The organism is Maccoyibacter intestinihominis, assembly GCF_040096355.1.
Lineage (GTDB): Bacteria > Bacillota > Clostridia > Lachnospirales > Lachnospiraceae > Maccoyibacter > Maccoyibacter intestinihominis.
Genome location: NZ_JBBMEX010000009.1, coordinates 1 through 115,343, shown reverse-complemented (window position 1 = coordinate 115,343; position 115,343 = coordinate 1). Strand labels below are relative to the sequence as shown.

104 protein-coding genes, 1 other RNA gene, 2 pseudogenes, 1 CRISPR repeat array and 2 other annotated features (1 of these 110 running past the window's edge) are annotated in these 115,343 nt (G+C 40.8%); of the genes and pseudogenes, 89 read left to right on the top strand and 18 right to left on the bottom strand.

Annotated elements, in window-relative coordinates:
- The 7 genes from rpsF to WMO43_RS09820 all read left to right on the top strand — a co-directional run.
- Positions 1-211: the 3' portion of a 30S ribosomal protein S6 gene (gene rpsF, locus WMO43_RS09850; RefSeq protein WP_177962839.1), read on the top strand. The gene continues 80 nt to the left of window position 1, outside the view; only the last 211 of its 291 coding nucleotides appear in the window; the start codon falls outside the window, past its left edge; it ends in the stop codon at positions 209-211.
- Between the two features lie 19 nt (positions 212-230).
- Entirely contained in the window at positions 231-671 is a 441-nt protein-coding gene (locus WMO43_RS09845; RefSeq protein ID WP_177962840.1) for a single-stranded DNA-binding protein, read from the top strand.
- A gap of 20 nt (positions 672-691) precedes the next feature.
- On the top strand, positions 692-955 hold the full coding sequence (rpsR, locus tag WMO43_RS09840; protein ID WP_177962841.1) for a 30S ribosomal protein S18: 264 nt from the start codon (positions 692-694) through the stop codon (positions 953-955).
- 179 nt (positions 956-1,134) lie between these two features.
- Entirely contained in the window at positions 1,135-3,183 is a 2,049-nt protein-coding gene (locus WMO43_RS09835; protein WP_353531044.1) for a DHH family phosphoesterase, read from the top strand.
- A complete protein-coding gene (gene rplI, locus WMO43_RS09830; RefSeq protein WP_353531043.1) occupies positions 3,183-3,629 on the top strand; it encodes a 50S ribosomal protein L9 in 447 nt (148 codons plus the stop codon). Before WMO43_RS09835 ends, rplI begins: the two co-directional genes overlap by 1 nt.
- A 15-nt stretch (positions 3,630-3,644) precedes the next feature.
- Positions 3,645-4,979: a replicative DNA helicase gene (gene dnaB / locus WMO43_RS09825; RefSeq protein ID WP_353531042.1), complete on the top strand. Its 1,335-nt coding sequence runs from the start codon at positions 3,645-3,647 to the stop codon at positions 4,977-4,979.
- A gap of 202 nt (positions 4,980-5,181) precedes the next feature.
- Positions 5,182-5,826 carry a MerR family transcriptional regulator gene (locus WMO43_RS09820; protein ID WP_178025500.1) on the top strand — a complete coding sequence of 215 codons (645 nt, stop codon included), beginning with the start codon at positions 5,182-5,184 and terminating at the stop codon, positions 5,824-5,826.
- 77 nt (positions 5,827-5,903) lie between these two features.
- Here WMO43_RS09820 and acs read toward each other — a convergent pair whose 3' ends face one another.
- Together acs and tyrS are read right to left on the bottom strand one after the other, a co-directional pair.
- Entirely contained in the window at positions 5,904-7,901 is a 1,998-nt protein-coding gene (gene acs / locus WMO43_RS09815) for an acetate--CoA ligase (protein ID WP_353531041.1), read from the bottom strand.
- Positions 7,902-8,036: 135 nt separating this feature from the next.
- Positions 8,037-9,263, bottom strand: a complete 1,227-nt coding sequence (gene tyrS, locus WMO43_RS09810; protein ID WP_353531040.1) for a tyrosine--tRNA ligase — start codon at positions 9,261-9,263, stop codon at positions 8,037-8,039.
- Positions 9,264-9,475: 212 nt separating this feature from the next.
- Positions 9,476-9,736 (bottom strand) — a binding site (T-box leader).
- A gap of 337 nt (positions 9,737-10,073) precedes the next feature.
- On the opposite strand from tyrS, the gene WMO43_RS09805 reads away from it, so the two are divergent.
- Entirely contained in the window at positions 10,074-10,664 is a 591-nt protein-coding gene (locus WMO43_RS09805) for a manganese efflux pump MntP (protein ID WP_353531083.1), read from the top strand.
- A gap of 181 nt (positions 10,665-10,845) precedes the next feature.
- The gene (locus WMO43_RS09800; RefSeq protein ID WP_353531039.1) at positions 10,846-11,277 is read left to right on the top strand and encodes a zinc ribbon domain-containing protein; all 432 of its coding nucleotides are present in this window, start codon (positions 10,846-10,848) and stop codon (positions 11,275-11,277) included.
- A gap of 10 nt (positions 11,278-11,287) precedes the next feature.
- Here the strand turns inward: WMO43_RS09800 and WMO43_RS09795 are convergent, their stop codons facing one another.
- On the bottom strand, positions 11,288-11,446 hold the full coding sequence (locus WMO43_RS09795) for a hypothetical protein (RefSeq protein WP_353531038.1): 159 nt from the start codon (positions 11,444-11,446) through the stop codon (positions 11,288-11,290).
- A 339-nt stretch (positions 11,447-11,785) separates the two neighbouring features.
- Here WMO43_RS09795 and WMO43_RS09790 point away from each other — a divergent pair, with 339 nt between their 5' ends.
- The 4 genes from WMO43_RS09790 to WMO43_RS09775 are packed head-to-tail and all read left to right on the top strand — an operon-like array spanning position 11,786 to position 13,983.
- Positions 11,786-12,466, top strand: a complete 681-nt coding sequence (locus tag WMO43_RS09790) for a hypothetical protein (protein ID WP_353531037.1) — start codon at positions 11,786-11,788, stop codon at positions 12,464-12,466.
- Positions 12,467-12,474: 8 nt separating this feature from the next.
- Positions 12,475-13,071 carry an ATP-binding cassette domain-containing protein gene (locus tag WMO43_RS09785; protein WP_353531036.1) on the top strand — a complete coding sequence of 199 codons (597 nt, stop codon included), beginning with the start codon at positions 12,475-12,477 and terminating at the stop codon, positions 13,069-13,071.
- 18 nt (positions 13,072-13,089) lie between these two features.
- Entirely contained in the window at positions 13,090-13,524 is a 435-nt protein-coding gene (locus WMO43_RS09780; protein ID WP_353531035.1) for a LytTR family DNA-binding domain-containing protein, read from the top strand.
- 3 nt (positions 13,525-13,527) lie between these two features.
- Positions 13,528-13,983, top strand: a complete 456-nt coding sequence (locus WMO43_RS09775) for a DUF3021 domain-containing protein (protein WP_177962150.1) — start codon at positions 13,528-13,530, stop codon at positions 13,981-13,983.
- A 51-nt stretch (positions 13,984-14,034) separates the two neighbouring features.
- On the opposite strand, the gene WMO43_RS09770 is transcribed toward WMO43_RS09775, so the two are convergent.
- Positions 14,035-14,373, bottom strand: a complete 339-nt coding sequence (locus tag WMO43_RS09770; protein WP_353531034.1) for a helix-turn-helix domain-containing protein — start codon at positions 14,371-14,373, stop codon at positions 14,035-14,037.
- Between the two features lie 168 nt (positions 14,374-14,541).
- On the opposite strand from WMO43_RS09770, the gene WMO43_RS09765 reads away from it, so the two are divergent.
- From WMO43_RS09765 to WMO43_RS09575, 39 genes are all read left to right on the top strand, one after another.
- Positions 14,542-14,748, top strand: coding sequence for a helix-turn-helix domain-containing protein (locus WMO43_RS09765; RefSeq protein WP_177962145.1), 207 nt, complete (start codon positions 14,542-14,544; stop codon positions 14,746-14,748).
- On the top strand, positions 14,745-16,463 hold the full coding sequence (locus tag WMO43_RS09760; protein ID WP_353531033.1) for a phosphoadenosine phosphosulfate reductase domain-containing protein: 1,719 nt from the start codon (positions 14,745-14,747) through the stop codon (positions 16,461-16,463). The genes WMO43_RS09765 and WMO43_RS09760 overlap by 4 nt, the downstream gene beginning before the upstream one ends.
- Before the next feature lie 14 nt (positions 16,464-16,477).
- Positions 16,478-17,338, top strand: coding sequence for a DUF4007 family protein (locus tag WMO43_RS09755; RefSeq protein WP_353531032.1), 861 nt, complete (start codon positions 16,478-16,480; stop codon positions 17,336-17,338).
- Positions 17,339-17,359: 21 nt separating this feature from the next.
- Positions 17,360-20,890 carry a DUF6079 family protein gene (locus WMO43_RS09750; protein ID WP_353531031.1) on the top strand — a complete coding sequence of 1,177 codons (3,531 nt, stop codon included), beginning with the start codon at positions 17,360-17,362 and terminating at the stop codon, positions 20,888-20,890.
- 10 nt (positions 20,891-20,900) lie between these two features.
- Complete coding sequence (locus tag WMO43_RS09745) at positions 20,901-22,091, top strand: aminotransferase class V-fold PLP-dependent enzyme (RefSeq protein ID WP_353531030.1); 1,191 nt, start codon at positions 20,901-20,903, stop codon at positions 22,089-22,091.
- Positions 22,092-22,096: 5 nt separating this feature from the next.
- Positions 22,097-24,460 (top strand): DUF262 domain-containing protein, encoded by a 2,364-nt coding sequence (locus tag WMO43_RS09740; protein ID WP_353531029.1) that lies wholly within the window; start codon positions 22,097-22,099, stop codon positions 24,458-24,460.
- A gap of 1 nt (position 24,461) precedes the next feature.
- On the top strand, positions 24,462-24,617 hold the full coding sequence (locus WMO43_RS09735; RefSeq protein WP_353531028.1) for a hypothetical protein: 156 nt from the start codon (positions 24,462-24,464) through the stop codon (positions 24,615-24,617).
- A gap of 12 nt (positions 24,618-24,629) precedes the next feature.
- Positions 24,630-26,654, top strand: coding sequence for an AAA family ATPase (locus WMO43_RS09730; protein ID WP_353531027.1), 2,025 nt, complete (start codon positions 24,630-24,632; stop codon positions 26,652-26,654).
- Positions 26,654-27,163 (top strand): hypothetical protein, encoded by a 510-nt coding sequence (locus tag WMO43_RS09725; RefSeq protein ID WP_353531026.1) that lies wholly within the window; start codon positions 26,654-26,656, stop codon positions 27,161-27,163. Before WMO43_RS09730 ends, WMO43_RS09725 begins: the two co-directional genes overlap by 1 nt.
- Before the next feature lie 250 nt (positions 27,164-27,413).
- A complete protein-coding gene (gene cas9, locus WMO43_RS09720) occupies positions 27,414-30,899 on the top strand; it encodes a type II CRISPR RNA-guided endonuclease Cas9 (RefSeq protein WP_353531025.1) in 3,486 nt (1,161 codons plus the stop codon).
- Entirely contained in the window at positions 30,900-31,805 is a 906-nt protein-coding gene (gene cas1 / locus WMO43_RS09715) for a type II CRISPR-associated endonuclease Cas1 (protein WP_353531024.1), read from the top strand.
- Between the two features lie 4 nt (positions 31,806-31,809).
- Positions 31,810-32,118: a CRISPR-associated endonuclease Cas2 gene (gene cas2, locus WMO43_RS09710; RefSeq protein ID WP_353531023.1), complete on the top strand. Its 309-nt coding sequence runs from the start codon at positions 31,810-31,812 to the stop codon at positions 32,116-32,118.
- Between the two features lie 97 nt (positions 32,119-32,215).
- A CRISPR array of direct repeats spans positions 32,216-33,371; the repeat unit is 36 nt; unit sequence ATTATACCATACCAAGAAATAATAGGGAACTACAGC.
- A gap of 309 nt (positions 33,372-33,680) precedes the next feature.
- Positions 33,681-34,469, top strand: a complete 789-nt coding sequence (locus WMO43_RS09705; RefSeq protein ID WP_353531022.1) for a glycerophosphodiester phosphodiesterase — start codon at positions 33,681-33,683, stop codon at positions 34,467-34,469.
- Between the two features lie 200 nt (positions 34,470-34,669).
- Complete coding sequence (locus WMO43_RS09700) at positions 34,670-36,391, top strand: HAMP domain-containing methyl-accepting chemotaxis protein (RefSeq protein WP_353531021.1); 1,722 nt, start codon at positions 34,670-34,672, stop codon at positions 36,389-36,391.
- Between the two features lie 143 nt (positions 36,392-36,534).
- On the top strand, positions 36,535-36,816 hold the full coding sequence (gene flgM, locus WMO43_RS09695) for a flagellar biosynthesis anti-sigma factor FlgM (protein ID WP_353531020.1): 282 nt from the start codon (positions 36,535-36,537) through the stop codon (positions 36,814-36,816).
- Positions 36,817-36,829: 13 nt separating this feature from the next.
- A complete protein-coding gene (locus tag WMO43_RS09690) occupies positions 36,830-37,342 on the top strand; it encodes a flagellar protein FlgN (RefSeq protein ID WP_353531019.1) in 513 nt (170 codons plus the stop codon).
- 20 nt (positions 37,343-37,362) lie between these two features.
- Positions 37,363-39,084 (top strand): flagellar hook-associated protein FlgK, encoded by a 1,722-nt coding sequence (gene flgK / locus WMO43_RS09685; RefSeq protein WP_353531018.1) that lies wholly within the window; start codon positions 37,363-37,365, stop codon positions 39,082-39,084.
- A 13-nt stretch (positions 39,085-39,097) separates the two neighbouring features.
- On the top strand, positions 39,098-40,912 hold the full coding sequence (gene flgK, locus WMO43_RS09680; protein ID WP_353531017.1) for a flagellar hook-associated protein FlgK: 1,815 nt from the start codon (positions 39,098-39,100) through the stop codon (positions 40,910-40,912).
- Positions 40,913-40,925: 13 nt separating this feature from the next.
- The gene (locus WMO43_RS09675) at positions 40,926-42,470 is read left to right on the top strand and encodes a flagellin N-terminal helical domain-containing protein (protein WP_353531016.1); all 1,545 of its coding nucleotides are present in this window, start codon (positions 40,926-40,928) and stop codon (positions 42,468-42,470) included.
- 13 nt (positions 42,471-42,483) lie between these two features.
- A complete protein-coding gene (fliW, locus tag WMO43_RS09670; protein ID WP_353531015.1) occupies positions 42,484-42,936 on the top strand; it encodes a flagellar assembly protein FliW in 453 nt (150 codons plus the stop codon).
- Positions 42,937-42,938: 2 nt separating this feature from the next.
- The gene (gene csrA, locus WMO43_RS09665) at positions 42,939-43,154 is read left to right on the top strand and encodes a carbon storage regulator CsrA (RefSeq protein WP_177962134.1); all 216 of its coding nucleotides are present in this window, start codon (positions 42,939-42,941) and stop codon (positions 43,152-43,154) included.
- A gap of 78 nt (positions 43,155-43,232) precedes the next feature.
- Positions 43,233-43,655 carry a flagellar protein FlaG gene (locus WMO43_RS09660; RefSeq protein ID WP_353531014.1) on the top strand — a complete coding sequence of 141 codons (423 nt, stop codon included), beginning with the start codon at positions 43,233-43,235 and terminating at the stop codon, positions 43,653-43,655.
- Positions 43,656-43,667: 12 nt separating this feature from the next.
- A complete protein-coding gene (gene fliD, locus WMO43_RS09655; RefSeq protein WP_353531013.1) occupies positions 43,668-45,476 on the top strand; it encodes a flagellar filament capping protein FliD in 1,809 nt (602 codons plus the stop codon).
- 20 nt (positions 45,477-45,496) lie between these two features.
- The gene (gene fliS, locus WMO43_RS09650; protein WP_177962131.1) at positions 45,497-45,883 is read left to right on the top strand and encodes a flagellar export chaperone FliS; all 387 of its coding nucleotides are present in this window, start codon (positions 45,497-45,499) and stop codon (positions 45,881-45,883) included.
- An 11-nt stretch (positions 45,884-45,894) separates the two neighbouring features.
- Positions 45,895-46,374 carry a flagellar export chaperone FlgN gene (flgN, locus tag WMO43_RS09645; protein ID WP_177962130.1) on the top strand — a complete coding sequence of 160 codons (480 nt, stop codon included), beginning with the start codon at positions 45,895-45,897 and terminating at the stop codon, positions 46,372-46,374.
- Positions 46,375-46,398: 24 nt separating this feature from the next.
- A complete protein-coding gene (locus WMO43_RS09640) occupies positions 46,399-46,818 on the top strand; it encodes a hypothetical protein (RefSeq protein ID WP_353531012.1) in 420 nt (139 codons plus the stop codon).
- A 294-nt stretch (positions 46,819-47,112) separates the two neighbouring features.
- Positions 47,113-48,300, top strand: a complete 1,188-nt coding sequence (locus WMO43_RS09635) for a flagellin N-terminal helical domain-containing protein (protein ID WP_353531082.1) — start codon at positions 47,113-47,115, stop codon at positions 48,298-48,300.
- 94 nt (positions 48,301-48,394) lie between these two features.
- Entirely contained in the window at positions 48,395-48,727 is a 333-nt protein-coding gene (locus WMO43_RS09630) for a hypothetical protein (RefSeq protein ID WP_353531011.1), read from the top strand.
- Entirely contained in the window at positions 48,720-50,582 is a 1,863-nt protein-coding gene (locus tag WMO43_RS09625; protein ID WP_353531010.1) for a motility associated factor glycosyltransferase family protein, read from the top strand. Before WMO43_RS09630 ends, WMO43_RS09625 begins: the two co-directional genes overlap by 8 nt.
- 19 nt (positions 50,583-50,601) lie before the next feature.
- A complete protein-coding gene (locus tag WMO43_RS09620; RefSeq protein ID WP_353531009.1) occupies positions 50,602-51,645 on the top strand; it encodes an N-acetylneuraminate synthase family protein in 1,044 nt (347 codons plus the stop codon).
- Positions 51,642-52,772, top strand: a complete 1,131-nt coding sequence (neuC, locus tag WMO43_RS09615) for a UDP-N-acetylglucosamine 2-epimerase (protein WP_353531008.1) — start codon at positions 51,642-51,644, stop codon at positions 52,770-52,772. Before WMO43_RS09620 ends, neuC begins: the two co-directional genes overlap by 4 nt.
- A gap of 1 nt (position 52,773) precedes the next feature.
- Positions 52,774-53,469 carry an acylneuraminate cytidylyltransferase family protein gene (locus WMO43_RS09610; RefSeq protein ID WP_177963653.1) on the top strand — a complete coding sequence of 232 codons (696 nt, stop codon included), beginning with the start codon at positions 52,774-52,776 and terminating at the stop codon, positions 53,467-53,469.
- Positions 53,470-53,606: 137 nt separating this feature from the next.
- Positions 53,607-54,764, top strand: coding sequence for a polysaccharide pyruvyl transferase family protein (locus WMO43_RS09605; protein ID WP_177963652.1), 1,158 nt, complete (start codon positions 53,607-53,609; stop codon positions 54,762-54,764).
- Positions 54,765-54,885: 121 nt separating this feature from the next.
- A complete protein-coding gene (locus WMO43_RS09600) occupies positions 54,886-55,590 on the top strand; it encodes a LytR/AlgR family response regulator transcription factor (RefSeq protein WP_178052028.1) in 705 nt (234 codons plus the stop codon).
- Positions 55,587-56,855 (top strand): sensor histidine kinase, encoded by a 1,269-nt coding sequence (locus WMO43_RS09595; protein WP_353531007.1) that lies wholly within the window; start codon positions 55,587-55,589, stop codon positions 56,853-56,855. Before WMO43_RS09600 ends, WMO43_RS09595 begins: the two co-directional genes overlap by 4 nt.
- 132 nt (positions 56,856-56,987) lie before the next feature.
- Positions 56,988-57,533, top strand: coding sequence for a LemA family protein (locus tag WMO43_RS09590; protein ID WP_178050404.1), 546 nt, complete (start codon positions 56,988-56,990; stop codon positions 57,531-57,533).
- 10 nt (positions 57,534-57,543) lie between these two features.
- Positions 57,544-59,193 (top strand): DUF2207 family protein, encoded by a 1,650-nt coding sequence (locus tag WMO43_RS09585; RefSeq protein WP_353531006.1) that lies wholly within the window; start codon positions 57,544-57,546, stop codon positions 59,191-59,193.
- 110 nt (positions 59,194-59,303) lie between these two features.
- Entirely contained in the window at positions 59,304-59,795 is a 492-nt protein-coding gene (locus tag WMO43_RS09580) for a hypothetical protein (protein WP_177963647.1), read from the top strand.
- Positions 59,796-59,892: 97 nt separating this feature from the next.
- A complete protein-coding gene (locus WMO43_RS09575; protein WP_353531005.1) occupies positions 59,893-60,225 on the top strand; it encodes a hypothetical protein in 333 nt (110 codons plus the stop codon).
- Between the two features lie 119 nt (positions 60,226-60,344).
- Here WMO43_RS09575 and fliD (WMO43_RS09570) read toward each other — a convergent pair whose 3' ends face one another.
- The gene (gene fliD / locus WMO43_RS09570; protein WP_353531004.1) at positions 60,345-61,643 is read right to left on the bottom strand and encodes a flagellar filament capping protein FliD; all 1,299 of its coding nucleotides are present in this window, start codon (positions 61,641-61,643) and stop codon (positions 60,345-60,347) included.
- Between the two features lie 299 nt (positions 61,644-61,942).
- On the opposite strand from fliD (WMO43_RS09570), the gene rpmG reads away from it, so the two are divergent.
- From rpmG to tuf, 16 genes are all read left to right on the top strand, one after another.
- Positions 61,943-62,092: a 50S ribosomal protein L33 gene (gene rpmG / locus WMO43_RS09565; protein WP_177963644.1), complete on the top strand. Its 150-nt coding sequence runs from the start codon at positions 61,943-61,945 to the stop codon at positions 62,090-62,092.
- Positions 62,093-62,120: 28 nt separating this feature from the next.
- On the top strand, positions 62,121-62,330 hold the full coding sequence (gene secE, locus WMO43_RS09560; RefSeq protein WP_177963643.1) for a preprotein translocase subunit SecE: 210 nt from the start codon (positions 62,121-62,123) through the stop codon (positions 62,328-62,330).
- 19 nt (positions 62,331-62,349) lie between these two features.
- Positions 62,350-62,868, top strand: coding sequence for a transcription termination/antitermination protein NusG (gene nusG / locus WMO43_RS09555; RefSeq protein ID WP_177963642.1), 519 nt, complete (start codon positions 62,350-62,352; stop codon positions 62,866-62,868).
- An 18-nt stretch (positions 62,869-62,886) separates the two neighbouring features.
- The gene (gene rplK, locus WMO43_RS09550; protein WP_177963641.1) at positions 62,887-63,312 is read left to right on the top strand and encodes a 50S ribosomal protein L11; all 426 of its coding nucleotides are present in this window, start codon (positions 62,887-62,889) and stop codon (positions 63,310-63,312) included.
- A gap of 97 nt (positions 63,313-63,409) precedes the next feature.
- Entirely contained in the window at positions 63,410-64,105 is a 696-nt protein-coding gene (gene rplA / locus WMO43_RS09545; RefSeq protein ID WP_177963640.1) for a 50S ribosomal protein L1, read from the top strand.
- Between the two features lie 32 nt (positions 64,106-64,137).
- Positions 64,138-64,276 (top strand) — a sequence feature (ribosomal protein L10 leader region).
- Positions 64,277-64,320: 44 nt separating this feature from the next.
- Positions 64,321-64,887, top strand: coding sequence for a 50S ribosomal protein L10 (gene rplJ / locus WMO43_RS09540; RefSeq protein WP_177963639.1), 567 nt, complete (start codon positions 64,321-64,323; stop codon positions 64,885-64,887).
- Between the two features lie 54 nt (positions 64,888-64,941).
- Complete coding sequence (rplL, locus tag WMO43_RS09535) at positions 64,942-65,319, top strand: 50S ribosomal protein L7/L12 (RefSeq protein ID WP_177963638.1); 378 nt, start codon at positions 64,942-64,944, stop codon at positions 65,317-65,319.
- A gap of 726 nt (positions 65,320-66,045) precedes the next feature.
- Positions 66,046-69,903: a DNA-directed RNA polymerase subunit beta gene (rpoB, locus tag WMO43_RS09530; RefSeq protein ID WP_353531003.1), complete on the top strand. Its 3,858-nt coding sequence runs from the start codon at positions 66,046-66,048 to the stop codon at positions 69,901-69,903.
- A gap of 19 nt (positions 69,904-69,922) precedes the next feature.
- Entirely contained in the window at positions 69,923-73,765 is a 3,843-nt protein-coding gene (rpoC, locus tag WMO43_RS09525; RefSeq protein WP_353531002.1) for a DNA-directed RNA polymerase subunit beta', read from the top strand.
- A 251-nt stretch (positions 73,766-74,016) separates the two neighbouring features.
- On the top strand, positions 74,017-80,538 hold the full coding sequence (locus WMO43_RS09520; RefSeq protein WP_353531001.1) for a fibronectin type III domain-containing protein: 6,522 nt from the start codon (positions 74,017-74,019) through the stop codon (positions 80,536-80,538).
- A 6-nt stretch (positions 80,539-80,544) separates the two neighbouring features.
- Entirely contained in the window at positions 80,545-81,636 is a 1,092-nt protein-coding gene (locus tag WMO43_RS09515) for a class B sortase (protein WP_353531000.1), read from the top strand.
- A gap of 30 nt (positions 81,637-81,666) precedes the next feature.
- Positions 81,667-82,998: a leucine-rich repeat domain-containing protein gene (locus WMO43_RS09510; RefSeq protein ID WP_177963633.1), complete on the top strand. Its 1,332-nt coding sequence runs from the start codon at positions 81,667-81,669 to the stop codon at positions 82,996-82,998.
- Between the two features lie 248 nt (positions 82,999-83,246).
- Positions 83,247-83,669, top strand: a complete 423-nt coding sequence (gene rpsL, locus WMO43_RS09505) for a 30S ribosomal protein S12 (RefSeq protein WP_177963632.1) — start codon at positions 83,247-83,249, stop codon at positions 83,667-83,669.
- A gap of 177 nt (positions 83,670-83,846) precedes the next feature.
- Positions 83,847-84,317 carry a 30S ribosomal protein S7 gene (gene rpsG / locus WMO43_RS09500; protein WP_353530999.1) on the top strand — a complete coding sequence of 157 codons (471 nt, stop codon included), beginning with the start codon at positions 83,847-83,849 and terminating at the stop codon, positions 84,315-84,317.
- 76 nt (positions 84,318-84,393) lie between these two features.
- The gene (gene fusA / locus WMO43_RS09495; RefSeq protein WP_177963630.1) at positions 84,394-86,511 is read left to right on the top strand and encodes an elongation factor G; all 2,118 of its coding nucleotides are present in this window, start codon (positions 84,394-84,396) and stop codon (positions 86,509-86,511) included.
- 99 nt (positions 86,512-86,610) lie between these two features.
- Positions 86,611-87,798: an elongation factor Tu gene (gene tuf / locus WMO43_RS09490; RefSeq protein WP_353530998.1), complete on the top strand. Its 1,188-nt coding sequence runs from the start codon at positions 86,611-86,613 to the stop codon at positions 87,796-87,798.
- 68 nt (positions 87,799-87,866) lie between these two features.
- Here the strand turns inward: tuf and WMO43_RS09485 are convergent.
- A pseudogene (locus WMO43_RS09485) lies at positions 87,867-88,382 on the bottom strand (tyrosine-type recombinase/integrase); the annotation flags it as partial.
- 70 nt (positions 88,383-88,452) lie between these two features.
- Here WMO43_RS09485 and WMO43_RS09480 point away from each other — a divergent pair.
- From WMO43_RS09480 to WMO43_RS09455, 6 genes are all read left to right on the top strand, one after another.
- On the top strand, positions 88,453-88,863 hold the full coding sequence (locus tag WMO43_RS09480) for a hypothetical protein (protein WP_353530997.1): 411 nt from the start codon (positions 88,453-88,455) through the stop codon (positions 88,861-88,863).
- 205 nt (positions 88,864-89,068) lie between these two features.
- The gene (locus WMO43_RS09475; RefSeq protein ID WP_353530996.1) at positions 89,069-89,341 is read left to right on the top strand and encodes a hypothetical protein; all 273 of its coding nucleotides are present in this window, start codon (positions 89,069-89,071) and stop codon (positions 89,339-89,341) included.
- Positions 89,342-89,384: 43 nt separating this feature from the next.
- Positions 89,385-89,576: a hypothetical protein gene (locus WMO43_RS09470; RefSeq protein ID WP_353530995.1), complete on the top strand. Its 192-nt coding sequence runs from the start codon at positions 89,385-89,387 to the stop codon at positions 89,574-89,576.
- 172 nt (positions 89,577-89,748) lie between these two features.
- A complete protein-coding gene (locus tag WMO43_RS09465; RefSeq protein ID WP_353530994.1) occupies positions 89,749-90,849 on the top strand; it encodes an AAA family ATPase in 1,101 nt (366 codons plus the stop codon).
- A 3-nt stretch (positions 90,850-90,852) separates the two neighbouring features.
- Positions 90,853-93,204, top strand: a complete 2,352-nt coding sequence (locus WMO43_RS09460; RefSeq protein WP_353530993.1) for a S8 family peptidase — start codon at positions 90,853-90,855, stop codon at positions 93,202-93,204.
- Positions 93,205-93,278: 74 nt separating this feature from the next.
- Positions 93,279-93,800, top strand: coding sequence for a hypothetical protein (locus WMO43_RS09455; protein WP_353530992.1), 522 nt, complete (start codon positions 93,279-93,281; stop codon positions 93,798-93,800).
- Positions 93,801-93,925: 125 nt separating this feature from the next.
- On the opposite strand, the gene WMO43_RS09450 is transcribed toward WMO43_RS09455, so the two are convergent.
- On the bottom strand, positions 93,926-94,144 hold the full coding sequence (locus WMO43_RS09450; RefSeq protein ID WP_353531081.1) for a DUF6061 family protein: 219 nt from the start codon (positions 94,142-94,144) through the stop codon (positions 93,926-93,928).
- 420 nt (positions 94,145-94,564) lie between these two features.
- On the opposite strand from WMO43_RS09450, the gene WMO43_RS09445 reads away from it, so the two are divergent.
- The 8 genes from WMO43_RS09445 (at position 94,565) to WMO43_RS09410 (ending at position 102,300) form a co-directional block, all read left to right on the top strand.
- Positions 94,565-94,936 (top strand): DUF6483 family protein, encoded by a 372-nt coding sequence (locus tag WMO43_RS09445; protein WP_353530991.1) that lies wholly within the window; start codon positions 94,565-94,567, stop codon positions 94,934-94,936.
- Positions 94,937-95,035: 99 nt separating this feature from the next.
- Positions 95,036-96,076 carry a hypothetical protein gene (locus WMO43_RS09440; RefSeq protein ID WP_353530990.1) on the top strand — a complete coding sequence of 347 codons (1,041 nt, stop codon included), beginning with the start codon at positions 95,036-95,038 and terminating at the stop codon, positions 96,074-96,076.
- A 60-nt stretch (positions 96,077-96,136) separates the two neighbouring features.
- Positions 96,137-97,882: an O-antigen ligase family protein gene (locus WMO43_RS09435; RefSeq protein ID WP_353530989.1), complete on the top strand. Its 1,746-nt coding sequence runs from the start codon at positions 96,137-96,139 to the stop codon at positions 97,880-97,882.
- Positions 97,883-97,911: 29 nt separating this feature from the next.
- Positions 97,912-99,618: an ABC-ATPase domain-containing protein gene (locus WMO43_RS09430; RefSeq protein ID WP_177962538.1), complete on the top strand. Its 1,707-nt coding sequence runs from the start codon at positions 97,912-97,914 to the stop codon at positions 99,616-99,618.
- Positions 99,619-99,669: 51 nt separating this feature from the next.
- The gene (locus WMO43_RS09425) at positions 99,670-99,837 is read left to right on the top strand and encodes a hypothetical protein (RefSeq protein WP_177962537.1); all 168 of its coding nucleotides are present in this window, start codon (positions 99,670-99,672) and stop codon (positions 99,835-99,837) included.
- 33 nt (positions 99,838-99,870) lie between these two features.
- Positions 99,871-100,359, top strand: a complete 489-nt coding sequence (locus WMO43_RS09420; RefSeq protein WP_177962536.1) for a prolyl-tRNA synthetase associated domain-containing protein — start codon at positions 99,871-99,873, stop codon at positions 100,357-100,359.
- Positions 100,360-100,378: 19 nt separating this feature from the next.
- Entirely contained in the window at positions 100,379-100,891 is a 513-nt protein-coding gene (locus WMO43_RS09415) for an N-acetyltransferase (protein WP_353530988.1), read from the top strand.
- Positions 100,891-102,300: an MATE family efflux transporter gene (locus tag WMO43_RS09410; protein WP_177962534.1), complete on the top strand. Its 1,410-nt coding sequence runs from the start codon at positions 100,891-100,893 to the stop codon at positions 102,298-102,300. Before WMO43_RS09415 ends, WMO43_RS09410 begins: the two co-directional genes overlap by 1 nt.
- 296 nt (positions 102,301-102,596) lie before the next feature.
- Here the strand turns inward: WMO43_RS09410 and WMO43_RS09405 are convergent, their stop codons facing one another.
- From WMO43_RS09405 to WMO43_RS09395, 3 genes are all read right to left on the bottom strand, one after another.
- Positions 102,597-102,869 (bottom strand): AbrB/MazE/SpoVT family DNA-binding domain-containing protein, encoded by a 273-nt coding sequence (locus WMO43_RS09405; protein ID WP_177962533.1) that lies wholly within the window; start codon positions 102,867-102,869, stop codon positions 102,597-102,599.
- A gap of 247 nt (positions 102,870-103,116) precedes the next feature.
- Positions 103,117-103,659: an NADH peroxidase gene (locus WMO43_RS09400; RefSeq protein ID WP_177962532.1), complete on the bottom strand. Its 543-nt coding sequence runs from the start codon at positions 103,657-103,659 to the stop codon at positions 103,117-103,119.
- Positions 103,660-103,776: 117 nt separating this feature from the next.
- Positions 103,777-104,175, bottom strand: a complete 399-nt coding sequence (locus WMO43_RS09395; RefSeq protein ID WP_177962531.1) for a Fur family transcriptional regulator — start codon at positions 104,173-104,175, stop codon at positions 103,777-103,779.
- 145 nt (positions 104,176-104,320) lie between these two features.
- On the opposite strand from WMO43_RS09395, the gene WMO43_RS09390 reads away from it, so the two are divergent.
- Positions 104,321-105,091, top strand: coding sequence for a hypothetical protein (locus tag WMO43_RS09390; RefSeq protein ID WP_353530987.1), 771 nt, complete (start codon positions 104,321-104,323; stop codon positions 105,089-105,091).
- Here the strand turns inward: WMO43_RS09390 and WMO43_RS09385 are convergent.
- Both WMO43_RS09385 and WMO43_RS09380 read right to left on the bottom strand, forming a co-directional pair.
- Positions 105,056-105,610, bottom strand: coding sequence for a GNAT family N-acetyltransferase (locus WMO43_RS09385; RefSeq protein ID WP_353530986.1), 555 nt, complete (start codon positions 105,608-105,610; stop codon positions 105,056-105,058). The two genes, WMO43_RS09390 and WMO43_RS09385, sit on opposite strands and share 36 nt — an antisense overlap.
- On the bottom strand, positions 105,607-106,308 hold the full coding sequence (locus tag WMO43_RS09380) for an anaerobic ribonucleoside-triphosphate reductase activating protein (protein WP_353530985.1): 702 nt from the start codon (positions 106,306-106,308) through the stop codon (positions 105,607-105,609). Before WMO43_RS09380 ends, WMO43_RS09385 begins: the two co-directional genes overlap by 4 nt.
- A 106-nt stretch (positions 106,309-106,414) precedes the next feature.
- On the opposite strand from WMO43_RS09380, the gene ffs reads away from it, so the two are divergent.
- The 5 genes from ffs (at position 106,415) to WMO43_RS09355 (ending at position 109,948) form a co-directional block, all read left to right on the top strand.
- Positions 106,415-106,676: signal recognition particle sRNA large type (gene ffs / locus WMO43_RS09375), an RNA gene on the top strand.
- A gap of 58 nt (positions 106,677-106,734) precedes the next feature.
- Positions 106,735-107,181, top strand: a complete 447-nt coding sequence (locus WMO43_RS09370) for a hypothetical protein (RefSeq protein ID WP_353530984.1) — start codon at positions 106,735-106,737, stop codon at positions 107,179-107,181.
- A complete protein-coding gene (gene tadA, locus WMO43_RS09365) occupies positions 107,168-107,650 on the top strand; it encodes a tRNA adenosine(34) deaminase TadA (protein WP_353530983.1) in 483 nt (160 codons plus the stop codon). Before WMO43_RS09370 ends, tadA begins: the two co-directional genes overlap by 14 nt.
- A gap of 137 nt (positions 107,651-107,787) precedes the next feature.
- Complete coding sequence (locus WMO43_RS09360) at positions 107,788-109,461, top strand: bifunctional diguanylate cyclase/phosphodiesterase (protein WP_353530982.1); 1,674 nt, start codon at positions 107,788-107,790, stop codon at positions 109,459-109,461.
- A gap of 19 nt (positions 109,462-109,480) precedes the next feature.
- Entirely contained in the window at positions 109,481-109,948 is a 468-nt protein-coding gene (locus tag WMO43_RS09355) for a YbaK/EbsC family protein (protein ID WP_353530981.1), read from the top strand.
- 108 nt (positions 109,949-110,056) lie between these two features.
- Here the strand turns inward: WMO43_RS09355 and WMO43_RS09350 are convergent, their stop codons facing one another.
- Entirely contained in the window at positions 110,057-110,284 is a 228-nt protein-coding gene (locus WMO43_RS09350) for a hypothetical protein (protein ID WP_353530980.1), read from the bottom strand.
- Here WMO43_RS09350 and WMO43_RS09345 point away from each other — a divergent pair.
- A complete protein-coding gene (locus WMO43_RS09345) occupies positions 110,239-110,403 on the top strand; it encodes a winged helix-turn-helix transcriptional regulator (protein ID WP_353531080.1) in 165 nt (54 codons plus the stop codon). The genes WMO43_RS09350 and WMO43_RS09345 overlap by 46 nt on opposite strands.
- Before the next feature lie 413 nt (positions 110,404-110,816).
- Here WMO43_RS09345 and WMO43_RS09340 read toward each other — a convergent pair.
- The 5 genes and pseudogenes from WMO43_RS09340 to WMO43_RS09320 form a co-directional block, all read right to left on the bottom strand.
- Positions 110,817-110,912, bottom strand: a pseudogene (locus tag WMO43_RS09340) (GyrI-like domain-containing protein); the annotation flags it as partial.
- Between the two features lie 77 nt (positions 110,913-110,989).
- Entirely contained in the window at positions 110,990-111,715 is a 726-nt protein-coding gene (locus WMO43_RS09335; protein ID WP_353530979.1) for a helix-turn-helix transcriptional regulator, read from the bottom strand.
- A gap of 244 nt (positions 111,716-111,959) precedes the next feature.
- Entirely contained in the window at positions 111,960-112,298 is a 339-nt protein-coding gene (locus WMO43_RS09330) for a hypothetical protein (RefSeq protein ID WP_353530978.1), read from the bottom strand.
- Between the two features lie 201 nt (positions 112,299-112,499).
- Positions 112,500-113,381 (bottom strand): helix-turn-helix domain-containing protein, encoded by an 882-nt coding sequence (locus WMO43_RS09325; protein ID WP_353530977.1) that lies wholly within the window; start codon positions 113,379-113,381, stop codon positions 112,500-112,502.
- 714 nt (positions 113,382-114,095) lie between these two features.
- A partial coding sequence (locus WMO43_RS09320; protein WP_353530976.1) for a tyrosine-type recombinase/integrase occupies positions 114,096-115,343 on the bottom strand: 1,248 nt, incomplete at its 5' end.

Here is a 115,343-nt window from a genome sequence, read left to right as displayed (position 1 = left end):
AGACTATATTACACGTCTTGGCGGCACGATCACAAACGTTGATGAGTGGGGTAAGAAAAGATTAGCTTACGAAATTCAGAAGATGAGAGAAGGATTTTACTATTTCATCCAGTTTGATGCAAACGCAGATGTTCCTGCTCAGTTAGAGGAAAACGTTCGTATCATGGACAACGTTCTTCGTTTCTTATGCGTTAGAGCAGACGAGGCATAAATAGAAAAGAGGAAATCGCATGAATAAGGTAATACTTATGGGCCGACTGACCAGAGATCCGGAGATCCGTTATTCTCAGGGAGAACAGTCAACAGCCGTAGCAAGATATACAATTGCAGTAGATCGAAGATTCAGACGTGACGGAGACCAGCAGACAGCAGATTTTATCAACTGTGTTGCATTTGGACGTCAGGGAGAATTTGCAGAAAAATATTTCCGTAAAGGGATTAAGATAGCAATAACCGGACGTATTCAGACCGGAAGCTACACAAACAAAGACGGACAGAGAGTATATACAACCGATGTCGTAGTCGAAGAACAGGAATTTGCAGAGAGCAAGTCTGCAAGCGAGAGCAATGCAGGATTTGCACCGGCTGAGAGACCTGCACCAAGCAGTGCGGCAGGAGACGGCTTTATGAATATTCCGGATGGAATTGACGAAGAATTACCATTTAACTAGAATTATAGGAGGTAAATATCATGGCTTACAATAAAGCAGAGAGAAGCGGCGACGCTCCGGCAAGAAGAAGAGCACCGCATAGAAGAAAAAAAGTCTGTGTTTTCTGTGGAAAAGACAATGTAATTGATTACAAAGATGTAAATAAATTAAAAAGATATATCTCTGAAAGAGGTAAAATCTTACCAAGAAGAATCACAGGAAACTGTGCAAAACATCAGAGAGCTCTTACAGTAGCAATCAAGAGAGCCCGTCACGTTGCATTAATGCCATATGTAACAGACTAATTGTAAAAATAAAAACAACATTTAGTATTCTAAAAACCCTCGCACCCAATCCGTTGTGGTGCGGGGGTTTTGCTTGTCCCAAGATGCAAAAAATGCTTTAAATATAGGGGTTTTAATGCTATACTTATATAGATTGTACCCACCTATAAGGAGTGGTATGACATCACAAAGGAGACATTATGAAACGTAATATTAAATTAAAAGGCCGTCTGCGGAACTATATGTACTGGCCGATGATATTGACGATATTATTAGCTGTATTCAACGTACCGGTGTATATGATCAATACAAAATCCGGCTGCGTGGTTACAGTATTTACCGTGATATATTTCATCGTTGTGTGCCTGTCCTATAATTATAACAAGCCGGTGCTTGTCAATGAGCTGATCAGTTTTGCGACACAGTACGGCAGCGCGCAGAAAAAGCTGTTAGAGGAATTTGAGATTCCCTACGCGCTTTTAGACCATGACGGCAAGATCCTGTGGCTCAATCAGAACTTCAGCGAGGTAACAGGAAAAGACAAGACCTATCACAAGACCATCAACGGAATCTTTCCGGCACTGACAAAAGAACTGATCCAGAAAGAGGATGACGTGCAGGATGTCTATGTGACCATGGATGAGAAGAATTTCCGCATCCATTTAAAAAAGATTTATTTTGACAGCATGGCACCGGAGAGTGCGATCGTCTCATTAGAGCAGAGCGAGGATTTTTTGACAGCACTCTATATTTTTGATGAGACAAAGCTGCAGCAGTATATCCGGGAAAATGAGGAGCAGAAGTTAGTAGCATCCTTAGTCTATATTGACAACTATGACGAGGTTTTAGACAGTATAGAGGATGTCAAACGTTCACTATTGATCGCATTGATAGACCGGAAGATCAACAAATATTTTTCACCTGCAGATGCATTGGTGCGAAAGATAGAAAAAGATAAATACTTTGTGGTATTCCAGCACAAATATTTAGAGGAATTAGAAAAAGATAAGTTCAGCCTGATCGAAGATGTTAAGACGGTCAAAGTAGGAAACGAAATGGCGGTAACGCTCAGTATCGGAATCGGATACAACGCGGGAACCTATAACCAGAATGCGGAGTATGCAAGAGCGGCGATCGACCTTGCACTCGGACGAGGCGGCGATCAGGTGGTCATCAAAGAGCGTGACCAGATCACCTACTATGGTGGAAAATCCCAGAAGGTAGAGAAGAACACCAGAGTAAAAGCCAGAGTAAAGGCAGAAGCGCTCCGGGAGCTGATCGAGGGCAGGGAACGTGTCCTGATCATGGGACACCGTATAGCCGATGTCGATTCCTTTGGAGCTGCAGTCGGAATCTATTGTGCAGCAAGAGTTCTTGGAAAGCCGGCACATATTGTCATAGATGAGGTTACCTCCTCCTTACGCCCGATCAAGGAGTGTTTTACCAAAGAGAATGGTTATCCGGAAGACTTATGTATTACCAGTGAAACGGCATTACATAAGGTAGACAGCCGGACGCTGGTCATGGTTGTGGACACAAACCGTCCAAATTACACGGAATGTCCGGAGCTGCTGACGAAGACAAAGTCGATCGTAGTGTTTGACCATCACAGACAGACCAGTGATGTGGTAGAAAATCCAATTTTATCCTATATCGAGCCATATGCATCCTCTACCTGTGAGATGATCGCAGAGGTATTGCAGTATTTTACGGAAAATATCAAGTTAGAGCCCAGTGAGGCAGACTGCATCTATGCAGGAATCCTCATTGATACCAATAACTTCATGACAAAGACAGGTGTGCGTACTTTTGAGGCAGCAGCATATTTAAGACGTTGTGGTGCGGAAGTAACCCGCGTACGCAAAATGCTCAGAAACGATATGGATGCCTACAAAGCAAGGGCAGAAGCAGTCCGTCATGCGGAAGTTTACAGAGGACAGTTTGCAATTTCCGTATGTCCGGCAGATAAGATAGAGAGCCCGACCATTGTCGGAGCGCAGGCAGCAAATGAGCTGTTAAACATTATCGGGATCAAAGCATCCTTTGTATTGACACCTTATCAGGGCAAGATCTATGTAAGTTCCCGTTCCATAGATGAGATCAACGTGCAGTTGATCATGGAGCGGCTTGGCGGCGGCGGACATCTGAATGTTGCCGGAGCACAGCTTACCGATTGCACTGTGGAGGAGGCAAAACAGAAGATACAGAATACATTAGACGAAATGTTAGAGGAAGGAGACATTGAATAATGAAGATTATTTTATTACAGGATGTAAAAACATTAGGAAAAAAAGGAGATGTCGTAGAAGTCAGTGCGGGTTATGCACGGAACATGATTCTTCCGAAAAAATTAGGAGTAGAGGCAACCGCAAAGAATCTGAATGATCTCAAATTACAGAATCAGCATGCAGATAAAGTGGCACAGGAGAACTTAGAAAAAGCACAGGAGCTTGCAAAAGACCTTGAAGGCAAAGTAGTAGAAGTAAAGATTAAGACCGGAGAGGGTGGAAAAATCTTTGGTTCCGTATCCACCAAAGAGATTGCGGCCGCAGCAAAAGAACAGATTGGTTTTACACTGGATAAGAAAAAAATGCAGTTAGAAGAGCCGATTCGTTCCCTGGGTTACCATGATGTACCGATCAGACTTCATACGAAGGTAACAGGAACACTGCGTGTAAAAGTAACGGAAGAGTAAAAGAGGAGAATTCTGATGGAAGAATCCGTAATCAAGCGGGTAATGCCAAACAGCCTAGAGGCAGAACAGTCTGTCATCGGTTCCATGATCATGGACAGAGAAGCAGTCATGGCGGCATCCGAGATTTTAACAACAGAAGATTTTTACCACAAGCAGTATGGAATACTCTTTGAAGCGATGTTAGAGCTGTTTAATGACGGACAGCCGGTAGATTTAGTTACTCTGCAGAACCGTTTAAAGGAGAAAAATGTACCGCCGGAAGTCAGCAGTTTAGAGTATGTGGGAAACATCGTGGCATCAGTACCAACTTCTGCAAATATCAAATATTATGCAAATATCGTAAAAGAAAAGGCACTCTTACGGGAACTGATCCGCACGACCGAAGGTATCGAAAATGCAGCATATGCACAAAAAGACCCGGTGGAGGACATCCTTGCTGATACGGAAAAGAGCATTTTTACACTCTTACAGAACCAGGGTGGCGGAGACTATGTTCCGATCAAAGATGTTGTATTAAATGCCTTAGAAAAGATTCAGTTAGCGGCAAAAACAAAGGGAAATGTGACCGGAATCCCGACTGGCTTTATCGATTTAGATTATAAGATGTCGGGACTACAGCCGTCAGACCTGATCTTAGTCGCAGCAAGACCTTCCATGGGAAAAACGGCATTTGTCCTAAATATTGCACAGTATGTTGCTTTTCACGAAGATGAGTGTACCGCGATCTTTAGTCTTGAGATGTCAAAAGAGCAGTTAGTAAACCGTCTCTTTGCCTTAGAATCGCATGTGGATGCACAGCTGCTCCGTTCCGGAAATTTAGCGGACTCCGACTGGGAGAAACTGATCGAAGGAGCGGGGACGATAGGAAAATCCAAGTTGATCATAGATGATACGCCCGGAATTTCCATATCGGAGCTTCGCAGCAAGTGCAGAAAGTATAAATTAGAACATGATCTGAAACTGATCATCATCGACTACTTACAGTTGATGTCCGGTTCCGGCAGAGGTTCCGATTCCAGACAGCAGGAAATATCCGATATTTCACGTTCCTTAAAATCACTTGCAAGAGAGCTGAATGTTCCGGTGATCGCACTGTCACAGCTCAGCCGTGCCGTAGAACAGAGACCGGAGCACCGTCCGATGCTTTCAGATCTGCGTGAGTCAGGAGCAATCGAGCAGGATGCCGATGTGGTAATGTTCATCTATCGTGATGACTATTATAACAAGGACAGCGACATGAAGGGAATTGCAGAGATCAATATCGCAAAGCAGAGAAACGGCCCGATCGGAACCGTAAATCTCGTATGGCTGCCGCAATACACCAAATTTGCAAACATGGAAAAACAGTAGAAAAAGACGAATCATGCAGATGCAGACGGAAAACCGCCTGTATCTGTTTTTTTGTGTCATATTTTCACGATGAAAAATTCTTGTAAACGTTCTAGGCTCTGATATAATAGAATAAGATATTGGATATGCACTGTACATTCCATCGGACAAGCCGGGACACATACTGATATCTTAGGAAAATTGCATAGGAGGTATAGAGAGTTTGGAAAAAGTACGTTACACAATTTCGGATGCTGCACAGATGATGGATGTAGAATCACATGCGTTACGTTACTGGGAAGAAGAACTGGATTTAAGCGTCCCAAGAAATGAACAGGGACACCGGTATTATACCAAAGAGAACATTGAGCAATTTCAAAAGATAAAAGACTTAAAGGAAAAAGGTTACCAGCTAAAAGCCATTAAGATGCTCTTACACGAAGAGCAGCCGCTTTTAGAGACAGAACCTCAACCGAAGGAAAAAGCGAAGGCGAAGGAAAAACCACAGGTTCCGGCGGCAACAGCACAGCCTCAGATGGCACAGGTCACACAGATCACAAAGCAACGTGTACAGAGTAGTAAGACCGGGGCAGACGAAAAGATGGAACAGTTTCAGAATCTGATGACAGGAATTGTAAAAAGAGCAATTGAGGAGAACAATCAGGCACTGGGACTTGCAGTGGGAGAGCAGGTAGGAGAACGCGTCCTAAAAGAAATGAATTACTTAGCAAGAGAGCAGGAAGAGCAGGCGGAGGAGCGGTATCGCAGACTGGATGAAGCCATTCGTCAGCATCATAAGTCTAAGAAACTTTTTCATAAAAAATCAAAGGATAAGGCAGTCCTGCCAAAGACAACACAACTGACATAACAGACGTTCCTTAGAACGGAGAAGAAGCTGCACACGAGCAATCGTATGCAGCTTCAAGTATGTATGGTATCAAATTATTACTTATCTCCGATTCTGTTCTGGGCAATCTCATCTACAACACCCGGTTCAGCGAGGATGTTAATCATGGAATCACTGATTTCATCAATTTCATTTGATGCGATCTTACGAAGAATACGGCGTACAACTTTGCCGGAGCGGTTCTTAGGCATTTCTCTTACAAACTGAATCTTGCCCGGAACTGCGATAGGTCCGATATCGGAACGGACAACTGCTTTTAATTCCTTGCGGATATCTTCTTCGCTTTCTTTAGAATTTTTATCTAAAATAACAAATGCATATAAATCTTCACCTTTTACCTTATGTGGATAACCAACAACAGCGGCTTCCACAATTGCCGGATGAGAAAGTAAGGCATCTTCAATCTCTACGGTACCAAGACGGTGACCGGAGATGTTTACAACGTCATCAATACGTCCGGTGATCCAGAAATATCCATCTACATCTTTGTATGCACCGTCACCGGTAAAGAAGTATCCCGGCTGCTGTGTATAATATCCATTCTGATGGCGTTCCGGCTCACCGTAAAGTGTACGCATGATTCCCGGCCATGCGGATGCTAAGCAAAGCTCACCTTTTTCATTGACATCTGCTTCAACAGCAGGTTCATCTCCTGAGGTTCTGCTGCGGAGAACTACCGGTTTTACACCGAAGAATGGAAGTGCTGCACTTCCCGGCTTAGAACCAAAAGCTCCCGGAATGGTAGAAATTAAAACACCGCCTGCCTCTGTCTGCCACCAGGTATCAACGATAGGACAACGGTCGTGTCCAACGTAGTGGCTGTACCAATGCCATGCCTCCGGGTTGATCGGTTCACCTACGGAACCTAAAAGACGCAGAGTGGAGAGATCATGTTTTTCAATCCACTGAATATCCTGATTCATCAAAGCACGGATTACAGTAGGTGCTGTATAGAAAATAGTAACTTTAAATTTATCAATAATATGCCAGAAACGGTCAGGTTCCGGATAAGTTGGAACAGATTCATACATCACAGTGGTTGCTCCATTTAAAAGCGGACCGTATACAATGTAGGAATGTCCGGTGATCCAGCCGATATCTGCGGTACAGAAGAAAATATCATCTTCCTTATAGTCAAAGATATACTTGAAGGTTGTATAAGTATAAACCATGTAGCCTGCGGTGGTATGCAGAGTTCCTTTCGGACTTCCGGTGGAACCGGAGGTATACATAATGAAGAGAGGATCTTCGGCATCCATTTTTTCTGCCGGACAGTAATCAGAAATTTCATCCAGCATCAGTTCTTTAGAAAGAGCAGTGTCTCTATAGGTAATATAAGGAACTTCAAAGTCTACCATGCGGTCTACAACGAATACATCGTCAATGGTAAGACCTGCATTTGCACATAACATACAAGCCTTATCTGCATTTGCCTTTGCATTAATCTTTTGTCCTGAGCGCCAGTAGCCGTTGGTAGTAACCATCTTCTTAGCACCGCATGCTAACATACGGTCTGCTAATGCTTCAGCGGAGAAACCACCGAATACAACAGTATGAACGGCTCCGATTCTTGCACATGCCAGCATAACGACCGGAAGCTGCCAGATCATCGGAAGATATAATACGATGCGGTCACCTTTCTTTACACCGTTCTTTTTCAGAGCGTTTGCAAAACGGCACACATGCTTTAAAAGATCATTGTAAGTAAATCTCTTGCAGTCTGCTTCCGGTTCACCCTGAAACAGAAGTGCAACCTTATCGCCTCTTCCTTTTTCAATCTGTGCATCCAGACAGTTATAACAAATGTTTGTTTTTCCACCTACGAACCATTCGTTATCTCCGATCTCCGGTTCGCCACGGTAAACCTGTGTCCAAGGTTTGAACCAGTGGAAATCTTTTGCGATGTAACCCCAGAAGGTATCCGGGTCTTCAATAGATTGTTTCCACATTCTTTCGTACTCTGCACGGCTTTGAATGTGAGCCTGTTCAACAAATTCTCTTGAAGGTAAGTATAAATCATCTCTTTTCTCTGTCATGGTAAAGACCCCCTGTCCTTATAATTTGTATTTCATTTTGTGCAAGATTGTACTTGAAAAAATACATTTCTTATATTCTATTTTACAGATTGTTAATTATTTGTCAATAGGTAATTGTTATTTTTTTAACAAAATTTAGGATTCAAAGGTAACTTTGCAGAATTTTTTCTTTCCACGCTTTACAACTTTACCTTCTGCGAAGTCCTGTGGGGTGTAGGAAGTGTGGATATCCTGTACTTTTTCACCATCGACAGATACGCCACCCTGTTCGGTATTTCTGCGGGCTTCGGAACGAGATGCACATAATCCGGTTGCAACCAGTACGCCTAAAATATCGATAGAACCGTCACGCAGATCGGATTCCTTTAAAACAGCAGTTGGCATATTTTCAGCATTTCCGCCGCCGGAAAAGAGTGTGCGGGAGCTGTCCTGTGCTTTTTTTGCTTCTTCTTCGCCATGAACTAATTTGGTCAGTTCAAATGCTAAAATTTCTTTTGCCTGATTTAACTGGCTGCCTTCCCAGCTATCCATTTTGTCGATTTCTTCTAATGGAAGGAAGGTCAGCATACGGATACATTTTAAAACATCGGCATCGGCAACATTTCTCCAATACTGGTAGAAATCGAATGGAGAAGTCTTATTCGGGTCGAGCCATACGGCACCGCTCTGGGTTTTTCCCATTTTTTTGCCCTCGGAATTGAGAAGCAGGGTAATGGTCATTGCGTAAGCGTCTTTGCCGAGTTTACGACGGATCAGCTCGGTACCGCCAAGCATGTTGCTCCACTGGTCATCACCGCCGAACTGCATGTTGCAGCCATATTTCTGGTATAATGCGTAAAAATCGTAGCTCTGCATGATCATGTAGTTGAATTCTAAGAAGCTCAATCCTTTTTCCATACGCTGCTTATAGCACTCAGCCGTCAGCATGCGGTTAACGGAAAAATGAGCACCAACCTCGCGTAATACATCAATATAGTTTAAATCCATCAGCCAGTCTGCATTGTTGACCATCAGCGCTTTTCCATCAGAAAAGTCGATAAATTTGCTCATCTGCTCTTTGAAGCAGTCGCAGTTGTGCTGAATGGTTTCCGGTGTCATCATCTGACGCATATCGGTACGTCCGGATGGATCACCGATCATTCCGGTACCGCCACCGATCAATGCGATCGGTCTGTTTCCGGCCATCTGAAGACGTTTCATTAAGCAGAGTGCCATAAAATGTCCGACATGAAGGCTGTCAGCCGTCGGGTCGAAACCGATATAAAAAGTAGCTTTTCCATTGTTGATCAGTTCTTTGATCTCTTCTTCATCCGTAACCTGTGCGATTAATCCGCGGGCTACAAGTTCGTCGTATAATGTCATAGTTCTGTCTCCTTTAATAATAATATAATGTTGTTTCGGGGTATTTTTATGAATGATCCGGATGTCCAAACTTGATATTACTTGTAACTAGCACAAATAAACTATGAAAAGTTTCTTTTTGTGTAATGGAAATGAAACTTGGAATAGGTTATTTGTGCAACTATACATTAGTTTGGACATCTTAATTCAAAAATAAAAAAGCCCCGCCCTAATCAAAGGACGGGGAACATACCCGTGTTACCACCTAAGTTTACAGCCAGTTCACACTGTCTGTCTCAATAAGTACGGCAAAAAGCGATACTTTGGCACGATAACGTGTGCGAATCCGTTGCAGCCTACTAATTTTTAAAAATAAAATATTCGGTGCAAGGCTCCAAGATGTATTCAGAATCAGCAGCTCATGCACCTCTCAGCAACCGGTTACTCTCTGTATGACTGTTCTCATTCCTACTTCTTCTTTTCTACGCCTGTCTGTAAAACTACCGTCATTATAGGGTTAAAATGCGGGTTTGTCAACAATGAAAGGTCAAAAGTGGATAAAAAAGTGGATAAAATAATTGACAAATGAGAATCAATAAGATATGATTACGAAAGTGATTCCGTGAGGGAGTAGTTTGCGAGAAATCGTGGTTTGTCAACAGACCCGGTCATGTTAGATGTGACCTGGCAAATCTTAAAAAATGAGACTCATGTATATCAGATTTTCTGGTATGCGTGGGTCTTTTTGTGTGGCAGACAGAATTTGCGGACATGATTTTTAAAAAGATCGGGAGATCAGAACAAAATGAATACAAAGGAGATAAGAAAGTAATGGGATATTTGGAATTATTATTGATCGGAGTCGGACTTGCAATGGACGCATTTGCAGTGTCTATCTGTAAGGGTCTGAATATGAAAACTATTAATAAGAAACATTGTTTTATCATTGCATTGTTTTTTGGAGGATTTCAGGCATTGATGCCGTTTATCGGATGGCTTGCCGGAATACAGTTTGAACACTATATCAAAGCATTTGACCACTGGATCGCATTTGTTCTTCTGGTTGTGATCGGTGGACATATGGTGGTAGAGGTTCTTCGTGGAGAGGATGAGGAAGATGAAGTCTGTCTTTGCGCCGCAGAGGCAGCGGAGGAACATCTGGATATAAAAGAGTTGTTTTTACTGGCGATCGCAACCAGTATTGATGCACTCGCAGTCGGCGTGACGTTTGCTTTTTTACAGGTAAATATCGTACCTGCGATCATCATTATAGGAAGTGTGACGTTTGTAATTTCAGCAGCAGGAGTCTTTATTGGAAATATATTCGGAAGTAAATATAAGAGCCGTGCAGAGCTTGCCGGTGGAATTATTCTGATTTTACTTGGAATTAAGATTTTATTAGAGCATTTAGGAATTGTTTAAGGATATTTTACAGAAAATTTATGGTATTGGAATTGCATGGTAATGAGGGTGCATGGTATAATGAGTGCAAGCGAGTCAACATGCTCGCATGATTGACGAGCGGTGAAATTATTGAGGGAGCTATGCTCACGATGTAATGACGCACAACAAAATTCAACCATACATAGAAAGGGGAAGAACGATGGCATTTTTTGATAAACTTGGAGAGACAATTGTAAACGTTGGAAAAGATGCAACACAGAAAGCAAAGGATTTATCAGGTGTTGCAAAGCTGAACCTGGATATTAAGGCAAAAGAGGACTATGTTCAGAGACAGTATACAGAACTTGGAAGAATCTATTATGAAGAGCATAAGACAGAGAGCGAAGTAGATGGAGCAGAGCATTTTGAATTGATCAAAGAGGCTTTAGAAGAGATCGAAAGAATGAAACTTGAGATCATGGAATTAAAAGGAACCAAGACCTGTCCAAAATGCGGAGCAGAGTTAGCTGACGGAGCAGAATTCTGTAGTGCCTGTGGCGAGAAAGTTTCTGTTGTAGTCGATACAGATCCTGAGGCTGAGGATGTGACAGTAGAAGAAGTATCCGAAGAGGAGAAAAAGGAAGAACTGTAAGAAGCCATTTTTAAAACTTGATGAAATATTGTAAGAAATGAAAGCCTGCCGGGAATTCGTTGAGGATTCCCGGCAGGCTTTTTCCATCATATGTGATCACAAGATAAAATGTCTTCAAATAATGTTCTTGGAAGAAATCAGCACATCGTTGTATGTCCGAAATATTCATGATTCCTCCTATTAGAAAACAAAAGCTCCCGGACTTATCCGAGAGCCTTGCTACCGGCAATCGTTCACGATTATTTTTTATACAGGGGAGTGCCCGGATCAGCCGATCTGATTCCCTCAGCAAGTGAGCCTGTGTTGTTTTCTAGCATCAGTATATACAATATTATAAAAAAGTCTATGATAAATTTGCACAAAAAAATTTTGGAAAGATTGCATTTCAGAAGCCGTCTCTTGTATTTCATTCGCTATATTTGTCATGTTATCCCGTTTTTTCACACAACCAAAAAGTAAACTGCTAGAATAACAGCATCTTTGATATAGCTAAAAGGGAGAGGAGAATATGTTAAACAGTATTCTGGCATATGTAACATTTAATATCAAAGCACTTTTAAAAAACAAGATTTCTTTTGTCTGGTCCATTGCTTTACCACTGGTAATGTTCTGGATAGACAAAGATGCGATCTCAAGTGAAGTAGAATTGATCTATTGGTGGGTGTATATGGTCCTCTGTTCCTATATCTATGGGATCGGCTTGTATGCACTGGAATTAAGGGAATCGGGAAGTCTTAGAACAATTTTTTCGATACAGCGTTCCTCCTGGAGTTTTTTCTTAGGGAATCTGTTGACACAGATATTGTTCTGCATTATCAGTATCGGAATATTTGATATTGTTGTAATAATTGCAAAAGGATTTTCAATAACGCATATTCTTTTTTACAGTATCTATACGATCCTGGTGTGTATACCGTTTGCATTCCTGAGTTATGTGGTTACACTGCTGCCCAGTGTTCATGCCGATACGATACGGACGATTTTTTCTGTTGTGATATTTGGAATGTTTATGCTGCTAAGTACGGATCTCACGATCAACAGGTACAATCCAATGTTTTATATCTCGCAAATGCTGATGCAGAAAACCATGAACAATCTGATCCTGTATAGTATTGTGTCGCTGGTATCCATAGCACTTGGCATGTTAGGGATCATAAAATTTGAACCGGGTTCCAATGAAAGGAGGTGAGAAGCAGGATGTGTGCGGAAAATATTTTTGTCGATGAACTATCCATAGAACCGTGTCACAAGACCATGACAATGACTTTTCAGAAGGGATTGAATTATCTGAAGGGGCAGAATGGTTCGGGAAAAACCATGCTGTTAGACTATGTGGCAGGGATCAGAAATGACCAGAAACAACGGATATCGGGGAATGAGAATATCGTTTATATTAACCAAAACATCTTTTTTGCAGATCGTTTAACAGGAACGGATTTTGTAAAATTTGTATATCGGCTGGACAATAAAAGCAGGGAAAGAGAAAAGTTTTTTGAGTTTACGGAAAGATTTGACATAGATAAAAAAGTTGATGTAAAGACATTGATGGAAAAACAGTGGGGGCTGTTGTCAGGTGGTGAGAGGAAATACCTGTATTCCATGGTATTGCTGTCGTTAGACAGGGAATGGTACATTTTAGATGAGCCGTTCGCCTATTTAGACACCGAGAAAAAGGAGATTTTGTGGAAAGTCATAGAAGCATTTGCATCAGAAGGAAAGGGCGTTATATTGACATCACATGAGGAGGATAGTAGAATAAACGGAAGTGACATCCATGTCATAAATTTGGATTAAGTTGACAGGAGAAATACCGTGAAGGTAGAAATCAGACTTACACAGGATGCATATGAGCCGTATGCGGTGATCTACACGAATGAGATTACCGATGAAGTGCGTGAGACAGCGGATTCCATTCATGCATCCAACAGGATCGTAATTGCAAATGAAGATGAGAGAAGCATTGTTCTTTTTGCAAGGGATATCTATATGATCCGCATAGAAGATGCAGCCGTATGGATTCATTGTAAAGAAAAAAAATACAGTGCGAAAAAGCGGTTGTGCGATATTGAAAAAGCACTGGGCGAAGGCTTTATGCGGATTTCTAAAACAACGCTGGTAAATCTCAAATATATTGCATATGTAGAACCGTATTTTAACGGAACGATGCTATTGGTAATGAAAAACGGCAGTAAGGACAGTATTTCAAGAAAGTACCTTCCAAAATTCAAAGAATATTTAGGATTATAAATCATGAAAAGAATCATAGAACTTTCCATAAAAGGTGTCGGTCTGGCACTGGCACTCTTCGCTGTATTCGGTTTGGTAGCGGATGTGGCAAACCAGGGAGTGTTTACATTAAAAAATTACAATTATACCAAAATGGTCATTGGGGCAGTCATCGTGGGACTTGGTTTTTCTGTTCCCGGAATCGTATATGAAACAACCGATTTTTCCTATGCGGTAAAAATTCTGATCCATATGGGAACGGGATGTGTCATCTTTTTGATTACCGGATATGCCGTAGGATGGTTCTCGTTAGCAGGAGGGATAAGACAGTGCATGCCTCCGATCTTAGCAAGCCTTGGAACATCAGTATTGCTCTGGGTCGTATTCATGCTTCGGGACAGGAGAACGGCAGAAAGGATCAATGAAAGGATCAGGGAGCTCGAAGATGAGGATGAAGTTCATGTGACAAAAGAAGCATAGTGGATGCGGTAAAAGCAGCTTTGGAAATTTCCGAAGCTGCTTTTGTCCACCCTAATCCTCACCGACACCCAGTAACTTCTTCACGGCATTCTGCATCTCTTCGTGTTGCCGGTATTTCTGGATCAATTCATGCTCTTCTTTAGAGAGGAAGAGCTCTTCTGACGGCGGCTGATAGCCGAAAGTCTCTAAAATATTATCAATCTTATAAATTTTACAAAGGACTAACAGCGTATCCGCATCCGGCTGGGTCTGTCCGCTTTCCCATCCGTAAATGGTCTTTGTGGCAAATGGAAGATTTTGTTCCTCTAATTTAAAGACCACATCTTCCACCGAGTAGTGGTTTTGTTTTCTATATTCTTTTAAAACTTTTGCAATATTTGGGTTTTTCATGTTTTCACCTCTTTCGTTATCATATAGTACCCTATATTTTGCGTCAATAAAGTCTGAAAAATTCTTTGAAATCAAGGAAATACCGTATTGATATTCCTTTATAAAAAGAATATAATGGAGTTCTAAGTGGGGGAATTCTCTTCTTCAAAGAAAACAGGAGGATCGTATATGAGGAATGAAGCGACATTATGGCTTGCAAAGTACATGGAAGATCATGGAATTTCTACAGAAAAAATAAGCAGGGAACTTCATATACCAAAGAAAAAGCTGATTCCGGGAACAAAAGAAAGTCTGGACGCAGACGAATTTTTAGCACTTTGTTCCTATCTTCAAATTAACCCCCAAACTATACCGATCAGACAGGGAGAAAAATGATTACATATATATGCCGCAATAAGGACATTAAGACAGGAGAAGATTTACCCTGCACCAATACCGTATGTAAGACAAGCATCTGTCCATCCTGTGGTCAGAGAGCAGATGCCGGCTCACAGATATACTGGTGCAAAAGCTGCAAAACCCCTATATATGAGGAAGTCTGCCCTATCTGTAATAAGAAAGGAAAGAAGCTGGCAACGGATCTGCGTCCGGTCTTTCCGGAAGAGAGGCTGCTGTTAGAACTCATTTTGGGGACACCCTATGCATTTTTAGAGAAGTCTGTGTGGAATGGTTCAGGAAATCACTATTATGTAGATGGGAAGAGAATTCCTTTTTCCGTAAAGGATTTAAAACAACTGAATATTGATAAAGTGCGGGAAGAATATCAGAACTATCAGGAAAAAAATACAGACCGGTATTTTAAAGAACAGATGGAGATATTCTTACAGGCAAACAGAGAGCGTTATGAGGCACTGGTGGAAGAGGCAGATGAGTATATCCGCAGAGTGGCAGCAGATTATAACTTTATGGAAATGTTTGTTTCGTTCAGCGGTGGAAAAGACTCTACCGTTGTTTCTGATCTGGTCATGCGGGCACTCGGAAACCCGAAAGTGCTCCACATTTTTGGTGATACGACACTGGAATTTCCATTTACCTATGAATATGTAAAACGTTTTAAGCAGGAGCATCCGCAGACACCGGTCATTACCGCTTGCAACAAAGAGAAGGATTTTGAGGAACTCTGTCGTATGATCGGGCCGCCAAGCCGTGTGATGCGCTGGTGTTGTACGGTCTTTAAGACCGGAAGCATCCAAAAGACCATCAAGTCCCTGTTTCGCAATAAAAAAGAAATCCTGACTTTTTACGGCATCCGAAGAAGTGAGTCGGCAAGCAGGAGCAAGTATGACAGGGATTCGGACAGTCCGAAGATCACAAAACAGAGGATCATATCACCGATCATTGACTGGATGGATTTTGACATCTGGCTTTATCTTCTGACTACGGGAATCGACTTTAACCGGGCATACCGGCTGGGTTATGCGAGAGTGGGCTGCTGGTGCTGCCCGAATAACAGTGGATGGTCGGAGTTTTTATCAAAAATCCATATGAAGGAGCAGAGTACGCATTTTCGGGAGATGCTTTTGGAGTTTGCAAGGGAAATTGGAAAAGAAGATGCAGAGGTATATGTGGATGAAGGATATTGGAAGGCAAGACAGGGAGGGAACGGAGTTGCCTATGCACAGAAATCCGTCATTGCATTCGAGCCATGTGCGACGCAGGAAAATACCTATAATTATGAGCTGCAAAAGCCGATAGAAACAGAACTTTATGAATTGTTCCGTCCGTTTGGCTATCTGAATTATGAGCTTGGAAATGAAAGACTTGGAGAAGTCTATATATTAGGAAAGAACGGAGTACCGCAGTTGAAGCTTCAGGGGAGGATAGGAACGAAGAAGCTGAAGGTTACCCTATTAGATCAGAAGATTACGGAAGATAAGATAAAGTGTCAGATTACCAAATACCAGATGTGTATGGGATGTCTTGCATGTGAGAGCGTATGCAGGCATGATGCGATTTCCATAAAAGAAGACGACGATGGGAACATCCATTATCAGATTTTGGATGAAAAATGTGTAAGGTGCAGGGAATGTGTCAGTCATTTTTCTGCAGGATGTTATATGAGAAAGGTACTGGCAATTAAAAGAAATTAACAGGTGAAGAAACCATGACAAAGATAAAATACCGTTTTAAAGGGCATGAAAGCTTTATTTTGCGGGAGGGCTGGCTCAATAAAGGCATGAGGGAAGTGAGAAATGATCCGTTTGTCTTTTCACAGAACTATGGAGCAGATGTGCTCGGAGTGGGTCCGAACATGGCAAAGGCGATCCGCTATTGGATGCGTACCTGCGGATTGTTAAAAGAGCGGGGAAAACAGGGTGTATTCCTTTCAAAGCTCGGAGAGCAGATATGGGAATATGACAAATATTTAGAAGATCCGTTTTCTCTGTGGATCATTCACTGTAATATCGTAAAAAATCGTGGGCAGGCAACCGCTTGGAGTCTTTTTTTTAATGAATATGATGAAATAGAATTTACCAAAGACGAACTGGTGAAAGAGCTGATAAACAAAGCCGGAAATCTGGAAGGACTTAAAAAATTTTCGGAAAAATCCGTAGAAGCAGACGGAGAGGCACTGCTTCGTATGTATGTAAGGAAGCCGGAGCGGGAAAGTGATCCGGAGGAAAAGAACATCAGCCCGTTTGGCATTTTTGAATTGGTAAAACAAAAGGGCAGTCTTTACTGGAAAAGCCAGCCGCCGCTGCATCTGCTTCCGGCAGAGATCGTCGGGTATCTTTTGAAAGACTGCACGTCCAAAGAAGGAGCTGTCAGTATCGATGATCTTCTGACAGGAAAGGATTCGCCGGGCAGGATCCTGAATTTGAAGAGGACCGGTCTGGTAGAAAAACTTGAAGAGTTAGAACAAAAAAATTATATACAAATGAACCGGACAGCAGGCTTGGACATGGTATATCTGAACCAGTCTGTAACAGGAGAAGAAATTGTTAAAAAATACTTCCGACCATAGAGAAGAGGGGAGAACAGACAGATGAAAAATTTCGTAAATGTAGACACAAGATTTCAAAAATCAATCAATCTTACTTTAGATACAGGGGATATGGCATTAGTAAACCGCTATATCCCGACACGTTCCTCCGTATCCATTTTAAAACAGTATCTGACAAATATTGTGCGGGGACAGGGCGAACATGCAACAATACTGATTGGTCCTTATGGAAAAGGAAAATCGCATCTTTTGCTGGTGTTGCTGGCATTACTGTGTAAAAGCAAAGACGAGACAGCAGAAATACAGAAAAAAATCATAGAAGCCGACAATTCAACAAAGTTGCTTTTTATGGAGCTTGCCGAAGTGGGAAGACCGTTTTTGCCGGTGATCGTCTCTTCTTTTCAGGGAGATTTAAACGAATCATTTATTTTTGCATTACAGGAGGCATTAAAAAAGACCGGTATCAGAGATCTGCCGCTTCCGAGTGAGTACAGTGAAGCCGTCCGTACGATGGAGAGTTGGAAGGAATCCTATCCCGACACCTATCAGCGGTTTGAAAAAATGTTAGAAGAGAGAGGATGTACCGCCTCTTTATTTAAGGAACGTTTAAAAAAACAAAAAGAAGCTGCACTCTTAGAATTCAAAGAATTTTACCCGGTACTGACATCCGGAAGTGTTTTCAATCCAATGGTGCAAAAAGAAGCACTTCGGGTCTATGAAGAGGTCAACCGTGTGCTTTGTGCAAAGTACGGATATGCCGGCATTTATATCATCTTTGATGAATTCAGTAAGTATATAGAAGGACATGAAGCAAAGAATTTTGCAAAGGATATGAAGATTTTGCAGGATATGTGCGAATTGGCAGACAGCCGGAAAGAAGAGCAGATGTATCTGACCTTTGTGGCGCATAAGAGTATCCATGAGTATGTCAAAAGTATTGATTCGGAAATGATCCATGCATTCCGTGGGGTAGAAGGGCGGCTGAAAGAGATCCGGTTTGTAGTTTCTTCCCAGAATAATTATGAACTGATTGAGCATGCACTGCATAAGAAAGAGGGATTTTATACCCCGGAAATACAGGAAAGGGCAGAAGCGTCTTATCAGCTTGCCTGTTTTTCACATCTTTTTGAAAAAGAGGATTTTAATCAGATCGTGGCAAAAGGCTGCTATCCGCTGACTCCGGTATGTGCATATGCACTGCTGAATATCAGTGAAAAAATCGGACAGAACGAAAGAACGGTTTTTACATTTTTAGCGGGAAACGAACCGGGCAGCCTGAACCGCATTATGGAGGGCAGGAACAGAGAAAATCTGATCGGTGTAGAATATGTCTATGATTATTTCAAAAATCTGTTTCGGGAGACTGTGGATGAGACCTATATCCATAACGAATGGTTAAAAGCAGAGTATGCTTTAACGAAAGCGGATACGGAGATTGAAAAAAGGATCATTAAGGCAATGGCGATCATCCGTATGATACGCCGCCCGGAAGAGTTAGCGGTACTGAATAAGCCGATCTGTCTGGCGCTGAATATCGAAAAAGAAGAGTGTGACAAGGCAATGCGTGAGCTGATGAAAAAAGAGGTGGTCTTTTTCCGCTCAAGTCTTGGTACCTATGCATTTAAGAACAATATCGGTATTAATATCGAGGAGGCGATTGAAAAAGAAATCCGGCGGCTGCGTCATAGCATCAATACCTGTAAAGTGTTAAACGAGATTTCCGAACTGACCTATGCCGTTCCAAAACAGTACAATCAGGACCGTGCAATGACAAGATATTTCCGATATGAATTCATTGAATATGAAGACTTCCTTTCCATTGGCAGTGCAAAGGTCTTTTTCGAGCACCGTTTTTCCGATGGATATATCTTAGCGATCGTGACAGCAGACAAGGTAGAAAAGGAAAAAGTGCTGCGTCATCTGCGGGAATTAGGGGATGAACGTATTATCGTGTTACTGCCTAAAGAAGAATTTTTATCGGAATGGGCGCTTTTGCGTCTTGCGGCAGTCAGAAGCCTTGCAAAGGATGAGCATTTTATTGAAGAGAATAAAGCGCTCCGTCAGGAGTTAGACCTCTATGAAGAGGACATCCGCTATGAAGTAAATGAGAGATTAAAAAGAGATTTTATGCCGGAAAACGGTGGCTGTTATGTACTTCATACAAGCAGGAAAGAGCCGCATATCCGGACCGGAATGGAATTTAACCGGTATTTAAGCCAGATCTGTGAAGACTACTATTCGTTAGCACCAAGGATCAACCATGAGCTTTTGAATATCCAGAATGTGCAGGGACAGTACTTAAAGGCAAGAAATGATGTGGTAAGAGCCATTTTAGATGGAAAAGATTTAGAGGAATATGAGCGGGGCAGCAGTCCTCAGGCAATGGTGTACCGTGCGGCATTTCTTCGGACAGGACTTGCCGGAGAAGAGTTTCCGTTAGACGGCGGCTGTCGGAAGATCATGGAGGAAATCGAGGACTTTTTTGTGAAAGCAAGTGGAAAGCGGGTATCTTTTCAGATGCTCTATGAACGCTTGCAGGGCAAAGATTATGGGGTGCGAAAAGGTGTGCTTCCGCTGTTTCTTGCGTGGAAATTTTATCTGCTAGAAGGCATGCCGGTGCTGTACCTTGGAAATAAGGAACTGCTGATCACGGTAGAAGTGCTGAACAATATCAACCAGTTTCCGGAAAGCTATGATCTTTATATAGAAAAGAAAGATATGGAAAAAGAGCTTTATTTACAGGAAATGGAGGATATCTTTTGTGATGCGCAGACGGAAAAAATCATACGTTCCAACCGACTTTCCGTCATTATGGAAAATATGCAGAAATGGTATCGTTCCCTGCCGCAGTATACGCGGGTCAGTGAACGCTATCCGCAGGAAATGCTCTATGCGGTCAGAAATTTCCGAAGGTTATTAAAGCAGACGGAGTTAAATCCGAGAGAATTTTTGTTTGAGCAGCTTCCGAATGCCATGGATTCTTCTAAAAATCAGATGACGGGGCTTATAGTCAGGGAAATGAAGTGGAGCATGGATACGCATTTTGAAAATGCGATAGAAGATACGGCAAAGGAGATCAAAAAAATATTTGGTGCAAAAGAAAGCGACAGTCTCAAGGCATGTCTGCAGGACTGGTATGGCAGACAGCAAAACCGTTCCAAACGCTATGTATTGAACAAAAAGATCAAGAGTTTTATGGAATATGTGGGAGAACTGAATACCAACGACGAGCGGGAGATTGTTGCCGTATTATCCAAACGTCTGGAAGATATCTATATTGAGGACTGGAATGACAGATTACAGGAAAAATTCCTGCGTGACATTACAAAGATACGCCAAAAGACAGAGGCGGCAAAGGAAGATGCCGGTTTAGAAAACGGACAAAAAGAGATTTTCCTAAAGACGGCGGATGGAGCGGAGATCCACAAATATTATGATGCGGACGTAAAAGACAGCACCAGTGAATTTTTGAAAAATATGATCGAAGAGGCACTGGATAACTTTGGTGACAGCTTAGAGACAAATCAGAAAGTGGCTGTTTTAGCGGAGGCATTAGAAAAACTATTACAGTAGAGGAAACATCATGGAAGAATACATTTATCTGGACAATGCCGCAACCACTTTTCCAAAACCGGAGGCGGTTTATCGGGCATTGGACCGGGCAAACCGAAATGCAGCAGTCAATGCCGGACGCGGCAGTTATGCATTGGCAGAACAGGCAAAACAGTTGATCGAAGATACTAGAGGGTTACTTCTGACACTCACAAAGGCAAAACCGGCAGCAGAGGTAGTGTTTACACCCTCTGCTACCTTTGCATGCAACCAGATTTTTGGAGGTCTTCCATGGAAAAGAGAAGATATTGTCTATGTCTCACCCTATGAGCATAACGCGGTCATGCGTACTCTGCATTTTTTACAGAAACGCTATGGCTTTGCGATAGAGGAATTGTCGGTAGATGCAGGGACCTTAGAGCTTGATTTAGAAAAAATCCGTTATCAGTTTATCCAAAACCCTCCAACGGTTCTTGCCATGACACATATCAGCAATGTCACAGGGTATATTCTTCCGGTTGAAGAAGTGGCAGCTTTGACAGATACGGAAAAGATGACGGTGATCGTGGATGGTTCGCAGGCATTGGGATTGATCCCTGTCCGTCTGGAACAAAGCGGCATTGATTACTATATATTTGCGGGTCATAAGACACTTTACGGACCGTTTGGAGTCGGCGGTTATATCGCACAATCTACAGGAAATGCAGAAAAATTAGGACTTGTGATCGCAGGAGGAACCGGAAGCAATTCACTGAATTTAGAGATGCCGCAGCTTCTTCCCGACCGTTATGAACCGGGAAGTCCGAACGTACCGGCGATCGCGGGATTGAAAGCGGCGATAGAAACATTTGGAAGTAATTATGAAGAAATGTGTCAGACCATAGAGGAGCATTATCAAAAAGAACGGGAACTGACGGAACTGTTAGAGACAGAGCTTCAAAAAATACAGGGAGTCCATACTTATTTTCCACAGGATAAGGAAAAAAGGAGCGGCATCTGTTCCTTTACAATAGAAGGATATTTTTCGGATGATATAGGAATGTTGCTCGATGAAGATTATCATATCGCAGTCCGGTGCGGCTATCACTGTGCACCGCTGATTCATAAATATTTAAAAGACGAACCATATGGGGGAACGGTGCGTGTGGGCATCGGACAGTTTAATACAAAAGAAGATATCAGGCAACTCATACACGCAGTGGAAGAAATCGCAAGGGGGTAACAAAAGTGAACGACGATTTAAAACGGGTAAATTTAAGAGACATTGTAGACAGGATTTCGGAGAATACGATTGTACTGCCGGATTTCCAGCGAGGTTTTACATGGAAGGAAAACAATCGGCAGAAAGCATTGTTGGCATCTGTCCTGACCAAGCTGCCCATAGGAACGGTTTTATTTTTAAATGTAAAAACAGAAGACTATGGATACAAGAAAATAGGAAAGAATGAAAGAAACATTGACAATTTAGAGGGAAAGCAGGAAGTAAAGGCGCTGTTAGACGGTCAGCAGAGGATCACGGTCTTAACGGCATTCCTTTCCACGAAACTTCAAAGAGAGAACATTGACGATCTCGTATCACCGACACTGGAACGGCGGTATTTTTTAAATCTTCCAAGTTTTCAAAGTGTGATAAATAGCAAAAAAGAAGATCTTTTTGGTGGAACAATCTTAAGTTTTCCGAATTCTTTTCGGGGAAATTATCCGGAGATCTCCAGTGAGGAGATGAAGGAACGGATCACTTTTGTTCACGATCGAAAGAAAGCATTTTTATATGAAAAAGCAGAAACGAAGGATACCCGCGAAATTCGTGAATATTGCAGAAATGTCAATAACAGTGAAGATGGCGATGCTTATCTGCTGCCGTTGTTCTATCTGTTGGATGCCTGTGAACCGGGGGCACCGGGTGCTGTCATTCTTGAGGATGTAGTCAAAGAAATCGGGGCAGAGTATGAGAAATCCATTAGATCATGGCTTCAGGCAGAGGAATATCCAATAGAGGAAAAGGAACAGTATTTAGAAAAATTCGGACTTGAAGACGCACAAAGAGAGGCTGTTTTAGAAGAGATCAAGACAGGAACACTTTTTTTACCAAAAGAAGAAAGAGAAGATAATTTTTCTGATCTTTTAAAGGAACGGAAAATGCAGTGGGGAATGCACCTTTGTGAATATCTGAGAAAATGTATCGAGGATATCCGGCTTTATGAGATTGCAATTTCCGTCAATGATAAAAAGCGCGCCATTGATATCTATGAAAACCTGAACCTGGGAGGAAAATCCCTAAGTGTCTTTGACCTGATCTTAGCAAAGGCATCCAGGCATACGCAGGAGAAGGGAAATCTCTTTACACAGATCGTAGATGACATAGAGCGTGACCACAGGGAGGAATATACCTCATTTGTAGAAAAATGCTCGCCGGGTCAGAAGAACAGTTATAAAAATCACATTGCAGACAGCGACAAACCATATTCGGCAGTGGGACGGATCGGCTGCTGGGATAAATCTCAAAAAGAACTTTCTGCTACCTACATAAAGGCATTGATGAACCTTTTGGGTATCATTGACTATTTTTCAGAGGGAGATCCGGGATTTAGTCTGCGTGATGCTGAGAAGATCCAAAACCTGAACGTGAAAGTCACAAAAAGAGAATATCTGTTGCAGATTCCATCAGAAAAAATATACGGTTATGTGGAGGTGGCATGTCAGGGCTTAGACCGCGCAGCCTTATTTTTACAGATGCGGTGTGGAATCCGAAAGCTTGGTGAAATACATTACAATCTGATGTGGGTTATCTTAGGAACGGTATTTTTAGATGAAGCATGGTTTGAGGACAGTGAAGTCTTAGATTATATGGAAGTCTGGTATTGGAGTGCGATTTTATCGGGAGAGTTCAAGATAGAGCAGAACCGGGCATTTATCCGGAATCTTCAGAATGTTTTATCTGAGATCCAAAACATCAAAGAATCCGATAAGACTTTCACAAAAGCCCTTTGCAATAACGTACTGACAGATAAAAAATTTGCAGACCGTGACATTGTTTTAATGAAAAATCCATCCGTATATCCGGAGGAGGTAATTGGGAATACCATCTGTCAATTTTATTTATCAGAGACATATTCGGATATTTTAAAACCGCTTCCGGAGAAAAACGACTATCAGCCACAAACACTGAGTGCATTAAACGATTCCGTGAAGCTGCAAAAACATCACATTATGCCGATCGGAAGTCTTAGCGTAAAGTATAAAGATGCCAATAAAACGACAGAAAGCCGGAGAAAAGACAACAGCAGTCCGTATAATTCACCGTTGAATTTCCTGCTGATATCGGAAAAAGCGAATGGGCTGATCCAAAACCATACACTGAAAGAATACTTTGAATTGTGTGATAAGACGGCATTAAATAGTGTGGATATTGAAGATCATACATTTACCGATATGTCAGATCGGGAAATCGGATACCGGATCGGTGACGAAGCATTGCAGCTTTTTCTCGAAAAAAGATATGACGATTTTAAGAGCCGTATTACGGCGAAATGTCGGAATTTATTGAATTGTTCAGACATTTGCTGCGGAGAAGGACAGGGAGGAAACTGATATGGAAAAGAATCGGGACAACATGATGCAGACATTGAAGTTTGAAATTTTACATATGGAAAAGAGGAATCTGCGAAGCAAGGCAAAGACAGATCAGCGCATGTCAGAGGAATTGCAGAAAATCATCAAGGAATATGCAAGAGGGATAACGGAATAGGGGGACAGGTATATGAAATTTGAAAGTATTACCATGGAAAATTTCATGCGGTATAAGGGAAGGAATCATATAGAATTTAGCTGTGATGATGTAAAAAATGTAACGGTAGTATTAGGAGACAATACGGTTGGAAAAACGACGATAGCGCAGGCATTCCGCTGGGGTCTGTATGGTGCATTAATGGCAAACGGAACAAAAAGTGCCGGAGATTTTCAGCTTTTAAATACGGATATCTTAGAAATGATGGATGCAAACAGCCGTGCGAAGGTAAAAGTAGAGATTGCAGCAGTTGACGAAGAAAAACGTTATATCATCACAAGAGAGACAACCTATACCAGAGCATTTCCAAAGTTAGAGAGCCGGGAGTTTCAGAAGAAATGTGCGATGCGGATTACCGAGTTAGAGGACATGGAAAGTTATGTCGAGGTAGACAGCAACGAGATAGAGACATTGATCAATGAACTGTTTCCAAAGAACTTGTCCCACTATTTTTTGTTTGATGGAGAACGGTGGAATGATGTCAGTGTAGGAGGTGTCCGGGAAAATATCAAAGAATCGGTACATATTTTAACGGGATTATCTGCATATCGCGAGGCGAAGAACCATTTAAAAGATATGGGAAGCAATTCCGTTATCAAAAAATTCCGTTCAGAGATTAAGGGATCGGGTGCAGTCTATGATAATTTAGAAGCAGAACGAAAAAAATTAGAGCGTGATATCGAAAAGCTTTGGGATGAGATTGAGATATTGGAAGTCAATATCCGGAATTATGAGAAAAAGAATGAAGATATCGAACGTTTCTTAGCAGAAAACCACAATACGGAAGAATTGCAAAGGAAAAAGAAACATTTAGAGCTATTGTGTGAGTCCCAGAGAAAGCAAAGTCTTTATTCTTACAAGACATTGGTAAATGCCATCAGCGATAAAGCCTATATGGTATTTGCCCAGCCAATGCTCCGCGCAAGTATGGAACTATTAAAAAGTGCGAAAATGGAACGACGTGATATCCCATATATGCGTCAGGCAACGATAGATTACATCATTAAGAACAAACGGTGTATCTGCGGTCATGAGATTAAAAAAGACAGCAGTGAGTATTTTGCACTGATGGAGCAGCGAAATTATCTGCCGCCGGCAGATGTCGGTTCCATAATAGGGGACTTTGAGAGAACTGCAAACCGCTGGTACCGCAAAGGTGATGAGCTGTTAGAAGAGATTGATGATTATGCAAAAGAAGTAGACGAGAATGTCCGGGAATATCATGATTCCTGTAACCGTTATGAAAAACTGCAAAAGCAGTTAGATGAACATATTGATTTTGCAGAGAAAAGGAAGACACAGCGTTTCTATAAATCGGAGATCCAGCGTTTTTCTAAGGAAAAGGGAGAAAAAGAAGGACGGATCGAAGCCTGTAAAAAGAGAATAGAAACCACGGAAAAAGAGATGCAAAGCCTAGAAGCAAGAAATGAGCGGAATCGGATCTGGCGGCAACGCTTAGAGATAGCAGAGGAATTGTACCGGCAGCTGGATAAAGAATTTTCTGAGCAGGAAAATAAGATTTTTCTGGAGTTAAACCGGCAGATACAGGAGAATTTCAGCAAAATGTTTAACGCAAAGGATAAAAAGATTGAACTGACACCGAAGTATGAGATTCAGATGCTTTACCGTACGCAGCAGGGATATCGGGAAGAGAAAAATCTGTCCGAAGGCGAGAAAATAGCAAGGAACTTTGCGTTTATTGTAACGATCATGGATTTCAGCAGAAGAAAGAAACAGGAAAAGACCGGGCATGAGACAGCAGATAGTGACACCCTTCCAATCGTATTGGACGGACCGTTTTCTAAGCTGGGAGATGAAAATATCGAATTGATCGCAAAGGTGCTGCCACAGGTTTCGGAACAGGTCATTATCTTTATGTTGAAAAAAGACTGGGAGTATACAAAGTTAGATCCTTACGTTGGAAGCAGATATTACATTGATAAAAAACCGGAAGAATCATTTGCAACGATCAAACCGGCAGGGGAGGAGACAGTTTAATGGAAAATTATAAATTTTTTAACGACCCTTATAAATTTTCAGGTAAGCATGCCCGTATGGTAAGCGAACTATGGTCATTAAATGACTATGAACATAGTTATTTTAAGCGATTGATAGACATCTATATCGTAGCTGCGATTCTGGGATTCAGAATTGACAGAAAAGCCAAAAGAGATTATGCACCGGTAGAACAGAGAACCGTATTTGGGGAGCAGATGAGACAAGCATCAGAAGATTTGGAGTTCATCCTGCAGATGATGCTGTTATTAGAGCCGGCAGGGCAGGGAATCCATGAAGAGTGTATCCGGCGGGCGTTTAAAGGTGTTGAAACAGAAGAAGAGTTCAAACGCTATAATGAACTGTTTGAATCTTATATGCTTGGTGGAGTGGAAGAACTGTATGAAAGACTGGTACTTCAGAAAGAAGAAATAGATACAGATTACAGTGATGATAAGACGGCAAATCTGATGATGTTATTTGAACGGTTTGCTCCGAAGAAAAATTCCTAAAATTTTTATAAAATCTCAGAATTGTTAAAAAATCAGTTTACAAAATATGGGAAAAACAGTATAATAAAAAACGAATTATACTATACCAAGAAATAATCGGTTGTTACAGTATGGTAAGAAACCGAAAAGCTCTAATCCCATTCTTCGGAATGGGATTATCTTTTATATGGATTTTATAGGAATAGTAAAAAAGACAAATTTTTAGTACACAAAATGTTCCGCACAGGCGGTTCTGGGAGGAGAAAAATTTATGGGAGAAATGAGTAAGACAAACATGGACAGGCACAGGAGTTACCGGATCGGACTGGATATCGGTATTGCATCTGTAGGATGGGCAGTACTTGAAAATAACAGTCAGGATGAACCAATCCGTATTCTGGATCTGGGAGTTCGTATTTTTGAGGCAGCAGAGGTTCCAAAAACAGGAGCTGCATTAGCGGCAGAACGAAGAGATGCCAGAACTGCCAGAAGAAGGATCCGCAGAAGACGTCATCGTTTAGAAAGGATTAAGTGGCTGTTTGAAAGAGAAGGACTGATCCAAATAGATTCTTTTATGGAGCGGTATCATTCACCAAATCTGCCGGATGTCTATGAACTTCGTTATGAAGGTTTAGAACGGAAGCTCAGCAATGAGGAATTTGCACAGGTACTGTTGCATATTGCAAAACATCGTGGTTTCCGCTCGACAAGAAAGGCGGAGTTAAAAGAAGGGGACAATGGAAAAGTCTTAAAAGCAACAGAAGAGAACCGCGAACGTATGGAAGAGCATGGCTACCGTACCGTTGGCGAGATGATATATAAAGATGCCTATTTTCATACCGAGTGTGCGTGGGCAGACAATGGATATCTGTTAACACCTAGAAATAAAGCAGATGATTATTCCCACACGATGCTCCGGGCGCTGTTAGAAGAGGAGGTTCACATCCTTTTTGACAGTCAGAGGAAGTTTGGAAATGAAAAGGCGACTGAAAAATTAGAGCAGGAATATTTAGAAATTATGTTGTCACAGCGTTCTTTTGATATGGGACCGGGACAGCAGGCAGACGGAACGCCGAGCCCTTATGCAATGGAGGGATTTGGAAATAAGGTCGGATATTGTACATTAGAAAGAGAATCCGGCGAACGTCGTGCGGCAAAAGCAACCTATACGGCAGAGTTATTTGTTGCACTGCAGAAGATCACACATATGAAATTGGTACATATGGATGGCACATCCAGATTTTTTACGGAAGAGGAGCGGAACATTTTATTAGAAATGCTTTCGTCCAAAAAAGAGATTAAATATGCAGCAGTCCGTAAAAAGCTGAATCTGCCGTTAGAAGAAAAGTTCAATACATTGAATTATAATATGAAGCGTAAAGGAAAAGACAATGAAGAGGAAGGAATGGATGAAGCTGCCATAATTGCTGCAACGGAAAAGGCAACTTTTATCAGTATGTCCAATTGTTATGAATACCGCAAGAGGATCGGCGATTATTTAGATACCCTGCCGGAAGAAGAACAACAGGATCTTTTAGATGAAATTGGAACGATTCTGACCTGTTATAAGAACGATGACAGCCGTATGAACCGTTTGACGGAGGCAGGTCTGTCGAAGGAACTGGCGGATTCTTTGTTAGAGCTGACACCTGCGAAGTTCCAGCATCTTTCTATAAAAGCAATGAAAAATATCATGCCTTATATGAAAGAAGGTATGGTATATGATAAAGCATGCGAAGCAGCGGGCTATGATTTTAAAAATGATAATCATGGAAAGAAAATGAAGCTGCTAAAGGGCGAAAATATTACGGAAATCATTAATGAGATTACAAATCCGGTTGTAAAGCGTTCCGTTTCACAGACGGTAAAAGTCATCAATGCGATTATTTTAAAATACGGGAGTCCACAGGCGGTAAGTATTGAGCTTGCCCGCGAAATGTCTAAGAATTTCGAAGAGCGAAAAAAAGCAGAGAAACAGATAGAGGAAAACCGTAAAAAGAATGAAATGGCGAAAAAGGAGATTCAGGAACTGGGCAAACTTTCGCCGAACGGTCAGGATATTTTGAAATACCGTTTATGGCATGATCAACAGGGAATATGCCTTTATACCGGTAAAAAGATACCGTTAGAAGAACTGTTTCAGCCGGGATATGATATTGACCACATTCTTCCTTACAGTATCACTTTTGATGACAGTTACCGGAACAAGGTGCTGGTTACTTCACAGGCAAACCGTGAGAAAGGAAACCGTACGCCATATGAGTATTTTGGTCAGGATGAGGTTCATTGGAGTGCCTATGAAGCAAGAGTCAATCATTTTATCAAGGACTATAAGAAACGTAGAAATTTATTAAAACAGGGATTTACAAAAGAAGACCGCAGGGAATTCAAAGAGCGTAATTTAAATGATACAAAGTATATTACACGCGTGATCTATAATATGATCCGTCAGAATTTAGAGATGGAGCCTTTGAATCGGGAAGACAGGAAGAAACAGGTCTTTGCTGTCAATGGTTCCATAACAGCTTATTTAAGAAAAAGATGGGGACTGATGCAAAAAGACCGTTCTACCGACACGCATCATGCAATGGATGCTGTAGTAGTAGCCTGTTGTACAGATGGTATGATTCAAAAAATTTCCAGAAGTACACAGTATCGTGAGGTCTTATACAAAGGACAGAGTCACCCGGATTATGAGATTGTGGATGTGGAAACCGGTGAAATCATTTCTTTAGAAGACCTTTCAAGAGAAGAGTGGGACGAGCGTTACGGAGCACAGGTACCGCCGCCATGGGAGCATTTTAAAGAAGAGTTAGAAGTCCGTATGGGAAGTGATCCGAAGAATGATCTGGATGCACATCCGGATATGTACCAGTTGTTCCGTTATCCGGAAGATGTATATAACAATATCCGGCCGATCTTTGTGTCAAGGATGCCAAATCACAAGGTGACCGGCGCAGCACATGCAGATACAATACGAAGTCCGAGACATTACAAAGACGGTGGAGAGATATTTGCGGATGGTGGCTATGTATTATCACGAACCAATATTGAAGATTTAAAACTGGATAAGGATGGAGAGATTAAAGATTACTACAATAAGGACAGTGACAGATTACTATATGAAGCATTAAGGGCACGACTGGCAGAATATGATGGTGATGGAAAAAAGGCATTTGCCGAAGAGTTTTATAAGCCAAAAGCAGATGGTACACAGGGTCCTATTGTAAAAAAGGTGAAAACCTATAAAAAAATGTCTCTTGGCGTGGAAATCAATAAGGATGAAGCCGGAGTTGGACGCGGAATTGCCGAAAATGCAAATGGCGGTATGATTCGTGTGGACGTTTTCCGGGAAAATGGAAAATACTATTTTGTACCGATTTATATTGCGGATGCCTTGAAGAAGAGATTGCCGAATAAAGCAGCTATGCAGAATAAGCCATATAGCGAATGGAAAGAAATGAAGGACGAGAACTTTTTGTTTAGTCTGTATTCGAGGGATTTGATAGGGTTTCATCATCTAAAAGGGAAAAAGGTAAAATGTAAGGATGGAACAGAAGTTATATTAACTAAAGAACTCGTATACTATATAGGGGCCAATATACATACAGCAAGTTTTGCGTGTAAAGCACATAATGGAAAATATGAATTTGATGGTTTGGGTATTCAGTCTTTAAAAGAGTTGAAAAAATACCAGGTGGATGTTCTTGGAAATGTAACAGAAGTTCGTCAGGAAAAGAGAAGAGGGTTTCAGTAAATGGGATACCGGAATATAAAAATTGAAACATCTCAGCAACTAAACATTAAAAATAGTCAGCTTTTGATAGGTTCATCCGGTGAAGTGCAGATTCCTTTAGAGGATATCAACAGTATTCTCATAGAAAGTCAGTCGGTGACGCTGTCCAGTTATTTTTTGCAGAAAATGGCAGAAATGGGGATTGCAGTGTATGTTTGCGATGAGAAACATTTGCCAAATGCAGTGCTTCTCCCTATGGTACGCCATAGCCGTCATTTTAAACTGTTAAAATGTCAGATGAATCTTGGAAAGCCAAAACAAAAAAGGCTTTGGCAGCAGATTGTGATCAGAAAAATTGAAAATCAGTCTGCCTGTCTTAGATTCTTAAATTTAGAGGGCGCCGAAGAGCTTTTAAAAATGTCAAAACAGGTGCAATCCGGTGATAAAACAAATGTTGAAGCAAAGGCAGCAGCTTTTTATTTTCGCAAGTTATATGGTTTGGGATTTTCCAGAGGTGATGATCATATCATTAACGCAGCATTAAATTATGGATATGCAATTGTGCGTGGAATGATCGCGCGTTCTATCATTTGTTATGGATTAGAGCCTTCTTTGGGACTATTCCATAGCAGTGAGTTAAATAGTTATAACTTGGCAGATGATTTTATTGAGGTATTTCGTCCGGTTGTAGATTTGCATGTTTCCGGTCGTTTTGACATATCAGAGGTTGATCGGGCATTAACGCCTGAAATAAAAAGAGAATTATATGGAATAGTAAATTATGACATGTTAGTAAGAGGAGAGAAGCATATACTGAGTAATTGCATTGACAAAGTAGTTGCAAGTTATAGCAGTGCATTGCAGGGAAACCGAGAAGAATTGGAACTTCCGGTTTTAATGGAGTTACAGGTACATCGTTATGAGTAAGTTTATGAGAATGATTGTGTTTTTTGATTTGCCGGTTGGAACGGCAAGAGAACGAAAAGCGGCAACAAAGTTTCGCAATTTTTTAATTAAAGATGGATACCATATGGTGCAATATTCGGTATACTCCAGAATCTGCAATGGAAATGATGCAGTTGAAATGCATGAAGCACGGCTAAAACAGCATCTACCATCAAGAGGTTCTATACGATTATTAACTATTACAGAAAAACAATACGAATCTATTCACATTTTGTTGGGAGAAGCTGTTTTTGACGATACAAGCGAAGCGACAGAACTGATTAATATTTTTTAAAAGATAGAAATTTTCTAAAAAAGTAGTAAAAATAGGAATTTTTTTAAAAGAGAAACCCCGCATAATCCCTATGGTTATGCGGGGTTGTTGCTGTCCTATTATACCATACCAAGAAATAATAGGGAACTACAGCTTATGAATCAAAAAGGTGGAGTAGGAAAGTATTATACCATACCAAGAAATAATAGGGAACTACAGCTTGTAGAACCGGCTGCATCCGCTGACTGCTATTATACCATACCAAGAAATAATAGGGAACTACAGCATTTCACACATGGCTTCCTGTGCCTGTGTATTATACCATACCAAGAAATAATAGGGAACTACAGCTTTAACAGCAAGATTCTTTTCTACTTGTCTATTATACCATACCAAGAAATAATAGGGAACTACAGCCATACAACTGCATCTGTTCCAACCTATCCTATTATACCATACCAAGAAATAATAGGGAACTACAGCCAGACACCGGGATAGCATTTTGTATTGATTATTATACCATACCAAGAAATAATAGGGAACTACAGCGGCTCTTCGCTTCAATCTTCGCATACACAATTATACCATACCAAGAAATAATAGGGAACTACAGCGACTCCAAGTAGTATACTGGATGCTTTCGCATTATACCATACCAAGAAATAATAGGGAACTACAGCCCCCAGTCCCAACAGATAACTTTTATCGCTATTATACCATACCAAGAAATAATAGGGAACTACAGCATCTGGCCCAACAGATACATACCATACGGAATTATACCATACCAAGAAATAATAGGGAACTACAGCAGGAGCTACTGTCACGGTATTAGAGCAAGGATTATACCATACCAAGAAATAATAGGGAACTACAGCTATGTGTGACGGTAAGACTTGGCGCGATCTATTATACCATACCAAGAAATAATAGGGAACTACAGCCCATTTTATTGGCATTATCGGACATATCTGATTATACCATACCAAGAAATAATAGGGAACTACAGCCGTAATATGCATCACCTGTATAAGTTTCAAATTATACCATACCAAGAAATAATAGGGAACTACAGCATGAGTTATCAGACCTTATGAGCATGGGCGATTATACCATACCAAGAAATAATAGGGAACTACAGCAGCGTAATCGTAGTTGAAGTTGGGAAAAATATTATACCATACCAAGAAATAATAGGGAACTACAGCTAATTTTACTCTAGCATTGTATAATGATTTATTATACCATACCAAGAAATAATAGGGAACTATAGCTGTCAAGGGTGGTATGGGATATTGGAATCATTATCCATACCCCAAAATAAAAAAATACCGTTGCTTAGAATTATATAAATTGTATAATACACTATTTTATCCAACTATACCTGCGGTATAAATAATTAAAATTGCAAAAATTCACAAGCATTTACTTGAAAATCATTTCACAGCTCGCTTTCAGAAAAGTCCCACACCACCCTTTACAAAAACTTTCCCTACATTTTACAAGCAACTGATAGCAATAAAAAACATGAATTTGCTACATTAGAAATAAGAATAAAAGACAGATATGAAATGGAGAATAGAATGAAAGGGAAAAAGACACTTGTATGGGCGCATCGGGGAGCCAGCAAATATGCACCGGAAAACACATTGCCGGCGTTTCAAAAGGCAATCGAGATGGGAGCAGATGGAATAGAGCTGGATGTTCAGATGACAAAAGATAACCAATGCATAGTCATCCACGATGAAACGGTAAAACGTGTCAGTAATGGAACTGTCTGGGTAAAAGACAGCACTTTAGAGGAGCTGCGGCAATTTGATTATAGCAAAGGTTTTACAGAATACGGAAAAGTGCAGATACCGACACTGGAAGAGGTACTGCAGCTGGTAGTACCATCCGGTCTGACCATCAATATAGAATTAAAAACAGGAAAAATCTGTTATAAAAATATAGTGGATGAAGTGCTGCGGCTGATCTATCAGTATGGATATCAGAAAAAAGTGATCTTATCCTCTTTCAACCACTACACCTTGCAGGAGGTCCGTAAAAAAGATAAGCACATTCAGACAGGACTTCTCTATCGGGATGGGATCGTGAATGTGTGCGAGTATGCTTATCGGGAAATAGGAACCAATGCGTTGCATCCGGCACTGTATAATACCGGATATGAGGAATTTTATCAGCAGGCGGAAAAGTTTTGTCAGAAAATACATGTGTGGACCGTAGATAAAGAAGCGGACATCCGGGAAATGTGCCGTAATCAGGTAGATGCGATCATAACCAATGATCCAAAGTCCGCCAAAAAAATCGTAGATGAATATGAGAATGGCAGTCTGATACCGGAACTGGTAAAAAGGATGAAAAAGTTATAAAAAAGAAAAATATAAGCCTCGTGGTTTTTGGAAAAAGCAGAAACCACGAGGCTGTTTTAAAATATGCAAGAAATATGACTGAAAATTATAAAAAAAGAATTAAAACAATTGAAAAGATAGAACAAAATGATATAATTAAAACAATAGTCAGAACTATAGGGGGAAAGCTATAATGTTTCTGAAAGGAAGGGAGAAGGCATATGGTACAGTACTTAAAGAAAATTTTTAGAACAGAAAAGATCAAAAAGAAAATTATGACATCGTTTATTGTTGTCATCGTATTGATGTCAATAGGAACAACATTGGGGGCAATTACGTTGTTCTATACGACAAGGCAGTATAATGCAGCATTGGAAAACTATGGATTTTCACAGGGGGATATTGGAAAGGCAATGATTTCCTTTGCGGATATGCGAAGTGCGACCAGAGCTGGCATCGGAGAAGATGATACAGAACTGATAGCAGAGAGTGTGAAAGAGCATGATGCTCAGGCGGAAGAATGTTCTAAAAACATGAAACTCATCAAAGAGTGTTTAAGTTCAAAAGAAGAAAAAGCAATTTATGAAAAAATAGAAACGACCATGAGAGAATATTACACAATAGAAGCAGAAGTACTTGAGCTTGGAACGACGAAAGATCTGAGCAAGAGTGTGCAGGCACAGAAAATGGCAGCAGAGAAATTAGACCCTGCTTATGATCAAGTGTATGACAATATGAAAGATTTATTAGACCTTAAGGAAAAAGAAGGTAATGCCTTAAAGAGTTTATTGTTAAAAGCAATCAATATCGCAGTAATCATATTAATTGTTGTATTAATCATCAGTATCAGCATTTCTAATGTTTTAGCAAGAACCGTATCAAACGCGATCGCAACACCATTGCAGGAGCTTGCAGAGCGGCTGAAAGCATTTGCAAAAGGAGATTTAAGCAGCGAGTTCCCGGTTATTGATACACAGGATGAGGTTGCGGATATTGAAAACGTTGCTCGTGAGATGGCGCAGAATCTGGACGTGATCATCGAAGACATCAAATATTGTATGGGTGAAATGGGAAATGGTAACTATACCGTAAGAACCAGTGCAGAAGAAAAGTATACAGGAGATTTTGAGGCACTTTTATTATCCATTCGTCAGATGCATAGAAATATGAACGATACCTTACACCAGATAGATGATTCTTCCGTTCAGGTACTTGCAGGTTCCGAGAATTTAGCACAGGCGGCACAGAATCTTGCAGAAGGTGCAACGGAACAGGCGGGAGCAGTAGAAGAATTGTTAGCAACCTTTAGTGATATTACATCCGGCGTGGAAAAGACGGTGCAGCATGTAGGCGAAGCAGGAAGCATGTCACGCCAGTATGCGGAAGATGCGAAAAAGAGCAGTGAAGAAATGAAAGACATGATGGCGGTCATGGCACATATGAGTGAGACATCACAAAAAATTGGCAGCATCATAGATGAGATAGAAGAGATCGCATCCCAGACAAACCTGCTTTCACTGAATGCAAGTATTGAGGCAGCAAGAGCAGGCGAAGCAGGAAAAGGCTTTGCGGTTGTAGCGAGCCAGATCGGAAAACTTGCAGACGAGAGCGCTCAGTCAGCAGTCAACACCAGAAATATGATCATGACCGTCATTAATGAGGTAGAGAGCGGAACAAATACGGCACAAAGAACAGCAGAGACACTGGAAGAAGTAGTACAGGGAGTCGGACAGATCGCAGACGTAACAGAAGAGGCAGAAGAGCTGGCAAAGACTCAGGCAGAAGCAATGCGGCAGGCAGAAGCGGCATTGAATCAGATATCCGAAGTCGTACAGTCGAACTCAGCGACAGCAGAAGAATCCTCAGCAACAAGCGAAGAGCTTTCCGCACAGTCCGAAGGATTGAAAGATTTAGTTGGTAAGTTCCAGCTGGATGCAGTATAAAGACAAAAAACAGAATAATAGAAAAAAGGAGAGTTTTTTAAAAAAGCCCCTTAAGAAAATCCAAATACATCCGATAACTTATATAAGAAACCAGTAAAAAAGGTTTTTGCACCTGATTTTCAAGGAAGAAAGGAGATGCCGTTATGCGTATAGATGCATATAATCAGATAGCACAACTGTATAAGACCGGAAAAAGCGTCAGAACGAATAAGGTAAATAATACAGCTTCTGTTCGTGATGAAGTACAGATTTCCCAGACAGCTCGTGATTATCAGATCGCAAAACAGGCAGTAGCAGGGGCTTCAGATGTTAGGGAAGATAAGGTGGCACAGCTAAAAGCAAGTATGAGTTCTGGTAATTACAGCGTAGAAACGGATAGCTTCGCAAATAAGTTATTAGAGAAATACAAAGCTGCAATGATGTAAGTGAGGACAGAAATTGGCTAGTTTGATGAACGAACTTTTGGAAGTTCTGGAAAATGAAGAAGCGGGTTACCGCGAATTGGTAGAGGCATCCACCAGAAAAAAGGAAGTCATTATTAAAGCGGATATCAGAGCTTTGGAAGAAATTACTGCAGAGGAACAGGAGATTGCCGGAAAGATCAAGAACATTGAGAATAAGCGAATTTCCATTATGGAAGATATTGCCAATGTTTTAAATCGCAAGCCGGAGGACTTGACGGTAGATGCCCTGTTAGAAATATTAGCGAATCAGCCAAAGGAGCAGGAACAATTAGCCAAGATCCGCTTACAGTTAAAAGATACCCTGACAGAAATGAAGAATATCAATGAACAGAATCAGACATTAGTGAACCAGGCAATGGAGCTGGTGGAGTTTGATATGGCATTGTTAAAGAGCATGAGACAGGCTCCTGAAACTGCCAACTATAACAGACAGGCATACAATACCGGAGAGCTTTTAGGAAGCGGCGGTTTTGATGCGAAACAGTAAGATGGCAGGAGGAACATGTAATGGCAAACGGAATGGGTACGCTATACATAGCATCATCTGGACTGCGTAACAGCCAGAATGCGTTGAATACAACTGCGAATAATCTTGCTAACGTAGATACGGAAGGGTATGTACGTCAGCAAGTTTTATTTTCAGACAAAGAATATAATACATTTGGTACGGCTGCAGTCAGTAAGCAGCAGGCAGGTCTTGGCCTTGACATTGGCGACGTGGTTCATGCCAGAGATTATTTTTTAGATAAGGCATATCGTGCAGAGTCCGGAAGACAGGCATTTTATGAATCCTGTTTTACCGCAGTAGACGAGATACAGACCTATTTTCAGGAAATGGAAGGAAAGACCTTCCAGTCGGCATTGGAAGATTTCAAAAAAGCATTTCAGGAACTTGCAAAAGATCCGTCAGATTCCGTAAGACAGAATCTGGTTGTTCAGAAAGCAGGTTTATTCCTGTCGCGCTCCCAAAGTGTATATGAAGGTTTGAAATCCTATCAGTCCAATATCAATACAAAGGTATCCCAGGATATAGACAAAATAAATAAACTTGGTCACAAGATACATGAATTGAACCAACAGATCAGTAAGATAGAAGCCGGCGGTATAGAAACGGCAATGGATCTGCGTGATGAAAGAGATTTAGCGCTTGATCAGTTAGGAGCGCTTGCGAAGATTTCATATAAAGAAGATTACAAGGGCGTTGTAACGGTAAAGTTAGAGGATGAATACTTTGTCGATGAACTTCACACATATGAAATCGGTAAAAAGACAGATAAACTGACAGGCTTTATCACACCATATTGGCCACAACTTTCAGATACCGACAGGGATATCTATGTGAACGTGTTTGACTTCAATGTGGATATCAGTACAGCATTAAACAGTGATGTTGGAGAATTAAAGGCACTGATCATGTCAAGAGGTGACCATTGGGCAGATTATTCAGATATTGAAGGAAAAGGCGAGCAGGAGTATCTGGATACAACGAACCTTTCCGTTATTATTGATATGCAGGCAAAGTTAGACCAGATGGTTCACAACATGATCACGGCGATCAACGATCAGCTTTGCCCGAATGTGACAGGTCCGGTCGGCGTTACCTATCAGGATGCCAACGGCAATACCGTAAACCTCAGTGATGCAAAAGTACTTGATACAGAGAACTGTGCAAGGGGAAGTGATGGAGAACTTCCACCGCGTGAACTGTTTGTCAGAGCAGGGATCGAGCGCTATACAGAAGTGACCGGAAGTGATGGTAAAACCTATTATGTATATAATGAGGAAGATACCAGTGATACTTCCTATATGTATAGTTTAACGAGCTGCGGAGTAAATGAAGAGCTGAAAAAAATCGAAACGTTATTCCCTCATTTGAAACAGAACGGAGAAGTAGACCAGCAGCTTGGAGAAAGGTTAGAGGCACTTTGGAATAAGGACTTAGTCGGACTTGATCCGACAGATCCGGATGAATGTAACATAGAAGAATACTATCAGAAAATGATAGGAGGTCTTGCAACGGTAGGAAATGTTTACCAGAAAAAAGCAGAAGACCTTGCAGGAAGTGTTCTGACAATAGAAAATAACCGTCAGCAGGTCATCGGAGTGTCTTCTGATGAGGAGCTTCAGAACATGATAAAATTCCAGAATGCATACAATGCATCCAGTCGTTTTATGACAGTGATCAGTGACATGATAGAACATATCGTTACCAGATTAGGAAATGGTTAAGGAGGGATAAGAAATGCCATCTACATTTTATGGATTGACCATTGCGGGTTCGGGATTAAATTCCTTTCAGACTGCAGTGAATACAACCGCAAATAATATCGCAAATGTGCAGACGGAAGGATATACCCGTCAGGTAGCAAATCGTAAACAGGCAGAATCTCTCCGTGTATATGCACGATATGGAACAACAGGAAGTGGTGTTACCACAACTTCCATAACACAGATCAGAGATGCTTATTACGATGTGAAATATTGGGAAAATAATTCCAGCCTTGGTCTGTATGAGAAAAAGTTATATTACATGAACCAGATAGAGGAATATTTTAAAGATGATGACAGCTCGAAAGGTTTTACAACGATTTTAAACAGTATGTTTAATAATTTAGAGTCTCTTGCAGGTGCACCGGGAGATTTAGACAGAAGAAAAACCTTTATCAGCAGTTGCCAGGATTTTGCAACCTACTTCAACAGTGTATCCATCGGATTGAATCAGATTCAGACCGATGCAAACTTAGAGGTGAAGAGTACGGTAGATAATATCAATGCAATTGCACAAAAAATCGCACTCCTGAACAATCAGATCAATGTGATCGAGATGCAGGGTGGTCATGCAAATGAGCTGCGCGATGAACGTGCACTGTTGATCGATGAGTTGTCCAATATCGTTCCTACGGAAACACAGGAAACAGAAGTAATGAACACCAATGACGAGTATTATACAGGTTGTACCGAATTCAGAGTAAAGATCAACGGACAGCTTTTAGTAGACACCAGAGAATACCGTACACTGGAATGTAAGACAAGAGATACAAAAGTAAATCAGTCAGATGTGGATGGGCTTTATGATATTGTCTGGTCAGATACCGGCAATACCTTTAACGCAACATCAAAGTACATGTCAGGAACCTTGAAAGCACTGTTAGATACGCGTGACGGAAATAACGAGGAGAACTTTAAGGGAACCGTGGACTACCTCTATGGAACGAAGCTGGTGATTACGAACACGACACAGAACAGCATGGAAAAAATGACCATGGCAGAAGAAGGAGTCATCACGATCGATAATAAGAAATTTGAATACAGCAGCTTTACCGTAGACTATGATGCGGCAGGCAATGCAACCTATACCTTTGCATTGAAGGAGCCGGCGGGAGACGGAGCGGATCTGCTTGCAGGACATCAGGCACAGATCGGAACCAGCATTGATGCAATGGGAGTTCCGTATTATCAGGCACAGATGAATGAGTTTTTAAGAGCATTCTGTATGAAGTTTAACGATATAGAGATGCAGGGAGAGGACTTAAACGGAGATCCTATGAAAGCATTCTTTGTGGCAAGAGATCTGGTTACAGGAGAGCAGGAAGATTTAAATAAATCCGATACCTATACACAGATCACATCTGCAATGTCCAGTTATTATAAGCTGACGGCGGGAAGTTTTGAAGTGGCAAAAGCAAGTGTGAAAGATCCAAACATCTTCAGTACCACAGCAGATATTGTCAATGGACCGGATAAGGCAGAAATATTAGAACTGTTAAAGCCATTAAAGGAACAGGAAAAATTATATCGTGGAAGTGGTGCAAACGGATTTTTGCAGTGTATGTTATCAGATATCAGTGTAGATACCAATGAAGCAAAACTGTTTTATGAGAACCACAAAAATATCTCACACACGATCACGAACCAGAGATTATCCATTTCAGGTGTAGATGAAGATGATGAAGCGCTTGATCTGGTAAAATTCCAGAATGCATACAATTTAGCATCAAAAATGATCTCTACCATGGCAGAAATGTACGATCAGTTAATATTAAATACAGCAGTATAAGGGGGCAGACAGAATGCGTATTACAAACAGTATGATAAGAAATAATACATCCAATAACATGAGTACGAATAAAGGTTATGTGGATACCTTGAATACACAGATGTCAACACAGAAAAAGATTGACCGTCCATCGGATGACCCGGTTATTGCGATCCGTGCATTGCGTCTCCGCAGCAGTTTGAGCGAGATAAACCAGTATTATGAGAAAAATATACCGGATGCAGAATCATGGCTTGAGGTAACAGAGACAGCATTAAAAAATATGGAAAGCATCCTGACCGATGTATACAGACAGTGTGTCAATGGTGCGACAGATCATTTGAAAGAATCGGACAGAAATACGATTTTAACCAATCTGCAGAAACTTCGTGAGCAGGTATATGCCGAGGGAAATGCCGATTATGCGGGAAGAACCGTTTTTACCGGATATAAGACAAATAAATCCCTTACATTTGGCGAGGATACATCAGACACCAGTTATAATATTACCCAGAAGCTGGAATTTGAAGATATTACCCAGAAGACATATTATTCCGGATTGTCTTCCGTTCCGACCACAGATGACCTGACAGCAGGCAATCTTCCGGCAGGAAATGTAGAAGACCATACTTACAGCAGAGTTCGTCTGGCATATGACAACATCGATAATATTACACAGTTGCAGTACAAAGATGCAAATGGCAATCTGCAGGATATAGAGGGAATGGAGATTACCTATCTGGATGCGGATGGAAACACCCAGACAGCAACGGTATCCTATAATGTCCATAATTATACGGACTGGCAGAATGCACAGAATCTGAATGTTGGCGATAACGAAGTGATTTTTGTAAAAGAAACCGGAGAACTGATCTTAGGAAAAAATGTAGCAGCTTACATGAACTCCGAGAAACCGGATATGGTAGTCAGTTATGACAAGACCGGATTTAAGAAAGGTGAGGTTCGTCCGGAACACTATTTTGACTGTATCGATACGACAAATGCCAATCCGGCAAATCACATTACCTATACAAAAGAAGATCAGGAGATCAACTATACGATCGCATTTGGCCAGACTTTAGCAGTCAATACACAGGCATCCGATGTTTTTGATTCCAGTATCGGAAGAGACATTGATGAACTGACCGATGCGGTGCAGATGGCGATCACGGCACACAAAAAAGTGTCAGATATCGAAAATCTGATGAAAGAAGAAAAATATGCCGGTGAAGAAGATCAGGCATTGCTTCAACAGTGGTTAGATGCAGCAGAAAAAGAAGCATCTTATGCAGATGATAATATGAAAAATCTTTATTCAGAAGGAATTTCAAGTTTTCAGAGTTATCTTTCCGATGTTGTACTCGCAAAAACAGATGTCGGAAGCAAAGGAAGCCGTCTGGCATTGACAAAATCCAGAATGTCCGAACAGCAGATGACATTTAAAAAACTGAAATCCACAAACGAAGACAAAGAGCTTTCCGATATTATCATAGACTATACGGCAGCTTACAATGCATACCAGGCATCCATGCAGGCAGCATCAAAAGCGATCAAGCAGACTTTGCTGGATTACATTTAAACGGAGGTAACAGATGAAGTTAAAAACCAGAGTATTCGGAGAAATTGATATAGATGATGAAAAGATCATCACATTTGAAAATGGGATCATCGGTTTCCCGGACTTAAAGAGATTTACATTAATATTTAATGAAGAAAAAAAGGGAGGAATTTCCTGGATGCAGTCACTGGATGAACCGGTGGTTGCACTGCCGGTCATGAATCCGCTTGCGATCAAAGAAGATTATAACCCGATGGTAGAAGATGAACTGCTCAAACCACTGGGAGAAATGACACCGGAGAACACCTTTGTGTTAGTGACAGTTACCGTGCCGGAGGATATTAAAAAGATCACCGTGAATTTAAAAGCGCCGATCGTGATCAACGTTGCAGAACGCAAAGCAGCACAGATCATCGTAGAGGGCGCTGAGGTGAAATATCCGATTTATGAAATGATCAAATCAGGAATGGAAAAGGCAGGTGAGTAGAGATGCTGGCACTTACAAGAAAAAAAGGTGAATCTTTAGTAATCAATAATAATATTGAAGTAACGATATTGGAAATCCGTGGCGATCAGATAAAATTAGGAATCTCTGCTCCAAGAGATGTATCCATCTATCGAAAAGAAGTATACTTGCAGATACAGGAAGAGAACAAGGCGGCATTAGAGACAAATAACGCAGAAGCACTGAAAAATTTATTCTAAAGCCCTAATTTATTTAAAAGAAGTTCCGATATAAACATTAGATAACAATGAGTATAGGTTCACATGGAGGTGACATACATGGCAATCGAAGCATTAAAGAGTGTAGGAGCAGTCTATCAGGCATCCTCTACACCGGAAATAGCGAAAGAAGTATCGCAGCCTAAAACACAGATTATTGACATCCAGACAGGAGCGGCAGCAATGGCAGCGGATGCAGTAAAAGTGAATGCCAAAGAGACAAATGAACAGCAGGGAAGTGGTCAGGAGTCTCAGGGAAAAGCAGAATCAGAGAATCTGAAAAAAGCAGTAGAACAGATTAATCAGAAAATGTCTGACTCAGAAGCAGTATTCGGAATTCATGAGAAGACAAATCGTATTACAATCAAAATCGTAGACAAGAAGACCAAAGAAGTGATCCGCGAGTTCCCGCCGGAGGAAACCTTGGATATGATTGCAAAGGCATGGGAATTAGCAGGAATTTTGGTCGACGAAAAAAGATAGGGGGAAGACGATATGGCAATTCGGATCAGTGGTTTAATATCAGGACTGGACACAGACTCTATCGTACAGGAACTGGTATCAGCATATTCCACCAAGAAAGAAAATATTGAAAAGAAGCAGACAAAGCTTTCGTGGACACAGGATGCATGGAAGGAAATGAATACAAAAATTTACGGTTTTTACAGTAAATCATTGACAGAGTTCAAATTCATGACAAGTTTTAACGGCATGAAAAAGACAACATTGTCAGATTCTTCCAAGGCAACAGTAACAGCCGGAGCATCCGTAGTAAACGGAACACAGAGTCTGAAAATTAACAAACTTGCAAAAGCAGCATATTTAACAGGTTCTAAAATAAAGAGCAACGATAAACTGAAATCATCTTCTAAGTTATCAGAGCTTGGAATCGCCGATACCGAGTTAGAATTTCAGGTGGGTGATAAAAAATCTACCATTAGTGTAAATGGTGATATGACCATCAAGGATCTTACAAAAGCACTGAGTGATCAGGGTGTAACAGCATCCTTTGATGAGACGCAGCAGAGATTCTTTATCAACTCCCAGGAAAGCGGTGAGGAGTTTGATTTCAAATTCAATGTCAAGGGAGAAGACCAGGAAGTAGCACTTCGTAAACTTGGAATGCTGAGTGCTGACTACATGGTAGAGAAGACCGCAAAAAAAGCAGCAGATGATGATATTCAGGCATTGCGTGAAAATGCAACGATCAAAGCTTCTGCCGTACAGATAGCAGGAATTACCGAGGATGAATTTGATGCACTCGACGAGACTGCACAGAAGGAATATTTAGATGCAGCTATCGTAAAGGCATATGATACAGATAACGGTATTACAACGGGAAGAGATTATACCAATAAAGCATATGTGGAAGCACGTTTGAACAACTTCCGTGAAGCTGTAACAGATCAGTATATTGAAGATTTAAAAGGCACAGATAAATATGAAAGTCTGAAAAAAGAGTACGCAGTAAAGCAGGATGCATCCAATGCAGAGATTGAATTAAACGGAGCAATTTTTGAAGGAAGCAGCAATACATTTACCATCAACGGACTAACCATTACAGCGAAAGAAGTCAGCGATTCAACGTTAAGTCTGGTAACAGAGACAGATGTAGATGCTGTCTATGACAAAATTGTAGATTTTATCTCACAATATAATGAAGTGATCAACGCCATGGATTCTGCATACAATGCTGATTCATCAAAAGGCTATGAGCCATTAACAGATGACGAAAAAGAGGCCATGAGTGATAAGGAAGTAGAAAAATGGGAACAGAAGATAAAGGATTCCCTGCTCAGAAGAGATTCTACCTTAAATAGTATTGCAAGTTCCATGAAAGTGGCAATGGCAAAATCTTATACCATAAATGGAAAGAGTTACAGTCTGTCATCTTTCGGAATCAATACACTGGGATATTTCGTATCCGCAGATAATGAAAAAAACGCATACCACATTGATGGTAATTCCAAAGATGAATCCGCAAAATCCAATACGGATCGTTTGAAAGCAGCAATCGCTTCTGATCCGGATACCGTTGCAACCTTCTTCAATGAGCTTGCAAAGGGAGTATATTCCGAATTAGACAGCAGAATGAAGACTACCACCTTAAGCAGTGCTTACAAAGTGTATAATGACAAACAGCTCAAGAGCGAGTATGATGATTATACAGAGCAGATTAAGAACTGGGAGACAAAGCTGAGTGATATGGAGGATTATTATTACAAAAAGTTCAGTTCAATGGAAACAGCGTTGTCCAAGCTGAATTCACAGCAGACACAGTTATCTGGATTGCTCGGTTCATAATACGACAAGGAGGTTGCGCTATGGCACCAAATAATGCATACCAGGCATACAACAACAGTAAGATCATGACTGCATCGCCGGCGGAGCTGACATTGATGCTCTATGAAGGGGCTATCAAGTTTTGCAACATTGCGATCATGGGTGTTGAAGAGAAAAATGTTGAGAAAGCACACACCAACATTATGAAGGTGGAGCGCATCATCGAAGAATTTCAGGCAACACTGGATCATAAATATGCAATTGCAGAAGATTTTGATAATGTCTATAAATACCTACAGGAACGCCTTGCAGAAGCAAATATGAAAAAAGACAAAGAGATTCTGGAAGAAATCCTGACACATCTTCGTACTATGCGTGATACATGGAAAGAAGTTATGCGGCTGAATAAGCTTGCAAGAGCCAACTAGGAGAATATTTTATGCAGGAGAATAGTTATATTCAAGTGCTGATACAAAGCCTTCACCAAAAAGTGGAGGCTTTAGACAGCATTATAGAAAAAAATCAAGAGCAGTATGAGATCTTATCCGCGGAAGAAGCTGATATGGATGCCTTTGAAAAGAATATAGATGAAAAAAGCCAGTATATTGATAAAATCGTATTTTTAGATGATGGCTTCGAAGAAATCTATACAAGAGTCAAAGAAGAACTGGATGGAAACAGAGCTGCATATACGGAAGAGATTCAGAAGATGAAAGATCTGATCTCTATGATCACAGAACGCAGCATGAAGATCCAGGTTCAGGAGCAGCGCAACAAAGAGCTTGCAGGAATGCAGTTCTCAAAGGCACGGAAAAAGATACGTCAGGTCAAAGCCGGCAACAAAGCTGCCACACAGTATTATAAGAATATGCAGCAGATGGACGCAATCCCTCCGCAGTTTCTGGACAAGAAAAAGTAGGAAAATCAAAGGGGAAATGCGATTATGAACAACGCGGAATTATTAGTTGAGATTGAAAAGCTGCTCGACAGGAAGTTAGAAGAAAAGCTCGATCAACAGTTAGAGGTGAAGCTGGAAGAAAAATTAGACAGAATGCTTGATGAGAAGTTAGACGAGAAACTGGATAAAAAGCTGGACGAGAAGCTTGATGCAAAATTCAAAGAAGAGCTTGGACCGATCCGACAGGATATTCAGGAGTTGAAAACAGCAGTACAACATACTAACATGCGTCTGGATGTAGACGTTGTCCCAAGATTACAGACAATTGAAAGCTGTTATCTGGATACTTATGAAAGGTATAAAGACGGTGCAGAAGACATAGAGAACCTGAAAGGTGATATGGAACTGGTAAAAGGCATTTTGCAGGAGCATAGCAGGGAACTTCAGAGAATGTCTGCACGTTAATCTGATAAAAGTAAAAAAATATAAAAAAATTTCAAAAAGACTATAAAGTAAATCCAAACCTAACCGATATATAAGGTACAAAGGAAAAAACAAACACATACGAGTAAAGAGAATCAGAGATTCTTTTACTATAGAGTAAGAACATTACTTAGCAGAATGTGAAGACCAATGTTGAATGGTAAGAACGAGCGCGCGACGGGAGGACTGCTCACAGAGGATGGAACAGACTGCAAGCATTGACACAGGCAAGGAAGCCTGATTAAATTCAAATTCAAGGAGGAAAACATTATGGCAATGGTAGTACAACACAATCTTACAGCAATGAACTCTAACCGTCAGTTAGGAGTAACAACAAGTGCACAGGCAAAATCAGCAGAAAAATTATCATCCGGTTACAGAATCAACCGTGCAGGCGATGACGCAGCAGGATTAAAGATTTCTGAAAAAATGAGAAGCCAGGTTCGTGGATTGAACCGTGCATCTGCAAACGCTCAGGACGGCGTTTCCTTAATTCAGACAGCTGAGGGTGCTCTGAATGAAGCTCACTCTATCTTACAGAGAATGAATGAGTTAGCAGTACAGGGTGCTAATGATACAAACGAGAACATCGACCGTGAAGCAATCAACGAAGAGTTAGATGCTTTAACAACAGAGTTAGACAGAATTTCTTCTACAACTCAGTTCAATAAGCAGAACTTACTGGATGGTTCTTTCAAGAACAAAAAACTTCAGGTTGGTGCTAACGCTGATCAGAACATCGAAATCAGCATCGGTAGCATGAATGCTAAGACATTAGGATTAAAAGATGTTTCCGGTACTATTGAAAAAACTGCACAGGAAGGTGTAAACCCTGTTGCAATCAAATACCAGGGAATGAGCTACACATATAGACCAAAAAGTTCATTAGATAAGAACACTGTTCACGCAATCTCTGTTTTCAAGAAACAACTTAGTGGTAAGTATACATCGGATAACTATGCAGCACAGTTCGAGAATGGTAAAGTATTCTACAAATCATTAGTTAATGATAAGACATACTCAACTGTATCCAAAGCAGTAGCAGGTGATGTCTCAGCTGCAAAACAGGCAATGTCTGCAGATGTTAAGAAAAACATCAACACATACCTTCAGACAAGTGCTGTTACAGCAAAAGCATTATCCAGCTATACACAGAACGGAAACGCAAGAGTTGATACTTATGAGATGGCAAACAACTCCATCACAGCAATTCAGGATGCAATTAACAAAGTATCTTCACAGAGATCTGCTCTTGGTGCATTACAGAACCGTTTAGAGCACACAATTGCAAACTTAGACAATGTAGCTGAGAATACTCAGGCAGCTGAATCTCGTATCCGTGATACAGATATGGCTTCTGAAATGGTTGAATACAGCAAGAACAACATTCTTGCGCAGGCTGGTCAGTCCATGCTGGCACAGAGCAACCAGTCAACTCAGGGAGTGCTTTCTTTATTACAGTAAGAATGAAGTTGGCAGTCATTCAGTAATGAATCGACGAATTACAGAGGGACGAGAATTCGTCCCTCTTTTTTACTAAGAAAGAGATGGATGGAAGATGAGAGCATTAGCAGCAGAATTGCGTGAGAAAATTGATGGTATTTGTATCGAATATCATTATTTTAAAAATGAAAATGTAATAGAAAAGGCAAAGGAAATAATTCCGACAATACAAAAGTTTTGTACAGGATTCCTACAGGGAAATTCTTATGGGATCAGTGAAGAAGAATATCAGAACCTACAGGTTTTTGTAATAGATGTATTAAAAGATTATGTGGCAGCAATCGAGCAGGAAGATGTGGTCTGGATCATAGACACATTGGACTATGGACTACGAGAATTAATTGAATTATATATAGATGATGATGCAGAGGAGTCAGAGGATGAGTAAATCTATTTTAGAAAAAAATTTAGAAGCAATGGAAAAATGGTATCCTGCCTTTGCAGATTTGATCCGGGAGGAGCATGAGACAGAGGACCCAACCAATGTTATGGTAGAGACTTCCTGGGATGGAGAGACAATATTCAGAATAGAGCAGGACGGACGACAGCTTTATTTAGGTGGCAAGAGAAATGCAAAAGAACCGATACAGATCTGGAGCGAGAGAGTCGGAGAGATACATAAATATGCACCGGTATTCCTGTTTGGTGTCGGAAGTGCAGCATATTTAAAGGATATCATTGAAAAGAGTTCAAAAGAGGTCAATGTTGTCGTTTATGAGCCATCGATCCATATTTTTATGGCAATGTTAGAAAATATTGATATTTCGAAAGAAATTGAGGACAGACCGATCGCATTTGTGGTCAAAGGATTGAATGAAGAAGAGTTTGAACCGGTAATGCGGGGAGTTATGACCTTGGAAAATATGAGTTTCTTAATTGAAGAGATTCATCCAAATTACAGAGGATTTTTTCTAGAAGACATTTTAGAAAAAGTAAAGAAAGTACAGCGGTTAGTTGAGTCAGAGATGGTGCAATTTAATACGCAGAAGAAGCTGTCCATGAATATGGCGCAGAATATCCTTCGCAATATGAAATATGTATGTGAAGGTTATCATACGAAATTGCTGTTAAAGGCAGTTTCTAATAAAGATGCGGCAATTTTGGTAGCAGCAGGTCCTTCGCTGAATAAGAATATTCAGATGTTAAAAAAGGCAAAGAACCGTCTGTTTATCTTAGCGGTGGATACAGCCGTAAAGCCATTGATAAAAGCAGGCATTAAGCCGGATGCGTTTATTACCATTGATGCAAAAAAAAGCCCGGATTTAATAAAGATTGATGGTGCAGAGACCATACCGGTTATTGCACCGCCAACGGCTGGTTACAAAATCATGGAAAGACAGAAAGCGAAGAAAATATTTTATTATGACGGTTATTTCCTGCCATATTCCATTTATTTTATCAATGATAAAGTGCTTCCGGATGTTTCTACAGGTGGATCGGTTGCATGTAGTGGATTTTCACTGTTACATAAGTTAGGATATGAAACGATTATTTTAGTGGGACAGGATTTGGCATTTACTGATAATAAATCTCATGCAGACGGAACCTTTGAAGAAAAGATGCCAGTGATGGATACCGAAGGCATGGAGATGGTCAAGGGTAATTATGTGGATAAAATCCCGACCAGAATGGATTTAAGAATATTCTTAAACTGGTTCCAGAAGTATATCCATGATATTAAAGAAGCAAATCCAAATATCCGTGTTGTCAATGCAACGGCAGGAGGAGCTTATATTGAAGGTACCGAGATACGGGCATTAGACGATATCATCGAAGAAGTTTGTAAGAATGTACCGGAGGAGATCAATTTTACAGAGCGGATCGAAGCATTAGAATCTGAATTTACAGAGGAAGAGCATAAAAAGGCAGTGGACTATCTGAAAAATGTTCCAAAAGATTTTGAGGATATGTTAAAGGATGCCAAAGAATTAGAAAAAGCGTATCAGAAATTAGGAAAAATCGGAAAGTCCGGTACGGTTGAGAAAAAAGGATGTTTAAAACAGTTAAAGAAGATCAAAAAGATCACAACAAAGATTGAAGAGTCAGAAGAGTATCAGCTGATCCTTACCTGTATTCCAATCGCAGATTATATCATTCGTTCAGAGTATTATTTTGAAGGAGATACGATTGCAAAAGAGACAGAAGAGATTGCAAGAAAAGGAAAGCTTTACTGTGAGGTATTAGAAGAGTGTATTACCCTGTTAAAGGGACTTTCAGAAGAGACTTTGTTATCACTAAAATAAGTAAGGCTGTGGTGAATATATGAAGAGTGTAAAAATTGGTAACATTGTAATAGGGGAATCCGAGCGGCCGCTGGTGATCCCGGAAATGGGGATCAACCATGAGGGAAGCTTAGAGATCGCAAAAGAGATGGTGGATGCAGCACACCGGGCAGGAGCAAGGATCATCAAGCATCAGACACATATCGTAGAAGATGAAATGAGCGGTGCGGCAAAAAAAGTCATACCGGGAAATGCAGATGTTTCTATTTATGAGATCATGAACCGATGTGCCTTGTCTGAAGAAGAAGAAAAAGAACTTATGGACTATACGCAGAGCCTTGGAATGGTATTTTTAAGCACACCGTTTTCAAGAGCAGCGGCTGTAAGATTAGAGAAATTCGGAGTGGCAGCGTATAAGATCGGTTCGGGAGAACTGAATAACTATCCGTTGATCGAGCATATTGCGGAGTATGGAAAACCGATGATCGTATCTACCGGAATGAACGATATCCGCAGTATTGCAAAGGCAGTAAATATATTAGAAAAATATGGTGTGGAGTATGCACTGATGCATACGACAAATCTGTATCCTACAGATCCGGCATTAGTTCGTTTAGGAGCGATGCAGGAGCTGATGAGAGAATTTCCGGATGTGCCGGTTGGTTTATCGGATCATACACTGAACAACAATGCCTGTATCGCAGCGATGGCATTGGGAGCAAAGTTAGTCGAGAGACATTTTACCGATTATATGGAACGTACCGGTCCGGATATTGTATGTTCAATGGATGAGCAGGAACTTGGAAAATTATTGCAGGCAGCAAACGAGGTACCGCAGATGTTAGGTGGAACCAAATGTGCAGCGGCAGAAGAACAGGTTACTATTGATTTTGCATTTGCTACGGTGGTAGCAATTCGGGATATCAAAAAAGGAGAGAGTTTTACGAAAGAGAATATCTGGGTAAAACGTCCGGGAACCGGAGAGATTCCGGCAGAGGATTATCCGAATGTATTAGGAAAAAAGGCGACCTGCGATATCGCCTCAGATACACAGATTAAGAAAAGTATGGTAGAATCATTATGAGAAAAATTCTGTTTATTACCGGAACAAGAGCAGACTATGGAAAAATTAAATCATTAATACAGGGAATCGAAGAATCCAAAGATATGGAAGCCTATGTGTTTGTATCAGGAATGCATCTGCTTGATACTTATGGAAGTACCTATCGGGAAGTCTTAAAAGACGGATATAAAAATGTCTATGTGGCATACGGATTGATCAACAGCGGTAACATGAGCTATGATCTAGGCGATGTGGTATGCCAGCTGACAGGATATGTGCAGAATATCCGGCCGGATATGATCGTCATTCACGGAGACCGGATCGACGCTTTAGCCGGAGCCATGGTTGGAGCTTTGAATAATATCCGGGTTGCCCACATTGAGGGTGGCGAATTGTCAGGAACGATTGATGAATCGATCCGTCATGCAATCTCTAAGTTTGCACATGTGCATTTTGTATGCAATGAAGAGGCAAAACGCCGTTTGATGCAGCTTGGAGAATCCGAGCATCAGATTTATGTGATCGGTTCGCCGGATATTGATATTATGCTTTCGAGTCATCTGCCGACGTTTGAAGAGGCAAGAGAGAGATATGAGATACCGTTTGAAAAATATGGAATCCTGATGTATCATCCGGTGACAACAGAGTATGAGATTATCGGAAAGCATGTGGAAGAACTGGTCAATGCAGTCAAAGAATCGGGAAGAAATTATATCGTGATCTATCCGAATAATGATCTCGGTTCAGAGGTTATTTTAAATGCTTACCGGACTTTGGAAGATGAGACGAGATATCGTTTGTACCCATCGACCAGATTTGAGTATTTTTTAACCTTATTAAAAAATGCGGATTTTATGATCGGAAATTCCAGTGCCGGTGTCAGGGAGACCTCCATTTATGGAATTCCGGCAATTGATGTCGGAACACGCCAGAAGGGACGTTACAGTACGGAATACAGTCAGAATATCCAGCATGTGTCAGAGGATAAAGACGAGATTTTACAGGCAATAGAGCATATTGAAGATTTTCGTAAGCAGGGTGCTTTGTTTGGAAAAGGCAACAGTACGAAACAATTTTTAGAGATTGTCCATGATAAAAATATCTGGGAGCATGGAATCCAAAAAGTATTCATAGATCGGTGGGGATAACATGATTGAAGGAAAACGGGTGTTGGCACTCATTCCGGCAAGAGGCGGAAGTAAAGGCATTAAAGATAAAAATATTACACCATTGTGTGGAAAGCCATTGATCGCATATTCTGTGTTAGCGGCAAAGAACAGCCGGTATATTGATGATGTGGTCGTTACAACGGATTCAGAACGGATTGCAGAAACAGCGAAGGCTTATGGGGCAGAGGTACCGTTTTTGCGTCCGGCAGAACTGGCATCGGATACGGCAAAGACGATAGATGCCGTGCTTCATGCCGTAAAGTGGTTAGAAGACCATCAGAAGTCCTATGATCTGCTGGTGCTGCTCCAACCGACGCAGCCACTGCGAAGGGCAGAAGATATAGACGGAGCGATCGAACTTTGTATACAAAGGGATATGCAGGATGTTGTTTCCGTAAAAGAAGTCTCGGAGCATCCGATTTTAATGAGAACCATAGATGAAAAGGGAGAATTGCAGAATGTACTCTCCATGCAGAGCACGGTTCGCCGTCAGGATATGCCACAATATTATCTGGTGGATGGAAGTGTTTATGTAAACCGGATTGAGACGTTAAGTGAAAGCACCAGTTTTAATGATAACCCGATCCCATATATCATGGATGCAAAATATAGTGTTGATATTGATGAACCGTCTGATTTAGAGCAGGCGGAAACGCTGTTAAAGAAATATACATAAGGAAATGGAAAAGATACTCTTTTGGCTAGCTGGTTTACAACTGCATTACAATACCATATGAGAGATTATATGGAGGCGCCAAAGAGTCTTGAGACGTTTCACAAATGCCCATTATATTTATAGAGAGGGAAGAAGAAGTGATTAGAGCATTACATTTAGCAAGTTTTAATGGTAATATAGGCGATATAGCAAATCATGTTGGGTTTTGGAATCTTTTCAAAAAATACGTAACTAATGATGTTGAAGTTACATATCTCGAGATTAGAGAATACTATAAATCATGGAATCTAAGACAATTTGATGATTCGTTTGCCGATTTGGTTAATCGATATGATTTGCTTGTTATCGGTGGGGGGAATTTTTTCGATGTTAAGTGGGATTATTCAACCACTGGAACTACTCTTAATATTTCTGATGAAATTTTAAGAAAGATACACATTCCAATAGTGTTTAATGGACTTGGTGTTGATTATTCACCAAATATGTGTTTGGCAAAAGTAAAGGATTGTTTTGGTTCATTTATCAAATACTTAGATTCAAGGTCAGATAAGTTTCTTGTTTCTGTAAGAAATGATGATTCTAAAATGCTTTTGGATCAATTTTTTGATGGTTCATCATTAAAGAATATAATTCAGATTCCAGATGGTGGGTTCTTTACCAGTGCTGGTGAGTACCGTCATCCTGAAATTCCTGATGATAAGACTGTTATTGCAATCAATACTGTTAGAGACAGAATGGAAGACAGATGGGGAGATAAGGAAAGTTATAATCAATATTGTAATGAATTTTCTTTGTTCATTGACAAAGCTATCTCAAGAAATCCTAATCTCCACTTCGTATTTGTGCCACATATCCCATCTGATTTACAGGCAATTTCAGATGTGCTTAATGCCGTACAAGATTATAATTGTAGAAGAAATATAACAATTGCTCCTTATTTAAATGGAATTGCAACGCCTGGCGAATATTTGGTTGATCTTTATAGAAAATCAGCGGTAGCAGTTGGAATGAGGTATCATTCAAATATTTGTTCTATTGCAATGCATACACCGACAATCGGAATTGTGACATTAAAAAAGCATGTTGAATTATATAGAAATATTGGAATGGATGACAGACTGTTTAATGTTAATGAAAACTCATTTAGTGAAAAGCTATATGAAAGATTAATTTGGTCTATAGAAAATAGGGATTTACTTACGGAGCAGAATGCATTGTTGGTACGTAAATTAGAACAAAAATCTGTTGAATATTATGAGAAAATTGCTCAGCTTTTATATGGAAAGGTGTTATAATGCAATTGTTGTGATATTAGGGTCAAAATGAGTGGAAACATCATAAAGACGCAATAGATAAAGTAAATGTTCTCAAGTATGCAAGCACGCTTTTGAATATTTAGTAAAAGGACGAGTACAGATGAGAATAGCAATTTGCGATGATCTGCAGACAGAACGACAAAAAACAATAGAAGCCTTAGACTCCGTCATCAGAAATTTTTCAGTCAATGAATTTGATGATGGAGCCGAGCTGATCAAAAGTCATGAGGTATTACCTTATGACTTGATTATTTTAGACATATTGATGCCAAAGATCAGTGGAATGGATACGGCGGCTCAGATCCGCAAAAAAGATACAAAGACACCCATCGTGTTTATATCGACGAGTGAAGAATTCGGTGTACAAAGCTATCGGGTGCTGGCTTTTGATTATTTATTAAAGCCGATCGATACAGAACAACTGCGGGCATGTATGAGAAGGCTGTTATCACAGCGGACCAAAAAACATTATATTACAGTGACCTATTCCGGAACCGAAACAAAGATCCTGTTGTCTAATATCCAGTGCTTAGAGAGCAATCTGCGAAAAGTGATCTTTACACTGTCGGAAAACAGAGAGATTGAAGTAGTCGGAAAACTGACAGACTACGAGGAATTTTTACTGCATCATGGATTTTGCCGCTGCCACAAAAGCTATCTTGTAAATATGGAGTATATCGACAGCATAGACAATGACGTGTTTTATTTGACAAGCGGAAAAACGATGAAGATCTCAAGAACATATCTGCAAAGTGCAAAAAAGGCATATTTTGACTATGTATTTGCGGCGGAGGGAGAGACATGAGCCATTCGGGAAATATCGTATCGCTGTTTGTGACACTTTTTATATGTACTCTGGACGGTTATTCCATGATGAATTACCGTGTGCCGGCAAAACGTGCCTATGGGTATTTTGCTGCCGTAACGGCAGTCTGTCTGGCATTCAATTCTTATATCATGATTCATTATGGAAGTACGGTGCTTCGAAGTGTTATTTTATTCACGATCGGACTGCCGTATTTTGTGTTGATATTGTTGATCACCAAAGATAAAATATCACAGACTGTGTTTAACTTTTGGCTTTGGATCAATATCTATGACATCATTGCAAATTTTTCTGCATTTATCAACGATTATACTTTAAAAGACGCTTATTTTTTAACAGCATTGCGTTTTGTGCTCTTTGGCGGATATTTTATCCTGTATAACAAACATTTAAAGGCAAAACACCGGATGCTGATGGATCGGTTAAAGGTCAACTGGTGGATATTTTCCTTTATCCCGATGTCCTTTACCGGGCTGATCTGTCTGGTCAACTATTACTTTTTGGATTTTCACGGCGTCACACGCAACTATCCGGTATTGCTGATGATATGCATACTGATGCTGTTAGTCTATATTCTGATATATTATACCTTTCAAACGGCAGGCGATGCGATGGAAAGAGAGCGGATTGCCGGGAATATGAAAGAGCAGATCCTGCTGCAGAAAAAGCAGTACGAATTCTATCTGCAAAAAAGAGAGGCAGAGAGGATTTTTCGCCATGATGCAAGGCACCGTGACAGTATTTTGATCAGTTATCTTGAAAATGGAGACGTGGAAGGAGCAAAGGAATTTTTAAAAAAAGAACTGGCGGAAATAGAAAAAAATGCAAAAATACCGTTTTGCGAAAATACTCTGATCAATGCGGTTCTCAGTGAATACCGGACAAAAGCAGAGCAGGAAGGACTGGAATTTTCTGCACGGATACAGATGCCAAAGGAATTTGCCTGTGACGAAGCGGAATTCTGTGTGATGCTCTCGAATCTGTTAGAAAACAGTCTGGATGCGGCAAAAAGTTATATTGCAATCAGCATCAAGCATTTAAACCATCAGCTCTCTTTAAATGTAAAAAATGATTATGAAGGTGAGTTAAAAAAGAGTGCGGAAAACAATTATCTTACCACCAAACCACAGGGCAGCGGACTGGGCTTAAAAAGTGTAGAAGCGATTTTAAAAAGCAACTCGGGATTTTTAAAGATCGAAGATACAGACGGAGTATTTGATGTATTTGCAACCTTAAAAAATTGAGAAAAATAAAGTGCCGATGACTCTTTTTTTGCAAGTTATGACGATTTCATGCAAGTTATGACATTTTCATTGAATAAAAGCATAAGATTACATAAAATAGCAGGTAAGAAAAAGCAATAAGGAGGAGTTTATATGGCACTTATCATTGTGGGAGTTGTGCTGGTAATTATCATTTTATGGTTTATTTCCGCACAGAGAAAGTTAGTAGCAATGGATGAGAACATCAACAATGCGATGGGCCAGATCGGTGTTCAGTTGTCCTCACGCTGGGATGCGTTAACGGCACTGTTGGATCTGACAAAAGGGTATGCTGATCACGAGTACAAAACCATATCGGATACGATCAAAATGCGTACCAGTATTAATTCAAACAGTTCCGCAGCAGAAGTAAATAAGCAGGAAAACATGCTGACAGAGGCAATGGGCAAGATCATGGCAGTTGCAGAAAGCTATCCGGAGCTGAAAGCAAATGAGAATTATATCAAGACCATGGACAGCGTAAACGAGTATGAGAAGATGGTACGTCAGTCACGTCTGATCTACAATGACAGCGTTACCAAACTCAATCGTACGATCCGCATGTTCCCGACTTCAATCGCAGCAGGCATGCTTCATATTACAAGCCGCGATTACTTAGAGGCAAGTGAGCAGAAAGCAGATATGCCGGATATGAAATAAGGAGCAGCCTATGAAGTGGATAAAAAAATTACTGCTTGTGGCACCGCTGATGCTGCTGTTGATCTCCGGTACGGCATATGCTAAAAACAATGTCTCGGAAATAGACATTTCCGTTACCGTAAGGGATGACGGAAGTGCTTATGTAGTTCAGAACTGGCAGGGTACTTTCGAGGAAGGAACCGAGAATTACATACCGATCGCAACAAAAGACATTGGCATATCAGATTTGAAAGTATCCGATGAAAAAGGTGAGTATACTTTTGTTGATGATTGGGACATCGATGCAGACTTTGATGCCAAAAAGCGAAAATGTGGGATCAACAAAACCGATGACGGCGTAGAGTTGTGTTTTGGAATAACCGATTATGGTGAAAAAAAATATGCGATCGAATATGTGGTCACGGACTTTATAAAAAGCTATTCCGATTATGACGGAACGAATTTTATGTTTATCAATCCGCAGATGTCTACGTTTCCGACAGACGGAAAGGTCAGCATTCGTTTAGAGAACGGTACAGCTTTAGACGAGAACAATGCAGGAATCTGGGCATTTGGATATGAAGGAGAGGTACAATTTCAACAGGGTTCTATTGTGGCATACACAACCTCTGCTTTAGAAGATGACAATGACATGATCGTGATGTTCCGGTTGGATAAGGGGATCCTATCCCCGACAAAATCCGTTTCAAAATCTTTTGAAGAGGTGAAAGACACTGCTTTTGAAGGCAGTGACTACGGAGATGAGGAAGGCGGATTATTAGAGACCATCATAGGGTTTGTAGTTCTGATCGGAATTGTGGTAGTAGTTGTATGGCTGATCCGCAGTGTTGTAAAGAGAAAGAAAGCCATTAAAGCGTTCTACGAACAGGCGAATTATTACAGAGAAGTGCCAAACGGCGGAGAGATCCGGGTTTCGCATTTCTTGGCACAGACCTTTGATGTGGCAAAAGAGGAGAGTTTGCTCATCGGAGCATTGATCCTTTCCATGATCAACAAAGGATGTATTGAGCCACAGACAGAAGAAAGTATTGGAGCTTTTGGAAAGTCGAAAAAATCCGTCAACTTAAAGCTGATAAAAAAACCGGATACCGATATCGAAAAGAAATTGTATAAGGTTTTAGTCAAAGCGGCGGGCGAAGATGGTATTTTACAGGAAAAAGAACTTGAGAAATACGCATACAAACATCCGAAGTCTGTAAGCAATCTGTTAGAGAATGCCTTAGATGACGGAAGAGAAATTTTTGCAGAAAATAAAGGTTTTACCGGTCATTCGGGAAGAAAGATCAGTGATCTGACCGCAAAAGGCAAGGAAGAACTTGCCGAGGTAATGGGACTGAAGAAGTATCTGGAAGATTTTTCGCTGATATCAGAAAGAGAAATCAGCGAAACCATTATCTGGCAGGATTATATGGTCTATGCCACATTGTTTGGCATAGCGGATAAGGTAATCAAACAATTTGAAAAAGTCTATCCTGACAGGGTGCCTGAGTTTGAAAATTACAATAGAAATGTGATCATAGCACACAGCTATTGTCACAGCATGCACAGATCTGCAGAGAGGGCAATGCAGGAAGAGAGAACCAGTGGTCAGGGAGGTTTTGCGTCGATAGGCGGAGGCGGAGGCTTTTCCGGTGGAGGTACTGGAGGCGGTTCAAGGTAACCGTTTACAGTCACCGTGGGAGATTCCTTTGAGAAAGTTGGTGATGCGTTTGGATGTCATTGATTTTACAACAATAATAAAAAATAATCATAAAAAAGGAGAATACAGCAATGAAAAGTTTTAAAAAAGTAATGGCAGGAATGTTAATGGGTATTATGGTAATCGGAATGCTGACAGGATGTGGCGGAGACCCGGTTGCAGATGATTTTGAAAAGTTCTTAAACACAGACATGGTAGATGTCAATGCAAACTATGACAAGATCAAAGAAGAGTCTGCAAAATGGGGCGACTTAGAGACAAACGAAGAGATCAAAGACAGCATCAACAATGGAATCATGCCAAACATTGATGATTCACTGGATAAACTTTCTAAGATCAAACCGGAAACAGATGAAGTGAAAGCTATCAAAGAAAAATATGTAAAAGTAATGGAAGCATACAAAGAGGGTTATACAAAGATGCTTGAAGCCTGTGACACAAATGATGAGCAGACTGTCACAGAAGCTACCGAAAAGATTGATGAAGGAATCAAGCTCTTAGATGATTATAACAATGCGTTAGAATCATTAGCAAAAGAGAAAGATATGAAAATAGAGTATTAATAATGTAAAATAGAGTGTAGCAGAAAGGCTGGATATTCGTAACATTACGAGTATCCGGCTTTTCAATTTTTCTATAGAAGTAGCAAAAGAAAAAAACATGAAGGTGCTGACCCTTTCCGGTTTCAAAGAGGACAACCGTATTAAGCAGATGGGAAACTATAATCTCTATGTGCCTGTCTGCCATTACGGAATGGTAGAATCCATACATAATCTGATATTACAGCAGATCCATAAAAAAGGCTACCTTGTGATCGTCGTAACAAACCAGTCCGGAGTAGCAAGAGGCTATCTGACGGAAGAAATGTTACAAAAGCTGAATGCCTATCTTCAAAAGGAGACAGGGAAAGTGATATCCAAACAGGCAAAGCGGCAGGAACGAAAACGGTTTTTGTCAAAGGACGGAAATGCAGCGAGCAGCCGGATTTTGTAGTTTCAAATGTTTGGGAATTTGCCAAAAGTATAAAAGGTTGAGAAAACAAATACCATTAGCACGAGGCTAATGGTATTTGTTTTATAATATAGATAATTCAAAAAAAGAACAGATTGGCGTTAGCATCGCCGGTCTAACATCATACCGGCATAAATCGAAGAAATATATGGTGCTGCAAAATTGTGTCCCGGATTCTTATAGGCCACAATTATTTTGTTTACATAATTCATAGGATTGATAGAGGCATTAGAAGCCTTATCATTTAAAGCATCCTTAAATGCATTCAGTACGGAAAAACTCTCCTTAGCATCAACGGATGAGATCGCATCTGCTAAGAGCGCACGGTCTACTTTGATCCGTCCGTCATCCTGCGAACAAAGACCGATAGCTTCCAATTCACTGTTGTAATTCAGGGTAACACTCCGCATATCGTTCAAGAGGCGGTTGCCCTGCTGTTCCTCGCCTACAGGATTCGTTGCAATATCAATGATAGAGTTATAAGAGTCCACTAATTCCTGTAAATTATCTGCAACTGCATCCACACTTGGCTTATAACCGATCGTTTCGGATTCGCCTTCATTGTGAATACCCTTTAATTTTAATTCAAAAGTCTTATCTACCGTAATCGTATTGGAACGGGAAACATGTTCTTTTCCATTTAATAAGAAAGAAGCATTTTTCGCAGGAGAAGCAATCTCACTGATCCCTAAAATTCCCATCGCTGTACGGGAGTCCGTTGTGCCTTCCGGAACAATATTAAAAAGATACTGCTCGCCCTCAGGTAGTCCGGTCTGTGACGATTCTAAACGTAAAGCAGACTGTCGATTGTCGTTTTCAAGGATTTCTGTTTTTAATCCAAGATTGGCACTGTTGATCAGACGTGCCAGTTTATTCAGAATATCCCGGTTAGTTTCTCCGTCGTTTACACTGAATTGAAATTCATACGATGCAGAAGGGGTATTCAAGTCAAACGAATAATTTCCGACAGGGATGTCACGCACACCGCTGTATAAAAAATTACTCTGGTTTACCTGTGGTTCCGCTAAAGAACGGACTTCAATGTCAAAGCTTTCCGTTGCTTCGGATTCATCATTTGCACCGATATATTTTGCTTCTACCATTTCATCATCGGTAGAAGATGCAACTTTTTTCGAAAAAGCGGCTTCGATGCCCTTGCCGCCGCCGGACAGGGAAGAAATTACATTCTGGATCTGCCTGGCACTCTCCTTAATGTCAATTGCAAACCTTGCGGCATTCTTTGTTTCCTTGATCTTATACAGAGGGGATTCTTTGTTGGTCTTGACCATACGGTTATAAATGTCACGCAATTCGCTTTTCTTGTGTGAGTCATAACGCGATACGGTCGAATTAGCATATGTACTTAGATAATAATGATATACTGTATCAATTGCAGCCATAATAAACCCCCTCCTTTCGTCCATGAAATATGCAGAATGCATCAGGGTAGAATAAATCCATTTATATAACTATATTATAATAGGTAATTACATATTTGTCATCTAAAAATAGCAGAAAAAAGTATTTTTTGCTTCTGCTTCATTAATTATATCGGAAAAAGGGACAAAAAATTAACAGTAATTGGGAGAAAAATTAACATTGACACCTATCTGGGATTGTGCTATATTAGACTAGCGATGGAAGTAGGTCTTTTTTTTTATGCCTAAAAACAGAAAGAATTAAAGTGGAGGTGGAAGTTGTGCGCACGAAAATAACATTGGCATGTACGGAATGTAAGCGGCGTAATTATGATACGACCAAAGATAAGAAAGCTCATCCGGACAGAATGGAAACAAAGAAGTATTGCAGATTCTGCAAGACACACACATTACACAAAGAGACTAAGTAATTGTGACCAGACAAAGGGAGTGACTAAGATGGGAGAAACCACAAACAATGAAAGTGCCCCGAAAGAGAGCAGATATGCTGGTCTGAAGGCTGAATTCAACAAAATTGTCTGGCCTGATAAAGATTCAGTCACAAAACAGACAACAGCAGTTGTGATTGCATCCGTTATTCTGGGTCTGATTATTGCACTGATTGATTATATCATTCAGTATGGTGTAGATTTCCTTGTAAAATTGTAATGGAGGCAAAGGTGATTTTATGGCAGAGGCACACTGGTATGTAGTTCATACCTACTCAGGATATGAGAATAAGGTTAAGGCAAACATTGATAAAACAATTGAGAACAGACATCTTGAGGACCAGATTTTAGAAGTCCGTGTCCCGATGCAGGATGTGGTGGAATTGAAGAACGGTGCTAAGAAACAGGTTCAGAAAAAAATGTTTCCCGGTTATGTACTTATTAATATGGTAATGAATGATGACACATGGTACGTTGTCAGAAATACCAGAGGCGTTACCGGATTTGTTGGTCCGGGGTCAAAGCCGGTACCACTCACTGAAGCTGAAATGAGACCGTTGGGAATCGAATCAGAAAATATCGTTGTAGATTTTGCAGAAGGAGACAGCGTGGTTGTAACCGGTGGTGTTTGGAAAGATACCGTCGGAGTGATCCAGAGCATGAATTCCGGCAAGCAGATCGTCACAATCAATGTAGAATTATTTGGCCGCGAGACGCCAGTAGAAATAAGTTTCGCAGATGTAAGAAAGACAAACTAAAAAGGAGGACTTATCCAAATGGCAAAGAAAGTAGAAGGATATATCAAATTGCAGATTCCGGCTGGTAAGGCAACACCTGCACCACCTGTTGGACCTGCACTTGGACAGCACGGTGTTAACATCGTAGAGTTCACAAAACAGTTCAATGCAAGAACAGCCGATCAGGGAGATTTAATCATCCCTGTAGTAATTACCGTATATGCGGACAGAAGCTTCAGCTTCGTAACAAAGACTCCGCCGGCACCGGTATTGATCAAGAAGGCATGCAACATCAAATCCGGTTCTGCAGTACCGCAGAAGGATAAAGTAGCAACCATTTCCAAGGCAAAATTACAGGAAATTGCAGAGTTAAAAATGCCAGACTTAAATGCAGGTTCTTTAGAAGCAGCAATGAGTATGATCGCTGGAACATGCAGAAGTATGGGAGTTACAGTAGAGGAATAGGTCGAAAGTAACTACCTTAAGACAATCGCAAAAAAGACTGAAAACGAAACAATCGTGGGAGGGAACACTCCCGATATTACCACTAGGAGGTTTTTTAATGAAAAGAGGAAAGAAATATGTAGAGGCTGCTAAGAACATTGACAGAACTGCTCAGTACGACGTTGCAGAAGCAGTTAGCCTTGTAAAAAAAGCGGCAGTTGCAAAATTTGATGAGACAATCGAAGCTCATATCAGAACAGGCTGTGATGGCCGTCATGCAGAGCAGCAGATTCGTGGAGCAGTTGTACTGCCACACGGAACCGGTAAAGCTGTAAAAGTATTAGTTATCGCAAAAGGTGAAAAAATTGATGAAGCAAAAGCAGCAGGCGCTGACTTCGTTGGTGGAGAGGAATTAATTCCAAAGATCCAGAACGACGGATGGTTAGATTTTGATGTTGTTGTTGCTACACCGGATATGATGGGTGTTGTTGGACGTTTAGGTCGTGTACTTGGACCAAAAGGTTTAATGCCAAACCCGAAAGCCGGAACTGTAACAATGGATGTTACAAAAGCGGTAAACGAGATTAAAGCCGGTAAGATTGAGTACAGATTGGACAAAACAAATATTATCCATGTGCCAGTTGGAAAAGCATCTTTTACAGAAGAACAGTTAGCGGACAACTTCCAGACGCTTATGGATGCAATTAATAAAGCAAAACCAAGCAGCTTAAAAGGTCAGTACATCAAGAGCATTACATTAGCTCCGACAATGGGACCTGGTGTAAAATTAAGCGTAGCAAAAGTTGCACAGTAATTATTAGTTGACATCGAAAATAGATAATGATATAATGCAAAAGCATATTGCCGAAGACAGCAGGTGCCGAAAGGCGTAATCGCAGAGCCTGCCGAGGGAATTTATTGATGTAATATCACAATGAATTTTAGACCTCTCTGTCATTTGGCGGAGAGGTTTTTTGAACCTTTTATGTCTGAGGAATACAAAGAAAAATAAAAGGAGGTGCACGATTCGTGGCAAAAGTAGAACTGAAACAGCCTATCGTAGAGGAGATTTCTGCAAACATTAAAGATGCACAGTCCGTAGTTCTCGTTGACTATCTTGGACTTAGCGTAGCAGAAGATACTCAGTTGCGTAAACAGTTAAGAGAAGCAGGTGTTACTTATAAAGTATATAAGAACACATTGATGAATTTTGCATTTAAAGGAACTGACTTTGAGAGCCTGGCTCCAATGTTAGACGGACCAAATGCAATCGCTATTTCTACAACAGATGCTACTGCTCCGGCAAGAATCTTAAGCAAATTTGCAAAGACTGCTCCGGCATTAGAGATCAAAGGCGGTGTTGTAGAAGGAACTTTCTATGATGCAGAAGGAATGAAAGCAATCGCTGCTGTACCATCAAGAGAAGAATTACTTTCCAAATTACTTGGAAGTATGCAGTCTCCTATCACAAACTTTGCTCGTGTTATCAATCAGATCGCAGAGCAGGGCGGTGCAGGTGAAAGCGTAGAAGCTGCTCCGGCTGAAGAAGCTCCTGTTGAGGAAGCTCCGGCAGCAGAAGAAGCACCGGCAGAATAAGCCGAAAAGAAAGACAGAAACAAAAATAAACCATAAAAATGGAGGGAAATCAGAATGGCAAAATTAACAACAGCTGAAATGATCGACGCTATCAAAGAGTTAAGCGTATTAGAGTTAAATGAATTAGTAAAAGCATGCGAAGAGGAATTTGGTGTATCTGCAGCAGCAGGCGTAGTAGTTGCAGCAGCAGGAGCTGAAGGCGGCGCAGCAGGAGAAGAAAAATCTGAGTTCGACGTAGAGTTAACAGAAGTTGGACCAAACAAAGTTAAAGTTATCAAAGTAGTTCGTGAAGCAACAGGCTTAGGCTTAAAAGAAGCAAAAGAGTTAGTTGATGGAGCTCCTAAGGTAATCAAAGAAGCTGCTGAGAAAGCAGAAGCTGAAGACATCAAGACAAAACTTGAGGCTGAAGGCGCTAAAGTTACTCTTAAATAATTATTTATTAAAAAGTAACCAGGCTGTGCTTTGTAGAGTGCAGATAAAGAGAAGAACCTGTCCGGAAGAAGTGCCGGATGGGTTCTTTTGTGTTATGAGGAATGTTTTGGGAAGGGGGGGACGGACTGCGCCAATCAAATATTCCGCGTTTCCTTGTGCAGAACATTCCGATGAACCTCCGAAAAGCAGAAAAAGAAACGCTCCATATTTGATTGGTGCAGCCCTGACGCCGGCCTTCGTGTAACATGCTTTCGTATCTTTCGCATCAGAACTCATAACATAAATCCTACAAACTGAACACCATGCGAAGAAACAAATATGAAATATTTGTTTCCGGCAGCTACGACTGTCAGATTTGGATGGGTGGGAGGACATACAACACAGGTCGAGGAGTTTTGGGATTGGGGCGGGCGGCGTTATTCCTGCAAATGGAACTGTCTGAGCGTAGCGAGTTTTCCATTTGTAGGAATGAAATTAGCCGACAGACCCAACCCCTAAAACTCCCGAACTGGCGTTGTGGTCCTCCTGCCCATCCAAATCTGACAATTGAAACAGAGAAACACAAAAAAATCCTTGACTATTTCCGCCATCTTGTGCTATCATATACGGTGCACTATTGTGGTGCCGTAGGCTTATTTGTGCTACCCGGAAATAGGTGGGAAAAGTTAGTGAATAATTCTGCATAATAGGTGAAGTTAAATATAAAAAACGAGAGGTGAAACGTCAATGGAGAAAAACAGAATACGTCCGGTCAAAGCCGGTAAAAGCATGCGTATGAGTTACTCGAGACAAAAAGAGGTATTGGAAATGCCAAATCTTATAGAGGTTCAGAAGGAATCCTATAAGTGGTTTTTGGACGAAGGTCTGAAAGAAGTATTTGATGATATCTCTCCAATTGCTGATTACAGCGGACATCTGAGCCTGGAATTCGTGGATTTTACATTGTGCGAAGATGATGTAAAGTATTCCATTTCAGAATGCAAGGAGCGGGATGCCACATATGCAGCACCGTTAAAAGTAAAAGTAAGACTCTATAACAAAGAAAACGATGAAATTAACGAGCACGAAATCTTCATGGGCGACCTTCCGCTTATGACAGAGACGGGAACCTTCGTTATTAATGGTGCGGAGCGTGTTATCGTAAGCCAGTTAGTACGTTCCCCTGGTATCTATTATGGCATAGATCACGATAAAGTAGGCAAGGAATTATTTTCCTGTACCGTAATCCCGAACCGTGGTGCATGGTTAGAATATGAGACAGACTCTAATGATGTGTTCTATGTCCGTGTGGACAGAACCAGAAAAGTGCCGATCACCGTATTGATCCGTGCACTTGGAATAGGAACAAATCAGGAGATTATCGACTACTTTGGTGAAGAGCCAAAGATCGTGGCAAGTTTTGGAAAAGACGTTGCAAACAGCTACGAAGAAGGTCTTTTAGAATTATATAAGAAAATCCGTCCGGGTGAACCGCTGACCGTAGAGAGTGCACAGAGCCTCATCACAGCGATGTTCTTCGACCCAAGAAGATATGATCTTGCAAAAGTCGGACGTTATAAATTCAATAAAAAATTAGCGTTAAGAAACCGCATCAACGGACAGGTTCTCGCTGAAGATGTTGTAGATGTTACAACAGGTGAGATCATTGCAGAAAAAGGCACCACTGTAACCAGAGAGTTAGCAGATGCTATCCAGAATGCAGGTGTTCCTTTTGTGTGGGTTCAGACAGAAGAACGCAATGTTAAGATTTTATCAAACTTAATGGTAGATATCAATGCACAGATCGAAGGTATTGATGCCAAAGAGCTTGGCGTGACAGAGGCCGTATATTATCCGGTACTTGCAAAAATCTTAGAAGAAAATGAAGATATCGAAGATATTAAGCAGGAAATTCGCAGAAATATCTCCGAATTAATACCAAAGCATATTACAAAAGAAGATATTTTTGCTTCTATTAACTATAATATGCATTTAGAGTACGGTGTAGGACACGATGACGATATCGATCATTTGGGTAACCGACGTATCCGTTCTGTAGGTGAATTATTACAGAACCAGTATCGTATCGGTCTTTCCCGTTTAGAGAGAGTAGTCCGTGAGAGAATGACCACACAGGATTTAGAGGGAATTTCTCCGCAGAGCTTAATCAATATCAAACCGGTAACTGCGGCAGTCAAAGAGTTCTTTGGTTCATCCCAGTTATCACAGTTCATGGATCAGAACAACCCATTGGGTGAGCTGACACATAAGAGACGTTTATCCGCATTAGGACCTGGCGGTCTTTCCAGAGACCGTGCGGGATTCGAGGTACGAGACGTTCATTATTCCCATTACGGAAGAATGTGCCCGATCGAGACACCTGAAGGTCCGAACATCGGATTGATCAACTCTTTGGCAACTTATGCAAGGATCAACGAGTATGGATTTATTGAAGCACCATACCGTAAAATTGATAAAACAGATCCTCAGAATCCGCGTGTCACAGATGAAGTAGTATACATGACAGCAGATGAAGAGGACAACTACCATGTAGCACAGGCGAATGAGGCTCTCGATGAAGAGGGACATTTCGTGCGTAACTCCGTATCAGGACGTTACTTAGATGAGACACAGGAATACGAAAAGACCATGTTTGATTACATGGACGTATCTCCGAAGATGGTATTCTCTGTCGCTACAGCATTGATTCCGTTCTTACAGAACGACGATGCGAACCGTGCGCTGATGGGATCTAACATGCAGCGTCAGGCAGTGCCGCTTTTAAATACAGAGGCACCGGTAGTTGGAACAGGAATTGAGCCAAAAGCAGCCGTAGACTCCGGAGTCTGCGTAGTAGCAAAACATGCAGGTGTAGTAGAACGTTCCGAATCTGACAAGATCATCATCAAGACAGATGACGGAGCAAAAGACACCTATAAATTACAGAAATTCAAAAGAAGTAACCAGTCCAACTGCTACAACCAGCGTCCGATCGTATTCAAGGGCGACCGTGTAGAAGAGGGCGAAGTCATTGCAGACGGTCCGTCTACATCTAATGGAGAATTAGCACTTGGAAAGAATCCATTGATCGGATTTATGACATGGGAAGGTTATAACTACGAGGATGCTGTATTATTATCCGAGCGTTTAGTACAGGATGATGTGTATACATCCATCCATATGGAAGAATATGAAGCAGAAGCGCGTGACACCAAATTAGGACCGGAAGAGATCACAAGAGACGTTCCGGGAGTTGGTGATGATGCATTAAAGGCATTGGATGAGCGCGGAATCATCCGTATCGGTGCAGAAGTCCGTGCCGGTGATATCTTAGTCGGAAAAGTAACTCCAAAGGGAGAAACAGAGCTGACGGCAGAAGAGAGACTGCTTCGTGCGATCTTTGGTGAAAAAGCAAGAGAGGTAAGAGATACCTCATTAAAAGTACCACACGGCGAGTATGGTATTGTTGTAGATACAAAAGTATTCACAAGAGAAAACGGTGATGAGCTTTCACCGGGAGTAAACCAGTCTGTGCGTATTTACATCGCACAGAAGAGAAAGATTTCCGTAGGAGATAAGATGGCTGGTCGTCATGGTAACAAGGGTGTCGTTTCCCGTGTATTACCGGTAGAGGATATGCCATATCTGCCAAACGGTCGTCCGTTAGACATCGTGCTGAATCCGTTAGGTGTACCTTCCCGTATGAATATCGGACAGGTGCTTGAGATTCACTTAAGTCTTGCGGCAAAAGCATTAGGATTTAACATTGCAACTCCGGTATTCGATGGTGCAAAAGAGACAGACATCATGGATACACTGGATCTGGCAAATGATTATGTAAACTTGGAATGGGAAGAGTTCAAGGCAAAACATGAAGAAGAGTTGTTACCGGAAGTTTTAGACTATCTGTATGAAAACAGAGACCACAGAGAACTTTGGAAAGGCGTACCGCTTTCACGCGATGGAAAAGTAAGACTGCGTGACGGACGTACCGGAGAATTCTTTGACAGCCCGGTAACCATCGGACACATGCATTACCTGAAACTCCACCATCTGGTAGATGATAAGATCCATGCACGTTCTACCGGTCCTTACTCTTTAGTAACACAGCAGCCGCTCGGTGGTAAAGCACAGTTCGGTGGACAGCGTTTCGGAGAGATGGAGGTATGGGCACTCGAGGCTTATGGTGCAGCATACACCTTACAGGAGATTTTAACTGTAAAATCAGATGATGTGATCGGACGTGTGAAGACCTACGAAGCGATCATCAAGGGAACTAATATTCCTGAGCCGGGAATTCCTGAGTCCTTCAAGGTACTCTTAAAAGAGCTTCAGTCCTTAGGACTGGACGTACGCGTGCTTCGTGATGATGACAGTGAAGTTGAGATCATGGAGACCAGTGAGTACGGTGAGACGGATCTGAATGCGATTATCGGAAATGATAAGAATTTTGCATTTGAGGACAGCGAGTCCTTTGAAAAAATGGGATTCACAAAGCAGGAGTTCGATGCTGAGAGCGAGGAACTTGTAGATGTTGAAGAAGAACCTTCTGAGGAGGAGCCGGTATTTGCTGGCGAATCAGCAGAGGATTTCGATGAAGAATAGACGGAAGGGAGTATCGTAAATGCCAGAGAATAAGACAAACGAAGGGTATCAGCCAATTACATTTGATGCGATCAAGATTGGTCTGGCCTCTCCGGAAAAAATCAGAGAATGGTCCCGCGGTGAAGTAAAAAAACCGGAAACCATTAACTACAGAACCCTGAAACCGGAAAAAGACGGTCTGTTCTGCGAAAGAATTTTCGGACCGAGCAAAGACTGGGAATGTCACTGTGGAAAATACAAGAAAATCCGTTATAAGGGTGTTGTCTGCGACCGATGCGGCGTAGAGATTACGAAGGCAGCCGTTCGTAGAGAACGTATGGGACATATAGAGCTTGCAGCTCCGGTTTCCCATATCTGGTATTTCAAGGGAATCCCGAGCCGTATGGGATTGATCCTTGATCTATCTCCGAGAACCCTTGAAAAAGTATTATATTTTGCATCCTACATCGTATTGGATTCCGGCGATACCGAGCTTTTATACAAACAGGTATTGACCGAGAACGAATATCAGGAAGCAAGAGAAAAATATGGAAGCAGCTTCCGTGTGGGCATGGGTGCTGAGGCGATCAAAGAGCTGTTAGAGGCCATTGACTTAGAGAAAGATGCTGCTGAGTTAAAGGCAGGCTTAAAGGATGCAACAGGACAGAGACGTGCCCGTATCATCAAGAGACTTGAAGTAGTAGAAGCATTCCGTGAGTCCGGAAACAAACCGGAGTGGATGATCATGGACGTGATCCCGGTTATCCCGCCAGACTTACGTCCGATGGTACAGTTAGACGGAGGACGTTTTGCAACATCCGATTTAAATGATCTGTACAGAAGGATCATCAATAGAAATAACCGTTTGAGAAGACTCTTAGAGCTTGGCGCACCGGATATCATCGTGCGAAACGAAAAGAGAATGTTACAGGAAGCAGTAGATGCCCTGATCGACAACGGAAGAAGAGGAAGACCTGTTACCGGACCTGGTAACCGTGCCCTGAAATCCCTTTCCGACATGTTAAAAGGTAAATCCGGACGTTTCCGTCAGAACTTACTCGGAAAACGTGTTGACTATTCCGGACGTTCCGTTATCGTCGTAGGACCGGAACTGAAGATCTATCAGTGCGGTCTGCCAAAAGAAATGGCGATCGAGCTGTTCAAGCCGTTCGTAATGAAAGAGCTTGTAGCAAACGGAACCGCACACAATATCAAGAGTGCAAAGAAAATGGTTGAGAGACTTCAGCCGGAAGTCTGGGATGTCTTAGAAGACGTTATCAAAGAGCACCCGGTTATGTTAAACCGTGCTCCTACACTGCACAGACTTGGAATCCAGGCGTTTGAGCCGATCTTAGTAGAAGGTAAGGCAATTAAGCTGCATCCTTTAGTATGTACCGCATACAATGCCGATTTCGACGGTGACCAGATGGCTGTCCATCTTCCGCTATCCGTAGAGGCACAGGCAGAGTGCCGCTTTATGCTGTTATCACCAAACAACCTGTTAAAACCATCCGATGGTGGTCCTGTGGCAGTACCTTCACAGGATATGGTACTTGGAATTTATTATCTGACCATGGGTAAGATGATCGATCGTACCAATGAGGTTGATTTAGATACCGTAGCAGAAAAAAATTATGCAGATAAAGAAGAAGTCAGAAAAGCGGTAGAAGCAGAAGAGATCACAGAGTATACCAATATCCGTTTCAGTGCCGGAGACGGAAACCATGTTGTCATCTGTACACCACATGATCTGATGGGACACAACTTCACCAGCACAAACCATGCGCTTCTTGCATACGAGAATGGTGATATCACACTTCACCAGAAGATCCGTGTCAGAAGAGAAGCAGTCAATGCAGACGGAGAAAAAGTAACAGGCATGATCGAGACGACACTTGGCCGTTTGATCTTCAATGAGATCCTGCCACAGGATTTAGGTTTTGTAGACAGAAGCAAGCCGGAAAACCTGTTAGTGCCGGAAATTGATTTCCATGTAGGTAAAAAAGGATTAAAACAGATCCTTGAAAAAGTGATCAATATCCACGGTGCAACCAAGACAGCAGAGGTACTTGATGATATCAAGGCAATGGGATATAAATATTCCACCAGAGCTGCCATGACCGTATCCGTATCCGATATGACCGTTCCTGCGAAGAAACCGGAGCTGATCAAACAGGCACAGGATACCGTAGACCTGATCACAAAGAATTACAAACGAGGTCTTGTAACAGAGGAAGAGCGTTACAAAGAAGTTGTAGAGACATGGAAAGAGACAGACGATGAGTTAACAGAAGCACTGCTTTCCGGTCTGGATAAATACAATAACATCTTCATGATGGCTGATTCCGGAGCCCGTGGTTCCGATAAGCAGATCAAACAGTTAGCCGGTATGCGTGGATTGATGGCAGATACAACCGGTAGAACCATCGAGCTGCCGATCAAGTCAAACTTCCGTGAAGGACTTGACGTACTGGAATACTTCATGTCTGCGCATGGAGCCCGTAAAGGACTTTCCGATACAGCTCTTCGTACAGCCGATTCCGGTTACCTGACAAGACGTTTAGTAGACGTATCTCAGGAACTGAGTATCCGTGAGTCTGACTGTGCATTAGAATCAGGCAAAGAGATTCCCGGAATGTATGTCAAAGCATTCATGGATGGAAAAGAAGAGATTGAGAGTCTGCAGGATCGTATTACAGGACGTTTCTCCTGCGAGACAATTTGTGATAAAGACGGAAACGTATTAGTAAAAGCAAACCACATGATCACACCGAAACGTGCGGCAGCAGTTGTAAGCAAAGGTGTGGATGCAGACGGCGAACCACTGACACAGGTCAAGATCCGTACGATCTTAACCTGCCGTTCCCACATCGGTATCTGTGCAAAATGTTACGGTGCGAACATGGCAACCGGTCAGGCAGTACAGGTCGGTGAGGCAATCGGTATCATCGCAGCACAGTCCATCGGAGAGCCGGGTACACAGCTTACCATGCGTACGTTCCATACCGGAGGAGTTGCCGGTGACGATATCACACAGGGTCTTCCTCGTGTTGAGGAGCTTTTCGAGGCAAGAAAGCCGAAAGGACTTGCGATCATTACCGAATTCGGTGGTGTTGCAACCATTAAAGATACAAAGAAAAAACGCGAGATCATCGTAACAAATCCGGAAACCGGAGAAACAAAGACATACCTGATCCCATACGGTTCCAGGATCAAGATTATGGATGGAGCTGTCTTAGAGGCAGGAGATGAGCTGACCGAAGGTAGTGTAAACCCACACGATATCTTAAAGATCAAAGGTGTCCGTGCAGTACAGGATTACATGCTTCAGGAAGTACAGCGGGTATATCGTCTTCAGGGTGTAGAGATCAACGATAAGCATATCGAGGTTATCGTACGTCAGATGTTAAAGAAAGTCCGCGTTGAGAACAACGGAGATTCCGAGCTGTTACCGGGAACACTCGTAGACGCATTAGATTTTGATGATGTAAACGAGAGACTCGAAGAGGAAGGCAAAGAGCCGGCAGAAGGAAAACAGGTACTTCTTGGTATTACCAAGGCGGCACTTGCAACGAACTCCTTCTTATCCGCAGCATCCTTCCAGGAGACAACCAAGGTATTGACCGAGGCTGCGATCAAGGGCAAGAAAGATCCGCTGATCGGATTAAAAGAAAATGTCCTGATCGGTAAACTCTTACCGGTAGGAACAGGAATGAAGCGTTATCGCGACATTAAACTGGATTCCGATTTAAACCGGTTCGCAGATATTGATTTTACAGATGAATATGGCGAGTTTGGCGAAGAGGAAGCTGCAGAAATGTTAGAATCTCCGGAAGAGAAGATAGCATCCATGAGTGCTCCGGAAACAGGAGAAGAGGAATAAGAGCCGATAGTTAAGGCGGTGGGAGAGATCCCACCGCCTTTTTGCTCATGCAATATTTTGAAAAATACTTTGTAAAACCTATAAAGTAAAAAGACCCGTAATGCCGATATAATATATACAAAAAGCGGCATTCGCTTTAGCGTAGAAAATCGCTTGAAAAAAAGCGAAAAATAGCATATAATTACCTTGAGAAAATGTATTTACAGGATAAGTGCGTTTTTAGAACGGATACTAGGAAGGATGGTCGATATATGTACAAGGACGTTTGGAAAAAAGCAGCTGCGTTATTCTTATGTGCATGCATGGCAGGTACATCGGTAGATTTAACTGCATTTACGGTTCATGCACAGGAACAGACAGCAACAGAAGAAAAGGTTGAGGCAGAGAAGACTGAACAACCGGAAATAACGGATGAAACAACAGAGGATGCACAGAAAAGTGAAGTGCAGACAGAGGCTGTAAACCAGGAAGAGGAGCAGTCTGTTTCAACATATATAGCGCCATTAGTAGAGGAACAGGAAGTCCCGGTACTGGGTGCACCGGATGGAGTCACAGAGCTGACAGACGCAAATACAGCGATCGTTCTGAGTACGTCTACTTATACATATGATGGAACAGAGAAAAAACCAACCGTTACCGTAGTATGTAACGGTGTCAGACTGACACAGAATACAGATTTCCTTCTGACCTATGCAGATCATGTCAATGCAGGAACCGCAAGCCTGACAATCGTAGGTCTTACCAATTATACGGGAAGCCTGACAAAGAATTTTACAATTAAGACAAAGAATCTGAATGATTCCTCCATTACAGCAAGTCCAACCGTTCTGACAAACGTTGTATATACAGGAAAGCCGGTTACACCGGTTGTTACATTAAAAGACAAATCTACCGTACTTTACAGTGATGTGGATTATACGATCACATTTGATAAAGATGCGGCTCAGCGTGTAGAGGCAGGAGTCAGTGCAAGAATGACCCTGACCGGAAAAAATAACTACACAGGCACGAGAATTTTTGACTTTACGATCGACAAAAAGAATGTAGCAGATACGGATGTCAGCATCAGCTATGATTCCGTACAGAGTTATACGGGTTCAGCCGTTACCCCGGAAGTAACACTGATGTATAATGGCGAGCTGATGGTAAAAGATAGGGACTATAAGATTACATATTCTAACAACATTGCAGCATCTTCAAGTGCGGCGATCACCATCACCGGAACAGGAAATTTCAAAGGAAAAGTAAATAAGGTATTTACGATTTCCAGCAGTGATATCGCTTCGGCATCCATTACGCTTGATACCGACAGTTATGTATATGACGGAAATCCGAAAAAACCGGGAGCAACCGTAAAGCTGACAGATGATAAGGGAACAGAAAAGACCCTGCGTCTTGGAACCGATTACAGTATTGAATACAAAGACAATACCAATGCAGGAGAAGCAAGCGTCGTTGTAAAAGGAAAAGGCAACTACACCGGAACCTGTGAGAAAACATTTACCATTTCGGCAAGAAGCATGAGTGACTCACAGTATGCGAGTGAGTTTATGATCCAGGCGATACCGGATCAGTATTACCTTGGTAAAAATGAACAGGTAAAGCCGACCATCACAGTACAGCGGGAAGGCGAAGAACTGAAACTTGGAACAGATTATACGGTTCAATACTACAATAATACAACCGTAAGTACGGATAGCAGCAAAGCAAAAGTTACCGTTTACGGAAAAGGAAATTACAAGGATGAAATATCCGCAGAATACAATATCGTAAAAGTCCCGATGGACAATGTGACGATCAGTGACATTGACAACTGGACAAAATTAGGAACAGCACCAAATCCGGCAGTAACCGTTACTTATAATAATGTAACCCTCCGCCGTGGAACAGATTATACCATAGAGTATGTGGATGAGAGCGGAAAAGCACTGACCAATGCGGCAAAAGGAATGACCGGAGTAGTCAGAATTACAGCCACGGCAGACAGTGTATATGAAGGAATCACATCCAAAGATTTCTGGATCTGTTATGATATTGCCGACACCTTGGCAAGTGATGTAAAAGCAGAGTATCTCTATACCGGAAAAGACATTGAGCCGGCACCTACGATCAAGACCACTTCAGGCAAGACCTTGAAGGCAAACGTTGATTATACCGTAAGCTATAATCAGGATACGGTTAATGCCGGTGACAAGACGATAACTATTTATGGAATGGGCGAGTATGCAGGAGAAACTACCTGTGCCTATAAGGTTACACCGAAACCTTTGACAGCAAGTGACATTACCTATACAGCAACTTCACCGGTATATACGGGAAGTACTGTGAAACCGGAAGTAACCGTTAAGAACGGTGATGTAACACTGAGCGAAGGAATTGATTACGAGATTGAAGAAGTTAAAGATGCTGCAGCCGATGAATATATCAAAGCAGGTGAAGGCAAACGCTTAAAGATCGTAGCAAAATCAGGAAGTAACTATACAGGAACGAAAGAGATCACCTATACAATTGCACCGCGTCCGATAGCCGATGCGGTAGGAAAGGCAGCATCAGATATTGAAGTACAGGGCTTGGATGGTTTAGAAGAACTTTATACAGGTTCTCCGATCACCGTCAGCGGAATCAAAGTTCTTAGAAATGCAGCAGAACTGACAGAGATCACAGATTATGTCATTACATATGGAAACAACACAAATGCAGGAACCGCAAATGTGTACATTACCGGAAAAGGTAACTACACCGGAATGATCCAGGAGAGTTTTGACATCAAATATGATTTCAGCAAGGTAACAGGAAAGACCATGCTCGACGGCCAGGAAGAGACAGAATTTGAGTATGACGGTGGACAGCAGATCCGCCCGACCATGAAGCTGACTTATGATGATCTGGCAAACCAGATCTCCAATGAACTTTCAAGCAGTGATTATGTAGTCACAGGCTATAGTGGCAATATCAATGCGGGCGCAGAGAATGGAGCTTCTGTTACATTAGAGGGAAGAGGATTGTACAAAGGTACATTGACTCTGAACTTTACTGTTATTCCAAAATATATTGATTCGGAAGATATCTTAGTAGCAGATGCGATCAACACACCGGTTTATGATGGAGAAAGGCATAAGATCAACAATCTGACCATCTATTTCCGACAGGCATTGGAGTTAGGAACCGATTACAACCTGACAAAATATGTGGATTCAGGAGACAATGACCCGAGCAATACCAACAGTGACTGTATCAATGCAGGAACCATTACCATTACGGTAGAAGGTGTCGGTAACTATCAGGGAACCAGAGAAGTGACCAGATATATCGCACAAAAGAGCATTGAAGACAGTGATATTGAAGTAACACAGATGGCAGACATCGTGTACGATGGACAGCCACACAAACTGACAGCAGACCAGATCACGGCAGTTTATAACAGATACAATTCAACACCATTGAACTTAACCAGTGCAGATTATACGGTTACATCATGGAAGAACACCGGAGACGATCCGGATGAAGAAGACAGCGAATGTATCAATGCCGGAACAGTTACGATCACGTTAGAAGCAAAAGGCAATTATACCGGAACAAGAACCATTGTATATCGGATCATTCCGAAGTCATTAATAAAGAGTGATGGAAGTATCGCAGATGATATCCATGCAAGTATCACAGGAGGTAACACAACCGTTTATAATCGGGAAGTGCAGGATCCTGAGGTAACAGTCACAGCGGATGGAATCGAAACATTGTCAGATAAAGACATGACCATTACCTATCTGAAAGAAGTGACAACCGGAAGTTCAGCAGGTACTTATACAGAAGTAGATGAATGTAAAGATGCAGGTAACTATAAGATCAGAGTTACCGGAAAAGGAAACTACAGTGGAAGTTTTGATCTGAGCTATACGATTCAGCAGAGAAACCTCAATGAAGATGCCGAGGATTACCGATTTGCCATTGAACCGATCTCAGATCAGACATACACAGGGGATGCCATCATACCGGAAGAACTGAAAGTATTTGAATATGCTTATGATGCATCTGCTCCGGATGATAAATCTAACGAAAATGCAGTGCTCGGAGAAGATGATTACAATGTAACGGGTACAAACAACATTGATGTAACATCAGATATACAGAAAGCAGAGCTGACCATTGAAGGAAAAGGCAACTATACCGGAACCCTTACAACAGAGTTTGTGATTCTGCCGAAGAACATCAATGATAAGACAGACAGTGTATACGATGTTGGTCTGACAGAGATTTTAGAAGTAGAGTACACGGGAGAATTGTTAACACCGGTACTGCCGCTGAAATATAATGGTCATGATTTAGTAGAAGGAACGGATTATCAGGTAAGCTATCAGGTAGCAGATACAGATGAAGAAGGCAATCCGATCCAGGTAGATACGAACCGGGATGTAGGACCGGTTTACGGAACCATCGAGGGAACCGGAAACTATATCGGCACCAGAACATTCACGGTAGATGATCCGATCTTTAAGATCGTTCCAAGATCCATAAAGAGAACTTATGAGAGCGGAGAACTTACGGTAGAAGCATTCCCATCCTATGTATATGATGGAAAAGAGCATAAACCGGAAGTTGTTATCAGAGATACATTGAAAGGTACAGAACCGTTAGTAGAAGGAATCGATTATACCGTAGTATATGAAGAAACAGTGAATGCCGGAACAAATACAGTCCGGATCACCGGAATCGGAAACTACGGTGAGGAGATAGAACTGACCTATAAGATCATTCCGAAGAGCCTGTTTACTGGTTCGGGAGCAGATGCTGCCATGGTAGAGGGAAGCCGTATGGAAGAGATTGCGGAGCAGACCTATACCGGAGCAGAGATCACACCGGGTATTGGAATATTTGATACCATCAATGATGCTGAGGTACAGTTAGAGGAAGGAAGAGATTATACAATAGCTTACCAGTCTAATACAAATGCAGGTACAGCTACAGCAGTTATTACATTCTGTGGCAACTATACAGGTTACTATGATGCGATCAAAGATACCTATTATAACAGCTATCAGAAGACCTTCCAGATCGTACCACGCGACATTGTAGATGAGAACATCATCATTGAGTCAATAGACGATCAGGAGTATGATAAAAATCCAAAGGAACCGGAACCGGTCATTACGTTTGGCGCAACAACATTAGTAAAAGGCGTGGACTACACATTGGAGTACAGTGAAAACCATACGGACAGTGGAACGGTAACGATCACAGTAACCGGAATTAACAACTTTAAGAACACAAGAACAACAACCTATCAGATCACGCCGAAGTCCTTAGATTCAGCAGATATCCAGGTAGCTGCCATCGATAATCAGGATTATACCGGAAGTAACGTAGTACCGGATGTAACAGTAACTTATGGAACCACAGTACTGAAAAAAGGTGTAGATTATCAGTGTGAAGCGGGAACAAATACCGTAAAACCGGGAACTGCAACCGTGGTCATCAAAGGTATCGGAAACTATGGCGGACAGGTCACAAAAGACTTCAAGATCATCGGAAATCTGGAGTCCAACGGACGTATTGAAACCATTGCACCACAGGCATATACCGGAACAACGGTAAAACCTGCGGCAACCGTAACTTTTGGAGGTTCCAAGCTGATACAGGGAACGGATTACAACATTGATTGGAACAATAACATTGAAGTAGGAACTGCAACCGTAACAATTACAGGAACAGGAGTTTACAAAGGAACGATCACCGGAACCTTCAACATTGCATATGACCTTGCAGCAAACGGTGGAAATAAGGTAGAAACCAATTCGATCGCTGATGAGTATACTTATCAGGGAAGTGCGATCGCACCGATCACACAGGTTTCTTACAGTGGTCAGGCAATGACAGCAGGCACAGATTATATCCTGACTTACAGCCAGAATACGAATGTGGGAACTGTAAAGATCACAATTACCGGAATTGGAAAATATACGGGAAGTGTGAGCAGAAGTTTCAAGATCGTAAAGAAAAATCTGGCAAACTGTACTTATTCTTCTGTATCCGGATTTGATTATGATGGTACGGAAAAGACACCGACTGTAACCATCAAGAACGGAACACGGACATTGTCACGCGGAACAGACTATACGCTTCAGTACAAGAACAATAAAAATGCAGGTGTTGGTCAGGTGATCATTTCCGGAGCAGGCAACTACTCGGGAACAGTCATCCGTTACTTTAACATCAACGTATTGCAGCCGACCGGTCTGCGTATGGAATCCAGTAAAGCAAACAGCGTGAAACTGGTATGGAGTTTTAGCGGAAAAGCAACCGGATATGAGATCTACCGCAAGCAGAGCGATGGAAAATACAAGAAGATAGCAACAACGAAAAAGACCACATATACCAATAAAAAACTGGCGCCGTCAACTTCTTACAAATATAAAGTAAGAGCATATGTAAAGAATAGTACGGGAACAGTATATGGTAAATTTACCAGTGTGGTGATCGCTAAGACGACACCGGCAACGCCGAAGGTAACAGTTACTTCGCCAAAGGCAAAACAGGTAAAAGTAAAGTGGAAGGGACTTGCTTCTGCATCAGGATATGAGGTATACCGCAGTACATCTAAAAACGGCAAATATACCTTAGTAAAGACCATCAATAAACGCTCGACAGTCACATATGTGAACAAAAAATTAAAGAGTAACAAGACCTACTACTACAAAGTGCGTGCATTTAAGAGCAGCAAGGGTGTAAAGACCTATGGAAGTTACTCCTCTGCAAAGAAAATAAAAGTGAAGTAAAGATTTATGAACAGAGAGTACAAGATTGGTGCATACGTTTTTCAGACATATGAGGAATATAGCGACGGACTCGACGATGTAAATACGATACGTTACATCGTCGACAATGTCGACATGGATGATATGGATGTACTATTACATCTGTACGATTGGATGAAGCAGGAAAAACTGGTTTTTAAAAGTCCGATAGGAGAAGCATTTTTTGCAGATATTGTGGAGCGGGTTGCGACGCAGTCCCAGCAGCAGTTAGATGCAGAGAAAAAGATCGAGGACAAAAAAGAGACGACAGACAGACTTCGGAAATACGGAGGAATCATCTGTGTCATAGCCGCAGTAATTTGTTTTGCAATTTACTTCGGAATAGAATATAGTAATTATAAAGGGAAAAAAGAAATACAACATTTGCAGGATTTAAAGCAGACTTCCGTGAATGCACCGACAACCACACTTGAAAAAAAGGGTGACATTTCTAAAAAGCAGGAAAATGCAGAGGGTAAACAGGAAGAACTGCCGGACATTCTGCCGGAATATCAGGCAATATATCAGGAAAATCCGGAGTTTGCAGGCTGGCTGACAATACCGGACAGCATTGTAGATTATCCGGTGATGAAGCCGAAGAACGATACCGATTACTATCTGGACCATACGTTTAGCGGCGAAGAGGACAAAAACGGTACGCTGTTTATAGACAGCAGAAATGACATTGTCCACCGCAGTACAAATATAATCATATACGGACATAATATGAAGAGCAGTGCCATGTTTGGTTCTTTAAAAAAATATCTGGACGAAGAATACTGGCAGTCGCATAAGACGATACAGTTTGACACGATCTATGAAAAAGGAACTTATATTGTAACAGCCGTATGTCTTGGAAAAGTAGAATATCAGGACGATGATGTGTTCCGATACTACGATTTTTTAAATGCAGAAAGTAAAAAGGAATTTAATGTATTCAAGAAAAATGTGGAAAAGAGTGCGGTATTAGCGGACAAAGAGCCGATCAAATATGGAGATAAACTTCTGACATTATCCACTTGCAATCAGTATGTGGAGAACGGAAGATTATATATAGTAGCAAAAAAAATAGAACAATAAAATTTCAAGGATGAAGGCAGGGCGATGAACATGAAAAGAAAGACAAAGAGAAGAGTGGGAATTTTTCTGGTAGTAGCTATGCTTGCGGTCATGATCTATCCGGCATTTTCTACAACAGCAGAAGAAGAGAGTGCAGGATTTATCATTGAAAACGGCGAGCTGACAGCATATACCGGAAGCGGCGGTGACATTACGATACCGGATACCGTTACAGGGATCAGTGATAATGTATTCAGCGGCAATACATCCCTTACAAGTGTAACGATACCGGGTTCCGTGATCAGCATTGGTTCGGGAGCATTTTCCGGTTGTACCAATCTGTACCGTGCAGTGGTACCGGCCAGTGTAGTGAACATTGGAAACAGTGTATTTGCAGGCTGCAGCAGTCTGTCCGATCTGACATTTTCCGCAAACGTGGGAGTGATCCCGGACATGGCATTTTATGGCTGTGCAAGTTTATCATCCGTGACCATTCCGGGTACGGTCACAAGTATTGGATCAAGTGCGTTTGAAAATTGTACTTTATTGGGGAGTGTGACCATTCCGGCAGCGGTAGATACGATTTCCGATACCGCATTTGCAGGCTGCAGCAATTTAAGCAGCGTAGAAGTAGATGGCGGAAACGCTACCTATTCTTCTTATGACGGATGTATCTATAATAAGACACAGACAAAATTATTGTACTGCCCGGAAGGAAAGTACAGTGTAAAAATATCGGATAAGACATCCACATTGTCTTATGCAGCATTAAATGGCTGCTACGGAATTACAGAGGTAACACTTCCGGCAAGTGTAACCGTGATCGAGCAGAATGCTTTTTCAAACAGCGGCGTACAGACCATTACCATTCCATCCAGTGTTACGGATATCGGTTCACAGTCATCCTGGACACCACAGATGATCTATACCTATTCTAACAGTGCAGGAGAGGAATTTGCAGTAAACAATAACTATACATATGAGTTACTGGATTCACCGGAAAGCCCGGCAGACCCGAATGGAACAGATGATCCTGGTGTAAAGGAAGATCCGGAACCGAGTGATGGTCCGACACCGAGCGATCCGGGAACTACAGATGATCCGGCAACTCCGGCTGACAATGGTACAACGAATGCATCCTCTAATAATACACAGGGCAGTGGAACAAGTGTGACCAGCACATCCGGCAGTGTAACGGGAAGAAACCTTGCAGCAGGTGGTGTAAGATCAGCAAGTAAGTTTACGGCAAAGGAACATGTATTAGACTCCACACCAAAGACAGGTCCGGAGACAAACGCAAAAGTAATTCTCTGTATGGCAGTATTCTTTGTCGGCGTATATCTGATCATCAGCAGCAGAAAAGAAGAAGAGCAGACTGCATAAACTTGTTCATTTTTCACAGAGGTTCTTCATAGAACAATGCAAAAGAATTTTATTGGGTATATTATATAGAAAGAAGAGGCAGAATCTCATTAGATGAGAGCTGCCTCTTTTCGGATTTATGCGAGCTTTCATGCCCCTGAAACGCATTTTGAAAGAAAAAATCTTGACAATCCGCCATTCTGCTTATATAATTATTTAGCGTGCATACGAATGCATAAATTGAAATTAAACTACAGGAGGTGAAAAACATGCCAACATTTAACCAGTTAGTAAGAAAAGGACGTCAGACATCTGTAAAGAAGTCTACAGCACCAGCTCTCCAGAAAGGTTTTAACTCTTTAAAGAAAAAACCTACAGATTCTGCTTCACCGCAGAAGAGAGGTGTCTGCACAGCAGTTAAGACTGCAACTCCTAAAAAACCTAACTCAGCTCTTAGAAAAATTGCCAGAGTTCGTCTTTCTAACGGAATCGAAGTAACAAGCTACATTCCGGGTGAAGGTCACAACTTACAGGAGCATAGCGTTGTTTTAATCCGCGGAGGAAGAGTAAAAGACTTACCGGGTACAAGATACCATATCATCCGTGGTACACTGGATACAGCAGGTGTAGCAAACAGAAAACAGGCTCGTTCCAAATATGGCGCTAAGAAGCCAAAAGACGCTAAGAAATAAGACTTAGCCATCAACAATGTATCACAAACAGAACTTGGTAAAAGTGTTGGAATGTAAGTTCACCTATTACGGATAAATTCGTATGAGAACTTTTCCCGCACGAACACAGAGAACGACACATGTGAGTACCGTTGAATTAATCGAAATCAAAAAAAGATGATTAAGGAGGGAAGTACCGTGCCACGTAAAGGACATACTCAAAAAAGAGACGTTTTAGCAGATCCGCTGTACAACAACAAAGTGGTTACTAAGCTTATCAACAACATCATGTTAGATGGTAAAAAAGGTATCGCACAGAAGATTGTATACGGAGCATTTGAAAGAGTTGCAGAAAAGACCGAGAGACCTGCCCTTGAAGTATTCGAGGAAGCAATGAACAACGTTATGCCTGTATTAGAGGTAAAGGCAAGACGTATCGGTGGTGCAACATACCAGGTACCAATCGAAGTAAGACCGGACAGACGTCAGGCATTAGCACTTCGTTGGCTGACCCTGTATTCCCGCAACAGAGGCGAGAAAACAATGCAGGAGAGACTGGCAAATGAGATTATGGATGCAGCAAACAATACAGGCGCATCTGTAAAGAAAAAAGAAGATATGCACAAAATGGCAGAGGCAAACAAAGCTTTTGCACATTACAGATTCTAGTTTAAAAGCAGCTTAGTGAATCCAAGACGAAGTCGAAGAGGAACTTAGTGTAGAGGAAATTAAGGAGGAAAATCCCTTGGCTGGAAGAGAATATCCATTAGAGAGAACCAGAAACATTGGTATTATGGCTCATATCGATGCCGGTAAAACGACATTAACAGAGCGTATTTTATACTATACCGGTGTTAACTATAAAATTGGTGATACTCATGAAGGAACTGCAACCATGGACTGGATGGAGCAGGAACAGGAAAGAGGTATCACAATCACTTCAGCCGCTACAACATGCCACTGGACAGAGCAGGAAAACTGCAAACCAAAGGCTGGTGCATTAGAGCATCGTATCAACATCATTGATACTCCTGGACACGTTGACTTCACTGTTGAAGTTGAGCGTTCCCTGCGTGTATTAGATGGAGCTGTCGGTGTGTTCTGTGCAAAGGGCGGTGTTGAGCCACAGTCTGAGAACGTATGGCGTCAGGCTGACACTTACAATGTACCGAGAATGGCATTCATCAACAAGATGGACATTTTAGGTGCAGATTTCTATGGTGCTGTAGAGCAGATCAAAACCCGTTTAGGAAAGAATGCAATCTGTCTTCAGCTTCCAATCGGAAAAGAAGATGAATTCCAGGGAATCATCGACTTATTTGAGATGAAAGCATACATCTACAACGATGACAAAGGTGAGGATATCTCCATCGTGGACATCCCGGATGACATGAAGGAAGATGCAGAGCTTTACCACACAGAGTTAGTAGAAAAAGTCTGCGAGTTAGATGATGACTTAATGATGGAATATTTAGAGGGTGAAGAGCCTTCTGTAGAAGCAATGAAAAAAGCTTTAAGAAAAGCAACCTGTGAATGTTTAGCAATCCCTGTTTGCTGTGGTTCTGCTTACAGAAACAAGGGTGTTCAGAAATTACTGGATGCGATCTTAGAGTATATGCCGGCTCCAACCGACATCCCTGCAATCAAGGGTGTAGATTTAGAAGGTAACGAGATTGAGAGACATTCATCTGATGATGAGCCGTTCTCAGCTCTTGCATTCAAGATCATGACAGACCCATTCGTAGGAAAATTAGCATTCTTCCGTGTTTACTCCGGAACATTGAACTCCGGTTCTTATGTACTGAATGCAACAAAAGGTAAAAAAGAGCGTGTTGGACGTATCTTACAGATGCATGCAAACAAGAGAGAAGAGCTTGACAAAGTTTACTCCGGTGATATTGCAGCAGCAGTAGGATTTAAGCTGACAACCACAGGTGATACCATCTGTGATGAAAAAGCTCCGGTTATCTTAGAGTCCATGGAATTCCCGGAACCGGTTATCGAGCTTGCTATCGAGCCTAAGACAAAAGCCGGACAGGGAAAAATGGGTGAGGCTCTTGCAAAACTTGCAGAGGAAGACCCGACATTCCGTGCTCATACAAATACAGAAACAGGACAGACGATCATCGCTGGTATGGGTGAGCTTCACTTAGAGATCATCGTAGACAGACTTCTTCGTGAGTTTAACGTAGAGGCAAATGTAGGTGCACCACAGGTTGCTTACAAAGAAACCTTTACAAAACCGGTTGATCAGGAATACAAATATGCAAAACAGTCCGGTGGTCGTGGACAGTACGGTCACTGTAAAGTTAAATTCGAGCCAATGGATGCCAACGGAGAAGAATTATTCAAATTCGATTCTACTGTTGTCGGTGGTGCAATCCCGAAAGAGTATATTCCGGCAGTCGGCGAAGGTATCGAAGAAGCAACACAGGCTGGTATTTTAGCAGGATTCCCGGTAGTTGGTGTTCATGCAACAGTATATGATGGTTCTTACCATGAAGTCGATTCATCCGAAATGGCATTCCATATTGCCGGATCTATGGCATTCAAGGAAGCTATGCAGAAAGCAAACCCTGTCTTACTTGAGCCTATCATGAAGGTTGAGGTAACTATGCCGGAAGAATACATGGGTGATGTTATCGGTGATATCAACTCACGTCGTGGACGTATCGAAGGTATGGATGATCTTGGCGGCGGAAAAATCGTTCGCGGATATGTACCTTTAGCAGAAATGTTCGGTTACTCCACAGACTTACGTTCCAAAACACAGGGACGTGGTAACTACTCTATGTTCTTCGAGAAATACGAGCAGGTACCAAAGAATATTCAGGAGAAAATTATTTCTGAAAAAGGCAAATAAACCTTGAAAAAACCTGTTCTATTTTATATAATCAGAATCAGGTGAGTTAAAAATAAAAACAATAGCCCGAAGGGCATCAAATTAAGGAGGATATTCAAAATGGCTAAAGCTAAATTTGAAAGAACGAAACCACATTGTAATATTGGTACCATCGGTCATGTAGACCATGGTAAAACAACTTTAACAGCAGCTATCACAAAAGTACTTGCTGCAAGAGTTGCCGGAAACGAAGCTACAGATTTCGAGAACATCGATAAAGCTCCGGAAGAAAGAGAAAGAGGTATCACAATCTCTACAGCTCACGTTGAGTACGAGACAGAGAGACGTCACTATGCACACGTTGACTGCCCAGGCCATGCTGACTATGTAAAGAACATGATCACTGGTGCTGCACAGATGGACGGAGCTATCTTAGTAGTAGCTGCAACTGACGGTGTTATGGCTCAGACAAAAGAGCACATCTTATTATCCCGTCAGGTAGGTGTACCTTACATCGTTGTTTTCTTAAACAAATGCGATATGGTAGATGACGAAGAGTTAATCGAGTTAGTAGAGATGGAAGTAACAGAGCAGTTAGAGGAGTATGATTTCCATGATTGCCCAATCATCAAAGGTTCTGCATTAAAAGCTCTTGAAGATCCAAACGGCGAGTGGGGCGACAAGATCATGGAGTTAATGGACACAGTTGATGAGTTCATCCCAGATCCACAGCGTGCTACAGATCAGCCATTCTTAATGCCAATCGAGGATATCTTCACAATCACAGGACGTGGTACTGTTGCTACTGGTAGAGTAGAGCGTGGAGTTCTTCATGTAAATGAGGAAGTTGAAATCGTTGGTATCAAAGAGGAAGTTAAGAAGACTGTTGTAACAGGAATCGAAATGTTCCGTAAATTATTAGACGAGGCTCAGGCTGGTGATAACATCGGTGCATTACTTCGTGGTATCCAGAGAACTGAAATCGAAAGAGGACAGGTTCTTGCAAAACCAGGTACAGTAACATGCCATACAAAATTCACAGCTCAGGTTTACGTTTTAACAAAAGATGAGGGTGGTCGTCATACACCTTTCTTCAACAACTATCGTCCACAGTTCTACTTCAGAACAACAGACGTAACAGGTGTTATCGAGTTACCAGCTGGTACAGAAATGTGCATGCCTGGAGATAACGTAGAAATGACAATCGAACTGATCCACCCAATCGCTATGGAGCAGGGTCTTACATTCGCTATCCGTGAAGGTGGTAGAACAGTAGGTTCAGGACGTGTTGCTTCTATCATCGAGTAATTAAATACTGTTTGAGTATTAAATGATTTTATTGGCTCAGCCCTTTGTTTACAAGGGGTTGAGCCTTTTTACGTGCGTCGGTTGAAGCCGACGCATGGGCTTAAGTCATCTTCGTGGACTTGCTGTGGGCTCATTTTATCCTTTGGACTTACGACTTTGAACCTTGTGTCCTGTGTTTTGGGTTTTTTTGATGAGTCTGCTGGGGCAGTTACATCGGATGGTACCATATCTTTCAGGTGCTGGTTTTGCATCATATCCACTACTTCCTGATGCTTGTTGGAATACAGGTGGGAGTAGGTGCTTAAGGTAGTCTGTACCTTTTCGTGTCCTAATCGTTCTGATATGAGCAGTGGTGTACAGCCTAAGTTAATAAGATAGCTGGCGTGGGAGTGGCGGATGTCGTGGATACAAGTCCTTTTCACTCCGCTTTTCTTGCAAGCCCTTTCCATCGTATTATTGATATAAGATTTTGTGAAGGGGAAGACTCTGTCCGTATATTTCAAATCATAAAGCTTTGAAATATAGTCTTTGACTTTGTTCATTACAAAGTCCGGTATGATAATGTTCCGGATGCTCTTCGTTGTTTTGGATGATGTAACTGCATCCTGCTATTTAATCCGCTGAAGAGTTTTGCTGATGTCGAGGGTGTTCTTCTTGAAATCAAAGTCTTTCGGTGTCAAAGCAAGGAATTATCCAAAACGGATAATAGATAGATATGAGTTGTTTCTAGAAAATGAATCTGTTAAATCAATGATTATTGAATATGTAGTATCAGATTTTTATATCTTTCTCATTTTGTTTATCTCTCATGAATTTTATTTGCCAGAATTACTGGAAAGAAATATTGATGATATGAAAGCGTTTTGGTATGTCTCCGATGGGAACGAGAAAACGACGAAGAAAATATTTAGTAATCTTTTTAGAATGATTTATACGGAAAATAAGTCGGATGTACAGATAGAAGTTGAGGTTAATCTGATGTATGATAGACTTGAAAAAATGGTTAAGAAAAAGCAAAAAAGAAAGATATGTCAGATTAGCAAGAGAGTCACAAGCAAACTATGAGGCTAATATGTAAGAAGAGGAAATCTGTAAAACAATACAAAGGGATATCATTTAAAAGATTAGAGAGAAGATTGCTCCTATTTTAGTAGAAAATGATGATAAGAATGGTGTATTAAAAATAAATTTGCTGAATTTATCGGATTGCACGGAGTCGATAGGACAAAGGAGTACAGATGGGTTTCACTTTCATATGGATGGAATGTTTTTGTATGGTATTGAAAGATTTTTGTTAAATAGAAAAGCTTTTGAAATAAAGAATAGGTCTGATGACTTTGAAGATGACAAGGAATTCATGAAATACCTGTCTGTTAATGATCAGCATTTGCTTCTTGGGTCGCAATTCATCTTAAAAAACAGAGACTATAAGATGAGTACCGATTATAAAACGTTTTTGAATGAGTATAAGACAATATATACAGTCGCTGTACGCGAAGGAATTGCTTTGAAAGGAGGGGTCAATACAGGTATGTTTGCATGATGTTAATGTTTCGATTCATTCGCCAAGTATAAAGGAAGCAAATGTGGAATATGACAAAGAAACAGGAAAATCTAATTATTCCATTATGAGCGGACTGCCAATTAACTTTGAAGAAGATGAACTTCGAGAGTTTCTTTATAATCATCGCAAAGTCATCAATGTAACGGAAAAATTATCTATACAAGTAAATGAGAAGCTCGTTGGAACTATTTTTACTGGGAGAAAACGAATATAGATTTGCAAGGAACCGGTTTAAGGCCGGTTCCTTTTTGCGTGACAACCTTGCATAAAAAGAAATACGAACAAAAATAATAAAATTGATAACAAAAATAAACAGTACAATAACAATAACATTGACTTTGATAACAAAAATAGATATAATGAGAGCGAAAAGGAAAGGTGAAAACATGTATACAGAGATAGTTAAGATTATTGAAGGTGGATTACAAGGAGATAAGGAAAAAGTTCAGAATTATGCAAATGTACTTGCGAACAATTTAGAGAAGGAGGGTGAAGTATCTCTTTCGAAAAAGATTAGAGGGATAGTTGAGAATCGAAGAAAAGGATTGACGTCATTGGATAGTTTTGCTACCAAGCCAGTTGATACAGAAAGTAGAATGGAGATAGTTCGAATTACAACACCGCAAATAAAGAAAGAAACTATTATTTTAAGTAAATATGTTGAGGATGAAATACAAGCATTTATTGATTTTTACGAGAATAGGGATAATTTACTTAAAGCAGGTATCGAGGTCTCTAATTCTTTGCTATTATATGGACCGCCTGGATGTGGAAAGACCACGGTTGCTCAATATATTTCGACAATAACAGGATTGCCTTTGGTGACGGCAAGACTTGATGGATTAATTTCTTCCTTGCTAGGAAGTACTGCTAAAAATATACGTAAAATTTTTGATTATGTATCAAAGAGAGAATGCATCTTATTTCTGGATGAATTTGATGTTATTGCTAAATTAAGAGATGATAAGAATGAATTAGGTGAGTTAAAACGTGTAGTTAATAGTCTTATTCAAAATATTGACGAGTTAAGTAGTGATAGTATTTTAATTGCAGCTACAAATCATCATGAGTTATTAGATCCTGCTATATGGAGGCGGTTTTCTAAAGTGATTACATTGGAAAAGCCACAGACAGAAGAGGTGGGTAGATTGTTGGAATTGTATTTGTCGAACTATCATAATAGCATAGTAGATAATGCGAAAAGAATGGAACAGTTAGAGTTGGCTCTTAAAGGATTTAGCCATTCAGATGTAAAAACAACTATAAATAATGCAATCAAAGAAGCTATAATAAAAAGAAAGGCTGTATTGAATAGTTGTGATGTACTAAAAGAGATATACTTTCATCAATATCATAATATTGAAAATGAAGACCAGTTTATACGATTCTTATTAAAATATGGAGCAACACACAGGGAAATCAATGAAGGTATGGATATACCGCTTAGAAAAATTCAAAGCATATCCAAGGAAATTAAGGAGGAATAGCATATGGATACAGATAAATTGCCAATTAAATTTTTTGCACCGAGAGAGATTGATGAACTGCGAATAGAGGGGAATGGAAACTCTGAAAAACCTAAATGGGTTTTGGAAGGGGATGCTTTGGTGAAAAGGGCAGAAATTCTCCAAGCTTCGTTGAGTGATATAGAAACAATAATGATTGAAAGAAAACAGAGTGCATCACCGGTACCATTTTCTTTTATTGCTAAAATACAAGAAGATGCTACAGCGAAATCAAAACGTAAGGATATAACCAATTTTTTTCAAGTGAAGGATAATAGTAGCGTAATAGGTGTGGCAGATGTAAATGAGCTTATTGTTTGTTTGGATTCGGTGGATGAGCTTCGACAAATTTCAGGAAAGCTAAGAGCGTATGAGAAAAATGATTATGCTATTTCCTGTATAGAGGGATTTGCAGAATTTGAACCAAGCGTAATGGCAACTGATGAAGTCTGTAATTACAAAGTCAAATTGGTGGATTATCAGGATTTTGAACAGAATTTAGCTATGCGTAGAATGTTTGAGCATACTTTGGAACGTAATAAGATTGAATACAAGAAAACCACTTATTCAGAACAATTCTATGTGTATAATATGAAAATGGTTAATACTGACATGTTAGAGCAATTGAAGAAAGAAGAAATTTTTAATGCACTTTTTTCAGTGGAGCCAATGCCAAAATATACTGTATCATTGGATTTTGTAGATGACGACCAAGAGGTTCCTGTTAAAATTCCAGAGAATGGTAAAAATTATTTGACTATTGGCATACTAGATAATGGTATAGCATCTATTCCTAATTTAAAACCTTGGATGGAGATGGATAGATGGTCTCCATATCCCAATGATAGTATAAACCCTACACATGGAACGTTTGTTGCAGGAGTTGCTTTATATGGTGATGAATGTGAAGGGAAGAATTGGGTCGGGCACAAGGGTATAAAACTTTTTGATGCTGCAATATTTCCAGATACCACAAAAGAGGGCTTGGACGAGGATGAACTTATCGCAAATATTAAAGAAGCAGTTGCACTTTATCACGAAAAGGTAAAAGTGTGGAATTTGTCGGTTAGTATCACACGTCCAGTTGTAGACACTAAATTTTCTGATTTTGCAATTGCTTTAGATTCTATACAAGATAAATACAATGTTCTTATTTGTAAATCTGCTGGAAATTGCAGGAATTTTGAAAACAATTATCCGAAGGGAAGAATTCATGAAGGTGCTGACTCTGTTCGTTCTTTGGTAGTAGGTTCTGTTGCACACGATAAAGGGCAATATGATTATGCGGAATATAATGATCCATCACCTTTTTCAAGGGTGGGTCCAGGACCGGAATATATAATTAAACCAGAAGTTTCTCATTATGGTGGAAATGCAGGTGTGACTCCAAGCGGGGAAACAGTTACTACTGGAGTGAAATCATTCTCGAAAGATGGGAAAATGGCTACTGGGGTCGGAACAAGTTTTTCAACACCGAGAGTAACGGCATTGGCTGCAGGAATACAGCAGGAATTAAGCGAAGAATTTGACCCGTTATTAATAAAGGCACTTATCACACACTCGGCATCATATCCAAAAGAAATGACAGTACCTGTTACAGAGAGAGCGAAACAGGTTGGATTCGGAATACCTAAAAATGTGCCAGATATTATATATAATTCACCTTATGAAGCAACATTGATATTAAGAGATAGTTTGGCCAAGGGCGATAAAATTGATATAATGGATTTCCCTATGCCACAATGTTTGCTTAAGGATGGATATTATACGGGACAGATTATAGCAACATTGGTGTATGATCCGGTTTTGGATCCATCACAGGGAATAGAATATTGTCAATCTAATATTGATGTTAAGTTTGGTTCGTATGATACAAAAGAAGAGAGGGATACTTCAAAGCGTCATATACTTAATCCAGTTGGGAGAAAAGGTTCGCAGAATTTATTGTTGGGTACGGTGTATAGCAAAAACAAAATGAAAGAAAAGAGTAGTGAATTTGCATTAAAAGAACGTTTACTAATTCAGTATGCAGATAAATACTATCCTGTAAAGAAATATGCAGTGGATTTGTCGGAGTTAACGGAAAAAAAGAAAATTGAGTATCTGTCACCAGATAAAAAATGGTTTTTATTTTTACAGGGTGTATATAGAGATCATATTGAGAGAATGGCACAGATAGAGTCATTTGCATTGACTCAAGAGTTTTGTTTGATTTTAACAATCAGAGATCCAAATCAAAAAGAACATGTATATGATGAGGTGACGCAAAAGTTAGATGAGTATAACTTCTGGCACTCAAATATAAGAGTTGCTACAGATGTTAATATTCCGCTGTAACTTTAGGACTGTGCAAATCAATACTATATGCTTTGCACAGTTAGAATAATAGTTTTGTACGACGAGGAGAAATTATGAATAATAATACGATACAGAATAACGGAAATCAGTATTTTCAAGAAAATAATTTTTATGGTTCAAATTATGTGCATTACAAGACGGAGGATTGTATTGCATCTGTTCAAAAGGTTGGAAAACTTTCTTGGGCTGTTATTGCAGCAATTCTTGGGATGATTGCTGATATTATTACAATAGCAATTGGATTACAAGAATTAAAGGCAGATGGTTTGTGTAATATGATATCTACATATAAGTTGCATATTTACATAGCAATTGTGGGAGTCATATTTATAGTGGTTGCCTGGTTGCTGAGAACAATATTTGAGTTGTTACGTGACAGGTCATCAGCAAAATATGTATTAAAAAGAAACGAGATATATAAAGTAATCCCAAAGAAGTGCCCTATTTGCGGAGGTACATGTAATGGAAAATTAAAAGTGGTGTTGTCGGAGAAGGGAACATATTGTGTGTGTCACAGAGATAAGACGCACAAGTGGAAAATAGAATACAATGATGTTATGAATATGATAAAATAAGTGATAATATATATGTATATATGCATAGGATGTTGAATTTTCATAAAGGGATGACTGATAAACTCATCCCTTTATAAGAAAGTTAATTAAAACACTTCCAAACTATCCTACGCATCCACCCATGCCTATATCTCACCATCAAGAGCAAGCCGGGCATATCCCAGCGGATTATCAATTGCCAGTGCGTTAAAGTATCGCTGAGAATTAGGCGTAGTCCCTATCCCAGATTCAGCCTGATTACAGTCGATCCGTAGGATGTAGCCGTTATAGTGGTTAATGTCGATGCTGTTATGCGTCGGGTTGTATTCTGCGTGTATCAATTTTAGTGTTATTAGTCCTTTCATTTGAATTGGAGGTAAAAAGCCCATGGGCTTATTTTAGAGTTGAAAAACTTTTGAAATAGATACAATAATCACAAAACGTATCATTATATAAAATAAAATATTACTAGGAATATTCCAAATAATACAATTCGTGATATTAACAGTCGTGTTGCTACAATCATCGAGTAATCATAACTGATTATAGATATATGCAATAAAATCAAGGCTTCCGCGAGTTTTCTCGGGAGCCTTTTTTACATTGTAAAAGTATGTTATAATAAATCAAAATAAAAAGCTCTTCGGTATCAAAACGGTGTTATCATAAAAAGAATGGTTACTTTCTTCCGAAATTTATAAAAAAATTATTGTGGAGATTTGAAATCATTTAATTTCGTAGATAGAACAGACGTAAAAGAAACCTTACTACACAGGAGGACAACCATGGTAAAACAAGACTACCTTATGCGTCTCATTCATGAAATGGTACGCACAATTATGAAACTGATTTTTAATATTGATGAAAAGACCGTAGACATAGAGCAGGAGTTAAAGGAAACATCAGACCTCTATGGACGGTTGCTGAAGTTGGCGGATGCGGGCAAAATAAATGAAGCGGAAAATCTGTTGTATGAGCAGTTAGAGAACGGGCAGGTAGAAGATTTGAAGGCAGCACTTGGGTTTTATGACCACTTGAATGATTATACAGAAGAATTTTTGGAAAAAGCCGATTATTCAAGAGAGGAAATAAAGAGTGGTCTGGTCAGTGTTTTGAAAATGTATGGCTATGAAGGCATGACCGGATTGCTGATGTAAACCGGGTGCAGAAACGAGGCAGGAATCCCGGCCTATCTTCTTGCAGAGCCAGAAAAAAAGTGCTAAGATAAAATAAATAAAACGTAAGCAGGAAAGAAAATGAAGCAATGGAAAACAAGACTGGCAATCTGCTTATGTTTATTACTGGCAGCACCGACAGTTATCAGTGCACTTCCGGTGAATAAATTAGAGGCAGAAGCTGCAAGTGGCACAAGTACGAATGTCTATGGATATTACACAGACATACAGGTAGAGCAGGGCATGACTTTCAACATGGGAGATTTGTTCCAGTATTCTCAGTATAAGAATAATAAAGAGATCAAGGGCGGATATCTCTCAGACCTCTCTAGTGGAGTATCCTATAAGAGCAGTAATAAAAATGTGATCACGGTCAGCTCTAAGGGTGATATTACCGTAAAGAAGACCGGTAAGGCAGTCATTACTACAAAGTACAAAGGAATTCCTGTTAGTACAACGATCACAGCAGTAAAGAAAAACGGTCTGAAATCAAATAAATATAGCAGTCTGCGTTCAAAAGCAAAGAATGTTGCAAAAGTATATGGTAATGGTATTACATCAAAGAACCGTTATAAATTAGCACAGGCAGTTATGACATGCCAGAATGCTCGTTGGGCTGTCACAAGGGAATATATCAGTCAGACAGGATTTGTTTCTTATTACTCCGTACAGACCGGAAGTGCTCATCGTTTAGTTGCACCGGAAATGATAAAGGCAGCAAAGATCAGTTCAAAACTCAGTGAGTATGCCTATAACAATAATCCGGTTGGAACAAAAGCAAGTAAGAACTTTAAGATTACAAGTGTGACTGCAAAGAAAAACCGTGAAACACTTACGATCAAAACAAATAAAAAACTAAATGATACACAGGTATTTGCAATTAAGTATATCTATATCAATGACACCTATCTTCAGAATGATAAAAAAGCAGTGTTTAATGTATATGTCAAAGATACAAAGACAGGACATTACTATCGTGGTACAGCATATGCAAAACAGGGCAGCAATCAGATCAGCGTAAGAATGGATTACCTCAAGCTGAAATCAAATACAAAATATCAGGTATATTACATGGTCAATGACAAAGGCTGGGCACAGGGAAAGACATTTACAGCAAAATAAAATATAAGAAAAGGGGCTGTGTAAACAGCCTTTTTTCTATATACAGGCGTGGAAAAGAAGATGAGTAAAAAGACAGGAACAAAAAAGAAACAAACCAAACACAAAGAAAAACAACAGGGATTTAACGATTTACTGATACCAATGTTACTGATCCTTTGTATTATGCCGTTTATTGTAAGACTGGCACTCTATTCCTGCGGATATGCAAAATATCCGTGGTATTCGGATGAGGATGTGATTATGGATCTGTACAGTTATTACCGTTGTTATTTTTTTGAAGTAGTTGCAATTTTTACGGCGGCGGTACTGGCATTTCGGATCGGACTGTTTCCGGAAAACAGAAAAAAAATGAAAATATTTATCTCGTTGGCAGTGTATGCGGGAATGATACTGCTTTCGACCCTGTTATCCGTAAATATGGGAGCGTCATTTACCGGAAATTTTTATCAGTTCCAGGGCGTACTGGTTCTGTTGGGATATCTGGTATTTTGTCTGTATGCCTATCAGGTAATGGAGCAGGAAAAAGACTATAAAACCATCTGGTATGGGATCGTAGCAGTATTCATAGTCATGGCGGTGCTTGGAATATTTCAGATAGCCAAAAAAGATCTGTTGGATTTTGCATGGATGCAGCGGTTGGTGATGTCCAAAGAACAGTTTGCAGAGTATGGCGGCACGTTAGAGACTATTTTTAGCGGAAACAACGTGTTCTTAAGTCTGTATAATCCGAACTATGCAGGTGTATTTCTGACCATGTTCGCACCGGTTTTTGCAGTGATGTGCAGCAGTGAAAAAGAGAAAAAGAAGAAGATTTTCTACGGGATATTGTGTGCAGGATGTCTGATCCTGATCTGGTTTACCTACTCCCGCTCCACATTTTTTGCATTGCTTGTGGCATTAGTCGTAGGATGTATCCTTTCTAAGGAGAAGATCGGGAAACTGATGAAATATATTTTGCCGGGAATCCTTATTTTAGCGGTAGTATTTGTAGGAATTGACAAAATCAATGATTTTCACTATCTGTCCAGATGGAAGGAAGATACACCAAAGACGAAGTTAGAGCGCATGATCACATCCAAAGACGGAGTGGAGCTTTGCTATGATGGAAAGGAATATCTCATCACCTTAGAGGATAAAAAAGCGAAAATTTACGATAAAAAAGGCAGAGAAACCGACATCAAAAAAGTGGAATATTCTGCGAAAATGGCAATAGCAGAGTATGACGAAGAAAAATACATAGACGTATATCTCTGCAACCAGACATTTACGTTTGGAAAAAACAGCAAGGGGTATTATTACCGGACAGAGAACGGAAAAGAGACACAGCTTACCGACATTCCAAAAGTCGATGCGGGCGGCAAAGAATATTTAGGTTCGGGACGAATTTATATTTGGAGTAGAACCCTGCCGATCTTAAAAAAATATATCGTTGCAGGAAGCGGACCGGATACATTTGCAGAAGTATTTCCACAGAACGACTATGTTGGAAAGGCAATTTATGCTAACAATCCGGCACGGGTGATTGAGAAACCGCATAATGACTACCTGATGCAGTGGGTACAGAATGGATTCTTAGCACTTGTGGCAATGATAGCATTTTATGTACTCCTGTTAAAAAAATGTGGAACGTTTTATTACAAACGTGAGTTGTCAGATATAAAGACACGACTGGGACTGGGGTGTTATCTGGGATGTATCTGTTATATGGCAGGCAGTCTGTTTAATGACAGTACACTGTATACAACACCGGTGTTCTGGATTTTTGCCGGAATCGCACTAGGGTCAGCATATGAGGTAGAAAAATAAAACCAAGAATCAAATAAGGGGATATCAGCATGAAGACTTCGGAAGAATTACGCAATCTGTTAAACAGGATCGACCATAAAGGTTATCCGGCATACAAAGATGCAAAAGGGCAGTATCAGTTTGGAACGTATGTGTTGTCCATTGACCTTGTGCAGGGAGATCCGTTTGCATCTCCTTCCAAGGTCAGTGTTCACATCAGCGGAAAACAGGCGGGATTTGATGCCTGTTTGTATGACACAACCTTTAAACGGATTGCACTGCAGGATCATCTGTTACGAAAAATTGCGACAAATATCAGGGAATATTCCTTTAAGGCAAAGGGTTCCGGGAAGAGTGGACTGATCTCTGTTACCCGGCCGGGACAGGAAATCTTAAATCGCAGTGCATGTGTCATTCAGCCGAAAAACGGAGATCTGGTGGTACGGATGGAGATCGGATTTCCGGCAAACGGAAGAACCATCAATGCGAGAGAATTAGAAAAGATTTTATTCGATTTCCTGCCGGCATGCATCAAAAAGACAATGTATCAAAGATCATACCGGAAAGAAGAGTTAGAGCAGGTGGTAGATCTAGCCATAGATCAGAATTATATCCGGGAAGAACTGAAAAAAAGAGGTCTGGTGGCATTTGTAGCCAATGGAGCGGTTCTTCCGAGAAAATCCGGAGTTTCCATGCAGCCGATGAAGGATGCCGTTTCTTTTGTGTCGCCAAAATCCATGGAAGTGACGATGGAACTGCCACATCATAGAACTATCAAAGGAATGGGGATCAAAAAAGGAATTACTCTGATCGTCGGGGGTGGATATCATGGAAAGTCCACACTGTTAAAGGCATTGGAGTCAGGGGTATATAACCATATTGCCGGGGATGGACGGGAGTATGTGATCACGGACGACAGTGCAGTCAAACTGCGTGCAGAAGATGGACGGAGTATTCAAAAAGCAGATATTTCCATGTTTATTAAGAATCTTCCGAATGGAAAAAATACAACGGAATTTTATACGGAGGATGCCAGTGGAAGCACCTCTCAGGCGGCAAATACAGTAGAAGCAATGGAGGCGGGCTCAACCCTGTTTTTGATCGATGAAGACACCAGCGCTACGAATTTTATGATCCGGGATGAACTGATGCAACGAGTGGTCAATCGGGAAGAAGAGCCGATCATCCCATTTATTGACCGTGTAAGCGAACTCTATGAAAGAGAGGGGATTTCCACGATTTTAGTCGCCGGAAGTTCCGGCTCCTATTTTCACAAGGCAGATACGGTGATTCAGATGAAACAATATCTTCCGGTGGAAATTACGGATTTTGCAAAAAAAGAGGCAGAGCAGTTTCCATTGGTATTAGAGCATATTGCAGAGGCAAAGCTGCCATCGTTTGAACGGATTGTGAAGCGGGACGTTGCTTTTCAAAAAGAGAATCGCATCAAAATGAAGGCATTGGGAAAAGAAGCAGTTTCCGTTAATCGTGAAGAGGTGGATCTGCGTCTGGTCGAACAACTTACAGACCATGAACAGTTAGAAGCGTTAGTGCAGATCTTAAAATATATGAAGCTGCATATGTTTGACGGAAAACGCACGCTGCAGGAAGCAGTGGAGGAACTGTATACAGCTATGCAGAAAAAAGAATTTGCAGCATTTTGCACGGGAGGTATACCGGGAAATCTTGCACTTCCGAGAAAACAGGAAATCTATGCGGTGCTAAACCGCTGTAGAGGATTGTTAAAGATCGAATAAGAATCATATGAACATAGGTAAGATTATATTAGGAATTCAGGTGAAGAAATTTTGAAACCAAAAGTAAAAGCACAAAAGCTGGATATACACGGTATTTCCGAAAAGCAGAACGTTTTCCACAATTATGATGGCGTATCCGCTCAGTTTGTCCATTACGGCAGTGCTGATGTTTATTGCACTGCTATGGTACCGACCGTCGAAAAAATATGCGGCTGGTAAGGCATAGTTAGAAAAATGTGTTATAATGCCCTTATGAATAAACAGGAAATTTACAATTATTTAAAAGAACAAAACATCTGGCACGAGGTGACAGAACACAAAGCAGTATTTAATATGGAGGAGCTCGCCGAGGTGGATATTCCGTACCCGGAGGCTGATGCAAAGAATCTTTTTGTACGCGATGACAAGAAAAGAAATTACTATCTGATCACAGTGAAGGGAGATAAAAAGGTAGATTTAAAAGAGTTCAGAAAGAAAAATAACACGCGTCCTTTGCGTTTTGCATCTGAAAATGACTTAATGGACATCCTGGGACTGATACCGGGGGCGGTAACACCGCTTGGAATCCTGAATGATGAAGAGAGAAAAGTGCAGGTGTTTTTAGACAGAGAGTTTTTAGAAGGACGAAAGCTGATCGGAGTCCATCCAAATGAGAATACGGCAACCGTCTGGTTAAAGACAGAGGATTTACTCGATATTATAAAAGAACATGGCAACCCGGTACAGGTTTTAGAACTTTAGTTAAAAGAAGATTTGATTTTTGAGGTACAAAAAGATGAGTCACGATGGCATTGAAAAAGCAAAATTAGAGGATTTGCCGAGGATACTTCAGATCTATGCATCTGCCCGGAAATTTATGAAGCAGTCAGGCAATCCCAAGCAGTGGGGAGACAGTTTTCCGCCGGAAAGTCTGCTGGTAAAAGATATTGAAAAAGGGCAGCTTTATGTGATAAAAGATGATACAGGTATTCATGGAGTGTTTGCTTTTATCATTGGAAAAGAGCCGACCTATGAAAAGATAGAACAAGGAGCATGGATTTCTGATACAGAGTATGGAACACTGCATCGTGTTGCCGGAGATGGAACGATTCATGGTATTTTTGATAAGATCGTAGATTTTTGCGGACGGAAAATAGAACATCTGAGAGTAGATACGCATGAACAGAATCGGATTATGCAGCACCTCATCAGCAGAAATGGATTCCAAAAGTGTGGGATCATACATGTGTTAGATGGAACACCCCGAATTGCTTATGAGAGGCTAAAAGAATAATGTTACATATACAAAAACCACAGCAGGATATTACGGTGCAGTTAGAACAGGGAAAAATCCTTCCACTGGTATTCCGTCTTACAATACCTGCTGTTATTGCGCAATTAATTACATTTTTATATAACATCGTAGACAGAATGTACGTTGCCAGAATTGATGGCTCCGGAATGGATGCATTGGCAGCGTTGGGAATCGTTTTACCGATTACACTGATTATTCAGGCATTTGCAAATCTCGTTGGACTTGGCGGTTCTCCGCGAGCCGGTATCAAACTGGGTGAAGATAATTGTAAGGAAGCCAATCGCATTTTTAATACGGCATTTTTCATGTTGCTGGTGCTTGGAATCTTGATTGGCATGGTTACTTTTCTGTTTTCTAAACAGATCGTGCTGCTCTTTGGATGTCCACCCAGTGCTGTCGGATTTGCTACTGCCTATTTGAAAATTTATTCCTGTGGTACGCTTTTTGTCATGCTGGCACAGGGGTTGAATCCGTTTATACTGACACAGGGATATTCATTTATTGCAATGAGTGCTGTTTTAATCGGTGCAGTCATCAATATTGTGTTGGACCCAATTTTTATTTTTACTCTACGGATGGGAGTTCGCGGCTCCGGTCTGGCAACAATTTTCTCGCAGTTTTGTTCCTGCATCTGTATTATTTGCTTTTTCTTCTCTAAGAAAAGTCTGTTTCATTTTTCTGTTAAGGATATGCAGATTTCTTTTGCAAGAATTGCCAATATTGTGTCACTTGGTTTTACTCCGTTTATTATGACACTGACAGAATGTGCCATCCAGATTGTTTTTAATATCAATCTTAATCGTGCTACGGGAGGAAATAAGGATTATACGGCTGCATTGACGGTTATGCTCAGTGCATTACAACTGATTTCTCTGCCGTTAAACGGTCTTGGGAATGGAATGCAACCGTTTGTCAGTTACAATTACGGAAAGGGAAATGCAGAGCGATTAAAGCAGGGCATCCAATATGTGACGGTAATTGCCTTTATTTTTGCGGTATCCATCTGGTCGGTTTCGCTTGCGGTTCCCCAGATGTATGCACATATATTTTCGTCTAGTGAAGCAGTGACGGGCATTGTGAAACATTATACGCCGTTTTTTTTGATGGGTTCCATTATGTTTTTTGTACAGATGACCCTGCAAAATATCAATGTTGCTCTCGGTCAGGCAAAATCTGCCCTGTTACTTGCGGTCATCCGGAAAGTTATTATTTTGATTCCACTCTGTTTTGTGCTGACGCATTTTCTGGGCTTTAAGGGTGTATACATGTCCGAGGGAATTGCCGATCTTGTGGCGGGAATCATTACTGCGATAGTCATATTTAAGACATTTCCAAAAATCTTTCGGGAGCGTGAGATAGAGGTAAAAGAGAAGATGCAAATAAGGTGAAATATATGAGTGGGATAGACGGAGATATGGTATGAAAAATCATTACATCACATCATTTGTACAAAGTCTGAAGCAGTTACAATTTTAGGATATTGCAAACCGGATTCCAGAAAATCTTTATCCCCTGTCAGCAAAATATCGGCATTGGCATAAATGGCAGCCCGAAGAATGGGACGGTCATTCACATACCAACCCATGATTCGGATAGCTTACAGCTTTGGTAAAGGCTTGGTAAGGAGTTCCCTTATGATTTAATGCGGCAGAAATTAGAATATTAGTATCAATTAGAACGTTCATTAAACCTCACTTTCTGCGCGTACTTCTTTTACTAAGTTTATGACTGCATCCTCGGATGTGAGTTCTGCTTTTGCTGCTTCTCCGGTCATCTGTGCCTGGAGCATCTGCATTGCATAGACTGCGGAATTGATTAGACGGACATTTCCGTTTTCGACAACAAAAGTAACTCTGTCGCCATTTGAAACCCCCAGAATTTCTCGGATATCTTTTGGAATAGTGATTTGTCCTTTTGACATGACCTTAGCGCTATCTATAAATGTATTAGTTGCCATTAAAACACCTCCATTTTTAAGTATGAAAAGTAGGGAAATTCGTACTCATATTATATGCTGTATCTTTATAATTATCAACTATTTTTACAGCATTATATGAAATTTTATATTTTTTTATAATAGTATTTGTAAAAATATGAAGCATGTTCGTAATTTTATTTCAAAAACAAAAGCAGATAGATTCAACACAGGTCTATCCGCTTTAAAATTCATATATTTAAGTTAGCTACTAGCTATTGTACTGATCCTAGCCAAAGTATCTCTTCAACAGTCCTGCAAATGCTTTTCCATGTCTGGCCTCATCCCTAGCCATTTCATGCACGGTATCGTGGATCGCATCGAGATTCAGTTCCTTTGCACGTTTTGCAAGGTCAAATTTTCCGGCAGTAGCACCGTTTTCAGCAGCAACTCTTAACTCTAAGTTCTTCTTTGTGCTGTCCGTTACAACTTCGCCAAGCAGCTCTGCAAATTTAGCAGCATGTTCAGCCTCTTCAAAAGCAGCTTTTTCATAATACATACCGATTTCAGAATAGCCCTCGCGGAAAGCAACTCTAGCCATCGCCAGATACATACCAACCTCAGAACATTCTCCTTCAAAATTCATTCTTAAATCAGAAATAATATCTTCGCGTACACCCTGTGCAACACCGAGAACGTGCTCTGCAGCCCAGCTCATTTCACCTTCCTGTTTCTGGAACTTTTCAGCCGGAGCTTTACAGATCGGACAGACATCCGGAGCAGAATCTCCTTCATGAACGTAACCACATACACTACATACATATTTTGCCATAATTTTTTTCCTCAACTTTCTTTTTATATTTTTAGTTTGCCTGCTTTAGCAGGAAATATTCTTTATTAGTAATAGTAACTATTACTGATTTTAATATAACAAAAAGTAAGACAGATGTCAACTACTTTTTAAATTAAATTTTTTGGCACATTCCGGGCATTTTCCAAAGAAGTGTGTAATATTGCCTTCAACAATGCCATCAAAATTGTGGTTGGCAATCACATTGATATGGTCAATTGACTCCATTTTTAAATCGTAAACGGCACCGCATTCCGTGCAAAAAAAGTGGTAATGGGGGTCGATACATCCGTCAAAACGATCCGGTCCGACACCTGTGGAAATCTTCAGGATTTCTCCGTTTTCCGCTAAAAGAGCCAGATTCCGGTACACCGTCCCAAGGCTGACATTTGGAAATTCCTCCTTAATGCCCAGATATACTGTTTCCGCGGTAGGGTGATTGGAATGGGTGGCGAGGTAAAACTGAATCGCCTCCCGCTGTTTACTGTGTTTTCTCATAAAAACCTGCTTTCTATGTCAGAACAATATAATAATAGTAATGATAACTAATTACAAATATAATATATAATAAAAAAGAAATCCTGTCAATTCTTTTCAAAAATCCTGCTGCATATATATAGGTAAAAAGCAATTAGGAGGAGCAATGCAGAAACTAAACCGTTTTGTCACCTACATTTATTCTTATCGTGACAGCCAGAGGGATACCAATGTGGGATTTGCAAAGGTGGATTGCAGAGGAGGGATTGTCCGCTTAGAAATACAGATACGAAAAAAAATAAAGGAAACAAAAGAAGCGCAGATCTGCCTGTTAGCGGGGACACCGACGCAGCCGGAGGCAATTCCGATCGGAGTCATGAAGTTTGAAAAAGAGACAGGGATCTATAAAGGAAGATTTTCGGCGAGTGAACTGGGCGGAAGCACTTACACCTTTGAGCAGGTGACCGGACTATATATCAAAGGCGAGCGGGAACTGTTTGCAAGCCAGTGGACGCAGGAAGAGATCCGCATAGCGGGAGTCAGAGTATTAGCAGTAGAAGAGAAACCGGAAGAAGGAATGTTGCAGGAGAATCCATCACAGGAAAGAAGAATATCAGAAGAACAGATGCAGGGAGAACCGTCCCAAGGGACAGATTTTCAGGAAAAGCATCAACAGCAACGAGAAGTGCCGGAAGAATATCAACAGAAGCAACAGACAACAGAAGCACAACCGGAGACATTACAGACAGAGTCATTGCAGAGACGAGAAAGACAGGGAAGACAAAGGAGAGAACAGCCGGAAAGCCCGACACTGCGGGCGACAGAGGCCGAACCGCAGTATGACTGGCGTTATGAATGGGAAAAACTGGATAAAAGTCCCGGAAATGAGCTGGTATTTGGCTTAGCTCTTTGGACCAGACATAAGGGCAAACCGTAAGTGGTCCTGCCATACGCCCTGAATCCAGGCACTTCCATGGGCAATGCCCTCCGCGGTAAACTCCAGTTTTTTCAAAAGATGTATCGAGGCATTATTGTCAGGATTGACATAGGCCTCAATCCGGTGGAGCTTTAATTCCGTAAAAATAAAGGAGATTAGAAAATGCAAAGCCTCCGTCATATAGCCCATATCACGGTAGGCAGCATCCATCTTATAACCGATGACACAGGACTGGAAAATGCCGCGGGAAATGTGCTGGATACTCATGGTACCGATAATGTGGTCAGGATGTTCCTTTTCAAACAGCCAGAAACGGACAGCCTTTTGCTGTAACATCATCTGATATTCGCACTGAAGGAGGCTCTTTTGGTATGGTAGAGTATAAAAATTTTCCGGTTTTTCACCATCGTACTTTTCAAAAGTAGAGCGGTTATTTTTGTGAAATTCCAACGTTTTTCCGGCAAAATCGGAAGAAAGGATCCGAATGTTAAGACGTTCGGTTTCATATTGAAAATTCATGCATCAACACCTCGAATCTCCACATGGGGAATATATTTCTGCAAAAGGGACTGGATATCCTCCAGTTCTTTTTTGGTATAGGAAGAAAAAACAGGGTGGATCACCTGCTCGGATTCCTGATAAGACTGCAAAAAATAGGAATCAGCACCGGCGATCCACGCACCGATTTCTTCAAAATCTTTAAGAGTATGCAGCTCCCTCACAATCGTTGTGCGGAATTCATAAGGCACCGTTCCTTCCAATAAAAAGGCAGCGGATTCTGCGATTTTTTCCATAGAAAAAGAAGGAGCGTTGCAGATTTCCTGATAGCGGGAAGGGGCGTGTTTGATGTCCATAGCCACATAGTCGATCAGATTGCTGTGGCAGAGAGACTTTAAAACCTCAGGATGGGAACCGTTAGTGTCAAGTTTTACTAAATATCCTAAATCTTTGATTTTTTTAATAAAATCAAAAAGTTCCGGCTGCAAGGTCGGTTCGCCTCCCGTGATGCAGACACCGTCTAAAATGCCCTGCCGTTTTTTTAAATGGGAAAGGACGGTATCCTCAGAGATCAGCGGCAGACTGCCGGGCGAAAGCACCAGATCACCGTTGTGGCAGTAAGGACAGCGGAAATTGCAGCCGCCGAAAAAAACGGTACACGCAAGATAGCCGGGATAATCTAAAAGAGTTGTTTTTTGAAAACCATGTATTTCAAGCATAATGACCTCACATAATAATCCTGTATTACTATAGATTATGGCACAGACAGATTGGAAAGTGAAGATTAAATTGACAAAACGGAGAAAATTATGTATACTTATATTTCCGAGCAGCTGGGGTGGCAGCGGTACCCTGTACTAGCAATCCGCTATAGCTAGAGTGATATTCTGCCTCGGGTCTTAGATGTTAAGGCAGCCCTTTGTAAGTGGCGTTGACGTTTGGGTCTTACGCAACGGAAATCTGTGAACCGTGTCAGGTCAGGAATGAAGCAGCACTAAGCAGAACCTTTCGTGTGCCGTGAGGGTGCCTGGACTGAGTTAACTGCAAAGGTAACGTTTGGCATCGGGATTCAAAGCAGAATGCTCGGATTTTAATGCCTATTATTTTATTTAGAATTAGAGAAGTTCCGGTCTGGAGGGACAAGCATGGTAAAAAAAATAAGAGATTTTCTCTATGAATTATGTAATTATTTAGAGCTGATTATGGCAGTGGTAGTAGTTGCCGGAATTGTCATTGCAGCATTGGGATTAAGAGAGGAATTTTTGCTGTTCTGGTCACAGAGAGGGCATACCGGATCATTTTATGTATTCCTCGATGCAATCTTTGAAATTGTCATCAGTATTGAGTTCTTAAAAATGCTCTGCCAGCCGAGTGCCGATACCGTATTAGAGGTATTGATTTTCCTGGTATCAAGGCATATGATTATAGGAGATACGTCGGCATTTGAGGATTTTGTATCAATTGTCAGCATAGCATTGCTTTTTGCAATTAAAAAATACATTCAGATTCCGCCGGAGGCAGGAAAGAGAAAGAGTATTTTTTCTACATGCAGGAATGAGATAGGGGATGAAAAATCCGATGGAGAAGAATAGGGAAAAATATATGCGCGCAGCCATACGGGAAGCCAAGAAGGCGTATGCCTTAGAAGAGGTTCCGATTGGCTGCGTGATTGTGTATCAGGACAAAATCATAGCGAGAGGTTATAACCGGCGTAACACCGATAAGAATACGGTTGCCCATGCAGAAATGTCTGCAATCAAAAAGGCGAGTAAGAAGCTGGGGGACTGGCGCTTAGAGGGATGTACGATGTATGTGACCTTAGAGCCTTGTCAGATGTGTGCAGGAGCGATTGTACAGGCGAGAATCGATGAAGTTGTCATAGGAAGTATGAATCCGAAAGCAGGATGTGCGGGTTCTGTGTTAAATCTCTTGGATATTCCTGCGTTTAATCATCAGGTTCATATTACGAAGGGAATTTTAGAAGAGGAATGTTCGCAAATGCTCAGTGGTTTTTTTAAGGAACTGCGGGAAAAAAAGAGGAAAAACAAAGAAGTTGTATAAAAATGTAATTTTATAACCAAAAACTGAATGAAAAACATGGAAATTATATAGAAAACAAGTTATAATATCGTATAGAAAAAAAAGAAGTCAGAATATAGATGAAATGTTAGAACAAAAATGGTAATGGAGGTACGGTTATGGGGGAAAAATCATATCCGATTACTGTGGAGCAGTTTCAGGAAGGCATTGAATTGCTGTGTCCATGTATGGACGACTACTTATATTTATACGATTTTAAAAAAGATTATTACTATATCTCCTCCCATGCATTGGATAGATTCTGTATGCCGACAAATGCTTTTCATGATGTCCAAAAGACGCATGAAAAATTTGTGCATCCGGAGGATTTAGAAATGCTTCAGGAAGATCTTTCTCAAATGAAGCAGGGCATCAAGCATTTTCATAATCTTCAGTATCGGTGGTTGGGACTGGACGGACAGCCAATCTGGATTAACTGCCGTGGACGGACAGTGAACGGTGAAGATGGGCAGCCAATGTGCATGGTCGGATGTATTAACGAGATAGGAGCAAAGCAGAAGGCGGATAATGTCAGTGGTCTGTTAGGAGAAACCAGCCTACAGGATTATTTATATACCATAGGCAAGGTGTTTCCGGAAGGATTCATTCTGCGTATCGGTATTGATGATTTTAAAGACATCAATGAAAATCTGGGTATCGAATACGGCGATATGATCATCCACGAGACAGCCAACTGCATCGCAAGATGTATTGCACCGGGGCAACAGCTTTATCGCATTGTGGCAGATGAATTTATTATTGTGGATTTTCTGGGCGGAACTACGGATGAGGCAAAGAAGCTGTATAAGAAAGTCCGTTTTGAGATAGACAGGTTCATAGAGCAGAATCATTACGAGACAGTCTATACCATTTCAGCAGGTCTGTTAGAGAGCAGGGATGTGACGGAGCACTCCTTTCAGAATCTGATGAAGCTGTCAGAGTTTGCACTAAGTGAAGCAAAGCGTGATGGCAAGAATCGCTGCTACATATTTTGTAAGGAAGATTATGAGAAGTTCCTTAGGAAAAAGGAACTGGTACGCGATTTGAGGCGTTCGGTATACAATGATTTCAGTGGATTTGAGACGTATTTTCAGCCGATTGTGAGTGCGGTGGATAATCAACTGTTTGCAGCCGAGACCCTGTTGCGTTTTCATTCGGAAAAAATGGGTATGGTTTTACCGGTGGAATTTATCCCGATTTTAGAGGAAACAGGTCTGATTATACCGGTTGGCAAATGGGTGCTTCATCAGGCACTGTCCGTATGCCGTGAGGTTCACAAGCATGTGCCGGATTTTAAAATCAGTGTCAATGTTTCCTATATACAGGTTATGAAGAGTCCGATTCTGACAGAGATTTTAACCAGTGTCAGGGAATACGGTTTAAAGCCGGAAGATGTTATTGTAGAGTTGACGGAGAGCGGCTTTTTAGAGTCAAATTATCGTTGTATGGATTTGTGGAAGCGTCTGCGTGAGCATGGAATTTTACTTGCGCTTGATGATTTTGGAACGGGATATTCAAATTTCCATTATCTGTATGACCTCAGTCCGAATATGATTAAAATTGACCGGACCTTTACGGTAAGGGCATTGAGCAATGAATATGAATACAATTTGCTGCGTCATATTATTGAGATGATTCGCGGCATCAATTTAAAGCTCTGCATAGAAGGAATTGAGACGAAAGAGGAGTTGGAGCGTATTAATCGTCTGAAACCGGATTATATACAGGGATATTATTTTGGAAAGCCATGTCCTTATGAAAAATTTTATCATGATTTTATAGAGCAGGCATAGGATAAGGAGAAAACACATCATGGCGATTGAACAGGTCAGGGAATATTTTAGGAAAGCCGGGATAGAGGAACGGATACAGGAGTTTGAGGTTTCGAGTGCCACGGTGGAATTGGCGGCAGAGGCACTGCGTTGTGAGCCGTGCCGAATCGCAAAATCGCTGTCGTTTCTGGTGGATGATACGCCGGTCTTAGTAGTCACGGCAGGCGATGTGAAGATTGATAACCGGAAGTATAAAGAACAGTTTGGAACAAAGGCAAAAATGCTCAAACCGGATGAGGCACCGGAGCGGATTGGTCATGCGGTGGGCGGTGTATGCCCGTTTGCCGTAAAGGATGGAGTAAAGGTTTATCTGGATTGTTCCTTACGGAGATTTGATACTGTATTTCCGGCATGCGGGAGCAGCAATAGTGCCATTGAATTGTCGATACCGGAAATGGAGCAGTATTCCGGATTCATAGAGTGGGTAGATGTGTGCAAGAATCCTTAAAGGGTTCAGGGATGCACGTTTGCCGGAAGTGACTAAAAAAACAGCAGGAGGTTTGATGCAAAAACTTCCTGCTGTAGACATTTTAATTACTAATTATTAATTTTAGATTTAATTTTTATTCATCAGATTTTTGCCTGCATTCCATGCTGTTGCAACTTTCTCACCTGTAGAATAATAGCCATTCTGAAACTGATCAAACATTAGAGCGTGAAGTTTCTCCGGGTCTACCTTGCCATTCTCAGAAAGTACATCTTCCTCTGCTTTAACATTTACAATCTTTCCAACGATTCCTGATACATGCTCTGTATCCAGAAAATCCAGAAGTTCACATTCCATTACGACAGGAAATTCTTCGGTACTCTCTTACAGAAAGAGGCATCTCACTCATGGAAGTTCTTGATCAGCTATGTACCTGGGGCGAAGAAAATAGAAGACCAATCCCTGAAACGCGTTAACCATAACTTTTCAGGGATTGGAGGACCTGGAGGCTTTTTTCTTAAAACATTCTCAATATATTCTCGATATCCCTGCTCCAAAATACTGAATGCACAGCTGTTATCAGTTAATTTCTTTTTCATAATTCTGGAGATATCGATTGTAGTCCTTATTTATACGGTAAAAATCCATATTTTATCCTCCATAGTATAACAAAACAGGGAGATAAGAAGCTTATCTCCCTGAATATTAACGATTCGCATTTTAAGCTGCGAAGCACTTAAATTAAAGGTTCACATTCAAAGTAGTGAAGCACTTAAATTAAAGGTTTGCACTCAAAGTAGCAACGCACTTAAATCAAGCAAGTAATCTTGCTCATCTATATTATATGTAATTATCATGAAAGGATCAATAAAAATATTTTGATTTACATTTACAATTTTCTTATCGGATGCCTGATAACAGTTTTGCATTTTTCCTGTGCAACTTTTCTAGGGTCTGATAAATAGATTTCGTGATGGTGTCGTTCATTGGTGAAAACTTCATTTCCACCTAAAAACATGATGAACCCTCGCAACTTCCGAGTTGTTTAAATTCTACATCAAACTATTCATATACACTTTCGTATATCTTCTCGCCATCTTGAAGAATTAAACGGATTTCTGTATTTCTTTCACATAATTCCTTTTCTTGTTCTTCTGAAAAAGTATATTCATACTTCCCATGCTCATCTAAACAAAAAATTGAGTGCTCCATTTTTCCTTCCTGATCCCTTCCACTCCACCGTATTTGGATATTATCTCCATTTTCTATTGTATAATAATCCAAAACTGCATTGTGGAAATGAAGCACGAAATCAAAATACTTCGGCATTGACTGATTTGGCAACGTATAATAGCTTTCCTGGTCAATCATCTTTTTATAATAACCTGACTGCTTATCAAAACGAAATTCATTCATTTCCACGCCTTTATGAAACTTCGTTTCTAAAGAGTTTTTTGCATTATTCCAAGCAATGCCCCAGCCTGTTGCACCAATCGCCAATGCTGCCACAATACAAACCAGAATTAAAATTGCATTTTTCTTAAATCTTTTACTAAACGTTATTTCCTTATTCAATTTTTTGACCATCTTCTTATCCTCCTTTAGCATAACATCCAGGGAGATATTAAATTCATCGCTCATAGAAATCAGAGTTTCTAAATCCGGATAATTCTTTTCTTTCTCCCAATTTGATACTGTCTGTCGTGTAACATGAAAAATTTGGGCAAATTCTTCTTGTGTCATTTTTCTTTCTTTTCGTATATCCAAAATTGTCTGTCCTAATTTCATGTCATGTGTTCCTCCTTTCAGTATCATTATGCTTTTAATTCTTTCAGATGGCTAGCAAGTCAAACTTGCATTGAATCATGCACTGCGCAAGTGTTATTTACATGCCTGATTTTAACTGATCATACCATAAATTAATATATTTAGTTGACAAATCGCCAATGCCGGGGAAATATAAAAAGGTGTGCCTCACAACGTCCGATTTTTCAGAGCTGATTCTGCATCATGCATAACCGCAAGTTTCCATTTATTTCTTTTTGCGGTATTTAGGTTCAATACCTACTACATACGCTGCTATAGCCGCAATACTAATAAGCATTGCACCCAATATTGGTATTATAATTAAACCCGAATTTTGCCTATCTAATAAAGGCAATCCAATTAATGTAAACAAAACACCATATACGCACCACAATATACCCAAAGCACGATTATAACCTTTCACATCTTCTATAGGTGCTACCTCAGCATTTGCCCAAAAGCCGAAAGGTTTTGCTTTCTTAGAATGAAACTCATAGATGCCCATTACAATAAATAATAAGCCGATGATTCCCCAAATTGTAAATGCTATGAATCTTTCTTCCATAAGAGGTATCCTTTCTTTGCAAAACACTTCTTGCATTTTATTCAAAAAAATCATTTTGAGGTTTGAGTTTTAAGAGTTGGTCTTGTATGAAAAGAAGAAAAGTCTTATCGTTCAAACCTTTCAAATGTTCGGATTGACATTTTTTCTATCGTATTGTATTATCTATTCATGAAAGAAATGGGTTTTGTGCCAAGTAAAGCCTTATGGCTCCAACGGGGTGCTCGTTTCTTTTTTTATGTCTATAATATCGTATAAATACATTTTGCCATCGCTTGCATGTCTTATTAACAAAGATGCATGAAATACATTATATCTTTCTATATTTTCGTTATCATCATATACAGGTAGTGCAAAATACGAATTATATCTATACCAGCCATTTTTTGCATTCCAATTATGTTTCTCTTCATTATTTTCTCTAAAAAATCTTCCTGTTGATATTTCTATCATTTCAGGAAGTCCCTGTGCTGCATTTGCTTTAGCCTTTGCCACTGCTCCGTTCAACTTTTTTGTATATACAGATCCTGAATATTCACTTGGTAAATCAGATCCAATATATATAACATCTCCAGTAGAAGCCACCTTATAAAAATCACCGATATATTCTTTCAAGTATGCCCGGACTTCTTTCCAATGAATGGATCTTTTTCCCTTAAATCTAATATCATTTATCACTACAATATTGTTCCCATCAACATCCTGAATAACAGAAATATTACGTCGCTGTTTCTTCGTATGGCTAGTTTCATTAATCTCTTTACAAATTTCGAGGAGTTCCAAATATCTTATAATTCCCCTCTTTCCTTCAACATCTGATTTTCTAAACAATTCCAGCATATGATCTTCATCTATGAAATAATCCGTAGAAGTTACTTGAACCGGACTTCCTTCATCACAAAGCAAATCCACTAGTGACATATCCAGTGCTTTACATATTGCGGCAAGTTTATCTGCCTGAGGATTGATCTGTTTCTTTCTCCAGTCGCTGATTGTACTTGTTGCAATACCAGTTCTTCTGGACAGTTCCGTCTGACTCATATGTAGTTCGTTAAGTCTGGCAAAGATTTTTTCATATAACTTCATGGTACAATACCCTTTCTACGCCTGCTAATTCCGATTTTTCGGATATTGTATCATAATCAATTACCAATATCAATATTTATCCGCAACCCACAACCATTTTCATTTTCTCGTATCTCATTTTTACAAATCTTTAACATGAAAGAATTGCAATCTTATCTGTACCATATTTTTCCCCAAATTTATTAGGCACTTTTTCTGAATATTTCCTTGCAAGGCAACGATTGATATGCGGTCGGTAAAAAATGTATTCCATGACTTGTTTTAGCGCAGTACTTCCGTAACCCTCTCCCTGTTTGGAAGCATCTATCATCATATTCCGGAATATCATAATCGTAGATGACCATTACGTAACCAACCATTTCATCCCCAGCATAAATTCCAAATGGCTGGCACTGATCTCGATAAACATACGCTTGTGCTAAACTTCGGATTGGATGGGAAACATATTCCTCCTGTCCCTCAGCCAGTTTTAAACGGAATGCATCAAGAAAGTTGCTTCAGTAATTTTTCTCAGATTTATCATTTATTTTTCTCCCTTTGTCAAATACCTATTTTTATGTTTCTTTTTCAATTCATCAAACTGGAATTTATATAATTATTCCTCTAACTTTCCCCATTTTATAGGCTTTCCCGCCTGTCCATTAGTGAAATGATATGTAGTTTCCCTTATTTTTGCCCTTATGAGATAATCACAAGGGAAATAAGGGAAATTTTTTAGTCATTGCCCACCACTTTATCAAGAAGCCGAACTGATTTTCGTTTCGCATCTCTTGTGGAGTGAGCATAGACGTTCATTGTGGTACTGACATCTGAGTGTCCCAACAATTCCTGCACATCTTTTGGGGCAGCTCCATTTGCTAAAAGGTTGCTTGTATAGGTGTGACGTAACTGGTGGAAATGAAAGCCTTCAAATCCCTCTAATGTTTTTGCCACCTTTCTGCAAACAGTCCCCAAAGTAGTTGGAAGTTCCAAACAACCATCCGGTCTTAAACAGACGAAAGAAATTTCTTTATAATCTGTCGGGACTTCCTCTGTTCTGTCTAAACAATAATATTCGTAGTACACTCTGTTTTTCTCTTTGACCGCTTTGTAGTAGTTCGTGTGATAAAGTTCTCCGTACTGCATTCGATTTTTTAACTGCTCTTTCCGGGCATTACGGAAAATCTCTACCAGCGTATCTCCAAAATCAACAATCCTCACTTTTTTCCGCTTGGTTGGTCCGATGATATATTTGCGCTTTGAGCCATCGTATCGGATGCTACGTCTTATGGTAAGGCATTGTTCTTCCAGATTTACGTCCTGCCACGCCAAACCGCAGGCTTCTCCAATACGAAGCCCGGCATAATAGGCTATCTGGATTGGAAGTATTGCGGCTGGGTTCTTTTTTTTCAGATAAGCAAGCAATCTTTCATAATCTTCTCGTGAAATTGGTTGGATATTTCCGTCCATGTCCTCGTCTGAAAACAAATCAACTTCATCCGTCTGATACCGCAGTTTAATATACTGCATGGGATTAAACGTAATATACTGTTTTGGAAATACTGCAAAGCGGAAGGACTGCTGCATGACTGCGGAAAAAGAATGGATGTAATCTTTGCTGTAACCCTTTCTCTCTTTTCCGTCGGGATGAACTCCCCCGAAGGAAAGCAAATCAAAAAAGGATTGCAAATGCTCAGAGGTTACATTTTTTAATTTCCGTTCTGCCAGCGGATGTTTCTTAATATTTCGGATTGTTCCGAGGTAATTCTCCACAGTACCATTGCTGAGCGTACCTGTTTTTAATTCCTCCTCTGCCCACACATCCAAAAGTTGTCCGACTGTGAGATTTTCCGCTTTGGCAACAAATTTCTTTTTCTCATAATCATCCATTGCCTGACGGAGCAGTTTTTCAGTTTCACTTTTGCTTTCTGTTCCAACGCATTCTTTCTGAACAAGATTGCCGCTTGCGTCCTCTACATAGAA

What these genes read in the sequence shown, in the direction of transcription:
- WMO43_RS09845 (WP_177962840.1), top strand. Translation starts at nt 231, where the DNA reads ATGAATAAGGTAATACTTATGGGCCGACTGACCAGAGATCCGGAGATC.
- rpsR (WP_177962841.1), top strand. Translation starts at nt 692, where the DNA reads ATGGCTTACAATAAAGCAGAGAGAAGCGGCGACGCTCCGGCAAGAAGA.
- WMO43_RS09835 (WP_353531044.1), top strand. Translation starts at nt 1,135, where the DNA reads ATGAAACGTAATATTAAATTAAAAGGCCGTCTGCGGAACTATATGTAC.
- rplI (WP_353531043.1), top strand. Translation starts at nt 3,183, where the DNA reads ATGAAGATTATTTTATTACAGGATGTAAAAACATTAGGAAAAAAAGGA.
- dnaB (WP_353531042.1), top strand. Translation starts at nt 3,645, where the DNA reads ATGGAAGAATCCGTAATCAAGCGGGTAATGCCAAACAGCCTAGAGGCA.
- acs (WP_353531041.1), bottom strand. Translation starts at nt 7,901, where the DNA reads ATGACAGAGAAAAGAGATGATTTATACTTACCTTCAAGAGAATTTGTT.
- tyrS (WP_353531040.1), bottom strand. Translation starts at nt 9,263, where the DNA reads ATGACATTATACGACGAACTTGTAGCCCGCGGATTAATCGCACAGGTT.
- WMO43_RS09805 (WP_353531083.1), top strand. Translation starts at nt 10,074, where the DNA reads ATGGGATATTTGGAATTATTATTGATCGGAGTCGGACTTGCAATGGAC.
- WMO43_RS09800 (WP_353531039.1), top strand. Translation starts at nt 10,846, where the DNA reads ATGGCATTTTTTGATAAACTTGGAGAGACAATTGTAAACGTTGGAAAA.
- WMO43_RS09795 (WP_353531038.1), bottom strand. Translation starts at nt 11,446, where the DNA reads ATGAATATTTCGGACATACAACGATGTGCTGATTTCTTCCAAGAACAT.
- WMO43_RS09790 (WP_353531037.1), top strand. Translation starts at nt 11,786, where the DNA reads ATGTTAAACAGTATTCTGGCATATGTAACATTTAATATCAAAGCACTT.
- WMO43_RS09785 (WP_353531036.1), top strand. Translation starts at nt 12,475, where the DNA reads ATGTGTGCGGAAAATATTTTTGTCGATGAACTATCCATAGAACCGTGT.
- WMO43_RS09775 (WP_177962150.1), top strand. Translation starts at nt 13,528, where the DNA reads ATGAAAAGAATCATAGAACTTTCCATAAAAGGTGTCGGTCTGGCACTG.
- WMO43_RS09770 (WP_353531034.1), bottom strand. Translation starts at nt 14,373, where the DNA reads ATGAAAAACCCAAATATTGCAAAAGTTTTAAAAGAATATAGAAAACAA.
- WMO43_RS09765 (WP_177962145.1), top strand. Translation starts at nt 14,542, where the DNA reads ATGAGGAATGAAGCGACATTATGGCTTGCAAAGTACATGGAAGATCAT.
- WMO43_RS09760 (WP_353531033.1), top strand. Translation starts at nt 14,745, where the DNA reads ATGATTACATATATATGCCGCAATAAGGACATTAAGACAGGAGAAGAT.
- WMO43_RS09755 (WP_353531032.1), top strand. Translation starts at nt 16,478, where the DNA reads ATGACAAAGATAAAATACCGTTTTAAAGGGCATGAAAGCTTTATTTTG.
- WMO43_RS09750 (WP_353531031.1), top strand. Translation starts at nt 17,360, where the DNA reads ATGAAAAATTTCGTAAATGTAGACACAAGATTTCAAAAATCAATCAAT.
- WMO43_RS09745 (WP_353531030.1), top strand. Translation starts at nt 20,901, where the DNA reads ATGGAAGAATACATTTATCTGGACAATGCCGCAACCACTTTTCCAAAA.
- WMO43_RS09735 (WP_353531028.1), top strand. Translation starts at nt 24,462, where the DNA reads ATGGAAAAGAATCGGGACAACATGATGCAGACATTGAAGTTTGAAATT.
- WMO43_RS09730 (WP_353531027.1), top strand. Translation starts at nt 24,630, where the DNA reads ATGAAATTTGAAAGTATTACCATGGAAAATTTCATGCGGTATAAGGGA.
- WMO43_RS09725 (WP_353531026.1), top strand. Translation starts at nt 26,654, where the DNA reads ATGGAAAATTATAAATTTTTTAACGACCCTTATAAATTTTCAGGTAAG.
- cas9 (WP_353531025.1), top strand. Translation starts at nt 27,414, where the DNA reads ATGGGAGAAATGAGTAAGACAAACATGGACAGGCACAGGAGTTACCGG.
- cas1 (WP_353531024.1), top strand. Translation starts at nt 30,900, where the DNA reads ATGGGATACCGGAATATAAAAATTGAAACATCTCAGCAACTAAACATT.
- cas2 (WP_353531023.1), top strand. Translation starts at nt 31,810, where the DNA reads ATGAGAATGATTGTGTTTTTTGATTTGCCGGTTGGAACGGCAAGAGAA.
- WMO43_RS09705 (WP_353531022.1), top strand. Translation starts at nt 33,681, where the DNA reads ATGAAAGGGAAAAAGACACTTGTATGGGCGCATCGGGGAGCCAGCAAA.
- WMO43_RS09700 (WP_353531021.1), top strand. Translation starts at nt 34,670, where the DNA reads ATGGTACAGTACTTAAAGAAAATTTTTAGAACAGAAAAGATCAAAAAG.
- flgM (WP_353531020.1), top strand. Translation starts at nt 36,535, where the DNA reads ATGCGTATAGATGCATATAATCAGATAGCACAACTGTATAAGACCGGA.
- flgK (WP_353531018.1), top strand. Translation starts at nt 37,363, where the DNA reads ATGGCAAACGGAATGGGTACGCTATACATAGCATCATCTGGACTGCGT.
- flgK (WP_353531017.1), top strand. Translation starts at nt 39,098, where the DNA reads ATGCCATCTACATTTTATGGATTGACCATTGCGGGTTCGGGATTAAAT.
- WMO43_RS09675 (WP_353531016.1), top strand. Translation starts at nt 40,926, where the DNA reads ATGCGTATTACAAACAGTATGATAAGAAATAATACATCCAATAACATG.
- fliW (WP_353531015.1), top strand. Translation starts at nt 42,484, where the DNA reads ATGAAGTTAAAAACCAGAGTATTCGGAGAAATTGATATAGATGATGAA.
- csrA (WP_177962134.1), top strand. Translation starts at nt 42,939, where the DNA reads ATGCTGGCACTTACAAGAAAAAAAGGTGAATCTTTAGTAATCAATAAT.
- WMO43_RS09660 (WP_353531014.1), top strand. Translation starts at nt 43,233, where the DNA reads ATGGCAATCGAAGCATTAAAGAGTGTAGGAGCAGTCTATCAGGCATCC.
- fliD (WP_353531013.1), top strand. Translation starts at nt 43,668, where the DNA reads ATGGCAATTCGGATCAGTGGTTTAATATCAGGACTGGACACAGACTCT.
- fliS (WP_177962131.1), top strand. Translation starts at nt 45,497, where the DNA reads ATGGCACCAAATAATGCATACCAGGCATACAACAACAGTAAGATCATG.
- flgN (WP_177962130.1), top strand. Translation starts at nt 45,895, where the DNA reads ATGCAGGAGAATAGTTATATTCAAGTGCTGATACAAAGCCTTCACCAA.
- WMO43_RS09640 (WP_353531012.1), top strand. Translation starts at nt 46,399, where the DNA reads ATGAACAACGCGGAATTATTAGTTGAGATTGAAAAGCTGCTCGACAGG.
- WMO43_RS09635 (WP_353531082.1), top strand. Translation starts at nt 47,113, where the DNA reads ATGGTAGTACAACACAATCTTACAGCAATGAACTCTAACCGTCAGTTA.
- WMO43_RS09630 (WP_353531011.1), top strand. Translation starts at nt 48,395, where the DNA reads ATGAGAGCATTAGCAGCAGAATTGCGTGAGAAAATTGATGGTATTTGT.
- WMO43_RS09625 (WP_353531010.1), top strand. Translation starts at nt 48,720, where the DNA reads ATGAGTAAATCTATTTTAGAAAAAAATTTAGAAGCAATGGAAAAATGG.
- WMO43_RS09620 (WP_353531009.1), top strand. Translation starts at nt 50,602, where the DNA reads ATGAAGAGTGTAAAAATTGGTAACATTGTAATAGGGGAATCCGAGCGG.
- neuC (WP_353531008.1), top strand. Translation starts at nt 51,642, where the DNA reads ATGAGAAAAATTCTGTTTATTACCGGAACAAGAGCAGACTATGGAAAA.
- WMO43_RS09610 (WP_177963653.1), top strand. Translation starts at nt 52,774, where the DNA reads ATGATTGAAGGAAAACGGGTGTTGGCACTCATTCCGGCAAGAGGCGGA.
- WMO43_RS09600 (WP_178052028.1), top strand. Translation starts at nt 54,886, where the DNA reads ATGAGAATAGCAATTTGCGATGATCTGCAGACAGAACGACAAAAAACA.
- WMO43_RS09595 (WP_353531007.1), top strand. Translation starts at nt 55,587, where the DNA reads ATGAGCCATTCGGGAAATATCGTATCGCTGTTTGTGACACTTTTTATA.
- WMO43_RS09590 (WP_178050404.1), top strand. Translation starts at nt 56,988, where the DNA reads ATGGCACTTATCATTGTGGGAGTTGTGCTGGTAATTATCATTTTATGG.
- WMO43_RS09585 (WP_353531006.1), top strand. Translation starts at nt 57,544, where the DNA reads ATGAAGTGGATAAAAAAATTACTGCTTGTGGCACCGCTGATGCTGCTG.
- WMO43_RS09580 (WP_177963647.1), top strand. Translation starts at nt 59,304, where the DNA reads ATGAAAAGTTTTAAAAAAGTAATGGCAGGAATGTTAATGGGTATTATG.
- WMO43_RS09575 (WP_353531005.1), top strand. Translation starts at nt 59,893, where the DNA reads ATGAAGGTGCTGACCCTTTCCGGTTTCAAAGAGGACAACCGTATTAAG.
- fliD (WP_353531004.1), bottom strand. Translation starts at nt 61,643, where the DNA reads ATGGCTGCAATTGATACAGTATATCATTATTATCTAAGTACATATGCT.
- secE (WP_177963643.1), top strand. Translation starts at nt 62,121, where the DNA reads ATGGGAGAAACCACAAACAATGAAAGTGCCCCGAAAGAGAGCAGATAT.
- nusG (WP_177963642.1), top strand. Translation starts at nt 62,350, where the DNA reads ATGGCAGAGGCACACTGGTATGTAGTTCATACCTACTCAGGATATGAG.
- rplK (WP_177963641.1), top strand. Translation starts at nt 62,887, where the DNA reads ATGGCAAAGAAAGTAGAAGGATATATCAAATTGCAGATTCCGGCTGGT.
- rplA (WP_177963640.1), top strand. Translation starts at nt 63,410, where the DNA reads ATGAAAAGAGGAAAGAAATATGTAGAGGCTGCTAAGAACATTGACAGA.
- rplL (WP_177963638.1), top strand. Translation starts at nt 64,942, where the DNA reads ATGGCAAAATTAACAACAGCTGAAATGATCGACGCTATCAAAGAGTTA.
- rpoB (WP_353531003.1), top strand. Translation starts at nt 66,046, where the DNA reads ATGGAGAAAAACAGAATACGTCCGGTCAAAGCCGGTAAAAGCATGCGT.
- rpoC (WP_353531002.1), top strand. Translation starts at nt 69,923, where the DNA reads ATGCCAGAGAATAAGACAAACGAAGGGTATCAGCCAATTACATTTGAT.
- WMO43_RS09520 (WP_353531001.1), top strand. Translation starts at nt 74,017, where the DNA reads ATGTACAAGGACGTTTGGAAAAAAGCAGCTGCGTTATTCTTATGTGCA.
- WMO43_RS09515 (WP_353531000.1), top strand. Translation starts at nt 80,545, where the DNA reads ATGAACAGAGAGTACAAGATTGGTGCATACGTTTTTCAGACATATGAG.
- WMO43_RS09510 (WP_177963633.1), top strand. Translation starts at nt 81,667, where the DNA reads ATGAAAAGAAAGACAAAGAGAAGAGTGGGAATTTTTCTGGTAGTAGCT.
- rpsL (WP_177963632.1), top strand. Translation starts at nt 83,247, where the DNA reads ATGCCAACATTTAACCAGTTAGTAAGAAAAGGACGTCAGACATCTGTA.
- tuf (WP_353530998.1), top strand. Translation starts at nt 86,611, where the DNA reads ATGGCTAAAGCTAAATTTGAAAGAACGAAACCACATTGTAATATTGGT.
- WMO43_RS09465 (WP_353530994.1), top strand. Translation starts at nt 89,749, where the DNA reads ATGTATACAGAGATAGTTAAGATTATTGAAGGTGGATTACAAGGAGAT.
- WMO43_RS09460 (WP_353530993.1), top strand. Translation starts at nt 90,853, where the DNA reads ATGGATACAGATAAATTGCCAATTAAATTTTTTGCACCGAGAGAGATT.
- WMO43_RS09455 (WP_353530992.1), top strand. Translation starts at nt 93,279, where the DNA reads ATGAATAATAATACGATACAGAATAACGGAAATCAGTATTTTCAAGAA.
- WMO43_RS09450 (WP_353531081.1), bottom strand. Translation starts at nt 94,144, where the DNA reads ATGAAAGGACTAATAACACTAAAATTGATACACGCAGAATACAACCCG.
- WMO43_RS09445 (WP_353530991.1), top strand. Translation starts at nt 94,565, where the DNA reads ATGGTAAAACAAGACTACCTTATGCGTCTCATTCATGAAATGGTACGC.
- WMO43_RS09440 (WP_353530990.1), top strand. Translation starts at nt 95,036, where the DNA reads ATGAAGCAATGGAAAACAAGACTGGCAATCTGCTTATGTTTATTACTG.
- WMO43_RS09435 (WP_353530989.1), top strand. Translation starts at nt 96,137, where the DNA reads ATGAGTAAAAAGACAGGAACAAAAAAGAAACAAACCAAACACAAAGAA.
- WMO43_RS09430 (WP_177962538.1), top strand. Translation starts at nt 97,912, where the DNA reads ATGAAGACTTCGGAAGAATTACGCAATCTGTTAAACAGGATCGACCAT.
- WMO43_RS09420 (WP_177962536.1), top strand. Translation starts at nt 99,871, where the DNA reads ATGAATAAACAGGAAATTTACAATTATTTAAAAGAACAAAACATCTGG.
- WMO43_RS09410 (WP_177962534.1), top strand. Translation starts at nt 100,891, where the DNA reads ATGTTACATATACAAAAACCACAGCAGGATATTACGGTGCAGTTAGAA.
- WMO43_RS09405 (WP_177962533.1), bottom strand. Translation starts at nt 102,869, where the DNA reads ATGGCAACTAATACATTTATAGATAGCGCTAAGGTCATGTCAAAAGGA.
- WMO43_RS09400 (WP_177962532.1), bottom strand. Translation starts at nt 103,659, where the DNA reads ATGGCAAAATATGTATGTAGTGTATGTGGTTACGTTCATGAAGGAGAT.
- WMO43_RS09395 (WP_177962531.1), bottom strand. Translation starts at nt 104,175, where the DNA reads ATGAGAAAACACAGTAAACAGCGGGAGGCGATTCAGTTTTACCTCGCC.
- WMO43_RS09390 (WP_353530987.1), top strand. Translation starts at nt 104,321, where the DNA reads ATGCAGAAACTAAACCGTTTTGTCACCTACATTTATTCTTATCGTGAC.
- WMO43_RS09385 (WP_353530986.1), bottom strand. Translation starts at nt 105,610, where the DNA reads ATGAATTTTCAATATGAAACCGAACGTCTTAACATTCGGATCCTTTCT.
- WMO43_RS09380 (WP_353530985.1), bottom strand. Translation starts at nt 106,308, where the DNA reads ATGCTTGAAATACATGGTTTTCAAAAAACAACTCTTTTAGATTATCCC.
- WMO43_RS09370 (WP_353530984.1), top strand. Translation starts at nt 106,735, where the DNA reads ATGGTAAAAAAAATAAGAGATTTTCTCTATGAATTATGTAATTATTTA.
- tadA (WP_353530983.1), top strand. Translation starts at nt 107,168, where the DNA reads ATGGAGAAGAATAGGGAAAAATATATGCGCGCAGCCATACGGGAAGCC.
- WMO43_RS09360 (WP_353530982.1), top strand. Translation starts at nt 107,788, where the DNA reads ATGGGGGAAAAATCATATCCGATTACTGTGGAGCAGTTTCAGGAAGGC.
- WMO43_RS09355 (WP_353530981.1), top strand. Translation starts at nt 109,481, where the DNA reads ATGGCGATTGAACAGGTCAGGGAATATTTTAGGAAAGCCGGGATAGAG.
- WMO43_RS09350 (WP_353530980.1), bottom strand. Translation starts at nt 110,284, where the DNA reads ATGGAATGTGAACTTCTGGATTTTCTGGATACAGAGCATGTATCAGGA.
- WMO43_RS09335 (WP_353530979.1), bottom strand. Translation starts at nt 111,715, where the DNA reads ATGAAATTAGGACAGACAATTTTGGATATACGAAAAGAAAGAAAAATG.
- WMO43_RS09330 (WP_353530978.1), bottom strand. Translation starts at nt 112,298, where the DNA reads ATGGAAGAAAGATTCATAGCATTTACAATTTGGGGAATCATCGGCTTA.
- WMO43_RS09325 (WP_353530977.1), bottom strand. Translation starts at nt 113,381, where the DNA reads ATGAAGTTATATGAAAAAATCTTTGCCAGACTTAACGAACTACATATG.